At 56.6% G+C, this 103,013-nt stretch carries 99 protein-coding genes; 34 read left to right on the top strand and 65 right to left on the bottom strand.

What is annotated here, in order from left to right:
- On the bottom strand, nucleotides 1-217 hold a 217-nt coding region (locus tag G565_RS0111035), incomplete at its 3' end, for a transposase (protein WP_425413976.1).
- Nucleotides 218-314: 97 nt separating this feature from the next.
- On the opposite strand from G565_RS0111035, the gene msrB reads away from it, so the two are divergent.
- Nucleotides 315-755, top strand: coding sequence for a peptide-methionine (R)-S-oxide reductase MsrB (msrB, locus tag G565_RS23850; RefSeq protein WP_084649337.1), 441 nt, complete (start codon nucleotides 315-317; stop codon nucleotides 753-755).
- 75 nt (nucleotides 756-830) lie between these two features.
- On the opposite strand, the gene nhaC is transcribed toward msrB, so the two are convergent.
- A complete protein-coding gene (gene nhaC / locus G565_RS0111045; RefSeq protein WP_028670980.1) occupies nucleotides 831-2,354 on the bottom strand; it encodes a Na+/H+ antiporter NhaC in 1,524 nt (507 codons plus the stop codon).
- A 504-nt stretch (nucleotides 2,355-2,858) separates the two neighbouring features.
- Here nhaC and G565_RS23855 point away from each other — a divergent pair.
- On the top strand, nucleotides 2,859-3,350 hold the full coding sequence (locus G565_RS23855; RefSeq protein WP_037338875.1) for an Lrp/AsnC family transcriptional regulator: 492 nt from the start codon (nucleotides 2,859-2,861) through the stop codon (nucleotides 3,348-3,350).
- On the opposite strand, the gene G565_RS0111055 is transcribed toward G565_RS23855, so the two are convergent.
- From G565_RS0111055 to G565_RS0111075, 5 genes are all read right to left on the bottom strand, one after another.
- Nucleotides 3,347-4,375, bottom strand: coding sequence for a hypothetical protein (locus G565_RS0111055; RefSeq protein ID WP_028670981.1), 1,029 nt, complete (start codon nucleotides 4,373-4,375; stop codon nucleotides 3,347-3,349). The two genes, G565_RS23855 and G565_RS0111055, sit on opposite strands and share 4 nt — an antisense overlap.
- 137 nt (nucleotides 4,376-4,512) lie before the next feature.
- Complete coding sequence (locus tag G565_RS0111060; protein WP_028670982.1) at nucleotides 4,513-5,256, bottom strand: siderophore-interacting protein; 744 nt, start codon at nucleotides 5,254-5,256, stop codon at nucleotides 4,513-4,515.
- 443 nt (nucleotides 5,257-5,699) lie between these two features.
- Complete coding sequence (locus tag G565_RS26375) at nucleotides 5,700-6,161, bottom strand: DUF1499 domain-containing protein (RefSeq protein WP_084649338.1); 462 nt, start codon at nucleotides 6,159-6,161, stop codon at nucleotides 5,700-5,702.
- A gap of 107 nt (nucleotides 6,162-6,268) precedes the next feature.
- The gene (locus tag G565_RS0111070) at nucleotides 6,269-7,597 is read right to left on the bottom strand and encodes a sensor histidine kinase (RefSeq protein ID WP_028670983.1); all 1,329 of its coding nucleotides are present in this window, start codon (nucleotides 7,595-7,597) and stop codon (nucleotides 6,269-6,271) included.
- Nucleotides 7,587-8,252, bottom strand: coding sequence for a response regulator (locus G565_RS0111075; RefSeq protein ID WP_028670984.1), 666 nt, complete (start codon nucleotides 8,250-8,252; stop codon nucleotides 7,587-7,589). The genes G565_RS0111070 and G565_RS0111075 overlap by 11 nt, the downstream gene beginning before the upstream one ends.
- Before the next feature lie 173 nt (nucleotides 8,253-8,425).
- On the opposite strand from G565_RS0111075, the gene G565_RS0111080 reads away from it, so the two are divergent.
- Genes G565_RS0111080 through G565_RS0111090 form a run of 3 tightly spaced genes read left to right on the top strand, consistent with a single transcriptional unit; the run spans nucleotide 8,426 to nucleotide 11,573 of the window.
- Entirely contained in the window at nucleotides 8,426-8,818 is a 393-nt protein-coding gene (locus G565_RS0111080) for a PepSY domain-containing protein (protein WP_028670985.1), read from the top strand.
- A 39-nt stretch (nucleotides 8,819-8,857) separates the two neighbouring features.
- Nucleotides 8,858-9,328 carry a DUF2271 domain-containing protein gene (locus G565_RS0111085; protein ID WP_028670986.1) on the top strand — a complete coding sequence of 157 codons (471 nt, stop codon included), beginning with the start codon at nucleotides 8,858-8,860 and terminating at the stop codon, nucleotides 9,326-9,328.
- Nucleotides 9,329-9,350: 22 nt separating this feature from the next.
- Entirely contained in the window at nucleotides 9,351-11,573 is a 2,223-nt protein-coding gene (locus tag G565_RS0111090; protein WP_028670987.1) for a PepSY domain-containing protein, read from the top strand.
- 110 nt (nucleotides 11,574-11,683) lie between these two features.
- Here G565_RS0111090 and G565_RS0111095 read toward each other — a convergent pair whose 3' ends face one another.
- The 4 genes from G565_RS0111095 to G565_RS0111110 all read right to left on the bottom strand — a co-directional run bounded on the left by G565_RS0111095 (nucleotide 11,684) and on the right by G565_RS0111110 (nucleotide 14,658).
- Complete coding sequence (locus G565_RS0111095; RefSeq protein ID WP_028670988.1) at nucleotides 11,684-12,355, bottom strand: haloacid dehalogenase type II; 672 nt, start codon at nucleotides 12,353-12,355, stop codon at nucleotides 11,684-11,686.
- A gap of 10 nt (nucleotides 12,356-12,365) precedes the next feature.
- On the bottom strand, nucleotides 12,366-13,442 hold the full coding sequence (gene hisC, locus G565_RS0111100; RefSeq protein ID WP_028670989.1) for a histidinol-phosphate transaminase: 1,077 nt from the start codon (nucleotides 13,440-13,442) through the stop codon (nucleotides 12,366-12,368).
- 94 nt (nucleotides 13,443-13,536) lie between these two features.
- Nucleotides 13,537-13,992 (bottom strand): GNAT family N-acetyltransferase, encoded by a 456-nt coding sequence (locus G565_RS0111105; protein WP_028670990.1) that lies wholly within the window; start codon nucleotides 13,990-13,992, stop codon nucleotides 13,537-13,539.
- A gap of 117 nt (nucleotides 13,993-14,109) precedes the next feature.
- Nucleotides 14,110-14,658, bottom strand: coding sequence for a DUF1415 domain-containing protein (locus G565_RS0111110; protein WP_028670991.1), 549 nt, complete (start codon nucleotides 14,656-14,658; stop codon nucleotides 14,110-14,112).
- A 165-nt stretch (nucleotides 14,659-14,823) separates the two neighbouring features.
- Here G565_RS0111110 and G565_RS0111115 point away from each other — a divergent pair, with 165 nt between their 5' ends.
- Genes G565_RS0111115 through G565_RS0111125 form a run of 3 tightly spaced genes read left to right on the top strand, consistent with a single transcriptional unit; the run spans nucleotide 14,824 to nucleotide 17,176 of the window.
- Complete coding sequence (locus G565_RS0111115; protein WP_028670992.1) at nucleotides 14,824-15,066, top strand: Trp family transcriptional regulator; 243 nt, start codon at nucleotides 14,824-14,826, stop codon at nucleotides 15,064-15,066.
- Nucleotides 15,067-15,104: 38 nt separating this feature from the next.
- Nucleotides 15,105-16,499 (top strand): anthranilate synthase component I family protein, encoded by a 1,395-nt coding sequence (locus G565_RS0111120; RefSeq protein WP_028670993.1) that lies wholly within the window; start codon nucleotides 15,105-15,107, stop codon nucleotides 16,497-16,499.
- Nucleotides 16,496-17,176 carry an anthranilate synthase component II gene (locus tag G565_RS0111125; protein ID WP_028670994.1) on the top strand — a complete coding sequence of 227 codons (681 nt, stop codon included), beginning with the start codon at nucleotides 16,496-16,498 and terminating at the stop codon, nucleotides 17,174-17,176. Before G565_RS0111120 ends, G565_RS0111125 begins: the two co-directional genes overlap by 4 nt.
- Before the next feature lie 198 nt (nucleotides 17,177-17,374).
- Here G565_RS0111125 and G565_RS0111130 read toward each other — a convergent pair whose 3' ends face one another.
- The 4 genes from G565_RS0111130 to rpe form a co-directional block, all read right to left on the bottom strand.
- Nucleotides 17,375-17,740 (bottom strand): DUF1304 domain-containing protein, encoded by a 366-nt coding sequence (locus G565_RS0111130; RefSeq protein ID WP_028670995.1) that lies wholly within the window; start codon nucleotides 17,738-17,740, stop codon nucleotides 17,375-17,377.
- Between the two features lie 38 nt (nucleotides 17,741-17,778).
- Complete coding sequence (locus tag G565_RS0111135) at nucleotides 17,779-18,444, bottom strand: HAD-IA family hydrolase (RefSeq protein WP_028670996.1); 666 nt, start codon at nucleotides 18,442-18,444, stop codon at nucleotides 17,779-17,781.
- Nucleotides 18,441-19,271: an HAD-IIB family hydrolase gene (locus tag G565_RS0111140; protein WP_028670997.1), complete on the bottom strand. Its 831-nt coding sequence runs from the start codon at nucleotides 19,269-19,271 to the stop codon at nucleotides 18,441-18,443. Before G565_RS0111140 ends, G565_RS0111135 begins: the two co-directional genes overlap by 4 nt.
- A gap of 67 nt (nucleotides 19,272-19,338) precedes the next feature.
- A complete protein-coding gene (gene rpe / locus G565_RS0111145; protein WP_028670998.1) occupies nucleotides 19,339-20,016 on the bottom strand; it encodes a ribulose-phosphate 3-epimerase in 678 nt (225 codons plus the stop codon).
- Between the two features lie 100 nt (nucleotides 20,017-20,116).
- Here rpe and G565_RS0111150 point away from each other — a divergent pair, with 100 nt between their 5' ends.
- Together G565_RS0111150 and G565_RS23865 are read left to right on the top strand one after the other, a co-directional pair.
- A complete protein-coding gene (locus G565_RS0111150) occupies nucleotides 20,117-20,935 on the top strand; it encodes a DUF3530 family protein (protein WP_084649339.1) in 819 nt (272 codons plus the stop codon).
- Nucleotides 20,936-21,087: 152 nt separating this feature from the next.
- The gene (locus tag G565_RS23865) at nucleotides 21,088-22,728 is read left to right on the top strand and encodes an HD domain-containing phosphohydrolase (protein WP_051207785.1); all 1,641 of its coding nucleotides are present in this window, start codon (nucleotides 21,088-21,090) and stop codon (nucleotides 22,726-22,728) included.
- Here the strand turns inward: G565_RS23865 and G565_RS26380 are convergent.
- The 4 genes from G565_RS26380 to G565_RS0111185 all read right to left on the bottom strand — a co-directional run bounded on the left by G565_RS26380 (nucleotide 22,635) and on the right by G565_RS0111185 (nucleotide 26,189).
- Nucleotides 22,635-23,822 (bottom strand): MFS transporter, encoded by a 1,188-nt coding sequence (locus G565_RS26380; RefSeq protein WP_169579640.1) that lies wholly within the window; start codon nucleotides 23,820-23,822, stop codon nucleotides 22,635-22,637. The genes G565_RS23865 and G565_RS26380 overlap by 94 nt on opposite strands.
- The gene (arsH, locus tag G565_RS23870; RefSeq protein ID WP_084649342.1) at nucleotides 23,783-24,514 is read right to left on the bottom strand and encodes an arsenical resistance protein ArsH; all 732 of its coding nucleotides are present in this window, start codon (nucleotides 24,512-24,514) and stop codon (nucleotides 23,783-23,785) included. Before arsH ends, G565_RS26380 begins: the two co-directional genes overlap by 40 nt.
- A gap of 58 nt (nucleotides 24,515-24,572) precedes the next feature.
- On the bottom strand, nucleotides 24,573-24,875 hold the full coding sequence (locus G565_RS0111180) for an ArsR/SmtB family transcription factor (protein WP_028671002.1): 303 nt from the start codon (nucleotides 24,873-24,875) through the stop codon (nucleotides 24,573-24,575).
- 423 nt (nucleotides 24,876-25,298) lie between these two features.
- Nucleotides 25,299-26,189, bottom strand: coding sequence for a LysR family transcriptional regulator (locus tag G565_RS0111185; protein ID WP_028671003.1), 891 nt, complete (start codon nucleotides 26,187-26,189; stop codon nucleotides 25,299-25,301).
- Between the two features lie 205 nt (nucleotides 26,190-26,394).
- Here G565_RS0111185 and ligA point away from each other — a divergent pair, with 205 nt between their 5' ends.
- The 4 genes from ligA (at nucleotide 26,395) to G565_RS0111205 (ending at nucleotide 29,706) form a co-directional block, all read left to right on the top strand.
- The gene (ligA, locus tag G565_RS0111190) at nucleotides 26,395-26,790 is read left to right on the top strand and encodes a protocatechuate 4,5-dioxygenase subunit alpha (protein WP_028671004.1); all 396 of its coding nucleotides are present in this window, start codon (nucleotides 26,395-26,397) and stop codon (nucleotides 26,788-26,790) included.
- Nucleotides 26,783-27,631, top strand: a complete 849-nt coding sequence (locus tag G565_RS0111195; RefSeq protein WP_028671005.1) for a class III extradiol dioxygenase subunit beta — start codon at nucleotides 26,783-26,785, stop codon at nucleotides 27,629-27,631. Before ligA ends, G565_RS0111195 begins: the two co-directional genes overlap by 8 nt.
- 237 nt (nucleotides 27,632-27,868) lie before the next feature.
- The gene (locus G565_RS0111200; protein ID WP_028671006.1) at nucleotides 27,869-28,876 is read left to right on the top strand and encodes an amidohydrolase family protein; all 1,008 of its coding nucleotides are present in this window, start codon (nucleotides 27,869-27,871) and stop codon (nucleotides 28,874-28,876) included.
- Nucleotides 28,877-29,022: 146 nt separating this feature from the next.
- Nucleotides 29,023-29,706 carry a TVP38/TMEM64 family protein gene (locus tag G565_RS0111205; RefSeq protein ID WP_028671007.1) on the top strand — a complete coding sequence of 228 codons (684 nt, stop codon included), beginning with the start codon at nucleotides 29,023-29,025 and terminating at the stop codon, nucleotides 29,704-29,706.
- A gap of 7 nt (nucleotides 29,707-29,713) precedes the next feature.
- On the opposite strand, the gene G565_RS0111210 is transcribed toward G565_RS0111205, so the two are convergent.
- A complete protein-coding gene (locus G565_RS0111210) occupies nucleotides 29,714-31,933 on the bottom strand; it encodes a glycosyltransferase (protein WP_028671008.1) in 2,220 nt (739 codons plus the stop codon).
- Between the two features lie 242 nt (nucleotides 31,934-32,175).
- On the opposite strand from G565_RS0111210, the gene G565_RS0111215 reads away from it, so the two are divergent.
- On the top strand, nucleotides 32,176-32,736 hold the full coding sequence (locus G565_RS0111215) for a class I SAM-dependent methyltransferase (RefSeq protein WP_028671009.1): 561 nt from the start codon (nucleotides 32,176-32,178) through the stop codon (nucleotides 32,734-32,736).
- A 199-nt stretch (nucleotides 32,737-32,935) separates the two neighbouring features.
- Nucleotides 32,936-33,928, top strand: coding sequence for an aldo/keto reductase (locus G565_RS0111220; RefSeq protein ID WP_037338888.1), 993 nt, complete (start codon nucleotides 32,936-32,938; stop codon nucleotides 33,926-33,928).
- Here the strand turns inward: G565_RS0111220 and G565_RS23875 are convergent.
- Entirely contained in the window at nucleotides 33,925-34,824 is a 900-nt protein-coding gene (locus G565_RS23875) for a LysR family transcriptional regulator (protein WP_051207787.1), read from the bottom strand. The genes G565_RS0111220 and G565_RS23875 overlap by 4 nt on opposite strands.
- 183 nt (nucleotides 34,825-35,007) lie before the next feature.
- Here G565_RS23875 and pobA point away from each other — a divergent pair, with 183 nt between their 5' ends.
- Complete coding sequence (gene pobA, locus G565_RS0111230; RefSeq protein ID WP_028671011.1) at nucleotides 35,008-36,195, top strand: 4-hydroxybenzoate 3-monooxygenase; 1,188 nt, start codon at nucleotides 35,008-35,010, stop codon at nucleotides 36,193-36,195.
- Here the strand turns inward: pobA and G565_RS0111235 are convergent, their stop codons facing one another.
- From G565_RS0111235 to G565_RS0111255, 5 genes are all read right to left on the bottom strand, one after another.
- Nucleotides 36,196-36,975 (bottom strand): TSUP family transporter, encoded by a 780-nt coding sequence (locus tag G565_RS0111235; protein ID WP_028671012.1) that lies wholly within the window; start codon nucleotides 36,973-36,975, stop codon nucleotides 36,196-36,198. It abuts the gene before it with no gap.
- 333 nt (nucleotides 36,976-37,308) lie between these two features.
- Nucleotides 37,309-39,048 (bottom strand): C4-dicarboxylic acid transporter DauA, encoded by a 1,740-nt coding sequence (dauA, locus tag G565_RS0111240; protein WP_028671013.1) that lies wholly within the window; start codon nucleotides 39,046-39,048, stop codon nucleotides 37,309-37,311.
- 70 nt (nucleotides 39,049-39,118) lie between these two features.
- Nucleotides 39,119-40,495 (bottom strand): DNA recombination protein RmuC, encoded by a 1,377-nt coding sequence (gene rmuC / locus G565_RS0111245; protein WP_037338893.1) that lies wholly within the window; start codon nucleotides 40,493-40,495, stop codon nucleotides 39,119-39,121.
- Between the two features lie 228 nt (nucleotides 40,496-40,723).
- Entirely contained in the window at nucleotides 40,724-41,410 is a 687-nt protein-coding gene (locus G565_RS23880) for a pseudouridine synthase (RefSeq protein ID WP_157600056.1), read from the bottom strand.
- On the bottom strand, nucleotides 41,407-41,844 hold the full coding sequence (locus tag G565_RS0111255) for an SRPBCC family protein (protein WP_028671015.1): 438 nt from the start codon (nucleotides 41,842-41,844) through the stop codon (nucleotides 41,407-41,409). Before G565_RS0111255 ends, G565_RS23880 begins: the two co-directional genes overlap by 4 nt.
- A 129-nt stretch (nucleotides 41,845-41,973) precedes the next feature.
- On the opposite strand from G565_RS0111255, the gene G565_RS0111260 reads away from it, so the two are divergent.
- Nucleotides 41,974-42,924 carry a hypothetical protein gene (locus tag G565_RS0111260; RefSeq protein WP_028671016.1) on the top strand — a complete coding sequence of 317 codons (951 nt, stop codon included), beginning with the start codon at nucleotides 41,974-41,976 and terminating at the stop codon, nucleotides 42,922-42,924.
- A 151-nt stretch (nucleotides 42,925-43,075) separates the two neighbouring features.
- Nucleotides 43,076-45,694 (top strand): bifunctional diguanylate cyclase/phosphodiesterase, encoded by a 2,619-nt coding sequence (locus G565_RS0111265; RefSeq protein WP_028671017.1) that lies wholly within the window; start codon nucleotides 43,076-43,078, stop codon nucleotides 45,692-45,694.
- A 297-nt stretch (nucleotides 45,695-45,991) separates the two neighbouring features.
- Here the strand turns inward: G565_RS0111265 and G565_RS23885 are convergent, their stop codons facing one another.
- The 22 genes from G565_RS23885 to G565_RS0111375 form a co-directional block, all read right to left on the bottom strand.
- The gene (locus tag G565_RS23885; RefSeq protein ID WP_051207789.1) at nucleotides 45,992-47,245 is read right to left on the bottom strand and encodes a sterol desaturase family protein; all 1,254 of its coding nucleotides are present in this window, start codon (nucleotides 47,243-47,245) and stop codon (nucleotides 45,992-45,994) included.
- A 176-nt stretch (nucleotides 47,246-47,421) separates the two neighbouring features.
- Complete coding sequence (locus G565_RS0111275) at nucleotides 47,422-48,033, bottom strand: lysoplasmalogenase (protein WP_028671018.1); 612 nt, start codon at nucleotides 48,031-48,033, stop codon at nucleotides 47,422-47,424.
- Entirely contained in the window at nucleotides 48,030-48,956 is a 927-nt protein-coding gene (locus tag G565_RS0111280) for a DMT family transporter (protein WP_028671019.1), read from the bottom strand. Before G565_RS0111280 ends, G565_RS0111275 begins: the two co-directional genes overlap by 4 nt.
- A gap of 343 nt (nucleotides 48,957-49,299) precedes the next feature.
- A complete protein-coding gene (locus tag G565_RS0111285) occupies nucleotides 49,300-49,725 on the bottom strand; it encodes a F0F1 ATP synthase subunit epsilon (RefSeq protein ID WP_028671020.1) in 426 nt (141 codons plus the stop codon).
- An 18-nt stretch (nucleotides 49,726-49,743) separates the two neighbouring features.
- Nucleotides 49,744-51,153, bottom strand: coding sequence for a F0F1 ATP synthase subunit beta (atpD, locus tag G565_RS0111290; protein WP_028671021.1), 1,410 nt, complete (start codon nucleotides 51,151-51,153; stop codon nucleotides 49,744-49,746).
- Between the two features lie 24 nt (nucleotides 51,154-51,177).
- Nucleotides 51,178-52,044, bottom strand: coding sequence for a F0F1 ATP synthase subunit gamma (atpG, locus tag G565_RS0111295; RefSeq protein ID WP_028671022.1), 867 nt, complete (start codon nucleotides 52,042-52,044; stop codon nucleotides 51,178-51,180).
- A 44-nt stretch (nucleotides 52,045-52,088) separates the two neighbouring features.
- Complete coding sequence (gene atpA, locus G565_RS0111300; protein ID WP_028671023.1) at nucleotides 52,089-53,633, bottom strand: F0F1 ATP synthase subunit alpha; 1,545 nt, start codon at nucleotides 53,631-53,633, stop codon at nucleotides 52,089-52,091.
- A 13-nt stretch (nucleotides 53,634-53,646) separates the two neighbouring features.
- The gene (locus G565_RS0111305) at nucleotides 53,647-54,183 is read right to left on the bottom strand and encodes a F0F1 ATP synthase subunit delta (protein WP_028671024.1); all 537 of its coding nucleotides are present in this window, start codon (nucleotides 54,181-54,183) and stop codon (nucleotides 53,647-53,649) included.
- Nucleotides 54,184-54,192: 9 nt separating this feature from the next.
- Nucleotides 54,193-54,663, bottom strand: coding sequence for a F0F1 ATP synthase subunit B (locus tag G565_RS0111310; RefSeq protein WP_028671025.1), 471 nt, complete (start codon nucleotides 54,661-54,663; stop codon nucleotides 54,193-54,195).
- A gap of 52 nt (nucleotides 54,664-54,715) precedes the next feature.
- Nucleotides 54,716-54,943, bottom strand: coding sequence for a F0F1 ATP synthase subunit C (gene atpE, locus G565_RS0111315; RefSeq protein WP_028671026.1), 228 nt, complete (start codon nucleotides 54,941-54,943; stop codon nucleotides 54,716-54,718).
- Nucleotides 54,944-55,043: 100 nt separating this feature from the next.
- Entirely contained in the window at nucleotides 55,044-55,928 is an 885-nt protein-coding gene (gene atpB, locus G565_RS0111320; RefSeq protein WP_028671027.1) for a F0F1 ATP synthase subunit A, read from the bottom strand.
- A gap of 37 nt (nucleotides 55,929-55,965) precedes the next feature.
- Nucleotides 55,966-56,352, bottom strand: a complete 387-nt coding sequence (locus tag G565_RS0111325) for a hypothetical protein (protein WP_157600057.1) — start codon at nucleotides 56,350-56,352, stop codon at nucleotides 55,966-55,968.
- Between the two features lie 277 nt (nucleotides 56,353-56,629).
- Entirely contained in the window at nucleotides 56,630-57,514 is an 885-nt protein-coding gene (locus tag G565_RS0111330) for a ParB/RepB/Spo0J family partition protein (RefSeq protein WP_028671029.1), read from the bottom strand.
- A complete protein-coding gene (locus G565_RS0111335) occupies nucleotides 57,515-58,321 on the bottom strand; it encodes a ParA family protein (RefSeq protein WP_028671030.1) in 807 nt (268 codons plus the stop codon). It lies immediately after the preceding gene.
- Nucleotides 58,322-58,331: 10 nt separating this feature from the next.
- Nucleotides 58,332-58,979: a 16S rRNA (guanine(527)-N(7))-methyltransferase RsmG gene (rsmG, locus tag G565_RS0111340; RefSeq protein WP_028671031.1), complete on the bottom strand. Its 648-nt coding sequence runs from the start codon at nucleotides 58,977-58,979 to the stop codon at nucleotides 58,332-58,334.
- Nucleotides 58,976-60,880 carry a tRNA uridine-5-carboxymethylaminomethyl(34) synthesis enzyme MnmG gene (mnmG, locus tag G565_RS0111345; RefSeq protein ID WP_028671032.1) on the bottom strand — a complete coding sequence of 635 codons (1,905 nt, stop codon included), beginning with the start codon at nucleotides 60,878-60,880 and terminating at the stop codon, nucleotides 58,976-58,978. The genes rsmG and mnmG overlap by 4 nt, the downstream gene beginning before the upstream one ends.
- 611 nt (nucleotides 60,881-61,491) lie before the next feature.
- Nucleotides 61,492-62,664: an iron-containing alcohol dehydrogenase gene (locus tag G565_RS0111350; RefSeq protein ID WP_028671033.1), complete on the bottom strand. Its 1,173-nt coding sequence runs from the start codon at nucleotides 62,662-62,664 to the stop codon at nucleotides 61,492-61,494.
- 3 nt (nucleotides 62,665-62,667) lie between these two features.
- Nucleotides 62,668-64,071, bottom strand: a complete 1,404-nt coding sequence (locus G565_RS0111355; protein ID WP_028671034.1) for an aldehyde dehydrogenase family protein — start codon at nucleotides 64,069-64,071, stop codon at nucleotides 62,668-62,670.
- Between the two features lie 263 nt (nucleotides 64,072-64,334).
- A complete protein-coding gene (locus G565_RS0111360; RefSeq protein ID WP_028671035.1) occupies nucleotides 64,335-65,705 on the bottom strand; it encodes a glutamine synthetase family protein in 1,371 nt (456 codons plus the stop codon).
- 111 nt (nucleotides 65,706-65,816) lie between these two features.
- Nucleotides 65,817-67,091: a D-amino acid dehydrogenase gene (locus G565_RS0111365; RefSeq protein ID WP_028671036.1), complete on the bottom strand. Its 1,275-nt coding sequence runs from the start codon at nucleotides 67,089-67,091 to the stop codon at nucleotides 65,817-65,819.
- Nucleotides 67,092-67,094: 3 nt separating this feature from the next.
- Nucleotides 67,095-68,036 (bottom strand): bifunctional Delta(1)-pyrroline-2-carboxylate/Delta(1)-piperideine-2-carboxylate reductase, encoded by a 942-nt coding sequence (gene lhpI / locus G565_RS0111370; RefSeq protein WP_028671037.1) that lies wholly within the window; start codon nucleotides 68,034-68,036, stop codon nucleotides 67,095-67,097.
- A gap of 203 nt (nucleotides 68,037-68,239) precedes the next feature.
- Nucleotides 68,240-69,055, bottom strand: a complete 816-nt coding sequence (locus tag G565_RS0111375) for a helix-turn-helix transcriptional regulator (RefSeq protein WP_245584168.1) — start codon at nucleotides 69,053-69,055, stop codon at nucleotides 68,240-68,242.
- Between the two features lie 141 nt (nucleotides 69,056-69,196).
- Between G565_RS0111375 and G565_RS0111380 the strand changes: the two genes are divergently transcribed.
- The 3 genes from G565_RS0111380 to G565_RS23890 are packed head-to-tail and all read left to right on the top strand — an operon-like array spanning nucleotide 69,197 to nucleotide 73,724.
- Nucleotides 69,197-70,564 (top strand): hypothetical protein, encoded by a 1,368-nt coding sequence (locus G565_RS0111380; protein WP_028671039.1) that lies wholly within the window; start codon nucleotides 69,197-69,199, stop codon nucleotides 70,562-70,564.
- A gap of 8 nt (nucleotides 70,565-70,572) precedes the next feature.
- Complete coding sequence (locus tag G565_RS0111385) at nucleotides 70,573-73,053, top strand: 7TM diverse intracellular signaling domain-containing protein (RefSeq protein WP_084649346.1); 2,481 nt, start codon at nucleotides 70,573-70,575, stop codon at nucleotides 73,051-73,053.
- 17 nt (nucleotides 73,054-73,070) lie between these two features.
- Nucleotides 73,071-73,724: a C40 family peptidase gene (locus G565_RS23890; protein WP_028671041.1), complete on the top strand. Its 654-nt coding sequence runs from the start codon at nucleotides 73,071-73,073 to the stop codon at nucleotides 73,722-73,724.
- A 153-nt stretch (nucleotides 73,725-73,877) separates the two neighbouring features.
- Here the strand turns inward: G565_RS23890 and G565_RS0111395 are convergent, their stop codons facing one another.
- The 6 genes from G565_RS0111395 to G565_RS27210 form a co-directional block, all read right to left on the bottom strand.
- A complete protein-coding gene (locus tag G565_RS0111395; RefSeq protein ID WP_245584169.1) occupies nucleotides 73,878-74,912 on the bottom strand; it encodes an amino acid ABC transporter substrate-binding protein in 1,035 nt (344 codons plus the stop codon).
- Nucleotides 74,913-74,975: 63 nt separating this feature from the next.
- Complete coding sequence (locus tag G565_RS0111400; protein ID WP_028671043.1) at nucleotides 74,976-75,818, bottom strand: LEA/WHy family protein; 843 nt, start codon at nucleotides 75,816-75,818, stop codon at nucleotides 74,976-74,978.
- A gap of 68 nt (nucleotides 75,819-75,886) precedes the next feature.
- Nucleotides 75,887-77,065 (bottom strand): AGE family epimerase/isomerase, encoded by a 1,179-nt coding sequence (locus G565_RS0111405; protein ID WP_028671044.1) that lies wholly within the window; start codon nucleotides 77,063-77,065, stop codon nucleotides 75,887-75,889.
- A 35-nt stretch (nucleotides 77,066-77,100) separates the two neighbouring features.
- Nucleotides 77,101-79,605 carry a beta-mannosidase gene (locus G565_RS23895; RefSeq protein WP_051207796.1) on the bottom strand — a complete coding sequence of 835 codons (2,505 nt, stop codon included), beginning with the start codon at nucleotides 79,603-79,605 and terminating at the stop codon, nucleotides 77,101-77,103.
- Nucleotides 79,606-79,661: 56 nt separating this feature from the next.
- Nucleotides 79,662-80,411, bottom strand: a complete 750-nt coding sequence (locus tag G565_RS23900; protein ID WP_211227164.1) for a substrate binding domain-containing protein — start codon at nucleotides 80,409-80,411, stop codon at nucleotides 79,662-79,664.
- Nucleotides 80,384-80,554: a helix-turn-helix domain-containing protein gene (locus G565_RS27210; protein ID WP_211227165.1), complete on the bottom strand. Its 171-nt coding sequence runs from the start codon at nucleotides 80,552-80,554 to the stop codon at nucleotides 80,384-80,386. The genes G565_RS23900 and G565_RS27210 overlap by 28 nt, the downstream gene beginning before the upstream one ends.
- A 108-nt stretch (nucleotides 80,555-80,662) precedes the next feature.
- Between G565_RS27210 and G565_RS0111420 the strand changes: the two genes are divergently transcribed.
- Nucleotides 80,663-81,655: an NAD-dependent epimerase/dehydratase family protein gene (locus G565_RS0111420; RefSeq protein WP_028671045.1), complete on the top strand. Its 993-nt coding sequence runs from the start codon at nucleotides 80,663-80,665 to the stop codon at nucleotides 81,653-81,655.
- A gap of 273 nt (nucleotides 81,656-81,928) precedes the next feature.
- Complete coding sequence (locus G565_RS0111425; RefSeq protein ID WP_028671046.1) at nucleotides 81,929-82,483, top strand: hypothetical protein; 555 nt, start codon at nucleotides 81,929-81,931, stop codon at nucleotides 82,481-82,483.
- 113 nt (nucleotides 82,484-82,596) lie between these two features.
- Here the strand turns inward: G565_RS0111425 and G565_RS26385 are convergent, their stop codons facing one another.
- Both G565_RS26385 and G565_RS0111435 read right to left on the bottom strand, forming a co-directional pair.
- On the bottom strand, nucleotides 82,597-82,743 hold the full coding sequence (locus G565_RS26385; RefSeq protein WP_084649347.1) for a DUF3096 domain-containing protein: 147 nt from the start codon (nucleotides 82,741-82,743) through the stop codon (nucleotides 82,597-82,599).
- Nucleotides 82,744-82,975: 232 nt separating this feature from the next.
- Entirely contained in the window at nucleotides 82,976-83,332 is a 357-nt protein-coding gene (locus G565_RS0111435) for a VOC family protein (protein ID WP_028671047.1), read from the bottom strand.
- Between the two features lie 196 nt (nucleotides 83,333-83,528).
- On the opposite strand from G565_RS0111435, the gene G565_RS0111440 reads away from it, so the two are divergent.
- On the top strand, nucleotides 83,529-84,512 hold the full coding sequence (locus G565_RS0111440) for an NAD(P)-dependent alcohol dehydrogenase (RefSeq protein WP_028671048.1): 984 nt from the start codon (nucleotides 83,529-83,531) through the stop codon (nucleotides 84,510-84,512).
- A gap of 21 nt (nucleotides 84,513-84,533) precedes the next feature.
- Here the strand turns inward: G565_RS0111440 and G565_RS0111445 are convergent, their stop codons facing one another.
- Entirely contained in the window at nucleotides 84,534-85,478 is a 945-nt protein-coding gene (locus tag G565_RS0111445) for a 2-hydroxyacid dehydrogenase (protein ID WP_028671049.1), read from the bottom strand.
- A gap of 171 nt (nucleotides 85,479-85,649) precedes the next feature.
- On the opposite strand from G565_RS0111445, the gene G565_RS0111450 reads away from it, so the two are divergent.
- On the top strand, nucleotides 85,650-86,627 hold the full coding sequence (locus tag G565_RS0111450) for an endonuclease/exonuclease/phosphatase family protein (protein WP_028671050.1): 978 nt from the start codon (nucleotides 85,650-85,652) through the stop codon (nucleotides 86,625-86,627).
- Between the two features lie 27 nt (nucleotides 86,628-86,654).
- On the opposite strand, the gene G565_RS0111455 is transcribed toward G565_RS0111450, so the two are convergent.
- Together G565_RS0111455 and G565_RS0111460 are read right to left on the bottom strand one after the other, a co-directional pair.
- Complete coding sequence (locus G565_RS0111455; RefSeq protein WP_028671051.1) at nucleotides 86,655-86,843, bottom strand: hypothetical protein; 189 nt, start codon at nucleotides 86,841-86,843, stop codon at nucleotides 86,655-86,657.
- Nucleotides 86,815-87,744: a DMT family transporter gene (locus G565_RS0111460; protein WP_028671052.1), complete on the bottom strand. Its 930-nt coding sequence runs from the start codon at nucleotides 87,742-87,744 to the stop codon at nucleotides 86,815-86,817. Before G565_RS0111460 ends, G565_RS0111455 begins: the two co-directional genes overlap by 29 nt.
- 171 nt (nucleotides 87,745-87,915) lie before the next feature.
- Between G565_RS0111460 and G565_RS0111470 the strand changes: the two genes are divergently transcribed.
- On the top strand, nucleotides 87,916-88,794 hold the full coding sequence (locus G565_RS0111470) for a helix-turn-helix domain-containing protein (protein ID WP_028671053.1): 879 nt from the start codon (nucleotides 87,916-87,918) through the stop codon (nucleotides 88,792-88,794).
- A gap of 53 nt (nucleotides 88,795-88,847) precedes the next feature.
- Here G565_RS0111470 and G565_RS0111475 read toward each other — a convergent pair whose 3' ends face one another.
- Together G565_RS0111475 and G565_RS0111480 are read right to left on the bottom strand one after the other, a co-directional pair.
- Nucleotides 88,848-89,228 (bottom strand): TM2 domain-containing protein, encoded by a 381-nt coding sequence (locus G565_RS0111475; RefSeq protein WP_028671054.1) that lies wholly within the window; start codon nucleotides 89,226-89,228, stop codon nucleotides 88,848-88,850.
- A 74-nt stretch (nucleotides 89,229-89,302) separates the two neighbouring features.
- Nucleotides 89,303-89,515 carry a DUF4177 domain-containing protein gene (locus G565_RS0111480; protein ID WP_028671055.1) on the bottom strand — a complete coding sequence of 71 codons (213 nt, stop codon included), beginning with the start codon at nucleotides 89,513-89,515 and terminating at the stop codon, nucleotides 89,303-89,305.
- Between the two features lie 614 nt (nucleotides 89,516-90,129).
- Here G565_RS0111480 and G565_RS0111490 point away from each other — a divergent pair.
- Nucleotides 90,130-91,395: an MFS transporter gene (locus tag G565_RS0111490; protein WP_028671057.1), complete on the top strand. Its 1,266-nt coding sequence runs from the start codon at nucleotides 90,130-90,132 to the stop codon at nucleotides 91,393-91,395.
- Between the two features lie 50 nt (nucleotides 91,396-91,445).
- Here the strand turns inward: G565_RS0111490 and G565_RS0111495 are convergent, their stop codons facing one another.
- Nucleotides 91,446-92,642: a multidrug effflux MFS transporter gene (locus tag G565_RS0111495; RefSeq protein WP_028671058.1), complete on the bottom strand. Its 1,197-nt coding sequence runs from the start codon at nucleotides 92,640-92,642 to the stop codon at nucleotides 91,446-91,448.
- A 121-nt stretch (nucleotides 92,643-92,763) separates the two neighbouring features.
- Here G565_RS0111495 and G565_RS0111500 point away from each other — a divergent pair, with 121 nt between their 5' ends.
- Both G565_RS0111500 and G565_RS23905 read left to right on the top strand, forming a co-directional pair.
- On the top strand, nucleotides 92,764-93,201 hold the full coding sequence (locus G565_RS0111500; protein ID WP_028671059.1) for a hypothetical protein: 438 nt from the start codon (nucleotides 92,764-92,766) through the stop codon (nucleotides 93,199-93,201).
- 35 nt (nucleotides 93,202-93,236) lie between these two features.
- Nucleotides 93,237-94,619, top strand: a complete 1,383-nt coding sequence (locus G565_RS23905) for an MATE family efflux transporter (RefSeq protein WP_051207800.1) — start codon at nucleotides 93,237-93,239, stop codon at nucleotides 94,617-94,619.
- Here G565_RS23905 and G565_RS0111510 read toward each other — a convergent pair.
- Complete coding sequence (locus tag G565_RS0111510) at nucleotides 94,608-94,898, bottom strand: putative quinol monooxygenase (RefSeq protein WP_028671060.1); 291 nt, start codon at nucleotides 94,896-94,898, stop codon at nucleotides 94,608-94,610. The two genes, G565_RS23905 and G565_RS0111510, sit on opposite strands and share 12 nt — an antisense overlap.
- Nucleotides 94,899-95,425: 527 nt before the next feature.
- On the opposite strand from G565_RS0111510, the gene G565_RS0111515 reads away from it, so the two are divergent.
- The 3 genes from G565_RS0111515 (at nucleotide 95,426) to G565_RS0111525 (ending at nucleotide 98,652) form a co-directional block, all read left to right on the top strand.
- Entirely contained in the window at nucleotides 95,426-96,388 is a 963-nt protein-coding gene (locus G565_RS0111515) for an ABC transporter substrate-binding protein (protein ID WP_028671061.1), read from the top strand.
- A 157-nt stretch (nucleotides 96,389-96,545) separates the two neighbouring features.
- Nucleotides 96,546-97,583, top strand: coding sequence for an ABC transporter permease (locus G565_RS0111520; protein WP_028671062.1), 1,038 nt, complete (start codon nucleotides 96,546-96,548; stop codon nucleotides 97,581-97,583).
- A 10-nt stretch (nucleotides 97,584-97,593) separates the two neighbouring features.
- Nucleotides 97,594-98,652, top strand: coding sequence for a quaternary amine ABC transporter ATP-binding protein (locus tag G565_RS0111525; RefSeq protein ID WP_028671063.1), 1,059 nt, complete (start codon nucleotides 97,594-97,596; stop codon nucleotides 98,650-98,652).
- Between the two features lie 90 nt (nucleotides 98,653-98,742).
- Here the strand turns inward: G565_RS0111525 and bicA are convergent, their stop codons facing one another.
- A complete protein-coding gene (bicA, locus tag G565_RS23910) occupies nucleotides 98,743-100,392 on the bottom strand; it encodes a bicarbonate transporter BicA (RefSeq protein ID WP_037338907.1) in 1,650 nt (549 codons plus the stop codon).
- A gap of 417 nt (nucleotides 100,393-100,809) precedes the next feature.
- Between bicA and G565_RS0111535 the strand changes: the two genes are divergently transcribed.
- On the top strand, nucleotides 100,810-102,543 hold the full coding sequence (locus G565_RS0111535) for an ABC-F family ATP-binding cassette domain-containing protein (protein WP_037338910.1): 1,734 nt from the start codon (nucleotides 100,810-100,812) through the stop codon (nucleotides 102,541-102,543).
- A gap of 285 nt (nucleotides 102,544-102,828) precedes the next feature.
- Here the strand turns inward: G565_RS0111535 and G565_RS26390 are convergent.
- The coding region (locus G565_RS26390; RefSeq protein ID WP_028671065.1) for a transposase at nucleotides 102,829-103,013 on the bottom strand (185 nt) is incomplete at its 5' end.

Raw genomic sequence — 103,013 nt, forward strand, 5'->3', positions numbered from 1 at the left:
TAAGCCACTCGACCTCGACCTGCAGCTTGCCAATTTGTTGATATAGATGGTCTTCCCGAGCTTCCAGCTTTTTCGGGTCGGGTTGGCTACTGCCGCGTTCGAAGGCTTCCACCAGTCGCTCCTGGGCGATTTTCTTCCAGGTGTTGATCTGAGAGGCATGTACGCCGCACTGCGAAGATAATTGAGCGACTGTCTTGTCGCCTCGGATAGCCTCCATTGCGACCTTGGCCTTGAACTCACTACTGAACCGTTTTCTCGCCACGTTACTACTCCTGCTTGGTCGTGGCATTCTACCTATGCCCGTGGTCTAAATCATGGGGTCCACTATAATGCTACAGCAAACGCTGTCGGACATTCAGTTCAAAGTCACTCAGGAAGATGGCACAGAGCGGGCGTTCAACAATATCTACTGGGACGAAAAACGCGAAGGCTTGTATGTCGATATCGTCTCGGGCGAGCCGCTGTTTACCTCAAGAGACAAATACAAATCTGGCACCGGCTGGCCGAGTTTTACGCAACCCATTGCGTCCGACAGGGTGACTGAACACGAAGACAGAGGGCTGTTTTCAGTACGCACCGAGATTCGTAGCCGTCATGCCGATTCCCACCTCGGCCATGTCTTCACCGACGGCCCACAGCCAACCGGCTTACGCTACTGCATGAACTCGGCGGCACTGCGGTTTATTCCAAAAGCGGATATGGCGGAAGAGGGTTATGGCGAGTATCTGGACATCATCGCACCGCCGATTTCCTGAACAAAGCCAGACACAAAAACGGGGCTCAATGAGCCCCGTTTTTTATAGCCGTTATCACGACGTGTATTGGCCGGGTTATGTCGATGCGACAGGCGAACCACTCACCCTGCCGTCTGCTTCGGTCTCGTACCCTTCAGCAATCGCCTCGCCCTGCTCTTTCCACAGCTGACGTTCGGCATCGGTTGCCCTGGGCGAAAACAGACCCAGCTGGGCATAAATAATACCGATCACCGGCGACAACCAGCAGGCAAACGCCAGCGGAATGTACAGCAGGTTTTCAACCTGACCATCGGCAATGCCCAACCCCAGCGCACTGATCACGAAGGCACCACCGGCATTCCAGGGAATCAGCGGCGACATCAGCGTACCGCCCTCTTCGATCGCACGCGAGAGGTTTAACGTTGAGTAACCCATGCCCCGATAAATCGGTGCATACATGCGGCCCGGCAACGCAATGGAGAGATACGGATCACCCGCCACCAGGTTGGTCGACATGGAGGTACATACCGCCACGGTCTGCACACCCTTGAAGCTGCGCACCTTGGTCATGATCGCCTTGATGATGGATTCCAGGCAACCGGTTTTTTCCAGCGCACCGCCAAAACCCAGGGCGATCAGCACCAGCGAGATGGTCCACATCATCGACTGAACACCGCCGCGGTTCAGCAGGCTGTCCATCGCGGCTACACCGGTTTCGATGGTATAGCCGGAGTTGGCGTAGGTGAGCAGTTCATGCACGCCTGCGCCCTGAGTGATCATCGCGACGACGGCACCAGCCAGCACACCGGCGAACAACGATGGGATGGGCGGCATGCGCTTCACGGCCAGAAAAATCACGAGCGCCGCCGGCAACAGCAACCAGGCCGATATGGTGAAGTTGTTGTTCAACGCCGTGGTGATGGCATTGATCCGCTCGAACGATGCACCGCTGTTATCAATGAGCGTAAAACCCGCTATAAAATAAATAGCCAGTGCAATCAACATCGACGGTACCGTTGTCGGCATCATGTTTTTAATGTGGGAAAACACATCGGTGCCGGTTACGGCCGGGGCCAGGTTGGTGGTATCAGACAATGGCGAGATTTTATCACCAAAAAATGCACCGGATACCACTGCACCGGCTGTCCAGTACATCGGGATATCGAAACCCGCGCCAATGCCCATCAACGCCAGACCGACGGTACCCACCGTACCCCATGAAGTACCCAGTGACAGCGACACCACGGAACACAGGATCATAGCCGCTGCCAGGAAGATGGCGGGAGACAGGATAATCAGGCCGTAGTAAATCAGTGTTGGTACGGTGCCACTGGCAATCCACACCCCAATGATCATACCGACAAGGATCAATACCGAGACCGACGGCAGAGACACGTGAATAACGTGAAAAATGCCATCTTCAATGTTCTTCCATTTGTAGCCGAGTTTAATGCCTACCAGGCCGGTAATGGCCAGGCCAATTGCCAGCGGAATGTGCGGCGTAAAATCACCGAAATAGAACAGTTGTATGCCCAATACAATCAGGGTCAGTACAACTGGGGTAAGCGCCAGGGCGAGCCCTGGCTTTTGGACGTTCAAGGTCTCTGTCGGGTCAGTCATATTCATGTCCTATCGATTTTTGCGAAAACAGACACTCCCGCCGAGTGACTCGGACGGAAAGGTAAGGGCTCTTTAACAGCACCCCGTCGATTTGCGCTGGCATGAACAAAGAGGGACATCAGTCCGAACGCATCACTGCGATGCGGGCTCCACATCTTTGACCGGAATTGCCGCTACACCCGAGGGTTAGTGGCCCATGCGGAAAGTCTCTGTCACTGATCACTTTGCCAGCAAGCCCGGAGCTTCGTTATCAAACCTTGGAATAGCGGTGCTATTGCGGCGGTTCAATGTCTGTGGCACTAGGCCTCGCTCTGAACGTGCTGGCGTCGTTCCCTGGTAACAGAACTTCACGCATGGACTACCAGGCTGTCGACATTCCAGTAGTTATTCTTGTTAGCCCTCTATGACTGAGTATTAGCCATTCTGTCTAGGAAGTGGCTCCAAATAATGCTAATTTGGTGACCTATTGGCCTATAAATGGCGAATATATAGGAATTATGGCTAATGAGACTGGATCGAATCGACCGCGAAATACTGCGCCAGCTTCAGGAGCATGGCCGCTTGCCCATTGTCGAGCTGGCCAGTCGAATTAACCTCACCAAAACACCCTGCGCGCAGCGGCTGCGGCGTTTGGAAGATAACGGCGTTATTCGGGGCTACCGCGCGGATCTGGATCCGGACCAACTGAACGCCGGTCATGTTCTGGTGGTCCAGGTGACGATGGATAAAACCAGCGAAGATGCGCTGGAACGATTCAACGAAGCCGTGCGGAAAATTCCGGAAGTGCAGAGCTGCTTTATGGTGGCGGGGAATTTTGATTATCTGCTGAAAGTCAGAACGCACGATATCCATCACTATCGTGCGGTTCTGGGTGCCCAAATCGGCCAACTGCCACACGTGCGCCAAACACACTCTTACGTGGCGATGGAAATCATCAAAGATGACGTTACCGTGCCGGTGCCGGGCGACAACGTGAGGCTGAGCGGGCCGTTCTAATCTTTCGCTTCGAGCATTTCCCGAAGCGGTCGGGGTAAGTGGCGGCGAGCCCTGCTAGTCAGGTGTTGCTCGTTTTTCTGCCAGAGAACGCCCAGATAAATAATCGCCAGGCCAATCGCTGTCAGAGCAATCGGAAACAACAAACTTTCCTCAAAGACGGTGTGCGCCAGATACCCGAGATAAATACTGCTGCCAATGGCGCCAAACACGACGAACACTCTGCGCACCAGCAACACGCCAATGCCCATCATCAGCAGGTTAATCCCAAAATACAGCAGCTTGGACAGTTCGTTGTCGGAGTTCTGCGAGGTCAAACCGCCCCAGAACGTCAAAACGCCGAACAGGTAGAGCCAAAAGGCGTAGTCTGCTGTGTGGCGGGCTCTGACATCCACCCAGAAAGCGAGACCCAGCATCAGCGCTCCAAAATACAGGGAAACCAGAGCTCTCAATTCGTAGGGAGGCCAGTCGCCAAACAACATGACGGCCAGATCCATCGACAGGTACCACAGCGTGGCCGCAATAGGCATCACCAGGAAGGGGTATTTATACAGCCGGGCAATGATGACCCCGGCGGCCAGCGTCCCGAGCTCCATGTACAGCCAATGCCACTTAATGTAGCGATGGTAATCGCGGTAATCGCTGCCTTCCGGCCACACGCCCAGCGCCTGTTGCAAACCGTAAATCAACAACGGGGTGAGAAACACCGCAAATGTTGCACAAATTCCAGCGGGAATGGCATGGCCGTTTCTCTGGAAGCGGTGGGCCAGTGCCAACCCTAAAACCGCATAGGACACTGAAATACACACGATGCCCCAGCCACCAAAGGCTTCCCAGCCCAGGCCCATAAACAAGGTCATGGCGCCAATGGCGATCAGCCCGCCAAGGTAATAGAGCAAGTGGGTAAAATTGAAACTGGGGCCCGTGTCAGGCTGGCCTTGCAGAAAGGCGTGCAGCCGGATTGACTGGTCTTGGGTGAGAATGCCTTCTTTTACGGCGGCACCCAGGGCGTTTTTGGTTATTTTCATTCAGCAATCATCCTTGCTCATACGACATCGGCGCCGGCAATGCCCGCCTAGGGCAGGCGCATTGCCTCATAATACAAGCAAACGCTGAGTAAAAAAGAGAAAGCATGACGACTTGATCTGACTGCAGGCAAGGCCCACTATTCGGCGGTATCAGCATCCTGCCGCTTGGCGACCTTGTGCTGGTCTTCACTGTTACCCATTTTCCAATAGCTCGACACGTATAGATGCGTTTTCGGAACCTGCCGGTCCTGCTTGAAGTAGGCCCTCAGCTTTCGCATGCTCTGGAATTCCGTGGCGGCCCAGACGGCAGGCTGGCCCGCAAGCCAGTCCAACTGGGTAATGCGCTCCAGCAATACCTGGCCACTCGGGTCCGGCTCGGGGTTAATCACCCAAACCAGTTCGACGTTGTCGGGTTTGACCAGGGCTTGAATGTCGGACCGGTCGAGGACTTCAATGACCGCATAGCCGCGAGCATCACCAGGCAGTAACGCCAGGTTCACGCTGATCGCTGGCAGTGCGGTCATATCGCCAGCGATTAAAAACCAGTCGGCATCGGGGTTGAGCAGTTTGCGTGGCCCCGGCCCACCCACCAGTATCCGGTCGCCGGGTTGTGTCTCAAGCGCCCACTGAGACGCTGGCCCGGCGGTATCGTGCACCACAAAATCGACATCGATTTCAAACTCTCTGTGATGACGGACGGTGTAGGTCCGCATCAGCGGGCGGCCCTCGCCTTCCGTCGGGAAGACCAGCTTGATGTAAGCACTGGCCTGATCGGCCGGAAACGAGGCCATACCCTCGCCGCCCAGCGTAATGCGGCGCATGTGCGGGGTGACGTCGTCGGTTTTCAGAACGGTCAGTTCTCGGGGTTCGGGTCTGGCCATGCCGGGCGCCTCCGGTTATCTGGGTTTTCGGTGACTATCTGATCACCAGAGCCTACCACACAGCCAATGCAAATAATACATATTATCATTTGCATTGGCTGTGGCGTATTTGCACAGCATCTTTCACAAAAACTCCGTCGATTTTGATGCAGCCGACAGACAGATTTTTCAGACATCCGTCAGATGACACGCCAAAACGCAATCGTTCAGCCGTCGCACCGGATAGGATGGTAACGGAGGTGGCACAGCACATGGTCTGGATCATAAAAAGTCGGAAAGCCAGGCATCAGCGACGCCGACTTCGCGCAAGATTCAAACCAGATGGAACCATTGTACTCTGCGGGTCAACGATGAGGGGCGGTCGGCCCTGTACACCATAAAGTAGCACTGATGGGCGACAGGCAGACGCAACCGTCTCTGATATCGAGCCTCACAATACGACGCTATTGGCGGGAAACGGCCACTCCTTGCTCAATGAGCTGAGCCCTGAATCGTTCAACCCGACGTCGGTTAACGTTAAAATCAAAGAGCCCAAACTGAGATTGAGAGCGAACATCGAGGCGCTGGCCATCCTGACTCACCAGCACCTCGAGGTAGTCTGGAAAGTGAAACAATTCGCTGTAGCAGTTCACTTCCAGATAGCCAAACCGCGACTCCTTCACCCGTGCACCCGGCAAGTCGCTCGCGACGGTTACAATCACTCCCCAGGAAACGGGGTTCAGCGGGCCAGTCAATTCAATGGGCTTGATGTAATAGGGGGCAATGCTTGAGTTACTTGACACGCAGTTGAGCAGTGGTGGACAACCGTCAAGCCGGAATTCGGTTCCCGACACCGGTACGTTACCTGTTGAGGCACAGCCTGCCAGAAGCAGTGCTGTAAAGATCACACTAATCCGCACAGTCATTAACACTCGTCATTCCCCTGGGGCGCATTGCCCGATAGAACACAATAGGTTGAGCTTACGGTCCAAAACCCCTTTGAGTACCCTAAAACTTCAGAACCGGATGTCGGTTATCGACGGACCATGACAGTAAACTCAGCCTGAAAGCCATCTGGCTGACCCTCAGCGGGAGAGCGCAGTGTTAACGACAAGCCAGCACCGTCAACAATGGCATCGACAATCGCCAAGCCAATTCCAGACCCCTGTGCCTGTGACTGTGAACGCACAAACCGCTTGCGCAAATCGGTCATGACTTCTGGCTTCAGGGTATCACCCCGGTTGGTGACACTGAGGTTTCCTTCAGCTGTAAGCAATACTTTCACCGGTGATTCCTGGTCGCCGTGCTTGAGTGCATTGTCGATCAGGTTTCTAACCAGTATAGCGAAAGCATCCGGATCCAACAGTGAATGCACCTGAGTGCCGGGAACTTGCAAGACGATACGCCCGGGTTCCATTCGTTCGCAATCACTGACAACGGTCTCCAGCACCGGTACCAGGTTACAGGGAGTCTCTGACAAAACGCCACCGCCTTCCGCTTTTGCCAGTTCAAGCAGCTTTTGTGACAGCCGCGACAACCCCTGCAGCGACGCTTCGATCTCGGCCACTTTGCGCAAGGACGGGGATTCAGACAAATCCGCTTTCAAGCGCTGAACTTTTGCCAGTGCCGTTGCCAGTGGCGTTCGCAGCTCATGGGCACTGTTGGCGGTGAAGCTCCGCTCAGCGTCAAGCACACGCCGCAGCCGCTCCAATAACCGGTTAATGGAAACAGCCATGGGTTCAAGCTCTTGTGGAAGCTGATCGACCGCAACAGGAGAAAGATCCGCCGCGCCACGAACTTCCAGTGACCCGCTAAAGTCCACCACCCGACGCAGTGAAAACCTAACCGACCACCAGACACCCAAAAGACTGACCGGAATCAACAGCAGCAACGGCAACAACAGCGCCATGCCCGCTTCAAAAACCGCTTCCTGCCGATGCGCCAGCGGTTCAGCAATGTCGATGAATATCGTCTGGCTGACAGCAGAGGCACCATAAAGTCGATGCGTAGCGGTGTTGTAAAATCCACTTCTGGGGCGGTCTCCAAAGACCGAAAGATCAACATCATGAGACTGCAACAGAATGCGGCCCGAGGCATCCCGTATGAGATAGGTAAGATACTCGTCGTGGTCCTCCATTGCCGGGGCTCTTTTTTGCAGACGATCGGATTCACGACTGAGAATGTCGGTCACCGCCAGCGGTAAAATGCGTTGCGCTGTTTCTTGCAGGGCACTGTCGAAGACCTCTTCCATCTCGTGTTGTGCAACCAGGCCCGAGGCCAGCACGCCCAACAACCAGAGCACCGTCACACCTGCTGTCAGGCCCAGACTGAGCGTTTTTTGCAGGCTGCGCTTAGCGGTCACGGGTATTCAACCGATAGCCCATCCCCCGGACGGTTACGACCAGGTCCCGCCCCAGTTTTTTGCGCAGCCGGCTGATGTAAACCTCGATGGTATTGCTTTCGATTTCTGCACCGAACTCGTAGAGCCGATCTTCAAGCTGCGACCGGGATAGCAACATTCGGGGGTGTTGCAGAAACGCGTCGAGCAGTGCCCATTCCCGGGACGTCAACTCAATGGGCTCGCCATTGCGGACAACGGTGTGATCGCCCAGATTGATGTCCAGGTCACCAACGGAGACCGCCGGATTGGGGTTGCCCCGGTATCGACGGGCAACCGCAAACACACGGGCCGATAATTCGGACAGATCAAACGGTTTGACCAGGTAATCATCGGCACCGGCATTCAGACCAGCAATCCGATCGGATACCTGGTCACGCGCAGTCAGAATGATCACCGCTGTCGAATCTCCGTCCTGACGCAGGGTTTTCAGAAAATCGATGCCATAACCGTCGGGCAACATCAGGTCCAGAAGAATCAGATCGTAGCGTGTGGTGCGGACACTGGTGTCTGCATAGGCAAGGCTTTGTACCCAATCCACCGCGTGGCCATCGTCGCTGATCTGCTCCTGAACCGCTTCGCCCAGTCCGATGGTGTCCTCCACTAACAACACGCGCATTCGACATCCTTAAACGGGTTATGTAAATACCATAGTACCTTTGAATCCTGACAACCAACTGAATTCATTCACTTTGCAGGAAGCCGCTGGAAAGTTCGACATTTTCACTGCTTTCAGGTCTGCGTCAGGAACGCCAGATACAGTGGCGACATCCAATAGACAGGACAGCAATCATGAAAACAACGTCACTGGCTTTATGCCTATCCCTCCTGCTGATCAGCGGGACAATTCTGGCAGATGATGACTGCGACGACCCCATTGCCAACTGGCAGCCACGAGAGGCATTACGCCAGCAACTGCAAGCCGAAGGCTGGATCGTTTATCGAATCAAGGTTGACGACGGCTGCTATGAAGTCAAAGCACAGGACAATCAGGGACACCGCGTGGAAGCCAGCTTTGCCCCCGCTTCACTTGAGCTCATGGAGCTGGAGCGAGAAGACGATGACGATGACGATGACGAACGTCAGGATCGGAACACTGAGGACCGCCAACCAACACCCGCCACCGAGCCATCGGCACCAGCGAACGGCATTGTAAACAATCGTCCTACGGTCACCGTTGAATAACCGTTTTACGACGAAAACCGCCTACCCGGAGAGCAGATCATGAAGCACACATTATTAACGCTGGGGCTGGCCATGGTGCTGGCATTCCCAGCCATGGCCCTGGCAAAGGAAGTCACACTAATCACTGAAATGAGCAGCTACCGCGGAGATGGCGCTTACCTCGCCCTTTACCTGACGGATTCAAACGGGGTTTACAAAGGCACGCTCTGGATCGCCGGCGGAAAAAACAAGTACTACGAGCACCTGCGTGACTGGGCCAGAGGCAGCCGCATGAACCAGGCAGACTACGATGGCCTGACCGGTGCCAGTGTTACCCAGGGACGCACCCTCAGAATTACTCTCGACCTGGACAATTCACTGATCGACAGCGGCCATGAAATTCGAATCGATTCGGCCGTGGAAGATCTTCGCGACAACCGTTCGGATGTCGTGGCACCACTGACCACAGAAGGTGCGGGTATACCCATCAGCGGACGAGGCTACGTGCAATCGTTCACCTACGAATTTTGAAGCTATAGCAGGAGTCCTCCTCATGTGGCGCACTCTTCATTCACTACCCGGCTTATTGGCGGCTGTGTTTCTGATCACTATTGCCACCACCGGGGCAATATTATCGGTGTCGCCAGCTCTGGAACGTTCAGATGCGACCATTCCGGCAACCGGTGCGGTTTCAGTCGCTCAGCTTGCCGGGCGCGTGGTGACCCATTACCCACAGACAGAACAGATCAAGCGTTTAGCTTCGGGCGTGATCGTCGTTTATTATTTGAATGATGGTACCCCGGAAGCAGACCGGGTCGACCCCCTGACGGGACTGGGCATCGGCGCCTTCCAACCGTCACCCCTGTTTCGCTGGGTTAAAGACCTGCACCGCGCCTTTTTGCGAGCAAATGACGGACGCCTGCTCTCTGGTGCCACCGCTTTTATAATGGTGCTTATGTGCCTTTCCGGATCCTTCTTGCTGGCTCGTCGCTCTGGTGGCTGGCGGTCCCTTTTGCGACCGCTAAAGGGAGCCGGTGACCGTCGAGTTCACGCTGAGCTTGCACGATTTGCGGTCATCGGACTGTTATTATCAGCCCTGACCGGGGGCTATATGTCAGCCGTTCGATTCGGCCTGGTACCAGAGCCGACTGGCAATGAGCCAGACTACCCGGCCGAGGTATCCGGAGGTGTACCAGCCACGGTCACATCACTGAAGGCGCTGCAGGAAACAGACCTGAACAACCTTCATGAACTTGTCTTTCCCTACCCGAATGATCCACAGGATGTGTATTCACTGGCCACCCGACAAGGCTCGGGGTTTGTTGACCAGTCTACCGGCGAACTCCTTAAATTTCAGGCCACAACACCTCATAGCCGGCTCCATGACGTCATCGTCAGTCTGCATACAGGCGAGGGTTTGTGGTGGTTTGGTTTGATACTGGGTACGGCTTCACTGTCTGTTCCCGTGCTCAGCGTCAGCGGTGCCCGCATCTGGTGGGCACGTCGCCGTTCAACGGGCCTTGTGCTGAACAACGCCGACATCGCAACCGCCGATACCGTGATTCTGGTCGGATCTGAACACAACACGACCCATGGTTTTGCCCGAATCCTACATGAGCAAATGGTCGCAGCGGGCAGACGGGTACTGACGGTCGACATGAACGATTTGGCACGCGCTTACCCCAGTGCCTCGATGATGTTTGTACTGACATCCACCTACGGCGATGGCGGACCTCCCGCCTCTGCCAACCTGTTCATGCAGAGGCTCAGCCATTTTCACGCAACAGAAGGTTTGTCTTTCGCGGTACTTGGCTTTGGTGATCGGCAGTTCGCCAACTATTGTCAGTTCGCCGTGGAAGTAGACTCGGCGATGAGTTCACTAGGGGTAAGACGGGTCGACGAGGTCGCTTTTATTGACCGCCAGTCACCCCGACTGTTCAACGAGTGGGGCAACCGCTTGTCAAAACGGATCAATGTGCCGCTGTCACTCGTTCATAACCCAAAACCTCCAATCCGGTTCGAATTCGAGCTGACTGACCGGGCAGACTTCGGCGTACAGATTCATGCTCCCACCAGCATCCTGAGGTTCGGACCGATCCGGAAAACCGGTATGGCATCGTGGCTCCCCGGGAGACAGTTCAGACCTTTGCCGGATTTCGAAGCCGGTGACCTGATCGGTGTAGTTCCGCCGGATAATGGAATTCCCCGATATTATTCGTTGGCCTCTTCAAAATCTGACGGCTTACTGGAAATCTGTGTGCGCAAGCAGCCAGGCGGTGTTTGTTCCGGGTTGCTGCACAACCTGAAAACGGGTGATCGTATTCAGGGCTTTATTCAGCCTAACCCGGATTTCAGGCCGGCACCCGGCCGCCATCCTGTGATATTGATTGGCGCAGGTGCGGGCATTGGACCCTTGGCGGGTTTTATCAGAAAAAATGACGCCCGCAACCCCATGTTTCTCTACTGGGGCGGGCGAAACCCCCAATCGGATTTCCTCTACCAGCCAGAGCTTGACCGCTACCTCGAAGACAGTCGGTTAACCGGTCTGGCTACCGCCTTTTCAAGAACCGAAAACCGGGCTTACGTTCAGGACAGAATCACCGAAGATGCACCAACCCTGCGAGACATGATTGAAAGGGGCGCGCAGGTACTGGTTTGCGGTGGGCGCGAGATGGCCATCGCCGTCAGTCAGGTATTCAATGACTTGCTGATACCACTGGGCACTACTGTCGACACATTAAAACGAGAGGGACGCTATCTGGAAGATGTCTATTAACCGGTACTTCAATGTCGGGGGGTTCTCCAGGTTGTTGCCCTTGGCTCAATCCAGGCAAACGCAAAAATCGACGTCAGGCGAGGCGTCCGGGACTCCCTTTCCATCGTTGTTCACAGGCCCAGTTTTCCCGGCAGGTCAGACAAGCACGTCACTGAGATGTCTGGCGCTTCATCCCAGGGGTCGAACGGGGCTTCGGTGCGTCGAACCCAGGCGGTTCGCCAGCCAGCATGCCGCGCACCCAAGATGTCAAAGGGGTTGCCGGAGATAAGCCAGGTATCGGCGGCCAGGGTATCGGCCGTCTCAAGAAAGTGCTGGTATACCCGGGGGTCTGGTTTGAAAGTGCGCAGCAGGTCGACACTGACAATGCCGTCCAGCTCGTCGATCAAACCAGCGTTGGTCAGCAACTCTGAGGCAATGGCCGCCTCCCCGTTGGTGAAGGCAAAGGCACGCACCCCCATCGACGACAGTTGCTGCAACAAACCCACGGCATCCGGAAAGGCCGGCAGGTGACGATAGGCCATTAGCAACTGATCGCACTGGTCATCGCTCAATGTCACTGTCGCTTCGCTTAAGGCAAAGTTCAGCGCCTGGCGAGTGCAGACTGAAAACGGCTGATAGTGCGCCATCAACGCCCGTCGAAAGCTGTACTCCAACTGTTTTTCGCGCCAGCGCCGGGTGATCTGCGCCGCCAGTGGGTCATCGCCGAGCATGTCGGCCAGTGTCATCTGAATGCCCCGGGTGTCTATCAGGGTGCCGTATACATCAAATGCCAGCGTTGTCACGGTGCCTCCTTTAACTCGTCAGGTCGGCCACATAGCCTCTTACCAGTTCCAGCATCACCGCCATCTCTGTGTCGGTTCCGATCGAAATGCGCACATAGCCGTCGATGCGAGGTTTATTAAAGTAGCGAATGAGTACCTTGTCTGCACGCAAACGTTCGCTTAAGTGTGCCGCCTCAAGACCGGCGGGCGGCCGGGCAAACAGGAAATTGGTTTTGGAGGGAAGCACGGTAAACCCCAGCCCGGTCAGGGCGTCGCAGGTCGCCTGTCGGGTCGCCATGATTTTCTGGCAACAGGCCGTAAAGTACGCCTCATCCTCAATTGCAATGCGCCCGGCGGCCTCGGCGATTCGATCAATGGGGTACGGGTTGAAGGAATTTTTGACCCGGTTCAGAGCATCGATCAGAGGCGACTGACCCGCCGCAAACCCCAGGCGCATGCCAGCCAGCGAACGGGACTTGGACAACGTCTGCACCACCAGTAAATTCGGGTAGCGGTGAATCAATGGTACGGCACTGTCGGCCCCAAAATCGACGTAGGCTTCGTCGACCACCACCACTGAACCGGTATTACGCTGCAACAAGCGCTCGATCTGCTCCAGGTTCAGGGCAAGGCCGGTGGGGGCATTCGGGTTGGCGAAGATGATGCCGCCGTTATCGGTACTGTAGGCGTCGAGATCCAGGGAAAAGTCGTCCGCCAGCGGGATCTGCTGATACTCAACGCCGAACAGCTGACAGTACACCGGATAAAAACTGTAGGTGATGTCCGGAAACAGGATCGGCCGACTGTGCTTCAGCAACCCCATAAACGCCATGGCCAGCACGTCGTCTGAGCCGTTGCCGGTAAATACCTGATCTGGCGTCAGTTGATGAAAATCCGCCAGGGCTTCTTTCAGGGACTGGGAATTGGGGTCGGGATACAGGCGCAGTCGTTCTGCCGTTTCCGGGAGCTGCAACAGTTGCGCTACACCGGGTGACGGCGGGTAGGGATTTTCGTTGGTATTGAGCTTGATCAATCCGTCTACTTTGGGTTGTTCACCCGGTGTGTAGGGATTGAGTGAGTGAACCAGTGGGCTCCAATAAGACGACATGCACGACCTCGGTTAGATTGTTGAGCGGGCGGTTATAGCAAAGGCTGCGGTCAACCCGACAGCCAGACCCTCCCGGCTGTTAACACCGCACAGCTTAATCCTGTTTCAACTGATAGACGATGAAATCGCTCGGGCCACCCGTATAACGATCGTAGAAAGCCCGGCCACGTTCATTAAAGTGCTGGGTGATCCAGCGCAAGGCGGGCCAGCCACGTTCTTTGGCCAGGTCTTGCAAGCCGGAAAACAAAGCATCAGCGGCGCCAAGACCCCGGGATTCCGGTGACACAAACATATCGTCCAGAAAGCCGATATCACAACCGCCCAGAGGGCGTGGGCAGGCGCGTACATGGGCCAGCCCGACAAGGTGCCCCGACTCATCGCACGCGACGAGCCCTTCGAGTACATGGTTGGGGTCGAGCAACCAGCCCCAGACGATATCGGCCGTGGCGGCTTCCATTGGCGCGTTGTAGAAGTCGGCGTAGCCATCAAACAAAGTGCGCCACTGCGACTTGTCGCCTTCTGTTACAAAGCGGGTTTGGTATTTGGCCATGATGCTCCCCTCTACTCGACATGATTTCAATGACGTCTGGTGTGCTGTTAACGGTATCGGTTTTATCGAGAATTGGTAGGAAATCCCTGAAAAAACCACCCGCACAAACCCATTACCTCAGCTTGCCATGCATTTTCCCAACAAGGCTTTCATGTGATCGGCACCCAATTCATTGACCCGTTGAATGTTATTGTCGGGAATCGCGTCGACATCCGGATAGGCATCAATCGCCGCTTCGAGGGAATCTTCACGCAACAGGTGCAGCATCGGATAGGGTGACCGGTTGGTGTAGTTTTCCGGATCGTCGCGGTCGGTACCGCCAAACTGATATTTGGGGTGAAAGCTGGCAATCTGGAAGATGCCTTCCAGCTCCAGCTCGATCAACAGCCCTTCGGCGACGCCCAGAAAATCGTTGTAATCGTAGAAGCTCTCGTAGATACGCGGATGAATCAGCAGCGTGGTCTCGATGCGGTCTTCTCCGGCCAGAAACACCAGCTCCTCCTGCAAGGCTTCGATCAACGCCGCTTCAGACGTCGCCTGTGTCACGCTGAACCGCACCCGGTTCTTAATCAGCTCACGCTTGGCAAACGGGCAGAGATTGAGGTCGATTACGACCTGCTCGACCCAGGCTCGGGTCTGGGCAATTACGGTGGTGTCGTCGTGCACTCGGCAAACCTTAATGGCATTGGATTCAGACCCTCAGTGTATCACGCCGGCTGAAAAGGCTTGACTTCAAACCCCGATCCCGTATCGTACTAGTACGCTAGTACACCCGCAAGCGACTGCACAACTGCAGCAGACACCCAAAACCGAACCGGTAGCTGACTTACCATGACTGAAGACCCGCATAAAACTGAACTCATCCGGCACTTGCTGGATATCGACAGCGCGGATGCCATGGACTCCGCACTGGAAAGCCTGCTAACCCCGGCCGAATACCAGGAAATCAGCAAGCGCCTGCAAATCTTCAAGTTACTGAACGAGGGTGTCGCGCATCGCAGAATTGCCGAATTGCTGGGCGTGGGAATCGCCACCGTATCGCGGGGCTCACGCGCCCTGCGCGATCCCCACTGATGTTGAATAACCGGAACCCACCTTGCCAGGATGCCTCTATGTCTGACGCCCCCGAACCCTTTACACTGCCGCGCAAACCACACTATGTGACGCTCGCAGCCGATTGCGATTTCTTTCAATTGTTCAAGAAGATCGAAAAGCAGTTCGATACCTGTTACATGCTCGAATCACTCGGTGAAGACAGCCATATTGCCCGACACTCCATCATTGGTTTCGATCCGGAATACACTCTGTACGCCAATGGCAATCAGCTCACCATTGAAGACCGAGCCGGCAAAGCCAACACCTACACCAGCAGCAACCCCTATGAACTGCTGCGCAGCCTGATGCCGCAAAACATCATCTCCCGCAAATACGCTGGCGGCCTGAGCGGCTACCTCGGCTACGATGCGATGCAGTATTTCGAGCCCACGCTCTCACTCAAAGCCAACGACGACTTCGATACGTTTCGGTTCGGCCTGTACAAAGACGGACTGATCCTCGACAAAATGACCGGTGAAGTCACCTACTTCTACTACGACAACAGCCGGTACGACTTTCTGCAGTCACTGATCGATTCGGACGACGTACCCAACGGGGAGCTGAAGATCACGGCTCTCGGCGATACCATGAGCCAGGCCGAACATGCCGCTGCGGTTGCCAAGGTCAAACAGGACATCGTCGACGGCAAGGTTTTTCAGTGCGAAGTGGGCTTCAAAAAACGGTTCAAAATGGAAGGCGACACCATCGCCCTGTACGAAAAACTGCGAGACATTAACCCGTCGCCGCAAATGTATTACGTGAAATTCGACGAGCAACGGCTGATTGGCGCCAGTCCGGAAATGCTGTTCCGCTTGCGCCAGGGCGAAATGGAAACTTTCCCGCTCGCCGGCACCACCAAGCGGGGCGCAACCGCCCAGGAAGACACCCAGTATGCGCGGACCCTGCTCAACGATCCGAAAGAAATTGCCGAGCACAATATGATTGTGGATCTGCACCGGAACGACATTGGTCGCGTTGCGCAATTTGGCACCGTCAAAGTGCGCAGCCTCATGGATATCAAACGGTTCAGTCACGTGCAACACATCTCCAGCGAAATCGTCGGCATCATGGCGGAAGGGGAAGACATGTTTACCGCACTGGCGAGCAATTTCCCGGCGGGCACACTGACCGGCGCACCGAAGATCGAGGCGATGAAGATCATCAATGATCTGGAGACCGACGGGCGTGGTCCCTATGGTGGTGCCGTTGGGCAGTTCTCGTTCAATGGAGACTGCACCTTCGCGATCCCGATCCGCACGGTATTTGTGAATGGCGAACGGGCCTATGTGCAAACTTGCGGGGGCAATGTCTACGACAGCAACGCTGAGGATGAATACGAAGAAATCCGCCGTAAATTCGCGGGCACACGCAAAGCCCTGGAGCCATTCATGTCGGGAGGGGAGCCCTCATGAAAATCCTGATCATCGACAACTACGACTCCTTCACCTATAACCTCTACCAGTTTATTGGTGAGATCCTCACCTCGGCCAAAAACCAACACACAATCGACGGCTTCGAGATCCTGGTTCGCCGTAACGATCAGATCAGCTTTGCCGAGATCGAGGCGATGTCACCGGACCGCATTATCATTTCACCCGGGCCGGGGTCGCCCGACGATGAACAGTATTTTGGGGTCTGTGCCGAAGTGATCGAAAAGCTGGGCAAGACCACGCCCTTGCTGGGCGTGTGTCTGGGTATGCAGGGCATTGTGCATGTGTTTGGCGGCCAGGTGGTGAAAGCGCCGCTGCCCATGCACGGCAAGATCAGCCCGGTGACGCATAGCGGTCTATCGGTGTTTCGCGGCGTGCCGGATCAGTTGGATGTGATGCGGTATCACTCTCTGATTGCCGCAGCCGAAACCTTGCCTGAGTGTTTGCAGGTTACTGCGGCGGTGGGTGACCTCAGTGCGGCTGATTTTGAAGACCGGGATCGTCTGGCCCGGGGCGGGAATTTTGAATTGATGGGCGTAAAACATCGCGATTATCCAATACACGGCATTCAGTTTCACCCGGAATCCTTTGCCACCGAGGGAGGCAAGGAATTGATTGCAAACTTTTGTTTTTTGAGAGTGAGCGCGGGTGAACTTTGATGGTTAATTGGAAAAAACCAGAAGTGAACCCTCTCCCCGGCCCTCTCCCGTGGGACGGGAGAGGGAGCGTTTAGTTGGTTGGAATATGACCCGTGCCTATTACTCGCGACGCTGCACTTTACAGTCCTCTCTCCACCCCTGGGGGAGAGAGCTAGAGAGAGGGGGACGGCGCAGCCGTAGGTTTGCTGACTATTGGCTTTAGCTGAACGGCGCCACAATTCCCAGGACGACCAACGCAGCAATAGCCGGCGCTGCCTGTACCCACAGTATTGTACGACTGACGGTAGCGGCGCCATAAAACCCGGCGACGATGACGCAACTGAGAAAAAAGATCATGACCGGTACACCCATCGTGCCGAGCAATAACCCCCAGACCAAACCAGCGGCCAGAAACCCATTATACAACCCCTGATTGGCGGCCAGCACCCGGGTTATTTCCGCCTTTTCCTTGCTCATGCCAAACACTTTACGGCCGATGGGCGATGTCCATAAAAACATTTCAAGAACCAGAAAAGCCAGGTGCAACAGAGCGACGATGGCCACCAGCGTTTGGGCAAGATTCATCACGAAGTTCCTTGTGTGAAAAACAGTTCAGTACGCGTTTAAGGCTTGGTAGCCGCAAGACAAAGATCAACGACTTCGTCGAAATCACCACAAATGGCGAGTGGACCAAACTGCTCCAACGGCACATTACCATGATAGCCGTAACTGACGGCAATGCCAGGCATGCCGATGGCTTGTGCCGGCTCCAGGTCGTTGGCGGAATCACCGACCATGATGGCTTCAATCGGCTCGATGCTGAATTCGGCACACACCTGAGTCAGACTTTGCGGGTCGGGTTTGGGGCGCTCGACCTCATCGCCACAGAGGACCCGGTCAAAAAAGGGCGCCAGGTCCAGTTCAGCCAGAAAGCGACCGGTGAAGTGCGAGCTTTTATTGGTGATACAAGCAAGCTTGAAACCCTGGCGTTGCAACTTGCTCAGTCCGGTTATGACACCGGGGTAAACATCGGCCTGAAACAGGGTGCGCTGATAAGCATCACGAAACAAGGCGTGCGCCAGACTGGCATCGTCTTCATAGCCACGACTGTACAGCCCCCGTTCAACCAGTTTTTCCGGACCGTTACCCACCCAGCGACGCACCTCATCGATGCGGCAACCATCGCCGGTCAGCGTGTGCAGCACTTCATCGAGCGCGGCGTGTATCCCGCGCGCGCTGTCAACGAGAGTGCCGTCCAGATCAAACAAAATGGCTTTGGCCCGGGTCACAGGCTGAAGCCGTAACGGTCGGCCAGGAAATAGGCGATGGCGCTGTCGGTATTCCTGCCAATTATACCGGTCGACACGGCTTTGACTTCATCGAGTGCGTTTTCCATGGCATAGGCTTCATCGGCCAGCTTGAACATGCTGACATCGTTGTCTGAGTCGCCAAAGCAGACCAGGCGTTTGGCCCCGGTTTGCCGCTGCAGAAATTTAACGGCGTCACCCTTGGTACCGCTGATGTGGTGAATGTCCATCCAGTAGTAACCGTCGCGATACATATCGGGGCCGGCGTAGACCTGAACGTTGGGCATGTCCGCCAGTTCTTCGGCCATGTACAACACTTTTGCGTTCTCTGTAACGGCGAACACATTCAGAATCTGTTCCTGAATCGATGAAAAGTCGGCGTTCAACTGAACGTTGATTGCCTGGCTTTCCATGTATTTTGCCCAGGCTTCTTCACGCTCGGTGCCGATACGGCGAATCACGGCGCCGATGCGATCTTCGTGGTCCAGCGTATTGAGCCAGGGGTTGATGCCATGCACTTCCAGACGGCGGCAAACTTCAACCAATTCCATCGGGTCCATCGGCTGGGCATTGATGCGCACGTTCTCATTCAAATCCCAGATCAGCACGCCGTTCTTGTAGGCCTGGGGGTGACGGAACCGCACATCGGGCAAGGCTTCGCGCCCGCCGTGTGGCATGCGACCCGTAGCGACCGTCCAGGCTACGCCCAGTTCGTCGAGCTTGTTGAGCGCCGTGCGCGTCAGTTCGGTAATGCAATGTTCGCCATCGATCAGGGTGCCGTCGAGGTCAAAAACCAATAATTCTTCCACAGGATCTCCCGGGTGAAGGTGGTGCCTTCAGGCACCAGGGTGTTAAGGCGGTCGTACTGCGACGTGATCAGGCGCTGCGCGTCATGGCCAGTTCCCGGCGCATCTCATTGATGCGGGTGGCGTAATCATCCGCGTTAAAAATGGCAGACCCGGCCACGAAAGCATCGGCACCGGCCTCGGCCACCGCCCGAATGTTATCGACTTTGACACCACCGTCGACTTCCAGACGAATGTCCCGGCCTGAAGCTTTTATACGGGCGCGGGCGTCACGCAGTTTATCGAGGGCCGAGGGTAAAAAGGACTGGCCGCCAAAACCGGGGTTCACCGACATGATCAGCACCTGGTCGATCTTGTCCATCACGTAGTCGAGGTAATGCAACGGCGTGGCCGGGTTAAACACCAGGCCGGCCTTACAACCACCGTCACGAATCAACTGCAGCGACCGGTCGATGTGATCACTCGCTTCCGGGTGAAAGGTGATGATACTGGCGCCGGCCTCAATAAAGTCGCCGATCAGCCGATCTACTGGAGATACCATAAGATGCACGTCGATCGGGGCGGTGACGCCATGGTTGCGCAACGCCTTGCATACCATGGGGCCTATGGTGAGGTTGGGCACATAATGGTTGTCCATCACATCGAAGTGGACCCAGTCGGCACCGGCGTTCAGAACGGCATCCACTTCCTCGCCCAGGCGGGCAAAATCGGCGGACAAAATGGAAGGGGCTATGACAAAATCGGACATTTCGGGGCGTCTCACGGCTGGCGGAACGCCCATTCTAGTGACTGCCAGAGGGAGGTCAAACGCCAATGTGCCCGATCGCCGATAAAACCCGGGTCTCGTTGTGATACGGCGCGTCTCTGTGTGCGGCCTGATCAGCCTCTGCGCCTTACTGGCTGTTAGCACCGGCAGTTCCGCCGAAGCACTGGCCCAGGCGCGTGCCAACCATCTGAACGACCTCGCTGAGGCCCTGACCAACCCCCGGGGCGATGAGGAAGTCGTCATTCTGGGAGAAGGCGACGGGGCGTTTCTGGGGCTTAGCCTGCAACAACGCACAGCCACCCCACAGGGCGCGGTGCTGATACTGCACGATGAGGGTCACAACCCGGACTGGCCGGTGCATTTGCAGCAAGCGCGGCGTTTTTTGCCCGACGTTGGCTGGAATACCCTGTCCATCGCGCTGCCCCTGGTCGGCGGGTACGCCACCGACCCGGATGCAACGCTCAATCGCATCGCGCTGGGCTTGCAGCGTCTGAACCAGGACGGCCAGTTCAATCTGGTGATTCTGGGCTACGGGGAAGGCGCCTACTGGGCGGCCCGCTACCTGTCAGAGCGCCTGACTCCGGATCAGGACATCGGCTATGGGTTGATGATGGTCAACGCCAAAACCATCGAGCCCGACCTGCCCGAATTGATCGGCAGCCTCAACATTGCCATTCTCGACTGGGTATCCGAGGACTCTCCAGCGGCTTTTCGCGCCGCCAGCGCTCGCCGGGCAGAAGCCCGACGCAATGGCCTTGAGCGCTACACTCAGATTCGCGACCCGGACCAGGCCTCTTTCTACAATCAGGCCACCCCCAATCGCACCACTCGCCGGCTCTGGGGCTGGTTGCGCACCCGGATGGCCGGGCGCGAAGGTGAGGTTCAGATGGTTGAGGAGTAAGGGTCAGTTGCACCTAAAGGTGCCAGGAGGTCGTAGCAGATAAGTAAGATGGCCAACTATTTGCCAACAAAGGGGTCAATCACAGGCGCATCTGGGCTATGCTTTTCCGCTGTGGCATGACCACGCTGTTATCGGGACCTCAGGAGCGCAGTATGACGACCCCCGACCCTTCTTTAGCTAGCCAATTGGACCAGGTGGATAGACCCTTATCTGCCTGGAGCGTGGATTCAACCAGTGATTTGCTGGTCCGGCTGGCCCGGGAAACCACCGTAGCCGGGCTAATGCATCGAATTCTGAAAGAAGCCCGTCTGCTGACCGGGGCCGAGGGTGGCACCTTTTATCAGTTGGATGAAAGCGCGGATTCACCCCGGCTGGTCTTCAAAGCCATTCACAACACGGTGCTCGGGCTGGAAAGCCGGGACCCGGCCCAACTGAGCCGGTGGCCCGCCATTCCTTTGTACCATCACCAGCCCGGTGAATCCGAAAGCGGTCAGCCGAACCACCAGAATGTCGCCTCCTGGGTCGCGCTGACACGGCAGGCCGTCAATATCGATGATGTCTACCAGACCGGTGATTTCGACTTCTCCGGCACCCGCCACTTCGATTCCGAACACCGCTATCGCTCGCGGTCGATGCTGACCCTGCCACTGTTGAACCATGAAGACCGGGTCATCGGTGTGTTGCAACTGATCAACGCACGCACCCCGGAAGACGACAGCCGCCCGTTCACCGACGACGACCAGCGCACGGTGCAGGCCATGGCCAAGTTTGCGGCGCTGTCGCTCGACAATCAATTGCTGGTGCAAAGCCACAAAGACCTGCTCGATGCTTTTATTCAGGCGCTGGCCCGCATTATTGATGTTCGCTCCTCCCACACCTCAGCCCATTGCGAGCGCATTCCGGTGCTGACCGAGATGATGGCGCGCGCCGCCTGCGAGGAAACCGACGGCTACTTCGCCGACTTTGGCCTGAACGATGACGAATGGTATGAACTGCACGTGGCTGCCTGGTTGCACGACTGCGGCAAGCTGGCCACCTCGGAAACGATTCTGAACAAGGGCCGCAAACTGCAAAGTCTGCTCGACGGTTTTGATACCGTAGCCGCGCGTTTTGCCGCCACCATGGCGCAGTCGGCCAACGCTGCCGACGTTGAGGCACTGCGTCAGGATCTGGCGTTTCTGGAGCGGGTTAATCGCGGCGGTGAATACATGCCCGAATCAGACAAGGATCGGGTTCGGGCCATTGCCACCCGGACCTGGCAGGACGCCTGGGGCACATCGCAGCCACTGCTGAACGACACAGAAGTCACCAATCTGTGCATTACCCGGGGCACACTAAACGACGAAGAGCGCCAGGCGATCAACCGCCACATCGACATCACCATCGACATTCTCGAACAACTGCCCTTCCCGCCCAAATTGCGCCGGGTGCCGGAATACGCTGGCGGCCACCACGAACGCATGGACGGGCGCGGCTTTCCGCGCGGTCTGACCCGGGAGCAGATGTCGATTCCGGCCCGTATCATGGGCGTGGCCGATGTGTTCGAAGCCCTGACCGCCAAGGAGCGGCCCTACAAACCGCCGATGCCGCTGAGCCAGGCGTTCTCCATTCTGCAATCGATGCGCGACGACCAGCACATCGACCCGGACGTCTTTGACCTGTTTCTGCGCAGCGGCAAGTGGAAAGACTATGCCGAACATTACTTGCTGCCAGACCAGAACGATGTGGATGACGTCACGCCGTATCTGGCCACCAACAACATCAGTACCACCAGCCCGGTCAGCAAGCCGTAAAACAGCGTCGTAGCCTGCCAGGCCAATAGAAAACTGGCCAGCAAGGCGCCAACGGCCGCCGCCAGATCGCGCCAGAAGGTGAAGCCGTTCAGGCTGTGATGACGATCGTGATCGCTCAGTGCCTCATCCGACAGTCGCTTGGGCACCAGAATCATGTAGAGGCCATGCCCGACAATGGCGAATACACTGGACCAGAGCACCTGGGTCACCGCCATCAACCCTCCGGCAAGCAGCATCAGCGCCACCGAGACACCGAGCAAAAGGCGCTCGGATACCCAGTGACTGACACGAATGGACGCCACACCCACCAGCATATTGAACAACCGCTTGGCCACCAGCAGCCAGGCTGTCATCGCCAGTGCCGCCGCCGTTGACCAGCCCGCCAGCACCAGCAGCGGTGCCAGCACTACTGTCCAGACGCCGTCGAACAGCAGGCAGGTCACAAAGGTTAACCGGTGCCAGGCAGTAGGCCAGGGAAACCGGGCCTTTGCCGGTGCCTGAGCGTCAGCCCTGGCCCGCGGCAACGCCAGAGCCGGCAACAACGCCACCAGACAGAGCCCACTGGCGAGCAAAAGCACCGCCTCAATGCTGATGTATTCCACCAGTAAGGGCGCGACCAGCAGCACCGACAACGGGCCAACTTCCTGCAAGCTGGTGTACCAGCCGAGGTTCGTCATACGCCGCTCCGGCTCATGGGTCGCATAATGCAAGCAGCCAAGCCGCATCAGCGCATAGGCCATGCCCCACAGCAAGCGGGCCAGCAACAAGACCCAGGGGCTGGCAAGCATCAGAAACGCCAGGCTGGCCAGCGTCGCCAGTGCCACGGCTTGCAGCATGGCCGTGCGCGGACCAAACCGTTCGAACCAGGGCAACAGCCAGGGGTTGATCAGCAACCGGACGAAACGATTGGCCGACAATAAAACCCCGACCCAGATCAGCGTCAGACCGAAGTCGGCAAAATACAGAGGCAGCAGTAAGTACAGGACCGAATCGGACACCAGCGCCAGCGTCAGCACCAGACTGGCCAGCACCGTTGGCTGGCTGTGATGATGAATCAGGCGCAGCACGAGCGGTTGGCGACCGAAGGCTCGCAACAGGAGGCGTCAGCCACCCGGGGCTGATAATCCGCCTTGTTCTCGGAAAACCGGTGGGTGAGCATGGCCGACTGGTTGCGCAACAGCAGCGTCATCCGAAACAGCTCTTCCATGACATCCACAACCCGATCGCGATAGGGCGATTCCTTCATCTGCCCATCGGCATCGAACTCCTGAAAGGCCTTGGGCACCGACGACTGATTGGGGATGGTGAACATCCGCATCCAGCGGCCCAGAATGCGCAGCGCGTTGACCACGTTAAAGGATTGTGAACCGCCGTTAACCTGCATCACCGCCAGTGTCTTGCCCTGAGTCGGCCGGATCGCCCCGTCGCTGAGCGGAATCCAGTCGATCTGGTTTTTGAACACCGACGACACCGCACCGTGAATCTCCGGCGAACACCAGACCATGCCCTCGCTCCACTGCGCCAGTTCCCGCAGCTCAACGACCTTGGGGTGATCCGTTGAAACCCGGTCGCACACCGGCAGACCTTCAGGGTCATATACCCGAACCTCGGCGCCAAACTGCGCCAGCATGTGAGCGGCGTTCAGCGCCAGCTTGCGGCTGTTCGACTCCTCCCGCAAGGAGCCATACAGCACCAGAATGCGCGCCGCATGGCTATTGGGTTGCTGGTAACCCTGCTGCAACTGACCGAGGGTACTCTCCAGGCTGTGGTCGGGAATCAGTGCCATAATGCCTCCATATTTCCAGATATATCGAATTTAATAGCCAAAAAAATGCCCGAAACCGTCAGCAACCGCTCTCGGTGCAACATTCTTCCATCAGGTAACCGATCAGGGTGTTCAGCCGGTCGTACTGAGCGAAACAGCGCAGTACCCGACCTTCGCGAACCTGCTTCACCAGGCCCACCTGCACCAGTCGACTCAGATGATGCGACAGCGTAGAGCCCGGCACATCCAACTGCTGCTGCAACTGAGCGACCGGCGCCCCGCCATGGCCAGCGCGCACCAGCAGACGATACAGCCCCAGACGAGTCGGATGGCCCAGTTCAGCCAGTTGATCGGCCGCTTGTTCGAGTGTGAGTGTTGTCATGGGAGGAGTATTCACCCGGCAGAGGTGATCGTCAATATATTTCTAGTAATATCGAAATATACGAAAAAACCACTGTATCAGTGTCAGGCCTGCCAGGGTGTCATGAGTCAGACATTCATGCCTATTCTACCACGTGCAGTCCCAAGGACTGTCGGGTTCGCCTGCTGAAGGCCGTTAGACCGCATGGACTAAAACGCCGGGAGCGTTTTAGCATGAGCGTAGCGAGCCCGAAGGGTGAATCCCATGGAGGGGATTCATACCCGGTCTTCGAGCTTACATGGAAGTATTTACAGCGTGCCTTCAGCAGGCGTGCGCGACAGTCCGACTGGCACCGTAATAGAGGCTGCCACCAAATCGGTTTATCTGAGGAATGTCTGACTCATGACGCCCGAACAAGCCACCCTGGCAAACATTGCGGCCGTTTCACATGTCAGAGGTCAGGTCTTTCAAAAACTCGATGAACAACCGGGTCTTGGCGCTGAGCATGCGGCGACTGGTATAGACCGCTGAGGCTTTGGCCATCAGGTCCAGCTCCATATTCTGCGCCACCTGCACCAGCTCGCCACGCTCTATGGCGCTGCGGCAGTAAAGCGATGGCAGCAAGCCGACGCCTGAACCGGCGATGACGGTATCGCGCACCATAATCGGGTCGGTGGTCTCGATCGAGGCCTGAATCTCCACCTTGTGCTTGTCGCCCTGATAACGCATCGGCAGGGCCGTCTTGTTGTAGCGGCGCTCACAGACATGCACCTGCTCAACCAGTGCATCCAGACCCGGAAAGGTATGGCCAGCCGCATAGGTCGACGGGCTGGCCACCCAGATCAGAGGGGTTTCAAACAGGGGCACGGCAATAAGCTCGGAATCCGGCAGATCACCCACCTGAACCGCCAGGTCGATGTGCTCGCCGATCAGGTCCACGGCTGTTGGTGTCACCTGAATGTTGAGCTGAATTTCCGGATACTGTTTATTAAAGCGGTGCAGATGCCCGGCCAGCACGTCGCGGCTGAATGCCATTGGCAGTGAAATGGTCAGTTCACCGCTGGGGGTATGGCTCAGACCGTTCATGTGCGCGTCGGCCGCTTCGACCTGTTCCATAATAAGCTGACAGTGTTTGAAGAACACCTCGCCTTCACTGGTCATCCGCATCTGTCGGGAGTTACGCTCCAGCAAGCGTACCTGCAGATCGTCTTCCAGACGCTGTACGAACCGGCTCACGCTCGACTTCGGCATGCGTAACGAACGGGCTGCAGCCGAAATACCTTCTTTTTCCACAACGGCCACAAAAACGGGCAAATCAGATATGTTCCACTTCATGAACGAAACGTCCTAATGTTATAGGTTGTCCCAAATTGTGCGCTTAACTAGTCTGGTTGTCACCCCCATAGCGTAGCTAAGTTCACGCTGGCTAGCTGCAGCCCGGATACACCCTGAATCCGGCCCAGCAGAGACACCGACTATACTGGTACTGCACAGACGCTGCCGAATAGTGACACACCATTCAACATTGAGAGAGTGACCCATGAACCGCGAGTACCGAGACATACCGGGAACCTACGTGATGGATGGCCAGCATTGCCGAAAAGGCTACCATCTGAACATGTTCTGCATGTCCCTGAACAAGGCCGAAAACCGCGATGCGTTTCGCGAAGACGAAGCGGCCTACCTGGCAACATTCAAGCTGACCGACGAGCAGAAAAAAGCCGTCCTGGAACGGGACTGGCTGGGCATGCTGCGTCTGGGCGGCAACATTTATTACACCTTCAAACTGGCCATTTTCGACGGCCGGTCCATGCAGTTCGTCGGCGGCGCCATGTCCGATGTAACTGAAGAACAGTTTCGTCAAATGATGATCTCTGGCGGTCGGTCGGTTGAAGGTAATCGCAGTAAAAAAGAACAGGAGCAGTCGAATGGCTAGAATAGTAACCGGGATAGGCACCTCACACGTGCCGTCCGTTGGCGCCGTAATCGACAACGATAAAGAACAGGAAGCCTATTGGAAGCCTCTGTTCGATGGCTACCAGCCAGCGCGTGACTGGATTCAGGACAACATGCCCGACGTAGCGATTGTGGTCTACAACGACCACGCTTCTGCCTTCGGCCTGAACCTGATTCCTACCTTCACCCTGGGTGTGGCCGATGAATTTCCGCCCGCCGATGAAGGCTATGGGCCGCGCAAGGTGCCCACTGCTGTGGGTGACCCGGACCTGGCCTGGCATCTTGCCGAGTCGCTGATTCTCGATGAATTCGACATGACCATCGCCAACGAGATGTCGGTCGATCATGGTTGCACCGTGCCGCTGTCGATCATGTTCGACAAACCCGAGCAGTGGCCATGCAAGATTATCCCGTTGTGCGTGAACGTCATTCAGTACCCGCCTCCAACGGGCAAACGTTGCTACGATCTGGGCAAGGCAATTCGCAAGGCGGTCGAAGCCTACGACAAAGACATCAAGGTCGCGATTTTCGGCACCGGTGGCATGTCGCACCAGTTACAGGGCGAGCGCGCCGGTCTGGTTAACCCTGAATTCGACAATTCGTTTCTCGATCGTCTGACCACTGACCCTGTCAGCCTGACCAAAATCCAACACGTCGAATACATGCGTGAAGCGGGCTCGGAAGGCATTGAACTGGTGATGTGGCTGATCATGCGCGGCGCCATGGGCGACGATGCCACCGAAACCTACAAGTTTTATCACGTGCCGGCATCCAACACCGGTGCGGGCTTGATTGTGCTGGAAGATGGTAGTCAGAAATAATCGGAATTACTGGTACAACATACTGGTTCAAGTTTCGGAGTTAGCACCATGCAAGCGGCGGGTGCCGGTGGTGCCTCTGCGGGGAAGTCCGCAACATGGATGTTGCGGTCTAGGCCCCATGGATGGGTTTACGCCGACCCCGCAGAGGCACCACCGGTAGCCGACGCGGACGATAGGCACCCAGGGCGACCTAACTCCGGAACTTGAGCGACAAAGACAACAACACTGGAGACGGCCATGATCATCGATTGCCATGGACACTACACCACCGCACCGTCGGAGCTGGGCGATTACCGTGACAAGCAAAAGGCGGAGCTGAAGAACGACCCGATGTTTCAGACCACCAAAGGCATTCTGAACATCACCGACGATCAGATTCGCGACAGCATTAAAAACAACCAGCTCAAGCTGCAGCAGGAACGCGGCACCGATCTGACCATCTTCTCGCCGCGCGCCAGCTGGATGGGCCATCATGTTGGCAACGAAAGCACCAGCGTCGCCTGGACCGAGCACTGCAACGACCTGATTCGCCGCGTCTGCGATCTGTTTCCTGAGAACTTTGCACCCGTCGCCCAGTTGCCACAAAGCGCCAACGTGAAACCGGATGCGGTGGTGCGTGAGCTTGAGCGCACCGTCAACGAAATGGGCTTTATCGGTTGCAACCTGAACCCGGATCCGTCTGGTGGTTACTGGAAAGACAAGCCGCTGCACGACAAGTTCTGGTACCCGATCTACGAAAAAATGAGCGAGCTGAACATTCCGGCAATGATTCACGTTTCCGGTTCGTGCCACGACTGCTTTCACACCACCAGTTCCTATTACCTGAGCGCTGACACCACCGCCTTTGTGCACCTGATGATGTCCGACCTGTTCAAGGACTTCCCGGACCTGAAGTTCATCATCCCTCATGGTGGCGGTGCCGTGCCTTACCACTGGGGCCGGTTCCGGGGTATCGCTCAGGATCAGGGTTTCGATCTGGAAGAGAAGGTACTGAACAACATTTACTTCGATACCTGCGTCTACCACCAGGAAGGCATCGATCTGTTGCTCGACGTCATTCCCACCAAGAACGTGCTGTTCGCCTCGGAAATGATTGGTGCGGTGCGAGGCGTTGACCCGCGCACCGGCCACTATTTCGACGACACCAAACGCTACATCGACGGCAACACCAAGCTCAACGCCGCCGAGAAGAAGATGGTGTTTGAAGACAATGCCCGCGCTGTATTCCCGCGGCTCAACGCCTGATTTCCTGCCCAGCCAACCCACTCTCTTGTGTTGTGCTTTCTGACCCGCCACTGGCGGGTCTTTTTTAACCGTCGCTTGAACTCAGCGTCACCTTGTCGGAGGATACGCCCTGATTTTTACGATGGGTCTGCCCGTCAGGAACCACAATGCCCCGCACACTGATCCGACTCGTCGCCCTGGTTGCGCTGCTGATTGTTCTGGCGATTATGTGGCGTTATCTGGCCAGCACCGGCGTGCTGACGGCAGAACAGCTTGAACACTGGATTGGCCGACTGGAGACCGTTCGGTCATCGCCCTGGGGTCTGCCCGCCGCGATGGTTGTCTATGTCGTCGCGCTATTGCTGGCCTTTCCGCTGACCTTGCTGGTGGTGCTAACCGGGCTATTGTTTGGCCCCTGGTGGGGGTTGCTGTACGCCAGTCTGGGCACGCTGAGTTCTTCGGGAGTAACGTTCTGGCTGGGCCATTTACTGGGGCAAGCGCCTCTGGAGCGCCATAGTGGCAAACACCTGAAGGCGCTGTCCGGGTACATGAGCGAGCGCGGAGTTCGGGCCATGATTCTGATTAACCTGCTACCGTTGGCTCCCTTTACGTTCACCAACCTGATGGCGGGCGCGTTCAACATGCCTTTTGGCCGTTATATGGTCGGTTCGGCTATCGGTATTATTCCGGGGCTGGCTTTTGTTACGGTGCTTGGCGGGCAAGCCAGTCGAATGCTTCAGGCTGAAAACAATCAGGACCTGTTCTTCGCCATCGCTGTTCTGGTGATTGTCGCCCTGCTGTTCGCCACTGTTATCGTGTTGGCACGGCGCTATCGCAATCGCTCTGCTTGATGGCCCGTCAAGTCAACTCCTTTGCTCGCCGCGCCAGCAACTCGCTGTAAAACCGGTTGATGTGCTCAGCAAAGGCCTCTGTATCGTGGTGACTGGCCAGGGTCACGGCCCGCTGTGAAAATTCGGCGCGGATGTCGTCATGCTCGATAAGGTAACGCACGCGTTCAACCCACAGATCGACCCGCTCAAAGGTTTTAAAACCGGTCTGACCATCCTGAATAACATCATCGGTACCGCTGGAGCGAACGGCCACCACAGGCAAGCCGGCCGCCATCGCTTCAAGAATCACCATCCCCTGAGTTTCTGACTTGGATGCAAACACAAAGACATCGGCCATCTGGTAATAATCGGGAATGGTCTCGGGGCTAACCGCTCCTACCAGAGTCACGTTGTCCTGCAAACCGAGGGCTTCAATCTTCTGTTCAAGCACCGGACGTTCGTCACCCTCACCGACCAGCAGCAACCGCACCGTCAGTTCGGTTTGCGAGCGCAATTGATGCAAAGCATCTACGATAAACCCGACGTTTTTTTCTTTGCCCAACCGAGACACACTGACCAGTACACGGTCAGTCTCTGCGATTTTATAGTGCTCCCTGAGTTGGGCAATCCGGTGTTCATCGCGCCGATTGAACCGCTCAAAATCAATGCCGGTCGGTTGCACACACACCGGAGATTTGACACCGATCAGGCGCAGGTATTCTTCGGTTGATACGGTCGGCACGACAACGCCATCGCAGCGGTTGCAAAAACGTCGAATCAGTTCGTGGGAAATAACATTGCGAAAGATTCGACCCGGCAAAGGCACGTAGTGCGCATACATCTCAAGACGTGTGTGATAGGTGTATACCGAAGGCACTTTATTGCGCCGGGCCAACCACAAGCCAATGGACCCCAACCAGAAAGGATGGTGCAGGTGCACAATATCCGGCTTGAACTGCCGAAACAGTTTGAAGATACCCGGTTGCAATACATTGGCCAATCGAAACTCCCGTTTACTGCCGAACGCGGCCAGCGTCTTGACCTGCAACGTATCTGTCCTGGGTTCGCCTTCCTCATCGTAGCGCGGGGCAACCACTTTTACCTCGTGCCCCTGGGCCGTTAAGCCTCTTAACAAACGCTCGATCGATATAGTGACGCCCGATATAAATGGAAAAAAGTTGTTGGTGAAAAATAGTATTCGCTTGGGCTGATCGCGCCAGGGAGTGTCGTCAATCGTGTACTGAGAATAAAAATCACGGTCTTCGAATAGGGTCTCGCGTAACTTGAGGCCGACCAGAACCAACAGGCTGACGATAATCAGAAAGCGCCCAAAGCTGACGTAAAAAAAGGTATAAATCGAAGACCAGACGCTTTCGACGGTTCGATACCAGGAGGTTTCAAAGACATCAAGGTGCCGCACCTCAGCTATTACTTCATCGGCTTCTACACGAATACGCAGATAATGATGAAAGCTGTTCTCATCGTCGATGATCAGACCGCCGCCACCGCCGGTGGTTATATAGCGCACGCCATCGATGGTCTGGTCGTAATAAACCGACAGTTGTGACGAGAACACGATGTCGACCTGATGCGACTCAAACAGGGCTCTCATCTGAGCACCAACCCGTTCGTTGCCAAAGTAGTTGTCTTGCTGAAACATGGGCGTGTTATGCACCGGCGGGTGCACCGGAGAGCCTATAAACACAAAATGATGGTCCGCTTCAGACGTCGACAACTCGTGCTCCAGCCAATCGAGCTGCCAGTTGTAGGCCGTGTTGTCGGTACTGTCGAGAAACAAGAATTTGGTATTGGCCGCTGTGAAGGAATAAAAATGAGGGCCGTATTGCTCATAAAACCGGAGTCGACCCAGTTCACTGTCTTCATTTTTGCCGTAGGTCAGCAACCAGGGCTGGTTGAGATACGAGAAAATGGTGTATACCGAACGGTAGTTTTCAGCCGCCCCACCACTGACGGCATTGCCCGCTGACACAGTGAACTCCGAGTCACTGGCATTGATGACTGGAATGATCTGATCCTGAAAGATACTGACCGAGTTGTTCACATTACCGACCACAGAAAACTCAAAACGGGTGCGATCTTCGAGTCGCGCCTGAATCCGCTCGATTTGGCCTGCGTGCATGGAGCTGACTTTCGGTTCGGAAAAGTTCAGATACAGCTGATACGCCACTAACGCGGTGATTACACCGATATTGATGTAATACAGTGTCCGTTTGGTTGATTTGCGCACGAGCTGACACCCATTCCCTGTTGAACAGTGGCCAGTATGGAGTCTCTGTCAGGCCCCGTCCATGTCTGCTTATCGCTGTACTTCGTGTTAGCGAGGTGAAAAGAAGGTGCCAGAAATCGCCCCGGACTGTTACATTGTGTGTGCTGCTCAGCCAACATTACTGGCTTTTGCACTAAATGCTGACAAACTGGCGAGCACAGATCATACAAAAACCATCGCCCCAGCGCGACCAGGCAGGTAAGATGTTGAGTACTTGGACCTTTATGAAGCGCTTCGCGCGGTCACCTTTGGCCATTGGCAGCATTGTGCCCAGCAGCCGGTTTCTGGTCGCCCGAATGCTGGAAAGCGTAGACTGGGATCAGGCCAACAGCATCATTGAACTGGGCGCCGGTACCGGCGTTATCACGGCCGCCATCGATAACCAGCGCAGGCCCGGGTCCACCTTCATCAGTTTTGAGCGCGACGATGACATGCGCCGCGAGCTCAATGCCCGTTTTCCCGATGTTCACACCCACCACGATGCTTTTATGTTACGCGAGGTACTGGCCAAACAGACCCTGGGCAGCGTCGACTGCGTGATTTCCGGCTTGCCTTTCGCCAATTTTGACGATGCTCAGCGCACCGCTCTGTTTTCCGACATTCATGCAGCCCTTCGACCGGGCGGCGTGTTCATTGCGTTTCAATACACCCGACTGTTGCAACCCTACTTTCTCTCCGTCTATGGCCGCTATGAGTGCAAGCGGGTACTGATCAATGTGCCTCCGGCGCTGGTCTACTTCTGCACGAAACAATCCGCCTCCTAGCAGGGAGCTAGCTGCATTCCATCCGGAATCAATGACCTCGCAAACATCACATTCGCCAGACTGTCGCAGTCGGGATCCAGGCAGCGTTCCCCCAAACCTCGACAGCCTCAACGTACGAACGCCGGTGCAACAGTGCGTACTAACCATGAAACGCGGTAAAAACGTACACTGCGCAGCACACTGATCAGCGGAGAGCCTCATGAAGAACCTGAAAGACACCCATCGCATCGGCCTTGGCTGCATGAACCTGTCCCATGCCTATGGCCCCAGGCCGTCTGAGGCAGACGCCATCACCTTTTTGAACGAAGCGTTGGATCTTGGCTACGATCACTTCGATTCAGCGGCTCTCTATGGCTTTGGCAGCAACGAGTCGCTGCTGGGCAAAGCCGTCATGCATCGCCGGAACGAGTTTTACCTGGCCAGCAAGTGTGGCATGTTCAAAGACGAGACCGGCCAGCGTTCGATCGATGGTCACCCCGACGTCATCAAGAAAACCTGCGAAGATGCCCTGCGCCGCCTGAACACCGAGGTGATCGACCTCTACTACCTGCACCGCTGGGACAAGCGCATCCCGATTGAAGAAAGTGTGGGCGCCATGGCCGACCTGGTACAACAGGGTAAAGTGCGACACCTGGGTCTATCGGAAGTGTCAGCCGACACCTTACAAAAAGCCCATCGTGAACACCCGATCACCGCCTTGCAGACTGAGTATTCGCTGTGGAGCCGAAACCCCGAAATTGCGGTATTGCGCGCCTGCGAAGAACTCGACGTCACCTTTGTTGCTTTCAGCCCATTGGCTCGTGGCTATTTGAGCGCTGAACTGACTGACCCGAATCAGCTTCCCGACACCGACATTCGCCGCAAGATGCCCCGTTTTTCAGACGAGCACTACCCGAAGAACCTGGCTTTGTTGGACCCGGTCAAGGCGATCGCGGCAGACCTCGGTATTACGCCGGCTCAACTGACCCTGGCCTGGGTGTTGAACCAAACCCCGACCATAGCTGCCATTCCCGGTACCACCCGGCTCGACCACGCACGGGACAACCTGGCCGCTGCCAAAATAACGCTCAGCGATGACGTGCTTGACGAACTCGACCAGGCGGTCAACCTCGATACCGTCAGCGGCCCGCGCTATGGCAAGGCTACCCTGGCTGAAATTGATACCGAATTGTTTGACGGCGAAACAGACTAATTTGCCAACTGCATAGCCACCCGGCGAATGTGTCCGGCCAGTATGGCACTGGTCGGTGTCAGTGGGCTTTCCCGTCGCTGCACCAGGTAGAGATCCTGTGTCGGTAGCGGGTCACTGATGGGTAACTCGGTTAACACATCCGCATAGAGGGGCTGACGACCGAACTTGGCTGGCAGCAATGTCACGGCATCGGAATCGAGCAGGAATGCCAGGGTACTGGTCAGCGAGTAGGATTCCATTTGAGGGGGTGGCGCACTCAAACCAAAGTGTCGAAACAGGTCAACCACCAAGGGACTGACGTGCGTACCTGCCCCAACGTGCAACCAGGGTGCGCTGATCAATTCATCGAGGTGGCGACAGTGGCGGAACCGGCCGTCTTTGCGGGTCACCACTGCCATGTCCATACGTTGCAGAGGCTCTGTCTGAAACTCGCTATCGGGCAGGGCCTGCCACAGCGGTGATACGGCAAAGTCCAGACTCCCACTGCGCAACCGCTCTACAGCCTGCTCCTGCATGCCTTCATAGATATCCAGCCGCACGCCAGGGCAATCACGCTGGAACAGCCCAACCGCACGGGCAACCCAGTCAACTGACGAGGCGGGTGCCAACATGATACGGACGACACCTTCGCGCTCTCCGCGCATCTGCGCCACTTCTCCAACCGCTCGCTGAGTTTCATTCACAATGGTGCGCGCGCGACGCGCAAAAGCTTCACCATAGACTGTGAGTGTTACACCCTGTGCACTGCGCTTGAGCAATGCGACGCCCAGCTCCTCCTCTAATTGGCGCAATTTGCGCGATACCCCCGGCTGCGACAGCCCCATTTGACGAGCAGCCGCACGAATACTGCCGTGCGTCAGCGTCGCCAGAAACGTTTCTATCAGCTCAAGCTTCATGCGCACCTATTATAATTTGTTATCACCTGCCCTATATTCGCATCTTATGGCATAACCTAACCAGTGCTATTGTGCTTATGCAATCCGTTATCACGCTTTCTGGTCACACTTTTCCAGAAGTCAAAAAACAGGTTACCGGCGACAAGCGAGCCTGACTACTGCCATACCGCGGAGGCCCCAGACATGATTGAATCAAAAACCCAGGTTGCCATTATTGGCGGCGGACCCAGTGGCATGCTGCTTTCACTGCTGCTGCATCAGGAAGGCATCGACAACGTTGTGCTCGAACGCTCGACACGGGAGCACGTTCTGTCACGGATTCGAGCCGGTGTTCTGGAGTGGAGTACGGTCGAGCTGTTACGTCGGGCAGGGCTGGGCACGCGCATGGATCTCGAAGGCCATGTTCACAATGGCACCCGGGTCGCCTGGGGCGGTGCACACACACTGTTGTTCGACATCCACACCTATACTGACCGCCATTTTATGGCTTATGGCCAGACCGCCATTACCGAAGATCTTTATCAGGCACACGATGCCCTTGGGTCTGATGTTCAGCATCAGGTTGACCAGGTCGAACTGCACGATCTAACCGACCAACCCTACGTGACCTATACGATCAATGGGCAGGCACACCGACTCAACTGCGAAGTGATTGCCGGGTGCGATGGGTTTCACGGCGTGTCGCGTGGAGCCATACCAGCCAGCGTGCAGCGTAATTTTGAAAAAGTATATCCATTTGGCTGGATGGGTGTCCTGTCGGAGACTCCGCCATTGGACGACATCTGGTACATTCAGCACCCCGACGGTTTTGCACTGGCGTCACAGCGAAGCCCGATGCTGAGCCGGTACTATGTACAGTGTGATCTGAACGATCGAGTACAGGACTGGTCAGACGAACGGTTCTGGCAAACCCTTCTGGAACGCATGCCACCTGAGCTGGCTGCATCCGTGGTTACGGGCCCATCCATTGAAAAATCAATCGCACCGCTGCGCAGTTTCGTCACTGAACCCATGCGCTACGGTCAGTTATTTCTCGTGGGTGATGCCGCACACATCGTGCCTCCGACAGGTGCCAAAGGGTTGAACCTGGCCATGTCGGACGTCTATTACCTGTGGCGCGCCCTGGTAGGCCGCTACCGGGAAAACAGTGAACACCTGGCCGACCGCTATTCACAGGTTGCGCTGAAGCGAGTCTGGGATACCACCCGCTTCAGTTGGTGGGTGACCACCCTCCTGCACCGCTTCCCGGACCAAACCGACTTTGACATGCGTACCCGTTTGTCTGAGTTACAATATATGTCGGAATCACCGGTGGCCATGCATCAGTTGGCAGAGCAGTATGGCGGTTTTCCAATTGAAGATTGGGGCTGATTAGAAAAACAGTTGGGCAACCCCAACCCCGCTGGTAACCAGCAACACCCAACCGAGGCCCTGGTAGAAGCGCGAGGCCTCGGCCTCCAGCAGGCGCGTATGAAAACGCAACCCCATCACGTGGCCGATGGCTGCCGCCGGCAGTAACCACAGCTGGTGAATCAGTTGCAGATCGACATCAAAGGCTATAAACGCTGTCAGTTTGATGCACACCAGAACAAACCAGAGCACAAACAAGGTATCGCGCAATTGAAAGCGAGGGATCTTTTGCGACACCACAGCGATGATCAGTGGTGCCCCCACCAGCGATGTACCACTGATATAACCGCCCAGCGCCAGAAACACGCCATCTAGCCACCGGCTGTTGCTGCGAAACGGTGTGCGCAGTATATAGGTGATGGAATACAGCCCGACAATCACGAAAATAATACCGCTCATCACCGCATCAGGCAGCGTCAATAGCCCGAATACACCAATCAGCTTTGGCACCAGCATAATCAGGATCACGGTGCGCAGGTAGCGCCAGTTGATCGACCCCTCCTTCACTTCGCCATCGCTGGACGCTTTGGTCTGACGATGGCTCTGCCAAACGGTAATCGACGAAAACACCAGAAGATGAATAGCAATAATGGGCAGGAAAACGACCGGCCGGTCACTGATCAGCAACAGAAACGGCAACGCCAGGGCCGCGCCGCCAAAACCAAGACCCGAGCGGACGAAACCGCTCCAGACAAAGGTGAGAAAGATGCCAGTCAGTTGCAACCAGGATAAATCAGCCACAGCAGGCTCCGTCGGATGGGGGAGCACAGTGTAACCGTCTGTCAGAAAATGTCAGCGATGAAACCAGTCAAGTTTCGGAGTTCGCACATACTGAGCGTCGGCTGCCTGTGGTGCCTCTGCGGGGTAGTCCGCAGCAGGGACTAAAACGCCGGGAGCGTTTTAGCATGAGCGAAGCGAGCCCGAAGGGTGAATCCCAGGGAAGGGATTCGTATCCTGCGGTCTAGGCTCCATGGACGGATTGACTGGGCGGCATCCCGACCGACCCCGCAGAGGCATCACAGGTAGCTGGCGCGGGCCAGAGCCGCCCAAAGAACCCGAACTCCGAAACGTGTATCAAGAGTCAACAGAAGGCAGCTCCGACCGAACCGCCTGCAACGCCTCGTTCAGCGTTGAAAAATACTGACTGACCCCGGGCACGGGTTTTACTTTTGCGCGGGCCAGGGTCTTCAGTGGCTGAAATTGCAGATCGGCAATGAAAATTCGAGTGTTATTCCGGCCACAATTGGTGATGAGCTTTTCCAGGGCGGCGAGACCGCCGGCGTCCAGAATCGGTACGCCATCCATGTACAAAACAATGCCCCTACTTTGTTTACACAGCTGAGCCATTTCACCAAAAACGCGGTCGGCGGCGGCAAAAAACAACGGCCCGTTGATCTTCAAAACCGTCCAGCCTTCGGGCAGTTCACCCTCGACTTGCTTGCGATTCTGACTGATGTCGGTGACCCGCGTCATCTCGGCGATCTCTTTCACAAACAGCACTGCGGCCAACAAAATACCGACGGTAATCGCCATGACCATATCGACCAGAACCGTCAAAGAAAAACAGGTGATGAACACCCAGATGTCCCCTCTCGGAGCGGTCTTTAACAGATGCACCGCCTTGGGAGCTTCACTCATGTTCCAGGCCACCATCAACAGCAAGGCCGCCATGGCGGGCATGGGTAACCAGGCAAGCACCGGCGCCAATGCCACCAGCCCGAGCAAAACAACGCCCGCGTGCACCATGCCCGAGACCGGGCTGACCGCGCCGTTCTTGAAGTTCGCTGCGGAGCGGGCAAGTGCCGCTGTGGCGGTAATGCCACCAAAAAACGGCGTCACGATGTTGCCGATGCCCTGCCCCAACAATTCACTGTTGGCGCTGTGACGTTTGCCCGACATACCATCGAGCACGACTGCGCACAGCAACGATTCGATCGCACCGAGCATGGCGATGGCAAAGGCTGCAGGCAGTAATTCAACCACCAGCGTCCAGCTCAGCCCAACCGGCAAACCATCGCCACCGGGCCGTTGCCAGGGCCACTCAAATGCGGGCAACACGGGTGGAATACCCTGCCCGACCGAGCCATCGGCCAGGGTATAACTGAATCGACTGCCAATGGTATCGACAGACCAGCCCTGACTGTTCAGCCACCAGGCTATCAATGTGCCCACAATCACCGCAGGCAAATGCGCCGGTACCGGCCAACGCAAACGCGGCCAAAACACCAGCACGGCAAAGGTAATAGTGGCAACAATGACACTGGGCCAGGCTAGATCGGGCAGTGACTGGCCAAGCACCCAGACTTTATCGGCGGTGTGCTCAGGCATCGATTCCAGGGGCAGACCGAACAGGTCTTTGACTTGCAACACCCCAATAACCACGGCTATGCCCGCGGTGAAACCGAGTGTGACCGATTCCGGGATGTATTCGATCAATCGGCCCAGGCGCAGCAAGGCCAGACCCACCAAAATCACACCGGACATCACGGTCGCCAGCAGCAAGCCACCCAGGCCGTAGCGCTGTGCGATGGGGTATAAAATCACCACAAAGGCAGCGGTCGGGCCGGAAATGCTGAACCGGGAACCACCGGTCAGCGCGATGACAAAGCCAGCGATGATGGCGGTGTACAGACCGTATTGGGGAGGTACGCCACTGGCGATTGCCAGGGCCATGGCCAAAGGAATGGCGATGATGCCGACGGTAATGCCCGCCAACAGGTCACGCACCAGCTTGCGAGAGTCATAGCCTTCTGCCACAACCTCTCGCAGGGCGTGTGCAGGACGCAGGGAAAACAGATGAGCACGATGGGGCATGGCGAATAACGGCCTCTACATTAGAAAGACATTATATAACACGGCAGCGACCCTCCGATAGTGACGAGTATCAATCGTTGTCGGTAGAAGGCGACATAGCTCCATCGGGTCGATGGTCTGGCGACAGTTCAGTGGCCACGCTGTCCGGCAGTTTCTGGCGCACAGTCGCCCCCAGTTCTTCCAGAATTTCCACCTGACGCACCAGAGAACCCCGACCGTCGCGCAGGGTTTTCCAGGCCGTGTCGTACGTATTGCTGGCGGTATTGATCTGACTGCCAAGTTTTTCCATGTGCATCGCAAAGGTTCGCAATTTGTCGTACACCTTGCCAGCCTGATCAAAGAGCTGCTTGGCGTTCACGTTCTGGCGTTCCAGTGTCCACAAATTCGCCACCGTACGCAGTGTAGCGAGCAGGGTTGTTGGCGTAACCACAACGATATTTTGCTTGAAACCATCGTTAAATAAAGCCGGGTCGGACTGGAAGGCCGCGATGAAGGCCGGTTCGATGGGCATGAACATCAGCACAAAATCCGGCGAGTTCAAGCCGTTCAAGTGTGGGTAGTTTTTATCGCTTAAACTGCGAATGTGCTGACGCACCGCCGCGACGTGTCGCTTCAACGCCAACTCCCGCTCCAGTTCGGTTTCCGCAGCGACATATTGCTGGTAGTCGTTCAACGACACCTTGCTGTCAACGATCAAATGTTTGCCATCGGGCAGGTTGACCAGAAAATCCGGCCGCTTGTTCTGGCCGTTGTCGTCTTTAAAACTGGCTTCGCGATCGTACTCGCGACCGCGTTGCAAACCCGCACTTTCCAGTATTTTTTCGGCCTGAATCTCACCCCAGTTGCCCTGCAGTTTCTTGTCGCCTTTGAGCGCACGGGTCAGGTCATCGGCCTGCTGGTTCAACTGGGTATTGAGATCTTTAAGTTGAGTTAGTTGACTCATCAACTCGCTTTGACCCCGGGTATCCTGGGTGTGAATATCATCGATGCGCTTGCGAAATTCCTGAACCTGTTCACGAAACGGCGTCAGCAAGGCGTTCAGACTGGTCTGGTTCTGTTCACTGAAGCGCTTGCCCTTGGCTTCAAAAATCTCGTTGGCCAGTTGGCTGAATTCGGCTTTCAGGGCGTCGCGGGTATCGGTCAGCAGGGCTACCTGTTCCCGATGGTGTTTCTGCTCCGCCTGATGCTGGGACTCCAACCCCGCCAACCGGGTTTCACGCTGACGCAGTTGCAGCATAAGCCGTTCGTTCTGCGCTTCCAGTTGCTGCAATTGCGGCGACTGTCGGGACACTTCAAACTGCGCCTGCTGATGTTTGAATTCCGTTTCAGCCAGTTGAGCCTCCAACTGACGCCGCGAGCGAATGGCAAAACCACCCACCACCAGGCCACCCAGGGTGCACGACAGGGCAAGGCTGATCCAGACTTCCGGCAATTGCCACCACAGCATCGGGCGCTCCTTGTTTAAGACTTTGTTACAACTGAAGTTTCGCAGTTCGCGGAACGTATAAGCAGCGGCTGCCGGGTGAGCCCCTGTGGGGTAGTCCGCAGCATGGATGCTGCGGCCTAGGCTCCATGGACGGATTTACGCCGACCCCACAGGGGCTTACCCGGTAGCTGCTGCGGGCCAATGCCACCCAGCCAAACCGAACTGCGAAACTTGAGTTACCACCAACGACTAACCGGGATCATCAACAGAATCAGCTTCCAATGGCACTGAAACGCCTGACGCGTCAGGCAATCCCACCTCGCGCCAACGTTCAAACCAGTGACCCTGCGGCATGGCTTCAAATGCATAGTGGCGGTCTTGCCAGTCGAAGGCCAGACGATGGGCATGCAAATACAGCCGCTCGGCTTCAGTGCCGCCATAGCGTTTGTCGCCAATGATCGGGCTCGACAGGCTCTTCATCGCGACCCGCAACTGGTGCGTTTTACCGGTTTGCGGCAACAGGGTATAACCGCGAATCCCCGGGGCCAGCGACATCGAATGGAAGCGGGTGATGGCCGGGTGCTCATGGCTGCGTGCCAGCATCCACTGCCCACGGCGGCTGCGCACCATATCCCCGCTAACCAGACCCTGCTTCTTGCTCGGTTTGTGATCACTGACCGCGAGGTATTGTTTGCGAATCTGACGTTGCTGGAACTTCATGCTCAACGCCCGGTTCGCCGCTGGATTACGCGCCATCAGGACCAGGCCTGTGGTCGGCTTGTCGAGACGGTGAACCGGAAACACCTCGCCTCCCAGCTGAGCCCGGGCCCAGCGCAACAAACCCCAACTGTCTTCCGTTTCCTGAACCGTCCAGCCCGAGGGTTTATCGAGCACACAGAAGTGCGGGTTGCACTCGATGATGGCCGGTGGAATCACGTCCAGACACTCAGGTCGTCGTCGTTGACCGGCAGGTCATCGTTGTGATGGCACTGCAGGCGCAGTTTCATCAGGCGTTCGCCCCAGCGGGTGTTCTCGGCGGCAAGATCAGCCTCGCTCAAACGCCAGTCACGATGCTCAAGCCGAATGGTAAAGCCGCGGTCGGCTTTCTGCAGCGTCCACAGCACCAGGGTGTTTTCCCAGTCCGGATCGCCTTGCACACACAGCCATTCCAACGATTTATCGGGCTCTTCCTCGACCACTTTGAGAGTGACCGGGCTGTCCAACTCATCCGAACTCAGTTTCCAGCTATCGCCGCCAGCGATGCTGACGGTACCAGCCCACCAGGCTTGCAGACCCAGGCGAGTGGTCAGCATTTCCCAGATCCGGCTGGCCGGCGCGTCGATGGTAATTTGATGAAGCAATGTAGCCATATACACCCTCATCCGGTCGGATCCGGATCTTCTTTGGTTCAAACGTCAGCACTATTCTGACACGTTTCGCCTGTTCAAGTCGCCCATCGCGAACTATGGTGGCGGGATGTTAATCGATTGCCAGCCCTTATGAATGCACACGGTTCACCCCTGGCGCTGACGCCTGAAGCCTCGCTGAATCGCATGCCAGTCGTCATGACCGCGCAGGATACGCCACGCCCTGCCCGCTACTGGGTATCAACGCCCGCCTTGTTGTCGTTGATTCACGAGCATAATCCCGGCGACGAGCGCTCAGTTCGACAGTTCCTGACGACTTTTGATGCCCGTGAAGACGCGGACCAGCGCATTCTGGAGACGTTTGCCAACCGGCTGATCTGCGTGATTCGCACAGCCCAGACCGGGCAGGCCTGGGCGCATGGTTCTGACTTTCAGCGTGACTATGCCCGCTACTGGCAAACCTGCGAAACCCTGGTACTGGCTGGCGGCCTGACCAGCGGCGATTTTGGCCAACAACTGGCTCAACGCCTTGAAACTGCGCTGGCCCCGCTGAACGTACTGGTTTCTCCCTGGGCCGGTCAAACCGGGCTGGTCGGGCTGGCTCAACATTACGGGTCTGCAGACCCGCTGGTGGTGATGGATTTCGGCGCTACCGGCATCAAACGCGGCCTGGCCTATCACCACGGTAACCGAATCATCCCGCTGCCAGAGCTCACCGTGGATCATTGGCTGGACGGCCAGGGTTTATTCAGGGGAGAAGCGTTTCGTGCGGTACTGAAAGACACCCGTGAACACCTGGACGGGCGCTTGCCACTGGCCATCAGCCTGGCGTGTTATCTCGACCAGGGCCATCCACACGACTACCATTCAGGCGTCTACCACCGGCTCATAGACGAGTGCGATCACCTCGCGACCACCTTGCATCAGCAATGGCTGCCAGGGGCAGGTTTCTCGGGGTTGGCCCTGCTCGAACACGACAGCACCGCCGCTGCCCTGGCTTTCCGGTTTTCCAGGCCGGCTATGATGGTCACGCTGGGAACCGGCCTCGGTGTTGGGGTGTGCCCCCGGCATGAGGGTTTTTAACCCAAGGCAACCGGCAGGCGCTGATCGCCCGGATCGTGATAGATGGCCGCTTGCTGTGCACTTTTACAGCAGGGCCGCCTGAAGCGGTATCCGCAGGCCTCAGATCAAGGCTATACTGATTTATACCCGAACAAAGCCGAGGATAGACTGAATGCTGGTAGTGAGTCTGGTCACCGCCTTGTTGCTGTTGCTGGCGACCTTTTCCGCAGACTCAACGGGGGCCGATATAGCCCTCGCCACATCCGCTGCCGCCATTCTATTAGTGGGTGCTTACTATCACCGGGCACTAACCGCATTGCACCTTATTGTGCTCGCCGCCGTGACGGTCGTTCCGGTGACACAATGGTTTGAAGTGCTGATTGTTGAGCGAGATCGCAGTCAGCAACAGCAGACCGTTCGCGAACAGATTGGCCAACTGTCCAGCCAGGTAGAGACCGCCCTGATCGCTAATCGGGGGTACCTGGATGCACTCAGTCTACTGGTGTCAACAGAGCCCAATGTCAGTCAGGAGCGCTATCAACAATGGCTGGAACAGTTGATTCCCGCGCAGACCTTCAGCCTTCTGAACATCACCATCACCAATCAATTTGTCATCACCCACGTCTCCCCCCTGGAGCCGCAAAATCTTGCAATACTGGGAACCAACCTGGCCCTGGTGCCCGACCAGGTCGATGATATCCGCGATGTTATGGAAACCCAGAACGCCAAAATTGTCGGCCCGCTTAATGTATTGCAGGGGGACACGGCACTGGTCTATCGCCTGCCCGTCTCAGGTCAACCGCACATGATTGTGTCGGGTGTGGTGTCACTGGATCAGGTGATCGACCAGGCCACCTCCGGAATGGACAACCTCAAACTTGGGCTGACGGTCAGCCGTAACGGGGCTACAACCCAACTGTTCAGCCAGGGCATTCCAGGCACTCACCGGGTATCAACCCGGTTTGATCATGGCGACCTGGAGTGGACGATTCTGGCGGAACCCCGGGTGGGGTGGAAGGCTCCCACCAGGACTCTTTGGATGACACGCGCCTCGGCACTGGTTGTCTGGCTGTTTATTGTTTTGCTGCTGGGATCGCAGTACCGGGTTATGCGTCAGCGCGAAAAGGAACGGATGCAACTGAAGATTCAGGAGAGCAAACTGCTGGAAGCGCAACGACTCGGCCGATTGGGCTCCTGGACATCCTTACCCGATGATCAGTTCGCACTGTCAGCTCCATTGATGGATCTGCTGGGCACCGATCAGCCGAAGCTGAGCCGGGAAGCGGTCGTGAACTACATCTACGAGCCCGACCGGCCCTATTTCACCATGCACACCCAGAGTGTGCTGGATGCTAGCCAGCCTTTTGCCCGCTTTGAACACCGCATCATTACCCCAAGCGCACTGCTCTGGGTGGAACAAACGATCGCACTGAACGATAATCATGAACTGACCGGGATGTTGCGCGACATTACCGACATAAAGACCACTGAAGCAGAACTGCAAAAACTAAACTATTACGACTCACTCACGGGTGCTTCTAACCGGAACTTCTTTGGCAAGCAGGTTCAGCAGGGTATTTCGCTCTCACAGCGCAATCAGAACCATCTGGCGCTGGTCCTGTTTGATCTGGATAATTTCAAGACGATCAACACCAACTACGGTCATACCGTAGGCGATGAAGTGCTCAAACAACTGACCGAGCGCATCAAATACTGCATTCGCAACAGCGACACAGTCGCTCGCTTGTCCGGTGATACCTTCGCCATTTGCCTGCAAAACCTGAAAGACCCCGGCCACTGTATCTTTGTTGCCGACACCCTGCTGAAGTCCATCACCGAAATCATAGAGATAGACGAGGTGCGCATCAGCATTACCGCCACGCTGGGCATTGCGACCAGCCCCACCGACGATGGCGATTACGAAGGCCTCGTCAAGAAAGCCGAAATCGCCTTGCGCAAAGCAAAGGAAATTGACCGCGGCAGCTACCAGTTTTACTCCGACCAGATGAACCTTGAGAATGACCGCCGCCAGGACATTCTCAGGTTGTTGCCCTATGCGCTGCAAAACAACGAATTCCATCTGGTGTTGCAACCGCGTGTCGACCGGGTCGATCAGCACTGGTGCAGCCTGGAGGTCTTGTTACGGTGGAACAGCCATGAACTGGGGAGCGTTTCGCCGGGCGAATTCATCCCCATCGCTGAAGGCAGCCATTTGATCGTTGAGATCGGTAACTGGGTGATTCGGCGTGCGCTGGAAGAGTTCAGCCAGCATCTGGCTCAGTTGGACGACCGCGTTGTGTTGTCCATTAACCTGTCGCCAAAACAGCTCGAAGAGCGCAACCTCAGCCTGTTCATCGCCAGTGAGATTCACCAGGCCGGGGTGCCGGCACACCGGGTAGAGTTTGAAATTACCGAGCATTCACTGACCGAAGAATCCGAAACCACGCTCACGGCCATGGCCGAACTCTCAGCGATGGGCATTCGCTTTGCCATGGATGATTTTGGCACCGGCTATTCCAACCTGGGCATGTTACAGGCCTTGCCGCTACACGTGCTCAAAATTGATCAGCGCTTCATTCAGCGACTTGAGGATGGCGCACGCCACCTGGCACTGGTCGAAGCGATCATTGACCTGGGGCACACCCTGGATTTGACCGTGGTGGCTGAGGGTGTCGAAACGGAGGGCCAGATCAAGCTGCTGTCCGAGCTCGGGTGCGATGAACTGCAAGGCTACTACTACTACCGTCCGCAACCTTTCGTAGAACTGCTAAAGGAGCGCATAGAAACGTAGGAGTCCCCTGGGCGACAGGAAGCATAAGTAACCACTGAACCCAACCACAGGCAATCGCCTCATTCACCGATCGGGATGCTTCCAGTCGCCCACAGAGTGGCCTCCCACAAAAACCGACCCCAGCCCGGAGCTCGAAACAGCCTCCGCTCCCCGTAAGAGGCCAGTCCCCTGGGCGACAGGAAACATAACCAACCATTGACACTGACCACTGCAATCGAATCATTCACCGGCCTGGATAGTCCCTGTCGCCCACAGAGTGGCCTCCTACCAGAACCAGGTGAAGCCAGATGTGGCCCGTCATGCCGGCGAACGAGGATCCAACGGCTTATCCGCATTGGACCACTCTTTTCGACGCGACCAGGCAGCTGCCAGTACCGTAGCGCCAGCGAGAATCGCAAACACCCCACTGCTCAGACTTGCGGGTAACAGCCACCCCGACACCCACCAGGGCAAAGTGGCACAAACCAGCCAAAAACCGGCAGCAAGACGGGTTGAGTAACGACGCTGTTCCAGAATACGGCCATTAATGTACAGCCCTCCTCCCAGAGGAAGAAAGTGCGCCAGGGCGAGACCAAAGGTCAGGTCACTGGTAAACAGCAAAAACCAGAGGGTCCAGCCCATGAGTACAAGATGAATGGTGACCACGGTAGCGCTGACAATCGCAGTGGGGCCGTTGTCGTACTTAACCTGGGTGTCCGGTAGGCAGCGCGGCAACGGATACTGTTGTTTTACGTCATCGGGCCGCCAGCCAGTGGGCATAAACCAGATGCGCAACTTGTCTTTCCAGGCACGGGCGTGCCAGGCATCCTGAACCAACTGCCCCCAAACGTGCCAGTTGGCGAAAAAGGGATTCCAGCTGTGCAGAGGCTTGCGCACCCCGAAAACACAGGGTTCTTCGACCAATTCAGGTTGATAGGTCCGAAACAGACGGTCCCAGAGAATAAAGACACCGCCAAAGTTGCGATCAATGTAAGGGTCGTTGATGGCGTGGTGAACGCGATGATTCATCGGTGTTACGAAGACTTTCTCGAACCAGCCCAGCGTGCCTATAAATCGGGTATGAACCCAGTACTGGTAAATAAGGTTCAGTGAACCAACAGTGATGATCACCTCGGGCGGGAACCCGATAAACAACATCGGCAGATAGAAAATCGAGCCAATCACAAAGCCGTTGAATGGCTGTCGCAATGCGGTTGAGAGATTGAACTCCTCACTCTGGTGATGCACCACATGAATGCCCCAGAGCACGTTGATCTGATGTTGACTGCGGTGACTCCAGTAGTAGCAAAAATCGTAAAATACCAACGCCACGACCCAGAGCAACGGCGTCATGCTCAGTTCGCCGTGCGGCAAAACCGTCCAGAGTGTGGCGTAAGCAAGAAAACTCACCAGGCGGGTGGCAAACCCCATGGTTTGGCTGAGCATACCGGTGCTTAGCGAAGCGATGGCATCGTTAGTGCGGTAATAGCCAGTCTTCTTGCGCCAATCGACGGCCAGCTCGATCAACAGCAATATCATGAAGCCCGGTATGGCATACAGAATCAGATTCACGGTCCACCCTCACTGACTGACCTGGTGGCAGTATAGCCGACCGGTCGCTGTGTATTATTGTTGTCGGGCGGCAAGTTTGAATCAGGTCGACAGATAAACGCAACGTGCAACAGGTCTTAGGCGCCCACCCGCCCGCTAATCTGAAGATCGTGAGGGTGACCTTGGCGCCCCGCTCACTAATCCCTCATCAACGCCTGCACAATGCAATACTGAGCCAGATAATACGTCAGCATCACCGCCCAGGGCTGGCCAGGAAACGGCGAGGCGAACAGACCGATGGCAATCAGTGAATCCGACAGGATAAACACCCCCGCCCCGAAGAAAGCCGGATAGAGTGAATACCGGCTGTTCAGTGCCGCAACCCCCATCCAGAGAATGGCAACCATATAGGCCAAGACGGGCACCGTGAGCGCCCCCAGGTTAGGCCAGCACCAGATCAGCACTGCCAGCGCCCAGACCAGCAGAAACAACACCCAGGCAAAGCGTACCGGACGCCAGGCATAGCGCCGGGCAAACAACACACCGTAGGTCAGCTGGGCAATAAGAAACGCACCCAGCCCGAACACGAAGAGGTTTACCTCCAACAGCACATCGCCCAGTGAGCTGACCAGAATGGCCAGCAGAACCCAGGGTTTCGCGGGCAGCAATGGCTGACGAAGAACCGAGAAGGCCAATAGCCAAATCGGCGCAGCCTTGATCACCCATTCAAACGCAAAGGGAGACCCCAGCATGGCGATCAGGTAAATCAGCACCAGCGCCCAATAGCTTTGTTTGATGGCAAGGCTCATTCAGACACTCCTTTGGTTCTCTGGCGCATTTGCGTCAGTAACAACGTCAGCGCAACGCCCACGATCACGCACAATATGCCCAACCACTGGGCCAGAGACACGGGTTCGCGCAGCACGACCAGGGTCAGAAGTGCATTAAACAGGGGGGCGGTAGTCATCATCAGCCCGGCAATGTTAGCGCTGCTGGCCCCAACAGCCTTGATCCAGCTGAAGAACGCGATTAACGAAGGAAAAACCGCCACATAAGCGACCGTCCACCACAACTCGCCTGGTGGAATCAGAATCTCGTCACGCAACGCACCGCTTAGCCAGAAAGGCACAATCATCAGGCTGCCGACACCAATGAAGAAGGTCAGCATACCGACGCTGTTAACCTCCCAGGCGGGCAGCTTTTTCAGCAATACCGAATAAAACGACCAGCAGATCAACCCGACAAAAAAGATGCCATCGCCGATCAGCGACTGGCCACCCATACTGATGGCCCACTGGCCATCGGTAAGCACAGTATAAGCCCCAAACACGGCCAGGGTCGCAGTCAGCCACTGTGCGGCACTCATCCTTCCGATGCCAAGCCAGGCACTCAGAATAAAGATCATCACCGGCATAAGCGCGGCCATGGCCCCGACATTAACAGGCTGGGTGTATTTCAGCGCCCAGTATTGAAGGGTGTTATACAGAGTAACGCTGAGCGCAGCGAGCAACAGCAGTGTTTTCAGGTGGGTTCGATACCAAGGCCACTGACGCCGAATATGCGGCATCCCAAACGGGGCGATCAGCAAAAACGCCAGCCACCAGCGAAACTGGGAGAGCGTAAATGCAGGCAGCGAGACAACGGCGATTTTGCCAACGATGGCGTTCGTCGCCCAGAAAAAGTTGGCCAGCGCCGCGAAGCCGATGGCGATGAGCAATTGGCGTGAGGTCATTGTGATTAGCGTATGGTTAGAATTTATTATGGGTGGGAGTGTCGGGGTTTTGGGAGGTTGAGGCAAGTTTAAGCTGTTAGCTTTGGCTGTGAGTTTTTTAGCAAGTGAGTGAGAGGTTTCTAAGTTTGCACAATAAGAGCAACGGATGACAGGGTTGCCTCTGTGGGGAAGTCCGCAACATGGATGTTGCGGTCTAGGCTCCATGGATGGATCTACGCCGACCCCACAGAGGCAACCCTGGCGTCTGGTGCGGACTCCTGCCACTTCAACGAAATCAAACTCCGAATTTTACTTATAAAAAAAGCGACCCGGAGGTCGCTTTTTCAACAGCCGTTCAGGCCTGTTATTTGCCGCGCAGTTTCTTCAGTTCGCGCAAGGTACGCAACTGGGCTGACGCACGCGCCAGATCAGCCGCCACCACAGCGAACTCTTCTTCAGCGATTTTGCTGGCGATGACTTTCTCGGCATCGGCTTTGGCTTTTTCAGCCGCCGCCATGTCGATGTCACCACCGCGCAGTGCAGTGTCGGCCAGGATGGTCACGACGTGCGGTTGGACTTCGAGGAAGCCGCCCGACACGTAGAACACTTCTTCCGACCCGTTCTGCAGAATCAACCGAACCGGCGCCGGGTTCAGCCGTGTCAGTAAAGGCGCGTGGCTGGGTTTGATACCCAGCTCACCCATTTCGCCCTCACAAACGACGGTCTCAACCAGCCCGGAGAAGATATTATCTTCCGCGCTGACGATGTCGCAGTGTACTGTCATAGCCATTGTTAACCTCCGGCGCGATCAGCTCTTTTTGGCTCGAGCATTGTAGGCTTCCATCACTTCATCGATGGTGCCTTTCATGTAGAAATCCTGCTCGGGAACCTGATCGTACTCACCGTCCAGAATGCCCTGGAAACCACGAATGGTCTCTTTCAACGACACATACTTGCCAGGTGCGCCGGTGAAGATTTCCGCAACGTGGAACGGCTGGGACAGGAAACGCTCAATCTTACGCGCACGGGCAACGACCATTTTGTCTTCATCAGACAACTCGTCCATACCCAGAATCGCGATGATGTCCTTCAGCTCTTTATAGCTCTGCAGAACACCCTGAACGCCACGGGCACAGTCGTAATGCTCGTTACCGATAACCAGCGGATCGAGCTGACGCGAGGTTGAGCCCAAAGGGTCAACCGCCGGGTAAATACCCAGTGCGGCAATGTCACGGCTCAGTACAACCGTTGCATCCAAGTGAGCAAAGGTTGTGGCCGGTGACGGGTCGGTCAAGTCATCCGCGGGTACGTATACAGCCTGTACCGAGGTAATAGACCCGGTCTTGGTTGATGTAATACGTTCCTGCAATACACCCATCTCTTCCGCCAGCGTCGGCTGGTAACCTACCGCAGACGGCATACGACCCAGCAAAGCTGATACTTCAGTACCGGCCAGGGTGTAACGATAGATGTTGTCCACGAAGAACAGGACATCACGGCCTTCGTCACGGAACTTCTCGGCCATGGTCAGGCCAGTCAGTGCAACCCGCAGACGGTTACCGGGAGGCTCATTCATCTGACCGTATACCATCGCTACCTTCGACTCGGACAATTTGTCGAGTTTGATAACGCCGGCTTCAGACATTTCGTGATAGAAGTCGTTACCTTCACGTGTCCGCTCACCCACACCGGCAAATACGGACAAACCGCTGTGCTCGGTGGCGATGTTGTTGATCAGCTCAAGCATGTTAACGGTCTTGCCGACACCGGCACCACCGAACAAACCAACCTTACCACCCTTGGCAAACGGGCAGATCAGGTCGATTACCTTGATGCCGGTTTCCAGCAAGTCCTGGCTTTGCGCCTGTTCTGCATAGCTTGGTGCGTCACGGTGGATAACCATATGGTCATCGGCACCAATATCACCGCGCTCGTCAATAGGCTCGCCCAGAACGTTCATGATACGACCCAGGGTCGCAACGCCGACGGGTACCGTAATACCCGTGCCGGTGCTTTCAACGCTCAATCCACGCTTGACGCCTTCGGTGCTGCCCATGGCAATGGCACGTACAACGCCATCGCCCAACTGCTGCTGCACTTCCAGGGTCAGGTTTACTTCAGCGACTTTCAACGCGTCGTAAACTTTCGGTACGTTGTCACGCGGGAATTCCACGTCGACGACGGCACCGATAATCTGTGTGATACGTCCGCTACTCATCTTCTGTATCCTCTCAAAACCGTATTATGAAACCGCTGAGGCGCCACCCACGATCTCGGCGATCTCTTGGGTAATGGCTGCCTGACGCGCCTTGTTGTATTCCATATTGAGACTGTCGATCAGCTCCCCGGCATTATCAGTGGCACTCTTCATTGCCATCATGCGCGAAGCCTGCTCACAAGCCAGATTTTCCACCACGCCCTGATACACCACCGATTCGACATAGCGAACCAGCAGATGATCCAGCAGCGCTTCGGCATTTGGCTCGTAAATGTAGTCCCAGGTATGTCGGCGCGACGTCTCGTCTTCAGCGGCCTTCAATGGCAACAGCTGCTCAATTCCGGGCTTTTGCACCATGGTGTTCACGAATTCGTTAAACACCACAAACAAGCGGTCGATTTTGCCGGAATTAAAGTCGTCTAGCATGACTTTAACGCCGCCAATCAGGTCACTCACAGCGGGCTTGTCGCCCAGCTGAGTCATGGTCGCGACAACGTCATAGCCGCGTGACTTGAAGTAGCCCGTACCCTTGCTGCCAATGGCACATACTTGCACCGTTGCGCCCTTTTTCTTCCAGTCAGTCACGTCTTTTGAGACTTTCTTGAACAGGTTAGCGTTCAACCCGCCACACAGTCCGCGATCGGTTGAGATTACGATGTAACCCACCCGCTTGACGTCACGTTCCATCAGATAAGGATGACGGTACTCGGGGTTGGCGTTCGCCAAATGCCCGATTACCGCGCGGATTTTGTCAGCATAGGGCTTACTGGCGTCCATCCGGTCCTGAGCTTTACGCTTTTTACTCGCAGCGACCATCTCCATCGCGGAAGTAATCTTCTGCGTGTTTTTAATGCCCGATATTTTCGTGCGAATCTCTTTTCCGGCTGCCATAGCAATGCCTCAGTTCAATCGGCTGTCCGAAGACAGCCGGTGAATTACCAGGTCTGCGTTGCTTTGAATTTTTCCAAAGCGTCCTTCAGCGAAGCGGCAACATCATCGTTATAGTTGCCGGAATCGTTGATCTGTTTCATCAGATCAGCGTGTTCGCTGTTCATGTAGGAATGCAGAGCCGCCTCGAACGCACCCACTTCTTTGATTTCCAAAGCTTTCAGGTGGCCTTCGTTGGCGGCGTAAACTGAGACAGCCATTTCTGCAACCGTCAAAGGTGCATACTGGCCTTGCTTCATCAGCTCGGTAACGCGCTGACCATGCTCCAACTGAGCCTTGGTCGCTTCGTCAAGATCCGACGCGAACTGCGAGAATGCCGCCAGTTCACGATACTGTGCCAATGCAGTACGAATACCACCGGCCAGTTTCTTGATGATTTTGGTCTGAGCCGAGCCGCCCACACGAGATACCGAAATACCGGCGTTCATGGCAGGGCGAATACCCGCGTTGAACAGGTCAGTTTCCAGGAAGATCTGACCGTCGGTAATGGAAATCACGTTAGTCGGTACGAACGCAGACACGTCACCGCCCTGGGTTTCAATGATCGGCAGAGCGGTCAGAGAACCGGTTTTGCCTTTCACTTCACCCTTGGTGAACTGTTCAACGTACTCAGCGTTAACGCGTGAAGCACGTTCCAGCAAACGGGAGTGCAAGTAGAAAACGTCACCCGGGAAGGCTTCACGGCCCGGCGGACGACGCAGCAGCAAAGAGATCTGACGGTAAGCAACGGCCTGTTTGGACAGGTCATCGTAAATGATCAGAGCGTCTTCACCACGGTCACGGAAGTATTCACCCATGGTGCAACCGGCATAAGGCGCCAGGAACTGCATGGAAGCAGGTTCCGAGGCCGAAGCGGCTACGATGGTGGTGTATTCCATGGCGCCATGCTCTTCCAGCTTGCGTACCACGTTGGCAATGGTCGATTGTTTCTGACCGATTGCCACGTAGACACACTTAATACCGGAATTTTTCTGAGCCATAATGGCGTCAACCGCCAACGCGGTTTTACCGGTCTGACGGTCACCAATGATCAGCTCACGCTGACCACGGCCGATTGGCACCATGGCGTCTACGGCTTTATAACCAGTCTGTACCGGCTGATCGACCGACTGACGGGCAATAACGCCCGGCGCGACCTTCTCCAGCGGATCGGTCAGGGTGGTTTTCACCGGGCCCTTGCCGTCGATCGGGTTACCCAGAGCGTCGACGACGCGACCGAGCAGTTCCGGACCAATAGGTACTTCCAGGATACGACCGGTGCACTTACAAGTCTGGCCTTCAGCCAGATCCTTGTAATCACCCAACACGATCGCACCAACAGAGTCTTGTTCCAGGTTCAGGGCCATACCAAACAGCCCGTTGTGGAACTCAATCATCTCACCAGACATGACATCGGCCAGACCGTGAATACGCACAATACCGTCGGATACGCTGACGATGGTGCCTTCGTTCTGGGCCTTGGAGCTGGTATCGAGTTTGCCGATACGCTCCTTGATGATGTCACTGATTTCTGAAGGATTCAGTTGCTGCATTCTATTTCCCTCACTAGGAATTCATTGCTTCAGCGAGTTTCGCCAACTTGCCGCGGACCGACCCGTCGATGACCGTGTCACCGGACCTGATCACCACACCGCCCAGCAGTGACTCGTCGATTTCAACGGTCAACTGCACCTGGCGGCTGAATTTGGCGGTCAGCTTGTCGGCCAGCGTCTTTTGCTGGCTATCGCTCAAGGAAAATGCACTGGTCACCAGAACATCGGCGGTTTTTTCTTGCTCCGCTTTCAGCACTTCGAACTGTTCGCTGATCTCGGCCAGCAGTGCAAGACGGCGATTTTCAGCCAGAACGCTGACCAGGTTAGACCCGCCCTCGTTCAGAGCATCGCCGGCGAGTTGCTGCAAAGTTTTGGCTTTGTCAGCGGCGGACAGCTCAGGATTGGCAATGAGTCGTTCAACCGTCTCATGCTGACTGATAGCAGCCAGTATCGACAGTTGCGTCGACCAGGCATCCAGTTGCTTACTGTCCAGAGCTGCGTTGAACGCGGCTTTGGCGTAAGGACGGGCCAGCGTACTTAATTCTGCCATGATCCCTCCTTACAGCTCGGCTGCCAGCTTATCCAACAACTCGCTGTGTTTTTTCGCGTCGACTTCGGAGCCCAGAATGCGTTCCGCACCGGCCAGAGTCAGTTCGGAAATACGGCTGCGCAGTTCTTCACGCGCGGCGTTCACTTCCTTATCGACCTCAGACTGGGCAGCAGCCACAATGCGCTCACCTTCTACACGAGCTTCAGCTTTCGCTTCATCAACCAACTGCGCAGCGCGCTTGTTGGCTTGCTCGAGGATGGCAGCGGCTTCCTGCTTGGCTTCCTGCAGCTTCTTCGCCACATCGTGCTGTGCCAGTTCAAGATCTTTGGCAGCACGGTCGGCAGAATCGAGCCCTTCGGCAATTTTCTTCTGGCGGGCCTGCATGGCATCCATAATCGGAGGCCATACAAATTTGGCGCAGAACCAGACGAAAATGGCAAAGACGACGATTTGTCCAATAAACGTTGCGTTGAAATTCACGCCTTCACCTCGTTTTGGTTGGTTTAATCAGAGTACCCAAAGGACTGATTGATTAACCAGCCACTACGAAGATCAGGTACATCGCGATACCAACACCGATAATGGGGATCGCGTCTACCAGGCCGGCAACAATGAAGAATTTGGTCTGCAGCATGGGGCCCAGTTCAGGCTGGCGAGCTGTAGAATCCAACAACTTACCACCCAACAAGCCGATGCCAATTGCAGCACCGATTGCACCAAAACCCATCATGATCGCAGCGGCAACAAATACCAGTTCCATGTTTTTCTCCTAAGTTTTCTATCGTTAAGGTTTAGAGCTTTCAAGTTAAAACTTTCTTTTCAAAATCCGGGGCAGCCATCGAGCCTACCCGACGACCCGACTAATGGTCTTCGTGGGCCTGACTCAGGTACACGATGGTCAACACCATAAAGATGAACGCCTGCAACGGAATGACCATGATGTGGAAAATAGCCCACGCCATTTGCAGTACGCCACCAAAGACGGCGAAGAAGATGCCGGCACCGAACATCAGCGCGATCAGAATAAAGATCATTTCCGCTGCGTAGAGGTTACCGAACAAACGAAGACCGAGTGAGAACGGCTTCGCAATCAGTCCAACCAACTCCAGGAAGAGGTTGAACGGAACAAATACCCAATGGTTGAAGGGCGTAAACGACAGCTCTTTAATAAAGCCGAAGCCCTTCACTTTGAAGGAGTAGTAGATCATCAGGAAGAACACAAACACCGCTGTGCCCAGTGTGATGTTCGGGTCGGTTGACGGAACGATCTTCTGATATTTCACACCCAGCAATTCCAGGGTGTAAGGAATCAGGTCAACCGGAATGATGTCCATCAGGTTCGACAGGAACACCCAGACAAAGACGGTCAGCGCTATTGGTGCAATCCACGGGTTTCTGCCGTGAAAGGTATCCCGCACCTGGCTGTCAATGAACTCGACGATGGTCTCGACGAAGTTCTGCATGCCGGTTGGTACACCCTCAGTCGCCTTCTTGCCCACTCGCCAGAAGGTGAACAAAAAGATCACCCCAAGAAGAATGGACCAAATCATGCTATCCACATGAAAGGCCATGAACCCCATTTGGTTAAACTCTGCGGAACAACCACCCAGAACCCACTGAGTGGTCTCCAGAGTCGAGCCATCGCACATTGTCGCACCCGCTTCCAACTTCCCATAAGTGAGGTTGGTCAGGTGGTGCGAGATGTACTCACCCGCATTGGCATAACTGCCTGCTTCACTTGCCATATGTCACTTTACCCCTATTGGCCGCCCGTTAGAGCGGTTACTTAACCAGAATCGGTGCCAACATCGCTGACAGGGTGTTGAGTACCACCACCACCAGCAACATTGTTATGGCGCTCAGGTCCGGTTGCGTTACCCAAACCGGTATCAACCCTGCTGCCAGAATAATCCATTTGCCAAACAACCCCTGGGATGTCGCCACCACGAACAGGGCTGTGTAGCGCGAGCCGAAATGCCTCAGGCTGCGCCAGGTAAAATAACTTTGTGCCAACACACACAAGGCACCGGCCATCACGACTTCCAACCAGACACCCGGGGCCATCACGACGACGACCAGCCCAATGATCAGGGCGACGACGGCCTGCAGCGTGACCAGGCGCCAGGCGGAAGGCCGGGGGACTGGTTTGGCCCTTACTTGTTCAAACACCACTGTTCTTTCCCGGTTATTGTCGTATGCCCTGTCGTTCAGCGGTATTCGTAGGGCTGAACGGACGGACGGTTTGGGCACCTAATGCAAGGCCTGCCCCGCTTGAAATCCGGGTTTAAGCGGTACCGGCCCATTGGAGGTCCGGCAAAACTCGGCAGAGTATATTGGAGTCGGCTAGTCGCATCAACACGCAACGTCCCCGCGCAACAAGACTGCCCTGTTTCTGACAAGTTCCTGTTTTAGAACACAATTCACGTGAACCGAACACCGTCAGGCGCTATTTTACGTGGTTCAGGATACCGTCGAGCTCATCCAGGCTGTTGTATTTGATCACCAGAGACCCCTTGCCACGGGCACCATGCTTGATCGACACGTTGGCCCCCAGCCGCTGTGACAGCATGTCTTCAAGGTTCTGAATGTTGGCGTCGGCCTTGTGCTCGGTACGATCCAGCCCCGTTTTTTTGCCTTCGACCAGATTACGCACCAGCTGTTCGGTCTGACGCACGGTCATGCCTTTCGCCACGACCTGCCGGGCAGCATCGATCTGCTGTTCGCCCTGCACGCCCAACAAGGCACGGGCATGGCCCATTTCCAGATCGCCGTGTTCAAGCATACGTCGCACATCGGCTTCCAGACTGATCAGACGCAGTAGGTTGGTCACCGTCACCCGGTTTTTGCCCACCGCCTCGGCCACACCAGCCTGGGTCAGATCAAATTCTTTCTGCAACCGTTGCAGCGCCAGCGCCTCTTCCATCGGGTTCAGGTTTTCGCGCTGGATGTTCTCGATCAGCGCCATGGCGATGGCGTCTTCGTCGGAGACATCGCGGATCACCGCCGGAATCTGGTCCAGACCGGCCATCTGCGACGCGCGCCAGCGGCGTTCACCGGCGATCAGTTCGAACGATTCAGGCCCCTGGGGTCGCACCACGATCGGTTGCATCACGCCCTGGGCGCGTATCGACGCGGCCAGCTCTTCCAGGGCATCGGCGGACATATCACGCCGGGGCTGGTAGGTACCCCGACGAATCCACTCAACCGGCAGCATGCGCAGACTGCCGTCATTCACGTGGGATACTGGCTGGTCAGCAATGGCCTCGACTTCCCGTCGGGTCGTGATCAGCGCGTCCAGGCCGCGTCCCAAGCCTCGTTTCTTAGCTGCCATTTACACAGATCCTGTCAGATGTTCGGTATCGGGTGCCTTGATGCCCTCGACCCGCCGGACCATTTCACCGGCCAATGCCAGATAGGCCAGCGCGCCTTTGGAGGTACGGTCGTATTGCAGCACGGGCGTGCCGTAACTGGGGGCTTCTGCGAGCCGCACATTGCGAGGAATCACCGAGCTGTAGAGCGCGTCGCCAAAGTGGTCTTTTAACTGATCGGAGACATCGTTGGTCAGGCTGTTGCGCGGGTCATACATGGTGCGCAGCAGCCCCCCGATCTGAAGCTTGGGGTTCACGACCTTTTGAATGCTGTGAATCGTGTCCATCAGCGCTGCCAGACCTTCCAGAGCATAGTACTCACACTGCATCGGAATCAGCACTTGCTCGGCCGCGGCCAGGGCATTGACGGTCAACATGTTCAGCGATGGCGGGCAATCGATAAAGATATAGTCGTAGTTGTGCTTGACCTCGGCCAGGGCATATTGAAGCCGGTGCTCCTTCATCTTGAACGACATCAGTTCGACTTCGGCGGCCGTCAGGTCGCCATTGGCAGGCAGTAAATCATAGCCGGCTTCCGGTGTGCTCACGATCGCTTCAGCACAGCCGGCTTTGCCGGTGATCACGTCGTAAACACTGAGCTCGATCTCATTCTTGCTGATGCCACTGCCCATGGTGGCATTGCCCTGGGGATCCAGATCCACGACCAGCACCTTGCGCTTCATCGCCACCAGGGAGGCGGGCAGATTGGTGGCTGTGGTGGTCTTGCCGACCCCGCCTTTCTGATTGGTAATGGCAAAAATATGTGTCAAAGCCGAATCCTTATGTCGTTCGGGCCGACAACTGTACCAGATGTCGCCCGTCCGCACTGAGTAAAGCGCTGCCCGGTACGGTCAGCGGCGTTACCCGGTCGACTTGGTAGTCGCCCGGCAATGCCGCGATCTCGTCGGTCGGATACAGTCCTTTCATGGCCAGAAAGTGGCCACCCGGGGCAAGCAGATGCTGGGATTTTGCCACCATATCGGCCAGCGTGGCAAAGGCCCGTGACGAGATTTGTGAGAAGGTCCGCTCTGGCTGCCAGGATTCAAGGCGGCTGTGCACCACCGTCACGTTATCAACCGCCAATTCCATCTTCACCTGGGTCAGAAAACGCGTCTTCTTGCCGTTACTGTCGAGTAAGGTCACCGGCTTGGCCGGATCGACCAGCGCCAGGATCATGCCTGGCAGTCCGGGGCCAGTGCCAACATCGAGCAAGTCACCCGGGCCTACAAACGGCAGAATGGACAGGCTATCAAGCAGGTGACGACTCACCATTTCCTCTGGCTTGCGCACCGAGGTCAGGTTGTAGGCCTTGTTCCACTTGATCAGCAGCGCATGATAGGCCAGCAATCGTTGCTGGGTGGCGTCATCCAATTCGATGCCGAGTTCAGCCAACCCATCCCGCAACAGTGCCGCGTAGCGCTCACTCATGCGCTGTGCTTCTCGGCCTGTGCCGCTTTACTGGCCGCCGACTGTTTCTTCAGATGAATCAACAGCATCGATACTGCCGCCGGTGTGACACCGGAGATACGCGACGCCTGGGCCAGGGTTTCCGGCCGGCCCTGCTTCAGTTTCTGTTTTACTTCATTGGACAAGCCACCTATGGCGTCGTAATCCAGTGCCGCTGGCAACTTCATGTCTTCATGGCGACGCAGGGTATCGATGTCGTCCTGCTGGCGCTGAATGTAGCCTTCGTATTTCGCGCTGATCTCGACTTGCTCGGTTACGGCTGAATCAAGTGACCCGGTCGGCACCAGCTCGGCGATGTCGGCATAGGTCAGTTGCGGCCGTTTTAGCAGGTCGCGCAACGTGGTCTCCCGTGACAACGGCTGCGCCAACTTATCGTGAAGCGCTTGCGCCTGTTCGGACTTCGGTTGCACCCAGGTGCTGTTCAGCCGCTGGGTTTCCAGCGCAATGGCTTCCTGTTTGGTGCTGAACGCGGCCCAGCGAGCATCGTCGACCAACCCCAGTTGGCGTCCGGTCTCAGTCAGGCGGGCATCGGCGTTATCTTCACGCAACAGCAACCGGTATTCGGCGCGGCTGGTGAACATCCGGTACGGCTCCAGGGTGCCCATGGTGATCAGATCGTCGACCAGAACGCCGAGGTAGGCTTCATCGCGACGCGGTGTCCAGGCGTCTTCACCCGCTGCGCGCCGGGCGGCGTTGACACCTGCCAGCAGCCCCTGGGCTGCGGCTTCTTCGTAGCCCGTGGTGCCGTTGATCTGACCGGCGAAAAACAGGTTGCCGATAAATTGGGTTTCCAGGCTGTGTTTGAGGTCACGCGGGTCGAAGTAGTCATACTCGATGGCGTAGCCAGGCCGGGTAATATGGGCGTTTTCAAACCCTTTGATACTGCGGATAAAGTCGATCTGCACGTCAAACGGCAAACTCGTGGAAATGCCATTGGGGTACATTTCATAGGTGGTCAGCCCTTCGGGCTCGACGAACACCTGGTGGCTGGTCTTGTCGGCAAAGCGGGTGACCTTGTCTTCGATCGACGGGCAATACCGCGGTCCGATGCCTTCGATCTCACCGGCGTACATCGGCGACTGATGCAGGTTGTTGCGAATGATGTCGTGCGTCTGTTCGGTGGTGTGAGCAATCCAGCAGGAGACCTGACTCGGGTGTTCTTCTACCCGACCCATATAGGACATGACCGGTAGCGGTGTATCGCCGGGCTGTTCGGTCAGTTGGCCATAATCGAGACTGCGGCCGTCAATGCGCGCCGGGGTACCCGTCTTAAGACGCCCGACCCGAAACGGCAGTTCACGCAACCGCTGCGACAGGGCATTGCTCGGGGCATCGCCCATGCGACCGCCGGAGTAGTTCTGCATGCCGACGTGAATCTTGCCACCCAGAAAAGTACCGGCGGTCAGCACCACGGTTTCGGCCATGATGTGAATACCGGTCTGGGTGACGACGCCGGTGACGACGTCGTTTTCCAGCAGCAGGTCATCGGCTGACTGCTGGAACAACTCCAAATTCGGCTGCAATTCAACGATTTCGCGAATCGCTGAGCGATACAGTTGACGGTCAGCCTGAGCGCGAGTGGCGCGTACGGCCGGACCTTTACGGCTGTTCAGTACCCGAAACTGAATCCCGGCGCGGTCAGTCGCGCGCGCCATGGCACCACCCAGCGCATCGATTTCCTTGACCAGGTGACTCTTGCCGATGCCACCAATAGCCGGGTTACAGGACATCACCCCGACGGTATCGGCGTTGTGCGTCAGCAACAGTGTCTGTGCGCCCGTGCGCGCTGCCGCGAGGGCCGCCTCGGTTCCGGCATGGCCGCCACCGATCACTATGACATCGTAACGCTTGGGAAATTGCACTGGGCACCTCAGGTTCTAACAGGCCGGGGCTGGTGATCATTTTTTCACCAAATCCCGGAAAATGGGGCGCAGATTATACGGATTAACGGGGGCGTTTGGCACCCCCTTTCTTACTACGGGCCAGGCTTGATTTGTGGCTTTGGTCCGCGCCGGGCACCGGTGGATGCCTCTGCGGGGGTCGGCGTTGATCCTTCCATGGAGCCTAGGCCGCAACATCCATGTTGCGGACTACCCCCGCAGAGGCATCCACCGGCACCCGTCGCTAGTCTTTACTGCCATCATCGAAGTCAGTCCCTAATTGGCTAACGGTCGTCCATGACAGCATTGAGATTAGTGTCAGGTGCCGGGTGTACCTGTCCGGGGAAGTCTGAGGCATGGACTAAAACGCCAGGAGCGTTTTAGCATGAGCGCAGCGAGCCCGAAGGGAGAATCCCATGGAGGGGATTCTTATCCCGAAGCCTAGCCCCCATGGACGGGTTTACGGCGAGCGATGTGTCGCACCACCCGGAAAAGTGCACCCGGTGCCTGACACGGACTCCTGGCAACACACTAAAACTAACCTCCGGAACTTGAAGCCCGAAGGGCCAAGTACTCCAACAGGAGGCCTGAGGTCACAACCGACCATGAACCGCCTTGCGAAATACCTCAGTCAGCACCGCCGCATTCAGCGGTTGTGGGTTGCCACCGGCAGAGGGGTCAACGGCGGCCAGACGGCCCACTTCGTCGGCTTGATCGTCGGGAACATCGATATCGGCCAGCGTATGGGGAATACCCAGCTCGCGCCTGAAGTCCAGCACCCACTGCAGCAGAGCGTCGAAGGAGGTGTCTTGCAGGCCCACAGCCTGAGCCACAGGCACCATTCGATGCTCGATGCTGGCGCGGTTGTGTACCATGATGTACGGCAGTACCACGGCGTTGGTCAGGCCGTGGTGGGTGTTGTACATCGCGCCGACCGCGTGGGAAATGGCGTGCACGCCCCCCAGGCCTTTCTGAAAGGCGATGGCCCCCATGCTGGCGGCGGTGAGCATTTTGGTGCGGGCTTCCAGGTTGTTGCCGTCTTTATAGGCAACCGGAAGCGATGCCGCCACAAGGCGCATGCCTTCCAGCGCGATGCCCCCGCAGATCGGGTGAAACCCGGGCGCGCAGTAAGCTTCGAAGCTGTGGATAAAGGCGTCCAGTCCGGTTGCGGCAGTGATGTGGGGCGGCAAAGCCGTGGTGACTTTGGGGTCCAGTATCACCGCGACGGGCAGCATTTTCGGGTGAAAGACGATGATTTTACGGTGTTCGGCCTCGTTGGCAATGACCGAGGCGCGGCCCACTTCCGAGCCGGTACCGGCGGTTGTGGGAATGGCGATGACCGGGGCGATGCCTGCCGCGTCGGCGCGGGTCCAGTAATCGCCGATGTCTTCAAAATCCCAGATCGGCCGGGTCTGGCCCGACATGAAGGCGATGGCCTTGCCCACATCCAGCCCGCTGCCACCACCGAGCGCGACGACACTGTCGTGCCCGCCGCTGCGATAGACGTCAACACCCGCCTCAACCATGGGCCCGGTCGGGTTGCCTTCGACCTCGGCAAACAGGGCCGCTTTTAAGCCCGCCGACGTCAACGCCACCAGGGTGTCGGTCACCATGGGCAGGCTGGCCAGGCCGCGATCGGTCACCAGCAAGGGGGCTTTGAATCCCAGTTCCTGACACAGAGCCGGTAATTCCTTCAGTCGGTCCGGCCCAACCAGAATGCGGTTGGGCATGCCCCAGTTGGCGATTAACGATGTTTCGGTGGTCATGGGTTAGCCTCCGCTGGGCAGTCGTAAGTGAAAACTCTTGGGTTGGGTCAGGGCGTCGTAACCGATCTCGGACAGAGACGCGCCCCGGCCTGTATGCTTGACACCGGTCCAGGCCAGAGCCGGGTCGAGCACGTCGCACCGGTTCATGAACAGGGTGCCGGTCTGGACATCGCGCCCGAGGCGTTCGGCGGCGTCCAGATCCCGCGTCCAGATCGAGGCGGTGAGTCCAAACTCACTGTCGTTCATCAGCTGAATCGCTTCTTCATCCGACGCGACCGGCATGATGCCGACCACCGGGCCAAAGCTCTCTTCGGTCATCACGCGCATGCTGTGATCGACCCCGGTCAGAATCTGCGGAGCCAAATAAGCGGTACCCGGCTGGTCTGCGGGGAACTCCCCGGGCTGAATCAGCGCCGTGGCGCCGGCTTTGACCGCGTCGGCTATCTGGCCGCGCACGAAGTCAGCAGCCGAGGCTTTGACCAGAGGGCCCAGCGTGGTCGTTTTTTGCAACGGATCGCCGAGCACCAGCTTGCGGGTCTCAGCGACCAGCGCGTCGACAAACTCCTGGTAGACATCCTGATGCACATAGATGCGCTCCACCGAGCAACAGCTCTGGCCGCTGTTGAAGAAAACACCGTCAGCCAGGTTAACGGCGGCATCAGCGATATCGACGTCGGCGCGCACATAGGCCGGGTCTTTGCCGCCCAGTTCCAGCGCGGTGCCGGCAAACTGTCCGCTTTTGGCAATGGCCTGCTGAATACTCTGACCGCCCCGCACCGAGCCGGTAAAACTGACAAAGCGGATCGCCGGTTCTTGCAGAATAGAGGCCGTGGTGTCGTGGCTCAATGTGACCGCCTGAAACACGCCTTCGGGCAAACCAGCCTGCGCCAGAACCCGTTGCAACCGTTCGGCACATAACAGCGTTTGCTGAGCATGTTTAAGCAGCACAGCGTTGCCAGCCGCGAGCGCCGGCCACACCGTATTGACCGCCGTCATATAGGGAAAATTCCAGGGCGCAATGGTCAGCACCACACCCACAGGATCTCGACGAATATAGCGTTTGAAACCGGGCTTGTCAGGCATGTCCAGATCCGCCAGCGAACGCGGCGCGATAGCCTGCATGTAACGGGCCCGCTCGGCAAAACCATTGACTTCACCGCCCCCCTGGCTAATTGGTCGGCCCATCTGCCAGGCGAGCTCTTCAGACAGTTCGTCGCGTTGCTCGTCAAGCAGTTCAACCGCCCGCTCCAGAATGTTCACCCGCTCTGGCAGCGGGGTAGCTTGCCATTGACGCTGTGCAGCCGAGGCCCGCTTGACCGCCTCTCTAGCTTCAGCCTCGCTCAAATACGGCCGCTCCGCGTATTGGGTGGCGTTTACCGGGCTGATGATTGTTGCCATCTCAGTCATTCTTGGGTTCCTGTTAAGTGTTCGAGTGCAGCTCGTGTCATGAGTTAGAAATTCGCGCCCAGTAAGCTACGGACTATCCAAGGACTACCGGGTACGCCTGGTGGAGGTCGTGAGATCGCAGGGATGCGATCTTCGAGCCCCCATGGATGGGTTCACGGCGTACCTCCAGCAGGCGTACGCGGTGGTCCGATTGGCACTGTTTAAACAGAAGCCTCCTACACACATTGCCCAGCGAATTTCTAACTCAGGACACAGGCAACGGGTTAAATAATTTCGAAATACCTCTGCAATTCCCAATCGGTAATGGCCTTTCTGAATTCGCGCTCTTCCCATTCGCGGGTAGCCGCATAGTGATCAACGAAGGCATCGCCGAATAATTCGCGCGCGGCTTTTGACGCACGCAAGCGACCGGCGGCGTCCATCAACGTCACAGGAAGTGTTCGTTCGGGTGAAAACTCAACATCATAAGCCGTACCCGCAATCGGAGCGTCTGGTTCTATCTGATTCTCGATACCCCACAAGCCCGACGCAAGCGCTGCAGCCAGTGCAATGTAGGGGTTAATGTCAGCCGCTGAAATTCGGTACTCAACCCGTTGCGACTTGGGCGAACCAGGAATGGCCCGCAGCGCGCAGGTGCGGTTTTCAATACCCCAACTGGCCGAAGTCGGTGCCCAGGCACCGGGAATCAGACGGGTGTAACTGTTGACGGTGCAGGCGATCATCGCCAGGAATTCCGGCATCAGTGCCTGCTGGCCACCAATGAAATGGCGCATGGTTTCGGACATATTGTGTTCGCCGCCAGCTTCATCGTAGAAGGCGGAACTTCCGTCTTTGTTAAACAGCGAGACGTGCATGTGGCCGCTCTGGCCCGGATAGTCGGCGGACCATTTGGCCATGAAGGTCGCCATCATCCCATTGCGCTGGGCATAGACCTTGGTGAAGGTCTTAAACAGCGCAGCCTTGTCGGCCGCGTTCAGCGCGGAATCGACCGCCAGGGCAGCTTCCAGAACGCCGGGCCCAGTCTCGGTGTGAAAGCCTTCAACGGGGGTATCCATGGCGTTACAGTAGTCCATGAAATCGTTGTAGAACTCGGCCATGACCGAGCTGCGCAACACCGAATAGCCGAAAAAGCCCGGAGTGATGCTGTTCATATGCTGATAGTGTTTATCGCGCACCGTCTTGGGGGTTTCTTCAAACAGAAAGAATTCAAATTCACAGGCAGCCAGCGCACTGAACCCCAGGCTGTCCGCTCGCGCCAACACCCGGCGCAGCAAACCGCGCGGGCAGATGGATTCGGCAGGCCCGGTAAACTCACACAGGAAAAACAGCGTATCGCCTTCGCTGGGGATCTCCCGGCAACTGTCGGGAATGATGTTTACCCAGGCATCGGGGTAGGCCGTATGCCAGCCGGTGTAATCGACGTTGTCGTAGAGTTGGTCGTTGCTGTCCCAGCCCAGCACCACATCGCAAAAGCCAAAGCCGCCCTCCAGTGCCGACAGGAATTTGCTGCGGCTCATGTACTTTCCACGCAACACGCCGTCGATATCAAACACGCCCACCTTTACCTGGCTGGCATTGCGCTCTTCAATGATGGCTTTGACATCGGCTTTGGTTGTTACGTCTCTGGGATGCATCGCAAAACTCCTTTTAAGGGTCTATAGGTATACCTTGCCAACACAGAGGTGTCATCGTCCAAATGAAAAAAAACTGGCCGAACCGGCGGTTCAGGGTAGAACCGGGCTTGGTTAGCCAAATCGCCCGGGGTGAAACGCGTCCAGCTCGACCGCCGGTTGTTCACCGTCAACCAGTTGGCCGACAATGTAGGCACTCCCGGCCGACAACGTCCAGCCGAAGGTGCCATGTGCGGTATTGATGAACAGATTGTCAGCCGGGCCTTTACCGATCGCCGGTGGGCCGTCTGGCGTCATCGGTCGAAAGCCAGCCCAGGCGTCGGCGGTCTCCAGGTCTGCCGCGCCAGGGAAACGCAGAGCAATCGCCCGTTTCAGCGTCTGCAGGCGGCGGGCCGGAATATCGCGGTTAAAATCCGCCAGTTCGACAAAACCGGTCACCCTCAGTCGATCATTCAATCGGGTCGCCACAACCTTGAACTGATCGTCGATAACGGTTGATTGCGGTGCCTTGTCCGGGTTGGTCAGCGCGGCCGTCAGCGAGTAGCCCTTAACCGGATACAGCGACAGTTTCAGCCCAAACTGCCTGGCGATCTGCGCAGACCCGGTACCGGCACAGAGCACGAAGGCATCAGCCTCCAATTGCTCCATGGCACCAGGTTCATTGGCACGGTTGAGTGTTAGGGCTGTCGGTCTACCCGCCCTGGTGGTGACGCCCGCCACCGACTGTCCGTAATGAAAAATTACGCCCTGTTCGGCACATACCTCAGCCAGCGCCCGGGTAAACTGAAGACAGTCACCGGTACCATCGTCGGCCACCCGCAAAGCGCCTAATATGGGGGGATTACGAGCCAGGCCCGGCTCGACCGAATACACCTCGTCGGGTTCCAGCATGCGGTGTTCAATACCCAGGCGTTGTAACAGCGCCGCGTTCTCCCGCAAGCCTTGCTGACTTTTAGCGTTGCTGGCCAGCTCCATCAGCCCATGGTGACCGCCGCAGAAGTCGAAGGGGTGTTTCTGCTCAAGGTCGATAAAACATTCCCGACTGAACGCTGCCAGCTTCAGCATGGCCACTTTGTTGGCCTCGAACAAACCGGGCTGGCGGGCAAAACGCCAGGTATCCCAGAGGAACTTGAGCGTCGCCAGCGACGGGGGTTGCTTCATTTTCAGCGGGCCATCGGCCGATAACAGCCAGGGCAGCGCCTTGCCGATCATTGCCGGTGATGCCCAGGGATAGACATAGCCGTAGCTGCGCTGGCCGGCGTTGGCTTTGCTGGTTTCCATTCCTGCTGACGACTGGGGATCAATCACACTGACAGTATGGCCGCGCTGGCGCAGAACCCAGGCCGTGGTCACGCCGACTACGCCCGCTCCAATCACCGCTATATGCATGCGTCAGGCTCCCACTGTGAACTGTTGCCAGACTTCAATGGCAGCGGCCAGATCTTCAAGCGACGCGCCGACCGATTTGAATACCGTGATGTCGTCACCATGGCGGCGGCCCGGCTTGTCACCGCGCAGCAGCTCAGCCAGTTCAGCACGCACATCGGCAAAGGTAAAATCGCTTTCCTCAATCGCCTGCAGAAGGTCACCTGCCTCGCCCCGGGCGCCCGCGTAGGTATCGACGAACACGTCACCGCGCATCATTGCCACACTGTCGGCTTCGCGCATGGTGGGGCGGAATGCGCCGACCAGATCCAGGTGGGCACCCGGCTTAAGCCAATCGCCTTTCACCAGTGGCTCGGTCGATAGCGTGGCGCAGCTGATGATATCGGCCTGGCCCACACTGTCAGCAAGGTCGGTGACAACAGCGGTGTCAAAACGGTCTGCATACTGACTGGCCAGTGCCGCTGCCTTGGCCGGGTCGCGGCCCCAAACCTGAACCGTGCGAATCGGGCGAACGCTGGCATGAGCCTCAATCAACATGGGCGCCAGCTTGCCCGTACCCAACACGACCAGGGTGCTGGCATCCGGATGGGCCAGTTCACGCGCGGCCAGGGCAGACGCCGCTGCGGTGCGACGGCGCGTCAGTTCGCTGCCATCGATGCAGGCCAAGGGCTGACCGTTATCGCCATTGCTGAGCAGATAAACACCGGCAATGGCCGGCAAACCCGCGGCCGCGTTTTGCGGATACACATTCACCATCTTCACACCGACGAAACCGTCTGTTTGCCAGGCGGGCATCAGCAACATGGTGGCTTCGCCATCCTTGCGGTGCATGGCGTGATGATGGCGAGGCGGCGCTTCGACACCGGCGACAAAAGCATCGGCTATGCGATCAACCAGCGCTGGCCAGGCCAGCAATCGGGCGACTTGCTCACTGTTTATGATCTGCATGGTGTTGTCTCCAATCGGTAAACCTGATTCAGGGGTAGCCGGGTGTTATCAGGGGCTGACATTCAAACGTCAATACCCGGCTGTAATGCCGAGCCACCGGCGCGGTCAGTCCTGACAACATAAGACCAATGCGCCGACAATGCTTGCCCTGAACTGAGCATTTTTTGCCCGAAACCCGGAAAACAGGCCTACCAGACGAGAAATTAACCGCGAGATTGGGAAGGCGATACGCCAAATTGGCGCCGGAATGCGCGCGAAAAACTGCCCTGATCCCGAAACCCAACCCGCTCGGCCACGCGTGCCAGCGCCAGGGACGTATCCGTCACCAGACGGTATGCAGCCTGCAGACGCCGCTGCTGCACATAAGACAGCGGCGTCTGCCCGGTTACCTCGCGAAAACAGCTGTGAAAGTGCCCAGGGCTGAGCGCACACAGGCCCGACAATGACTCCACCGTAATCTGATCAGCCAGGTGGAGATCGATAAAGCGGTCGATGCGGGTCAGGTCTATTCGATCCCGGCCTTTCAAGCGATGCTGACTGTTCAACGTATGAGGCGGCAGGTCGGTAGAAAACAATTGATGATACAACGCCCGAAGCAGCAAACTTGCGATGCTGGTTTGCAGGTGAGGCGTGTGTTCCACCTGGTTCATCAAGCTGCGAGCAAGGTCCTGCAACTGAGCGGAAACCGGGTAAAACCGGGGCGCCGCAAACAATCGTTCAAGCTCATCACTGAACACCAGGGTGGCGAGACTGGCCTGAGGGATGTCCAACACCAGCGTTCGATTGGCGCCGTCACCGACGTAGTCGTGATGATAGGTTGAGGGAATCAGGCACCCACACGTTTTGGTGATTTGGTCTTCCTGATGTTCGATCCGCAGGTTCGTCACACCCGACGTCGCCAGAATCAGCTGATGATGGGCATGCGCGTGTGAGACGTGTTGTCGGGTCAGTGTGGCTGCCCGTAATTGTAAAAACGCCATCTCTGCCATGCGCTCCTGATCGGTAACGGTTTTCATCATACGAGGCTGGGCCAGCGTTGCAAGCGTCACTGCTTTGACGGTTTTATCCGATTTTCGGCGAATTTAATCGCCAGACTGGCTTGCGCCGGGACACCTGTGTCTATACTCCACCATACCCATCGTTGTTAGGAGAACGCTGACGTGATTCGCTTTGCCCTGGGGTGCTTGCTGATGCTGGCCGGCACTGCTGTAGCGGCCGGTAATGTGCTGCTGGTGACCGACACGGAAGACGACTACCTCGCCTTTCGTCCCGACCTGCGGCTGGTCGCAGCCAATGCCCTGAACCAGTTGCGGGACTATGAAGTGGCACCGGCCACCACTCAGGTGCGACCGGATTCTGACGCCAGAATTGAAGCGATGAACAAAGCCGCTCTTGACGCCGGGCTCGACACCCTGGCCGTTGTGACGCTTTACACGCCAGCTCGACGCACCGCCACCCTGACCACCACGTTCTACAACACTCGCACCGGCGAGCTGTCACTGCAACGGGCCCTGGAGTTTCGCCTCACCGACGACGTTCCCGCCCTGCTGGCGCAACTGGAGTACGAGTTACCGCTGGTGCTGAAACGAGCTTTCCGGGAACTGGGCACGGTCGTGCGGGTCAGCGGCGACGAACTGATTTTTGACCTCGGCATCAACACAGGCGTTGAAGTCGGAGACCTGTATCGGGTGTTCCGCCGGGGAGAAGAAATACGCGATGCCCGGGGCGACAGCTACGGCTATGTCGATGACCAGAGCGGCATCATTGAAGTGGTGTCCGTCAGCAGCGTATATGCGGTTGCGCAGATCAAACTCGGGCGTCTGTCGATCCGCAGCAACGACTGGGTCGAACGTGCGGACCCTTCGGTTCAGGCCGACGGGACGATTTTGTCGAAGCTGGATGATCAGGTCGCCATTAGCCTGGGACGAGAAGCTGGCGTAACGCCAGGCAGCTATTTTGCTGTCTTTAAGACCATCAAACCCATCACCGAAGACGACGCCTTTCGCGAGATCATCGGTCGCATCCGCATCAACTCGGTCAGTAACGGCGTCGCCCGTGGCGAAATTGCCCGCTCCGACCACTATGACCTGGCCAAGGCACTGATCGAGGAAGGTGATGCGGTCGAAGAAGTCAGCTATCGGCATCGCAACCAGTTCGTGGTCGGCCAGAATAGCTTCAGCATTCTGAATGCGCCGGAGCAAAGCTGGTTCGCTGGCTTTCAGTTCGACTCGGCTTCAGACATCGACCTCGCCTATCGGGTTCGGGGCAGCTATGGCGACCTCTGGTATCTGAGCCTCGGCCTGGTCAGTGCCATTGGCCACAGCGAGAGTTTCCGCTATGGCCTGGATGGAATATACGGCCCGGATGGCCCGGGTACCCAACTGTTTGTCGAAGTCGATATTCCAACGCCACTGGACGACAACCTGAGGTTTTCGCTGGAAAGCGGCTATTTGCTGGGCGCCCTTGAAGAAAAGGAAGGTGTAAACATCAGCCTAAGTGTTAAGCTGGGGCTGGATGCATTGTTCTGACAACGCCGATGACATCAAAAGGACCGCTCGCCACGTCAAGGAACCGCTCGAACGAATCGGCTTTCGAAAACCGGTTCGATGTTGTGGGCCGGTGGCTTACATTCCCCGATCTACGATGCCAGGGCATCGTCCGTCGGCTGATGCTTCTGGCGTTCAGCCTGTTGGTTCTGTGCGTTGCCGGGGCCGCCAGCGCAGAGATTCGGCTGTCACAAGTCAGCAACAACCTGACCCTCAATGCCCTGAATGGCGGGTTATTGCCGCTCGATACGCCACCCAGTCTTGATGCCCTGCCGCAAACATTCGAAAGCACCCCCAACTTTGGCTACATCCGTGACGACCAGAAAGCCTGGCTGGCGCTACGCGTTATCAACGATACACAGCAAACAGACTGGACTCTGGCCATCAGTGCCGAAGCGGCGGATTACGTGGATGTCTACTCCGTGACCGCCGGTCAGGCCATTTCCATGGATGCCCCTGTCTTTATCGCCGGAGACCGACGACCCAGTGAGCTGCGCCGCTACCCGTTTCCGGGATATCTGGTGCCCGTGTCCATTGCCCCCGGTGAAACACGGGAAATCTACATTGCTGCTTATGGCCGCAGCACGCTGGCGCTCGACGTCAGTCTGAACGACGAACTCACCCAAATTCACTCGGCCACCCGTGAAATGCTTCTCGACGTACTGCTGATCACGCTCAGCGGTGCCATGCTGCTGTTCAACCTGGTGATGTGGCAGGTCGACCGGGACCGTTTCCGGTTCAACTACCTGATCTATCTAAGCGGCATTATTCTGTTTTCAGTGTATAACTCGGGGCTGGGCTACCTCTACCTCTGGCCAGATTCCACGTTTATTCAGCAGAATGCCGCGTTTTTCGGGCTGGCGATGTTCTTCTGGGGAGGTTACAGCTTTTGCCAGCACTTCCTGCGCACCCGCATCCACTACCCCCGCCTGCATCATGTGCTAAGCGGATTGCGCTGGCTGGGTATCGCGTCGATTCCTTTCGGCATTTTGGATTTGATCAGCCACGCCGTCACCATTGTCACCCTGGCCAACCTCATCTTCTTTGTTACCGTCATTTATCTCGGTATCAGCGCTACGTACAAAGGCTTGAATTCAGCCCCCCTGTTTTTGGTCAGTTGGACAGGCATGGTGATCTGTGCGGTGATTTATAACCTCTATGTGCAGGGTCTGCTGCCTTCCAATTTTTTCGTGCAACGTGCGCTGCTGTTTGGCGTCGCTTACGAATCGTTACTGATGTCGGTAGCCCAGGCAAATTATTTGCGCAACGACCATCGTGATCGTGAAGAACGCGAAGCCGGGGCCAAGGAAGAAGCCCTGCAAACGCTGGCCCGGCTTGACCAGGCGTTACAGGATGCGCGCGACGCGAACCGCAGCAAGGATGAATTTTTACGACTGGTCAGCCATGAGCTTCGCACCCCCATCACCCACGCTCTGGGCGCTCTGGCAGAACTCGCCAGCAGCCCGCTGACACCCCGCCAACAGGAGCTGTTGTACCTGCTCCAGAACGCGACGCACACCACTCATCACCAGGTTGAAAGCCTGCTGTCTTATGCCGAGCTGTTAGCCTACCCGGTCACCAGCCGCCCGGCGATAGTCGACGTACGAGCGCGCCTGATGGATTGCAAGAACCGCCTGTCAGCAGCCTTTTCCACCCACGGCCGGGCCTGCACACTGACGGCGGCAGAGACACTGCCCGGCGCGCTGTCTCTGGACTGGCACAACACCCAGCACATTCTGGATCACCTGCTCGACAGCGCCCTGCAACACAGCCAGTCCGGTGATATTGAAATGAGCGCGCACTTCGATGCCACAGCGCAACGATTAAACCTGACACTGCGCCAGCCAAACCCCATCGATACCATTCACACACCGTCAATGGCTGAGCTGACCAATCCCAAAAGCCCGGCGGAGAAACCACCGCTGACCGGCCCGACCCTCAACCACTACCTGAGCCAGGCTTTTGCCGACATTCTGGGCGCCGATCTGGTACGGGAAAGCCATGCGGACCACATTCTGACCCGACTGAGCCTGCCTTGCACCGCTGCGCCGGTGCAGGAGGCGGCCAGCGACGTCAAGGCGCCCCTGGCCGGTAGTCGGGTGCTGATCGTCGAGGACAATCTGCTCAACCTGAAATTGCTGACCGCTATCCTTGAACGGGAGCGCTGTGATATGGATGTCGCCTACGATGGCCTCGGTGCGGTAGAGCAGGCCGCTGGAGACAAGTACGACTTCATCCTGATGGATTGTCAGATGCCAAATATGGACGGCTTTGAAGCCACCCGTCAGATTCGCAAGAACGATGGCCCTAACGCCAATACGCCCATTCTGGCCATCACGGCCAATACCATGGAACGCGACCGCGATGAGGCCTTTGCCGCAGGCATGGACGACCTGATCCCCAAACCCTTCTCCCGGCCCATGCTGGTAGAGCGCCTGTTGCACTGGCAACAACGGGGCCACGCTACCTGACTGCAGGCTGAACCCGCGTGACGCTCTTTACACGCATCGGCTGGCCCGGGCTGGCACCGCGCGGTAAGGTTGCCATACAGAGTGTTGACAGACCGCTGACGATGCAGGATAAACCGATGTTCCCAGCCGAAGAGCCAGCTCCGCGTTACCACCTGCGCAGCCTGCTATTGATCGCCAGCGCCAGCTTCTTACTGGCCGGCTGCGCCGGTTACCAGAGTTATGAAGCTGGCTCCGCCAGCCCAATCGCGGCCACCACTGGCCAGAACCCATCTTCCGCTCCTAACGATGCTCCAACTCGCAACTCGGCCGTTACTGCCCAGCTACAACAGGTCTACCAACGTTACCAGGGCACGCCCTATCGCTATGGTGGTACCACGCCTGCCGGTTTCGACTGCTCGGGGTTCATAGTGACAGCGTATCGGGAGGGGCTGAACCGAAACGTGCCCCGCACCACCGAAATGATGCTGAACGAAGGGCAGTTTGTTCGCCGGGATCAGCTGCGAGAGGGAGACATCGTCTTCTTCCGCATCGGAGGTAAGGAGCAACACGCGGGCATTTATCTCGGTGACGACCGTTTTATTCATTCGGCCTCCTCAGTCGGGGTGACTGAATCATCGCTGGGCAACGCCTATTGGCAACAACGGTATTCCCAGGCCAGACGATTTCTGTAACGGGTTCTAAATGACAATATTACGGGCGTTTCCGGATAGCTGATCAACAGGGACCCACTAACAGCACCCTATCCCGCCCTGCGAGAGTGGGCTGGGGAGAGGGTGCGTTTCTGGCTACACAAATGCACCGAATTCCGCTAACTGAACAATCAGCTATCTAAGCGGCGGTGCGTATAACAATCCGCCCTTACTCCACAGTTGGTTCAGACCCCGCTCGAACCCGAGTGGCGAATTCTCTCCGACGTTGCGATCAAACACCTCGCCATAATTGCCCACCTGGCGAATAATCTGGTAAGCCCAGTCAGCCGAGATGCCCATGGCGCGGCCGGTATCGGCATTAACGCCCAGCATGCGTTGAATCACCGGCTTGGGAGACTCCCGCATGGCGTCGACGTTGCTCTGGCTGACACCGTATTCCTCGGCATTAACCATCGCGAAGAGCGTCCATTTAACGATGTTGTACCATTGCATGTCATCCTGGCGCACCGCCGGGCCCAGAGGCTCTTTTGAAATGACTTCCGGTAAAATAAATGCGGTGTCCGGATTTCTCAGTCGGGTTCGTTGCGCGTACAGCTGTGACAGGTCAGAGGTTAATACATTGCAACGACCGGCCTCAAAACCGCGCATGGTCTGATCGGAGGTCGCAAACACAACGGGCTGGTAATTCATGTCCGTTTCGCGAAAGTAATCGGCAACATTCAACTCACTGGTGGTGCCACCCTGAATGCAGATAGCGGCCCCATCCAGATCAGACAGCGCTGTGATTCCCGATGCCCGTGTCACCATAAAGCCCTGGCCGTCGTAGAACACAATGCCCGCGAAGATCATACCCAGCGTGGTGTCCCGGGCATGGGTCCAGGTGGTGTTGCGCGACAACATGTCCACTTCGCCCGAACTGAGGGCGTTAAACCGGTCGCCCGGTGGCAGGGGCGTGTACCTTACCTTGCTGGCATCACCCAACACAGCAGCCGCAACAGCCCGGCAAATGTCGACATCCAGACCGCTCCAGCGGCCTTCGGAGTCCGGGTTGGAGAAGCCGGGAATACCGGTCGATACACCACAGTCCAGGTAATTTTTACTGCGTACATCGCTCAGTGTCGACGCCTCGGTTACGGCTACCAACAGCGTCAGCCCCGCCAAAAACCCCATCATTTGACGTCCTGCGGACGCCATTGCGTTGCTGTGCATAGTTAACCCCTGCTACGTCTGTCGGAACAAGCCTACTCTGGCAGGCTCAACACCGCCTATCATTTACCGGCTAACCGACCCCGTCAACGCTGGCAAGTCGAGCCCCAGATCCGGGCTGCGCATGTTGCCAGACCAGTTCATGCCCAGGCTTTGCGGCCACTCACCACTGCGCAATGCTTCGAGCAAGGAAATACCCAGGCCGCCAAACCCGAGGGACACTTCAGTCGTCTGGCGCTGAGTGACACCCGCGCCAATGTCCATGCCCGACAACGACAGCCGGGACAAACTGCGGCCGTCAGCTTCGATGCCAACGTCAAAGGGTCCGGTCGCCAGATCGAAGCGGTTCGGGTTGGTCACAACCAAGTCCAGCGCCAGAGTCAGACTGGTAAACCCAATGTCTTCCACCCGCCAGTCTGCCAGGCTGACCTGCGGAGATTTGGGTACCGGCACGGTAAAGTCGTGTGACCAGTCGAGCTGGCGCGCGCCCAATACCGGCACCGCCAGCGTCGGTTGCAATTTCAGTTCAAGGTTCGCTTCACCGGCGGCGTAGGCATCGCGCGCGCGCTGCAGCAAGCCTGACGCGGTGACCGTCCAGTCAAATTCAAGCGTGCTGGTCGAGCGGGCCGCCAGCCCATTCAATGTGGGAGTTCCGAGATCGATCCAGGGTTCACCATCGAGCCAGAGTTGGGCGGCAAATTCGGTGATCGGCAGGCGATAGGCGTTCGGGTTGGTCAACTCGACACGACTGGAGCCGCTCACCCCGGTCCAGGTGATGCCGGTCAGCCGGGTGGACTGGTGCTCGAAATCAGGCTGACGATAGGCATCATCTACCCCAAAACCAGCACAACCGCTGAGTATCAATGCGATGGTGACCAGGCCACCCAGACTTAACCATTGCTGACGCATAGTGTCGCTTCCATTAAATTGAGACGGCTCCACTTTACTGGATATAACCCTTCAGGTCGCGCCTCGCGCTAGCTCTTTTCAATTACCCGCAATACTTCAAGACAGGCACACAAGGTGTGGTAATCGCACTTGGCGCCGGCGGCGCTCTTCTCGTTCGAGACTTTGCGGTTATTCCGATACAACACCCGAAACCAGGCGCCATAGTCATGATCGACAAAGTGCTCCCAGCTGTATTGCCAAAGTTGCTGGTAACAGTCGCGGTAGTGTTCGTCTTGGGTGGCCTGCAAGAGCAGAGCAGCTGCGGCAAAACTTTCAGCTTGTACCCAAAAGTATTTGTCGTCATCGCACCACTGTCCATGCGGGTCGAAGCCGTAAACCAGACCGCCGTGTTCGGTATCCCAGCTCGTTTGCCAGGCTCGGTCGAACAGGCTTTTTGCCCTATCAATATAGCGCGGTTGCGGGTCGTGGCGGTGCAGCATCAGCAGCAGCTTGGTCCATTCGGTCTGATGACCGGGCTGAAAGCCCCAGGGGCGATAGAGGTGTTTCGGATCGTCTTTGTTGTAATCCCAGTCGATGCCGAAGTCGGTTGTGTAGTGCTCCCAGATCAGACCATCGGTCAGGTCGGCCTGGCGAAAGGCAATGTTGTTGGCCAGGGTTTTGGCGCGCTCAAGAAAGCGCGAGTCGCCGCTGGCCTCAAAGGCGGCGATCATGGCCTCGCACAGGTGCATGTTTGCGTTCTGGCCGCGGTAATCGCTGAGTATACCCTCGGCGCTGAGTTCATCGGCAAACAGTCCCTGGTCGGCTTGCCAGAAACGTTGCTCGAGCAAATCGTAGGTCCGATGCAGAGCGTCGGCGCTGTCGATGACACCGGCTTTCAGGCAGGCGGAATAGGCCAACAATACAAACGCATAGCCGTAGGCTTGTTGGGTGAGATCTTCGGGTTCGTGGTCGCGCAGCGTCCAGGCGTACAAGCCTTCTTCCTCGCGCCAGTGCACCTGCTCGACATAATCCAGCCCACGCCGGGCACGAATGCGATAATCTTCGAGGTCGAAGTGCAAGCCGGCCAGGGCGTAATTCACCACCAGCCGGGTGCTGCTTACCAGTTGGCGAAAACCGGGGTCGAAGACATCGCCATTGTCGTAATAGTTGTGAAAGAAACCACCGCTCGGGTCGTCCACTCTGGGGTCATAAAACGCCAGAATCGACTGGCAATGCTGGTTCAGAAAATCACGATCGTAAAAGTTCACTAAGCGGTCCTCGTCCTGTGTCTTCTTGGTTTTTTTCAATGGTCTGTTTTTGTTTTTTGCAGCACTGCTTGCGTCGCAACCCTGTCACGATAACTGGCCGCCAGATGATAGACCGCCAGACTGTTCAGCGTCATGGCCTCACCCTGCCAGCGCAGGGTTTTGGTCTCGCCGGGCAGCAGGGTGAAGCTGTTGTCAGTCCAGCGTCCGGTAGCCGGGCTGTCCAGTGTAACGTAATGCGCCGGCAGGTCGGTACTCAGGCGAACCCAGAGCCCTTCGGCGTCGTGGCCGGCGGCTGCCGACAGCGTCGCCAGCGGCAAATCGAGTTGTTTCCACAGCGCGAAATACGCGGTGGCGTCGCACTGGCCACCCGGGAACTGCGGTGCGGACGAGCCGCTGTTTTTATCCGGCCGATAGTCACCTCGCGCGACGGCGAAGGTGCGGGTCGGGTCTGCTGCGGTGACTTCGGCCAGGCAAAGGCTGGCGCCCGCGTCGAGTTGCTGGTTGATGGCGGTCGTCTGCACCACCTGACCATCCAGCGCTATGATCTGCCACTGGCCGCTGAGCCTGACCGGAACCGGTAAATCGTTCACCGCCATCAGCTGCTGCCGCTCGCCCTCCCCGATCCAGAACCACTGCACCGGCTGATAAAAACGCCGGGCGTGGTAGTGCATTTGTTTCCAGCCACCGCCGTATTCCAGACTGCTCCAGGACGCGACCGGCCAGACATCGTTCAACTGCCAGTACAGCGTACCCATACAATGCGGGCGCAATGTTCGCCAGTATTCTATGGCCGTTTTCATGGCGATGGCCTGCTGCACCTGGCTTAAATACAAAAACTGATCGAAGCCAACCGGGAAGCGAAAATAACGGGTGAACATCTCAACGATCTTGGAATTACCGGCCGGGTTTTTCTGGTGCACCTCCATCACCGGGCTGGTGACATTGCGATCGTCGGGTTCGGTGATCGATTCGATAACGCCTTTCGACGGAAACGACTGATAACCGAACTCGCTGCAAAATCGCGGCTTAATGTCGTAGTAGGCGGAAAAAGATTTACCCGAATGCCAGACATCCCAGTAGTGCATATCGCCTTTATTGTCATCGTGCCAGGCGTCGCCGAAATCCAGATCGCCGTTACAGGGCGAGCTCGGCCAGAAGGTTCGGCTTGGGTCGGCTTGCTGCACGGTCTCGTCCAGTACCCGGTTGAGACGGTCGTAATTGACCAGGTATTTTTCGCGGTTATTGCGTGAGGTTTCGTACCAGTTGATCGCGCCGATGACTTCGTTATCGCCACACCAGAGTGCGATGCAGCCGTAACTTTGCAGACGCCGCACCTGCCAGTCGACTTCCGGAGTCACGTCTTCCAGAAAGGCCGGCGTACTCGGGTACAGCGAACAGGCGAACATCAGGTCCTGCCACACCAGCAGCCCTAACCGTTCGCAGGTTTCATAAAAAACATCGTGCTCGTACATGCCCCCGCCCCACACGCGGATCATGTTCATGTGTGCCGCCGCCGAGGCTTCCAGCAACTGATGGTAACGTTCCGGGGTGTGGCGCGCCGGAAAGGCATCGGCCGGAATCCAGTTAGCGCCCTTGGCGAAGATCTCGACGCCGTTGACGACCACCACCATGCGGTTACCCGTTTCGTCTGCGCTGAGATCCCAGTGCAGTTCGCGCAGGCCAATGTCGCGCTGCCAGATCTGCCCGTCCAGTTCCACAGCCAAACGATACAGCGGCTGCTCGCCATAGCCATTCGGCCACCAAAGTGACGGTTCGGTTACTATAAGTTCCGCCTGTACCTGATTCCGACCGACGGGCACAACCACCTCAACCGGGTCGGCACCGGGCATACCGAGGTGAAGGCGTTGCTCGGTACTGGCAGCGCCAAGCGTATCGACCGTCACCAGCAAGCGCGCCTCACCCGCCTGGTGCTGTTGGGTAACACGCACGGTATCGAGCAGTCGGTCACTGTGCACCTGCACCAGGGGCGCACTGTAAAGCCCGGTCGACATCAAACAAATGCCCCAGTCCCAGCCTGCATCACACTGAGTTTTGCGCACCGTATTCATGTGTGGAATCTTATTGTTGGACTCGCTGTAAGGCACCGGAAACGGCAATTGCGCTGCGCGCTCAGCCCCCAGTTTGGCGGCATCGTGCAGAACGATCCTCAACCGGTTCTTACCTGTCTTTGCCTGGGGTTTGATGTCCAGATAAAAGCGCCGAAACAGATTCGACAGTTCGGCAACCGGCTCGTCATTCAGCGTTACAGTGGCGTGGGTATCCAGATACTCCAGTTGCAGGGTGATATCGCGGGCAAGATCCTGCTGCGACAAGTCAAACTCACGTTCAAGCACCCAATTGTGCTGATGCACCCACTGCACCCGGGCTTCGTTGTCCCGGTAAAACGGGTCAGGAAGGTCACCGGCCTGCAGCAGTACGTGATGCACATCTACCGGCACCTTAACCTCATACTGTCGCTGTGGCGCATCGTCACGATAGAGCTGCCACTGATCATCGAGATGCAAGGTTGTGGTGGTCATGAAGAGACTCCTGTCGGGTGACGACATGTTAGCAGACTAGGGGCATTCAATGACGGTCAGCAATCTGCTGCAACCCAGGGCTGCAAACTTTGCGCAAGATGATCAAACACCAGCCGAACCCGATGCACCGAACGCAAGTCTTCGTGCATGACCAGCCACATTTCGAGGTTGAAGCGGAACGCCTCTGGCAACACCGGTTCCAATTGCGGCATTTCAGCCGCCAGCAAACTTTGCATACCGCCAATGCACAGCCCTGCGCGCACGGCAGCCAGTTGGGCGGCGTTGTTGTCGGTGCGGAACCTGAAAACGGCCGGGTCGATCGTAATACCCGCGGCTTTCACGGCTCGGTATGCGGAATCGTCCCGATCAAAACCAACCAGGGCGTGGCCGGCAAGGTCGTCCATACTGGCTGGCGTTCCATAGCGGGCCAGATAGTCATTGTGCGCGAACAACCCAATGGGTACCTGACCCAGCCGCTTCGCCACCAGCGCGTCCTGATCTGGCCGGGTCATCCGAATGGCGATGTCGGCCTGGCGGATCAGGAGATTATCGACCCGGTCCGACGTGGCCAGTTCGATCGTGATACCCGGGTAGCGTTGCCGAAACGGCACCAGTATCCGCGGAACGATCTCACTGCCGACCACATCACTCGCGGTAATCCGGACAGTGCCTGCGGGTGACGCCGGGTCTTTACCGGAAGCCTCCCGCACCAGCGCGGCGGCAGCAGCCTCCATGGCTTCGGCATGAGGAATCAGCGCCAGCGCGGCATCGGTAGCAGTCAGGCCGTTCCGGTGTCGGGTGAACAAGGCGGTACCCAGCGATGATTCCAGTGCATCAATGTGGCGGGCTGAGTCAGCCCCAGGCGACGGGCAGCGCCCGACAAACTGCCCTCACGCGTGACCGCAAGCAGTGAACGGTACAGATCCCAGACATGATTTGGCTTATCCATTAATTTTCGTATATCAACCATGCTAAATTAGCGAATTTCAATTCATCAAATACTAGCACATTCTGTTCTCCAGACAGCACACCCATCAGAACCACCGAGGAGAACACCATGAAAGGCATAGCACTGATACTGGGCATTACCGGCGGCGTGGGCAACGCCACGGCCCGCGCCCTGGCGAACCACGGCTGGCAACTGCGCGCCCTGCACCGCAACCCGGAACAGGCAAAACTCACATTGAAAGGCCATTGGCCAACCATCGACTGGCAACAGGGCGATGCCACGCACTCCGACGCCGTCAGCCAGGCAGCCGTGGGTTGCAATCTGATCGTGCACGGGGTCAACCCACCCGGCTACCGCAACTGGCGCGGCCTGGCACTGCCGATGCTGACAGCAAGCATCGCGGCGGCTAAAACCAGCGGCGCCACCCTATTGTTCCCGGGCAACGTCTACAACTTCGGGCCGGATGCCTGGCCGGATGTGACCGAGACGTCCGCGCAAAACCCGGTCAGCAGGAAAGGAAAAATACGCGTTGAAATGGAGCAGATGCTGAAGGACGCGGCGAAGCATGGGTGCCAGAGCATTATCCTGCGCGCTGGGGATTTCTTCGGCCCCAATGCGGGCAGCTCCTGGTTTGAGAACGTACTGGTAAAACCGGGCCGCAGAGTTCGATCGGTCACCTACCCGGGCCAGCACCAGGCGGGACACGCCTGGGCCTACCTGCCAGACCTGGCGGAAACCTTTGCTCGCCTGGCAGAGCGGCGCCGGGAGCTGGACGCCTTTGCCAGCTTCAATCTTGGCGGGCATTACCTGGCACCGGGCGTGGGCATGGCAGAAGCCATTCGCGATGCAGCCGGAGAACCGGCAGCGACCATCCGCGGATTCCCATGGTGGTCGTTACGACTCATCGGGCCTTTTAATGAAACCTTCAGGGAATTGGCGGAAATGCGGTATCTGTGGGAAAACACCCTGCGGCTGAACAACCACAAACTGGCGGCGTTTCTCGGCGAGGAGCCCCATACACCGATCAGACAGGCACTGACTATGACCCTAACAAACCTTGGCTGCATACAAGAGTTGAAGCCGCGAGCGACACCCGCCTGACGGCTTGGACCTACCGGAAAGCCTCACACAACTCGCACAGACCCTTGAGGTGTCTTCAGAGGCTTACCGGATCCATCATCGCCTACCGGGACCACACAACAGTGCAGTCAAAGGGCGCCCCCGAACGCCACAGGCAACTGTTTCAATCCATCGCATATCACTAAAACCGTGAACTCCATCATACAAACACACCATAACCGTTCCTCTGCGGAGGAGGGGTTTATAGAATCGCGCACCAATCAAGGATCGCATCAAGCACATGGAACTCGTAACATGAAAACACTCATCCCGCTGCCGTTCAGCAACCGGGGTTACAACAAAGCCCCGGCCTGGTTGTGGCAGGAACCGATCGACATCAGCGACTACACCGGCGAACAGCTGCGTCTGCGGTTCACATTCGATACGGTCGATGAACTCTACAATGGCTTTCGTGGCTGGCTGGTTGACGAAGTACGCATCCTGAACCAGGCCGGCACCTTCCCTCGCTGGACAGGTGGAGAAGGGTTCGGTGATCTTCAGTTCAGTGAGGTTAGCCCCGATAGCGAATTACCCCTGGTCCTGGGCGAAGACTACACCTTCAGCGCTACCGTCAATTACGTCGGAGAGGGAGACGCCGCCACCCTGACACTGTCGTACATAACCCTTGAAGACTTTTTAAACGGAGAGGCATCGACGTTGCTGGTAGAGCTGGATACCGGAGTTGAGAGTGGCACACTCAGCAGCGAACTGACGACGATCGACGACTCGGTTTTCGTCATTGTACTGGAAGCAGTCGATAGTGACGGTGAAGTGCTGACCTCCGAATCAATCAACTACGTTGCATACTGAAATCAATAACCCCTTTTCCGGCTGGTTTCGGCATAGCCTGAAGAGGGGTAGCAGGTCGATACACTCGATACCTGAACAGCCCTAACATCGAATTGACACCGGGCGGGATGATTTTACCGGAAACCGTAACCGAGCAAGCCAAGTACACCAATCACAATCAGGTAACCGGCTACGATGTAACTCAACAGTTTCGGGTAAACCAGAATCGCAATGCCGGCAGCCAATGAGATCAGCGGAGCGATTTGCAGATGCAGTGTCATGGTGAGTCTCCTTTTCAATAAGTGAGATGTCGCGCGCGGCGGTGTCAGGCCCCATATTACGATGTTCCCCGATTCTAAGCACCGTGGCGCGTGCCTGAACGATCCTTCAGAACCTCAGGGTGGCGCAAACCGTGTTACACCTGATTTCCGTCTTGCCACACTGCCTGAGAACGCATCGCGATGCGACCTGTTTTTTTATGAGCTCCATCACGATCCGGTCAAAGAACAGTGGCTATTCAGGCTCTGACCACACAGCAAATTCATTCCCACTGGGGTCTGAAAAATGAAAGCGACGGCCACCCGGAAACTCAAATACCTCCCGCATGATAGCTCCTCCGGCGGCTTTAACCTGCTGCAATGTAGCGTTGAGGTTGTCGCTGTACAACACCACCAAAACACTGCCATTGCTGGTCGTCGCTGACTGTTCAGATTTAAAAAAGCCCCCGTCCAGCCCCGCATTTTCGAGGGCAGTGTATTCGGGACCGTAGTCGACAAACGACCACCCAAAAGCGGCGCCAAAGAAGCGCTTCGTTGCCGCTATGTCTCGCGCGGGCATTTCGACGTAGTTGATCTTTCCATGCTGATTCATGGTAACTCCCTGCTTGACTTTTTGGCTGCAAGGACACTAGAAAATCACTCCTGACTCGCCGTGTCAACCAGTATTTTATACAGTACTTGCGCTATATACATCAAAACGTAGGGTATATATCGACTGTGCATTTTCCACGCCCTATATTGAGCTCAAACACAGTGACCATTAACCAGGCATCCCGAGAAGGAAGACGATGAAAGCCATCACTTATCGTGCATACGGAACGCCCGATGTTCTGAAAGTTGAAAACGTATTAACTCCCACACCCAAAGACGACGAAGTGTGCATTCGGGTTCATGCGGCCGAAGCCACCAAAAGCGACTGCGAACTGCGCAGCTTTCACTTTCCGGTTAAATGGTTCTGGTTGCCGTTGCGATTGTTCCTGGGCGTCTTTAAACCGCGCAAACCCATACTGGGTGGTTATTTCGCTGGCGAGGTAGTCTCGGTTGGCGACAAGGTCACGCGGTTCAAACCCGGCGACCGTCTCTTTGGTTCTACGCAGTTTCGACTGGGAGCCTACGGAGAGTATCTGTGTCTCCCTGCACACTACACCCTGGTTAGGGTGCCAGACACGCTGTCATCAGAGGAAGCCGCGGCCGTGCCACTGGGTGGACTGAATGCCCTGCACTTCATGAGCAGAGCCAACATAAAGCCCGGTGACAAGGTGCTCATCAATGGCGCAGGCGGGAGCATCGGCAGTTTTGCGGTGCAGATTGCCAAGTCTATGGGAGCAGAGGTAACCGCCGTTGACGCCGGGTTCAAGGAAACCCGGCTGCGAGGAATTGGTGCCGATCATTTTATCGATTACACACACACTGACCCCACCCGACAGGGCCTGACTTACGATGTGATTTTCAATATGGTGGCTCAAAGCGAATACCCAGCCTGGGTACAGTTACTCAACGACACCGGCTACTACCTGATTGGGAACCCCCGGTTATCCGATATGCTGCGCGCCGCACTGACCAATCGCTTTACCCGCAAAAAAGCCGTTCTTAGCCTGGCGGGCGAGAAGCAGGAAGAACTGGAGACACTGAGCGACATGATCGAAGCCGGTGCCATCAAACCCCTAATGGATTCGATCTACCCGATGCAGGAAGCGCCTGAAGCGCATCGTCGCGTAGAGACCGAGCAACGTGTGGGATGTGTCGTGATTTCGATGCGACGAAATACCTGACTGTACCCGAAAAAAACCCGACTATACCCGGCGATGACTCAGGGCGTCGCCCGCCAGCAACCGTTGAATATTCTCCGCCGCCCCCCGCATGATGCCCTCGACCGAGCGGTCACTGAGGCCTGCAACATGAGGTGACGTCAGCAGATTCAACGCAAAAATCGGGTCGTCCGGGTCGGGAGGCTCCTGCCAGAACACATCCAGCGCCGCGCCAGCCAATAGCCCCTCACTCAACGCTGCATGCAAGGCGTTGCGCTCCACCAAGCCACCGCGACCGACGTTGATCAGATAGCTGCCCGATTTCATCTGTCTGAATCGGCTGGCATCAAACAGATGATGCGTCTGCTCCGAGTCTGGTAACGTCAGCACAACCAGGTCGGATTCCTCCAGCAGGCGGGGCAGGTCGGCCAGACTACCCAGCCAACCCAGTCCGTACTCAGACGCCAGTGCTGCGTCGGGGGTGGCTTTGATCGCCACCTGCCTGACGCCGAAACCGCTCAGGCGCCGACTTACGGCTTTGCCAATGGCACCAAAACCAACAATGCCCACCGTCGCGCCCATCAGACTGCGACCCACCGGAACACCTAACTGCATCCGGTGTCGCTGTTCAGTGTGCTCTGCCGTGCGTCGCATCAGCGCCAGCATGAAATAGATGACCATTTCCGCTACCGAGTCGGCATTTCCGGAAACATCGGTCGGCACATTAGCCACCGCAATGCCTTGCTGCTTGGCCGCATCCAGGTCAACACCTTCCAGGCCCGCGCCAATCTGTTGAATCAGTTGCAACCGATCAGCCGTCTGCAACAAACGCGCATCGATCCGGCTCATGGTGGGAATCACCACCTCATAACCAGCAAGGCTGCCGGGGTTTAGCCCACCAGCGGTGAAGGTTACATCCGGCAACGCCGCACGAAAGCGATGCAGAATGCCACCCCAGGCATCTTCGGGTGCCGCAAACAGAACGTTCATAGGGGTCCTTGGGTATGAGTACACAACCATGCTATCTCATTCCAAAAGGAAATGGAGGACAGATACATACCCGGTTTTGGGCATCTGGCAAAGCGGTTACAAATAGGTGATTATGGAGGCCAATATGCTTAGCCGTTGCCATCTGGAAACCAGACGGGCAGGTTCAGCTTCATGACGTCGGTGTGGCAGGAAGGTATTGTGTTCTCATCAACTTGTAAAATTCTACTGCTGGCAACTCTTCCTCTGATCAATGGGTGTCTGGAGCAAAGCTCTTTTGGCAGCGCCTCTAATGAAGATTCGACTTCGGGAGACAGCTCTAGCGTTGACGATCAGAATTCAGAATATTGGCTGTCAGCCATGACGGTAAATGCAGAATGGCTCTGGGACTTCGATAACACTATTGATGGCGAAGTGATGGATGCCGGTGATATCCCAACCGTCGCTGAATATAGCGCTGAGATCACCTATTTTTCAGATCTAATTGTTCAAAAAGATGCCAACCTGGTGGCACTTCAGGAAATTGAAGGCTGTCATATTCTCGACGATTTTATCGAAGAGCTCGCCACTACTGGCTGGTTTTCAATATGCATGTCAGGCAGAGACACCTATACCGGCCAGGATGTCGGCATTCTATCCCGGTTCCCGGTTGTGTACGGCCCCACGACCTTTGCCGATTCCAGTGGTGAATATGAAGAAACCAGCGTCATTCCTACCAAGGTCGTCGGCGCCGTTGTAAATACGCCAGAGGGCAACCTGGCAATCATCACCAGTCACTTTCTGTCCAAAGCCAACCCCGCCAACGACGATCGCCGGGCGGCCCAGGCCGATGCCATCTTCAACAACTTTAACACCCTCCATCAACGCGAAGGGGTAACCCATGGAATCGTCCTGGGTGATTTTAACGACACACCTGCGTCGGTGCCACTAACCATACTGACCTCATCCGGTGTACTCAAAAACACCCTGTATGCCAACGCCAGGGTTCCGACTGCAGCGGACTGTTCTTACACCTTTTCCGGTAACTGTGAACTTATCGATCACCTATTAATAACAGACAGCCTCGCCGGGGGAGAGTTCCGTATCGTCCAAACCGATCAACGGTATACCGACCACCGGGCCGTGCACTATCGGTTGAAAGCCGAACAATGATCTGCCGCCTGTCATTCCGCCAGCTGCCTACCAGCTGTAGTCAACCACATCACCTTCGGGAATCAGAGCGCCACTGACTTTGAGCGATGAACTGCCATCGGCTGAAGCACTGTGCAGCTCAACAACGCCCGATGATTCAAGGTCCGCCCGATAGGCCAGTCGCGCCCCATCGGGCGAGCAGTGAAAATCACGTCTCGGAACGAACTGGCGCTGCACGCCCCGCCCGGGCCAGCAACCACCGCCACACGGACCGGTGTGCATTGAACATCAACAAATTCCCGCTGACGATCATGGCCAGCCCGATGAGTCCGTGAGCGTGCCACCGGTAGCCTTCAAACGCGGTCGACAAGGCCAGCGCTACCAGTGGGAACAACACGGTAGCGTAGGCCGCTTTACCCGCCCCAATTCGCCCGACCAACATAAAGTACAGCCCAAACCCGCCTACCGAACCGACCACCCCCAGATACACCAGAGCGCCCAGGTAGCGCGGCTCTGCCGGCAAGCTGAAACTGACCCCTTGAATCAACGCGATGCTCCCCATGAACACTGCACCATAGAACATGGCAAAGGCATTGGTGGTGTTAATGTGCAGCCCCCGTCTCTGATGCCGAACCGACACCATGTTGCCCAGCGAGAACCCATAGGTACCCAACAGAGACAGGCCAACGGCTCCCAGCAGGGTCCAGGTGGCTTCAACGGCCATCAGGTCCTGCCAGAAAATCAGGGCCATACCCGGCAAACCCAACGCCAGTGCAAGGTAGAACACGCGCGGTACCGGCGTACGAAAAAACAAGAAACCGTTAACCGCGTTAAACAGCGTCGACATGGAAAACAGAATGGCAATCAGGCCGCTGGGCAAGTAACCGGCCGCCACATAAAAACAATAGAAATTCAGCGCAAACACACAGATGCCCTGCAACAGGCAGTACAGATGGTCGGTCAATTGAAGGCTCTGCCGGCGGCGAAACAGGCTTAGCGCCGCCATCAGCACCAGCGCTGCAATGGCGAACCGATAGAACACAGACACCGGAACCGCCACCTCACCGACCTGCCACGCAATGGCCAGCCAGGTTGACCCCCAGATTAAAACCGTAGAAATGTATAAAGCGATGTTCATGGTGTGCAAAGCTCCAGGCGCTAATGATGTCAGGCATAGCATCACTCAACCCCTGCTTGCGCGCTTGCCTGCGATTGCGACACTTGCCTGATCTTGCTGTTCATTGGCGAATGAATTTGATCATTTGCCTCAGTCTGAGTACTGTTTGCCTGGCAACCAGGAGCCGCTTTCATGCCCATCGATACCCTGAGCCAATACCCCAGAATGAACCAAACACAGGCCCAACTGGTCGGCAGCACCCGGCTTAAAAATGGTATGGCGCTCGCACGCTGGGACAATCAGAAAGACAAGATCGAGAACATTCAATCAGACCACCACACCCTCAGCGTTTATCTGCAAGGGGCAGGACACTCTGTCCGCCGACAGGGGTCACACACCATCGGCAGTCAAACCAGTAACAGTGTGTGCCTGATGCCAGCCAGCCTGGTGACCAACTGGGATGTAACAGGGCCGATTTCCCTGTTGCACTTCTATTTCAGCGATACCCACCTGCGCCAGTTGATCGAGCAGGTGTGGGATAAAGACGGACGCAGTGTGCAACTGGATGAAATCGACTTCGCTCAGGATGCCCTGCTGACGCAGCTGTTTTGCACCACCCTGAGCCAGAGTAACTGGCAGGACCCTCTGGACCAGTTGGCGCTGGATTCCGCGACTCAAACAGCCCTGATCCACACACTTCGCCACTACAGTCAGCGTCAGCTGCCGACTCTGCGCCCTACCGGCGGGTTGCCTGGCTGGCAGCTAAAGCGCGTCGTTGAATTTATTGAGCAGCATGTGAGCCAACCGCTCACCCTGACAGACATGGCAGACGTAACCGGCCTGAGCGATTACCATTTTGCCCGAATGTTCAAGCAGGCAACCGGCTACCCGCCCCATCGATACGTTCTGCACCGGCGGCTGTCACAGGCGCAGCAACTGCTTGCCCAAACCGGGTTAACGATGACCGAGATCGCCTTCCATTGCGGCTTCGGATCCAGCAGTCATTTCAGCAACCGCTTTCGCGCGGAAACAGGTATCAGCCCGTCTACGTACAGAGCGTTGAATCACTAGCAGGTTGTTGAAAAAGGCCTCCTGCCTTTTGCGATTTTGCTTCTTTCACACAATCAGTGACTGAGCTCGTTATAGATACGATTCATCTGCTCATTGTTATATGCCTGAACAATCCCCTGCGCTCTGAACAGTTCAACACATTCGGCCAGGGTGATAAGCAGTATTACGGCTATGCCCACCAAAAAGTGTTCAGTAAACAGAAGGGCAATACCCATCCAGAAAACGACAATGTTTAGCAAACCTCGCGCCCACCGACCGAGATAAAAATGGTGCAAGCCGGCCATGAAGATGAAATTAAGCGTCGCGTAGGTATCCGGGTCTTTTAACTTCTTCTCCGACCGACGGAAAAAATCGGCTCGTTTTTCATCAGGCAATGCCCTAACCAGTGTTCTGATACGCTCTTCTTCAGCCTGACGATCTTCTTTGGATGACATAGTGACTGTCCTGTTGTCCATTGGTGGTCCAGTGGTTGTCCTGGCAAGGCAATCGCTTGCCAGGAACGCAACGTTTAACGACCCAGCGTAATAACCACGGCCTCACGCTTCCAGAACAACAAAAAGCGCTTTTGCTCCAGAATCTGGAATACCAGTTGCCAACCCTCAGCCGCTTCCCTGTTAAGCGCGATCTCCATTTTCTTAACCGGAATACCCGAAGCACCCAGAAAGATCGTTCCCAAACCTCCTTCAACGATGTTCATGACCTTGTATTCTTTAAACGCCATCAATTGGCTCCTTGTCTTGCCTCTGTTTAGAGTTACTGCACCACTGCGAGGCCTGACAGTAGTGACGTCTTAAAGCGAAACCTTTACCTTTGCTAATGCAGCGGACCAACAGCGTTGTTTAACGCGACTGTGGCGTGCCTGGCAGCAAACGCAGACATAACAACCTGCGTTTAACACTACCTCGCATAGGATAACCCACCGGCCACACCGGGTTACACGGCAAATGTCGACTTCACTGCCAACTCAGTCACAATCGCAGTACCCGAAGTAAACGGAGCCTCTCTGGCATTCGCGAATTCACTGCTCTCATCCCAGCGAGTAGCCACGCCGATGTTTGTGGGCAGGAAGCCCATCAAAAAACACCCATACTGCGGCACCGCGTCGTAAACAGACATGAACCAGGCGCTGTGGTGACTGCGCCATCACCCTAACCGTGCAATGATCCCGGTGCGTACAGTTGCGCTGCTGACACTTACATAGCCTGTAAGCGCCCGAACACAGAGAACCGTCCACTGCCTTAAAGCCACGGCTTGAATTATCATTCGCAAAGCACGGTGACGTCTGGTGGCGCGGGCACTGATTTGATGGCTCCTAAGGTAGACCGGTGAGGGGTTATGTTAAAAACGTTATCGGGCGTGTGGCCCCTGTTGCTCGGCATCGTACTGATCATGCTGGGCAATGGCATGCATTTCACCCTGATCGGTCTGCGCGGCGGCATCGAAGGGTTCTCCGCGGCTGAGCTGGCCATCGTCACCTCGATGTATTTCATGGGGTTTCTGTCTGGAGCCCGGTTTACACCGCGCTTGATCCGGCGGGTAGGTCACGTTCGCGTTTTCGCCGCACTGGGCAGTTTCATGTCGGCCGGGTTAATTGCGTTTCCATTGCTCACTGAACCCTGGGCCTGGGCGGTTCTCAGGCTTCTGGTCGGCTTTTGCATGTCGGGCATCTACGTCACGGCCGAAAGCTGGTTGAACGATGCCTCCACCAACGAAACCCGGGGTAAGGTGCTGTCTGCCTACATGATGGCGCAAACACTGGGCATCATTGGTGCCCAGGGAATATTGACGCTGGGAGACGCAGGCACATCCGTTCTGTTCATCGGTGCATCCATACTGGTTTCCATTTCCTTTGCGCCCATTTTGCTGTCCGCCACTCAGGCCCCTTCCATTGTTGTCGCCCGCCCCATGCTATTGCGCCACCTTTTTTTGGGCTCACCGCTCGGCACTGTCGGCATCTTTCTGCTCGGCAGCGCCTATGCAACCCAAACCGGGATGGGCGCTGTCTTCGGCTCACAGATAGGGATGACCGCGACACAAATCGCGCTGTTCGTAGCCATGCTGTTCGCCGGTGCGCTGTTGCTGCAATACCCTATCGGCTGGCTGTCGGACAGAATGGACCGGCGCAAACTGATCTTTGCCGCCGCCGCGCTCGGGGCTGCTTCTTGCCTGTTAGGCGGGATAACCGATGGAGGGGTCTGGTTACTGATGGCAGCCGCATTCTTCGCCGGTGGTGTAACGACGCCGTTGTATGCTTTGTTTCTGGCCTATACCAACGATTCTCTGTCAGCCGAAGACATGCCCGCAGCCTCCGGCGGACTTGTCTTCACTTTCGGGCTGGGTGCCATTGTAGGCCCACTGATCACCGGCTGGGCAATGCAATCGCTGGGGCCCTATGCCTTCTGGCCCGTGCTGGGTGGAACATTCGCCATCATCGCATTTTATGCGTTGTACCGAATGACGCAGCCCGCCATTACCCCGGTTGCAGATACCGAAAGTTACCTGGGCGTGGTACCCACCGCATCGCCCGTAGCCGTTGAAGCAGCGGGTGCCTGGGCCGCTGAACATGCCGAAGCCGAACGAGAAGCCGAGGCGGATGCCTGACAGGTTGCCTAAACGGCTAATGCCCACATTCCGGGAATAACAACAGCCGGTTAAGCGACCGCTTGCTGTGGCGTCCCGCGCAGCGTCAACATCGACAGCGCAGCTGCCAGCAGAGAACACAGTGCCACAGCGCTGGCCAGCATCAGCGGCGTACCGTCGAATACCAGGCTAACCAAAGCAATGGACAACGCACCCAGCATCATCTGCAGGGTGCCGCCCAAAGCCGCGGCGGTGCCCGCGATGGGCCCGTGCTCTTCCAGCGCCAGTACCATAGAGGTAGGCACAACCAGCCCCAGAAACGCATAGGTTGTTATCAACAGGACCACCAACAACGGGAAGCTGTCGTAACCCAGGGCCACCAGGCTAAACATCACACAGGCCGATGTGGCGTAGCCGGCCACCGCCCATTTCACCACGTTTATCGAACCAAAGCGGGCGCCCAGGTTGGCCGCAATCTGACTGGTACTGAAAAAGCCCAGTGCATTCAATGCGAAAGCCAGGCTGAACTGGAACGGCGTCAAGCCGTAGTAACCGGTGTATAAAAACGACGCCGTTGCCAGAAAGGCGAAAAAGCTCGCCATACCCATGCCACCAATCAACGTCAGCCCCATGTACCCGGGGTCCCGGAACAGCACGCCGAAGGCTTTCATCATGGCCTTGAAACGGAACGGCGCACGATCAGCAGGCGCCAGGGTTTCGGTCAGAGCGAAACCGGTCAGGAACAACCCTAATACGGTCACGACCGCAACGGCCAGAAAAACAGCGCGCCAGCCAAAAGGCACAATAATGGCCGTGCCCATCAGCGGTGCCAACATCGGAGAAATAGCGATGACCAGCATGATGGTGGACATCATTCTGGTGGCCTCAAACCCCGTGTAACGATCACGAATCACTGCACGCGGAATGGACATAACCGCCGCGGCGCCCACCCCTTGTACAAAGCGCAAGGCGATTAGCCACTCGATGGTCGGCGCAAAAGCACACCCCACCGAGGCCAGTCCAAAAATACTCAGGCCGAAATAGAGCGGCGGCTTACGCCCGAACACATCCGAGGCCGGGCCATAGAACAGCTGGCACAGGCCAAACGCTATAAAAAAGGACATCAGCGTCCACTGAGCGGCCGATACCGAAGCCCCCAGGTCCTCGCTGATGGCTGGCATCGCAGGCAAATACATATCAATGGCAAAAGGGCCAATCCAGCTTAGCAGGCCCAGTATCAGCGCCATTTTAATCATGTCGGTTTTCACAGAAAGAATCCTATACAAAGGGGACCTGTACTAAAGTGAGTTGTGTCGCGGTCCGAAGGCCGGCTATGGTAACGCTTTCCCGGTTCAATTCCACGGAGCAACACGGTTTTCCGGGAGCAGGATGGGGCTCCCTGAGCCAACCGGGGGCGTTGCTCTGGTTGATAACCGGGGCCTATACTCCACTGAGCGATTGCTGAGTGACGATTATCTGGACCTCTACTTCACAGAAATATTGCAGGAACGAGATCTGGATTATCAGCCCGGGTATTCACTCGACATCCTGTCTTACAGAAAAGCCGGATACCATGCGACGCCTAATTATTTTGACTTGCCCGGGTGGGTAGTGCCTGCATTTTCGGTTGATGCCTTTTACCAACTCTCCGGCGACCGGGACCGTGCCTATTTTCATTCAGGCGCCATCAAACGGAGCCTGAAGCCGCTTGTTGATCAGCGATTCGTTTTATTTCAGGCACCGATCTTCGAGGGTCATACACCAGAGATCTCCTTTTTGCTCGATCAACAGTACCTGTCTCAATTGCACATGATAAAGCCACACTAACGCTCTACTTCCGACACTCTTAGCTGGAACAGACTATGACCACCTCCAAGGCCCCGGCAGGCTACCTGGCAGGCCCAGTATCAAAACACATCCACCGCATGACACTCTCGGGTGGTCTCGGTCTGCTGGCCTTGTTTACGGTCGATTTTGTCGATCTGTTCTTTATATCCCTGCTTGGGGAGCGTGAACTGGCCGCAGCGGTGGGGTTTGCAGCCACGATTCTCTTTTTCTGCCAGTCACTGAGCATTGGCCTGACCATCGCCGTCGGCGCCACCGTCTCGCGGGCCCTCGGGGCGAACCATGTCGAACGGGCGCGTGAACTGATCGCCAGCAGCTTTGTGTTGATTCTGGTAATCACGACGCTGGTGGCTGGCTCGGTTTTCTGGTGGCGCGACGCGCTGCTGACGTTACTCGGGGCCGAGGGCTATACCCTGGAGCAGGCCTCGTCGTACCTCGCCATTATTCTGCCCTCGTTCGTGCCGGTCTCTATCGGCATGGCAGCCGGTGGTGTCATGCGGGCCAAAGGCGATGCCAAAGGCGCGCTCTGGGTCACCCTGAGCGGCGCCATCGTCAACGCCATCTTCGACCCTATACTGATTTTTGCGCTCAACCTCGAGCTTACCGGTGCCGCCATAGCGAGTGCGATGGCACGCCTGACCATCTTCGCTTACGGCGTGTCCAAACTGTACAAATACAGTCTGTTATCCTGGCCTGATCCGGCCGCCCTGCGGCGAGACACGCCGGCCATCAGCAGCATTGCGGTGCCATCTGTATTTACCAATCTGGCGACGCCCATTGGCCTGGCGTTTGTGACCGCCAGCATGGCCCAGTTTGGCGATGCGGCCATTGCCGGCCTGGCAATCATCACCCGTTTGCAGCAAGTGGCCTTCGTGGCGTTGTTTGCCTTATCGGGCGCGGTAGGGCCCATCGCGGGGCAGAATTGGGGCGCACAGTCGTACGATAGAGTGTCAGCTGTGCTCACCGAATCGATCCGCTTTATAGCGGGCTATTGCCTGGTGGTGTGTTTGGCCCTGGCGGCTCTGACCCAGCCGATCATCTGGGCGTTCCAGGCCTCGGCACAAGCCGCGGAATTGATTCGCTGGTTTACCCTGGGGCTAAGCGCCGTCTTTGTCTTCAACGGCATCACCTTTGTAACCAATGCGTTGTTTAACAACCTGGGGGCTCCGAAAACGTCGACCTTGTTTAACGTACTCAAGGCAACTCTGTTTACCGTGCCGTTTGTGTGGCTCGGCGCACGTTGGCTGGGTGCGCCGGGGGTGTTGATTGGGCAGGGGCTCGGCAGCGCGATTATCGCCCTCGCTGGCTGGTACTGGTGTCGGCGTTATCTGGGCAACCTGCAACCGGCTCCCACGGGTGAGCGTTCATCCGAGTCGTTCACGCCATTGTCAGAGCGTTGACATCTCGTTCAATGTTGTCGACACAACGGCGCCTTCAGTCGCGGCTTTGAACTCTGCGAGGTGAGTATTGCCAATGTGGTCGCGCCAAAGTTCGCGGCTTTCCCATACCTCGTAGAACAGAAAGATTGCCGGGTTTTCGTTATCCTGATGCAAATCGTACCGGACACAGCCTGCTTCTTTTAACGTCGGGGCTACAAGCTTCTTCAGTTCGGCCTTTACCAACGCGATTTGGTCCGCGCTGGCTTCTATTTTTGCAACAATCGTCAAATTCTGGTTCATCTCGGTCACCGGCTATTGATCAGTGTGACCGAGAATAGACCATGACACCCCCTTTCCTCAAACGCGCTCATCTCGGGAGCATGCAGATTCTGAACACCGATACGCGGCCAACGGGCCACACCTGATCGGTACAATGTGTTACTACCCGGACCGAGAGAACATTTGGAATTAGATCCCAAATGCACTAGGGTACGCCGCCTCGAAGCTATAGAGGCAGTACGTTTGCTGGTTGCCACCAACATACCGACACAGGTCGCATCAATTGCTGCACCCACCGCGCGTGCACCAGAGACCACGCTGTGTCCGTATCCGACAGCCGCTAAACGTCCTTGCAGCCTCTTGATCCAACCGGCGATCAGCCGGCCCTCTCCTTTTCTGCTCAATGCCCGGAAACAGTCGTCGGTCCGTATCGGAATTTGCGACTGGCGCAACATCGTTCGTTTCCTGGCACCGCCAACGCGCGACCACTGAGCAGCAGCGCCTTTCCAGCGTTGATTCAATTTTTCTGCAACCCAGGAGTAGTACGCATGCGTAAAACAACCCTAGCAATGGCAGCCGGTGCGCTGTCGATGTCGTCAGCCGCCTTTGCCGATTGTGGCGAAGTGTCCATCACCGAAATGGGCTGGGCGTCCAATGAAGTCGTGACCGGAGTCGCGACGTTTCTGATGGAGCAAGGGTATGGATGTGACGTCACCGTCGTACCCTCCGATACCGTTCCCGCCGTCACCTCAGTCGCTGAAAACGGCGAACCCGACATCGTCACCGAGCTGTGGCTCAACTCGACCGGTGAAGTCTACAACCGCCTGGAAGACGAAGGCCGCATCCAGCGTCTGGGTCGGGTATTGGAGCCCGGTGGTGTCGAGGGCTGGTGGATTCCAACCTATCTGGCAGAGGAACACCCGGAGCTGACCACCATTGAAGGGATCATGAACAACCCTGAACTGGTGAACAACCAATTCAATAACTGCCCGGATGGCTGGGGCTGCCGTGTGGTCAGTGACAACCTGGTTCGCGCCCTGGAACTGGAGAGCACGGGCATTGAAGTGTTCAACCATGGCTCAGGCCAAACACTGGCGTCTTCCATGGCATCGGCCGTTGAAGATGAAGAACCCTGGTTTGGTTACTATTGGGGCCCAACCGTGCCGCTCGGCAAATACGACATGACGCGTGTCGATTTGGGTGACGTGAACGAAGAGATCCATGCCCGCAACCAGAACCAGAATGCGGACAACCCCGGTGTGTCGGACTTTCCTGCCGCGCCGATTCTAACGGCTGTCACAACGGACTTTCAGGAACGTGAACCGGAAGTCGCCGACATGCTCAGCCACCTGAGCTTCGAAACCAGCGTAATGAGCTCTATCCTCGCATGGATGGATGAAAACAACGCCTCCGGTGAAGAAGCGGCGGTGTACTACCTGCAGAACTATTCAGACGAATGGTCTGCCTGGCTGAACGATGAAGCACGGTCGAACCTGTCCAACCTGCTCTAAAAGGTAAGCGACAGCACTCAACCAAGCAGGGCGGCCACTGGCCGCCCTTTCTCCCTCCTGACGGCATACGGGGCTGACTGAAAACCGACGGCAATAACAGGCCGAGCAGGTTTTCAGACAGATCTGTTTGCCGCATTACCACAGGTAAACCACGATCATGGCAGTATACGATTCCGTGTTTTCCGGTCTGGGCCTGAGCGACTGGTGCGACAAGACAGAACAGGATGGCCCTATGTCGATGGCCGACCTGATGAACCAGAGCAGCGGTGCCGGTGATGATGCCCAGACCTCGATCTGGGATGCACCCTTTCCCTCAATGGATGCCCTCAATGACGCCTGCGGCTCATTTCCGCAATCGCGCAGCCTGACCAAAGGGCTCGAAGAGGGGTTCCTCGGCGTTAAAGATTCGATGAGTATCGTCCTCGACCCGATTACCCAACCCTTAAGCTGGCTACTGGACGGTGCCCTCTTCACCATGCTGTCGACACCCTGGTGGATCGTCATTCCCATGTTGCTGCTGGTCGTCCGGCTGGTCACCCAGTCGTGGAAACTGGTCGCCTTCGTCGGTGTTTGTTTGTCGGGCCTGGCCTTCATTGACCACTACGACTACGCCATGCAGACGCTCTCGATCATCTTTGTGTGCGCGTTCATTTGCGTGTTGCTCGGGGTACCTATCGGGATTGCGATGTCACGCAGTAATACGTTGCAGCGAGCGGCCATACCCGTGCTCGATATGCTGCAGACGCTACCGCCCTTTGTGTATCTGATCCCGTTGATCTTTCTGTTCAGTGTGACGGAATCTAAGCTCTATGGCATCGCCATTATTCTGTACGCCATTGTCCCGGTGATTCGACTGACCAACCTTGGCATTCGTCTGGTCGACAAAGACATTATTGAAGCCGCCGATGCATTCGGCATGACCGACCGGCAGAAACTCTACAAGGTACAAATTCCGCTCGCACTGCCCAACATCATGGCGGGTGTTAACCAGACCATCATGATGAGTCTGGCCATGGTAGTCATTGCGTCTCTGGTCAGTGCACCGGGTCTGGGTGTTCTGGTGCTACGGGGTATCCGAAATCTGGAACTGGGCGTGGGCCTCGTGGCCGGGCTGGGTATTGTGGTGCTTGCGGTAATACTGGACCGGGTGACCAAAGCATCGCTGGCACGCATTGATTCATCGAGAAAGGATTGAGGGCCGCTGTATGAGTAATAACCCCGTTAGAATCTCGATTCGCGAATTGTACAAAATATTCGGTGCAGACCCGCAGGGCGCCCTGCAACACGTCAAAGACGGCATGGGCAAGGTGGATCTTCTCGACCAGCACGGGCATGTACTTGGGCTTCACGACATCAACGTCGACATGCGCGAAGGTGAAATCACCGTCATCATGGGGTTGTCAGGCTCAGGGAAATCGACGCTGATCCGCCACCTTAACCGCCTGATCGAACCGACCTCCGGTCGCATCGAAGTCGACGGCGAAGACGTGCTCCACTACACCGACCACCAACTGCGGGATTTGCGACGCCAGCACATGACCATGGTATTCCAGAAGTTTGCACTGCTGCCGCACTGGACCGTTCTTGATAACGCGGGTATGGCCTTGGCAACCCGTGGCTTTGAGCGACACGAGTACGAAGAAGAAGCGACAAAGTGGCTCGCCCGTGTCGGGCTGGAGGGCAATGAAAACCAGTATCCTCATGAACTGTCCGGCGGCATGCAACAACGGGTGGGCATCGCCCGGGCACTCACCTCAAACGCCCCCATCATGCTGATGGACGAAGCCTTCTCGGCACTCGACCCGCTGATCAGGACCGACATGCAGGATTTGCTGATCGAACTGCAGCAAGAGTTGAAAAAAACCGTTGTGTTCATTACGCACGATCTGGATGAAGCCCTTAAACTGGCCGACCACCTGGTCATTCTGAAAGAAGGCAGTGTCGTGCAACAGGGTGAACCTCAGGATATCCTGATGAACCCCAATGACCCTTACATCATCGACTTCATCAGCGACATAAACCGCGCTCGCGTGTTGCGCGTTCGGTCAGTGATGGACGAAACACAGGACATTGCAACAGACTGCGCCGGAGACGTTGATGCCAACGACAACCTGGAATCCGTCATCGCACGTTCAGGTGGGGAAACCTCGTACCGGTATCGGGTCATGCAGGATGGTGAACCGGTTGGCATGCTCAGCATGAAGCGACTGGTGCGCGCCCTGGTACCGACCGATGCCAGCCAGGAACGCAACAACGCCCGATAAAGAACGATCGAGCTCACCGAGTGTTGCCCTTCGTTGGCACTGGACGACCGTTTCAACGAAGGGCAAGCAGGCGAGCTTTTTAACAGCCGGTTAAACCCGATGAATCGCCTCAGCAGCCAAGCGCAGTGCTTCCAGCCGGGAGCCACACAGGTGCTCAGCCGGGATCATGTCAAAAACGCCCACGCCTTCCAAAAACCTCGACGTTTCCTGAGCTGGCCGAACAATAAACACTTGCTTACCGGCTTCAAGCGCATCAATTAACGCGTTCTCAATCGCCAGCGACACGGTGGCATCTACCAGTGGGACGTCACTGATATCAACCACCATAGCCGTGCAATTCATGACCGCATTATGTTCGCGGGCAATGGCTTTGGAGACGCCAAAGATCATCGGGCCGCTCAGGTACAGCAACAACAGTTTGCCGTGCGCGTCATCGAGCAACTGCTTTTCTTCCCCGTTGAGGGCAATGGCGTCATCGGAGTCGGTGATGGTTTTGATGTTTCGGGATTGCTCGCGGCTGAGTCGCTCAATGGTGATGATGTTGGCGATGAACACGCCCAGCCCAACGGCCACAATCAAATCAAAAAAGACGGTAAAGAACATCACCCCGTACATGATAAAAGTCGCGTTCCACGACACCCGGTGAGCGCGCTTAACAAAACTCCAGTCCAGAATGTTGATACCCACCCGCACAGCGATACCCGCCAACACGGCCAATGGAATACTCTCGGTTAATCGGGCGGCGCCAAGAATCACCACCATCAGCGTCACCGCTCGCATCACACCCGACAGCGCCGAACGCGCCCCGGTTTGAATGTTCACGACCGTGCCCATCGTCGCACCGGCACCGGGTAGCCCGCCAAACAGACCCGAGACCAGGTTACCAATGCCCTGCCCGACCAGCTCTTTATCGGATTTGTGTTCCTGGCGAGTGAGGCTATCGGCGATAACAGCGGTTAGTAGCGCATCGATACAACCGAGTGTACCCAGCACCAGCGCATCGACGACCATGGCATTCCACTGATCCCAACTGAAGGTGGGAACCACCAAAGAGGGCAAACCCAGATCGATCTCACCGATCCGCCGTACCTCAAAAAAGCCAAGCACGGTTAACGAGAACAGCGTGCCCGCAACCAGCGCGATGAGCTGGGCAGGCACATAACGAGTCCAGCGCTTTGGCGCGTAGAACAAAATGCCGATGGTAACCGCACCCAGAATGAACTCGACGGGTTTAATGCTGCCCAGCATGCCTGGTAATGCGGCCAGGGTACCGGTTACACCTCCCGGCGGGCTCGGGTGGCCGAGAAACGGCGCTAACTGCAGGATAACCAGAATAATGCCGATGCCCGACATAAACCCCGAAATGACGCTGTAGGGCATCAGGGTGATGTATTTACCGAGTTTCAGGGCGCCCAGCGCAATCTGGAACAGACCCGCCATCATCACCACGGTGAAGGCCATGGCTCTGCCATTTTCCGGGTTGTCGGCAATCAGCGTGGTTAGCACAGCAGTCATTACCACGGTCATCGGCCCGGTGGGCTCGGAGATCAGCGTGGATGTGCCGCCAAACAGCGCCGCAAACAACCCCACCAGAACCGCACCATACAGGCCCGCTTCAGCGCCTGCGCCAGAGGCGACGCCAAAGGCCAGCGCCATGGGCAAGGAAACCACCGCTGCGGTCAGGCCACCGAAGAGATCGCCTTTGAGGTTGTCGAATCGAATGTCGTTGAACAGCTGCATGCGTTTATCAGGTCTTATCCGGTCACGTCATTGTAGGGGATGATGTTGCCTGTCGCATGTATCGATCGGTTCATTCTCCTTATCCTGCCGGTTAACAATCCGACACAAACAGGGTGATCTGGTGAGTGGATACACACAGGTACCCGGGCCGGTGTCTCCGATGGCGGCGACGGCCTGGCCAGTCCAGCCCGTGTTGCTATTCCGCCTTGCCAGAGTAAACTACCGTTTCACCATTCATCAGTAAAAGGAGGGCTCCGATGCAAGCAATTGCAGATTCATGCGTATTAACTTACGTATATCACCTTGGAGACCCACGCTCAGCGCAAATGTGTCGTCGTTAACGCACAGATTTCGCTGAAATCCGCTCCTTCCCAGTGACCATCTGTGCATCACATTCTTTTTGCGCATGGGTGTACTATGTCTCTTATATCTGTAATCGACCTTTCTTATCAAGCCGGTAGCAAACCGTTGTTTGACGGCCTTTCCCTGTCCATCAATTCGGGCGATCGCATTGGCCTGGTGGGCCACAACGGGTGTGGCAAATCGACACTGCTCAGGCTTATTCAAGGCGAACTCTCGCCAGACGCCGGGCGCATCAACCGCCAACGTGGCGTGAAAGTGGGCATCGTTGAACAGTTCCTGCCTGAATCGCTTGAGCAAGTACCTGTTCAAGACGCCGTACTGAATCAGCTAACCGAAGATCAGCGCCTAACCGAAAGCTACCGGGTAGACGCCCTGCTCGCTCAACTGGGCTTCGAGCCGGCGTTGTTGCAGCGCCCCCTGGCAGCCCTCAGTGGTGGCCAGAAGAACCTGGTTCTGTTTGCTCGCGCCGTCATTCAGGAGCCCGAGTTGTTGCTGCTGGATGAACCGGGCAACCACATGGATTCAAAAGCCATGTACTTCCTGAAGCGCTACCTCAGCTTACCCGAGGTGCCCGCCTTTCTGATGATCTCCCACGACCGGGACTTACTCGATTCAGTTTGCAAGCAAACGATCTGGCTGCGTGATGAACGCGCCTATGATTTTTCAGTCGCCTACTCAGACTCCAGAATTGCCCTGCAAGATCTGGACGAAGCGGCGCAGAAGACACGTGACGCCGAAGAAAAAGAGCTGGATAAACTGCGCGTCAGTGCAAAGCGTTTTGCCTTGTGGGGAAAAATTCACGACAACGAAAAATTCGCCCGAAAAGCGAAATCGATCGAAAAACGAATCGATAAACTCGAAGACGACGTCACCTTCGTGTCGCAAGGCTCAGGGCTATCGCTGACCATAGACCCGGACTTTCTAAAGACTAAGCAAGTGTTCGTGTTTGAACAAGAAACCATACACAGCCCCGACGACCGGCCCCTGTTTTCCATAGCAGACCTTAACTTTCGGCCAGGAGACCGAATTGCCCTGCTGGGCATTAACGGCAGTGGCAAGTCCAGTTGCATTGAAGCGCTCATGAGAACCTACCGAACCGAGATTGGCGAGCAGACCCGTACCCGGTTTAACCCAAATGTGAAGATTGGCTACTTTGACCAGGAACTGGCTCAGTTCAATGAACCCATCGGCATTGCTGACTGGGTGCGCCAGAACAGCACGGCCGGCGAAGAGTCGATAAAGCGCGCTCTGATTCAGTGGGGGTTCCCCTACCTGGAGCAAAACCGACAAGTGAACGTGCTCAGTGGTGGCGAAAAAGCACGCATCCTGCTGATGACGTTCCAACTGGATCAACCCAACTTCCTGATCATGGATGAACCCACCAACCACATCGACTTGCAAGGGAAAGAAACACTGGAAGAAGACCTGAAACAACACGGCCTCTCGCTGTTGTTTACCTCCCACGATCAACGATTTATCGAGAACGTGGCGACCCGGTATTGGTGGATTCACAACGGCGTTTTGGTAGAAGTTCATGATCCCTCGGGCTACTTCCAGAGCATGAACAGCCTGCCTGACCCAGATTCAAGTGTTGAGCAAACCCGGACCGTCACCTCGACTGAAGCAACCGTACCAAACGTGGAATCCGACGAAGAACGGCTACTCAGCAGAATCGTTGAACTGGAGGACCTACTGAAACAGGACCAGGACAGAAAACCGAAGTTTCAGAAGCCCAAAAAACAGGAAGAATGGCGACTGGAGCTGGCTATGTTGAATGATTCCATGTGACATTGCCATTTGTTGATGCGTCACCTATCGAAGCAACTAACACCAGACTTATTCGGAAGGTAAAGCCATTATTAGGAAAATGAGCTTCCTTCCGAATTCAATCCAATCCAATCCAGGCTGATGATGCTATAGAGCGGGTGTCTTTAGCAGGCTGTTGAAATAGACCGATATTTTTCCATCAATCCGCTCGGGTAAGGCAATTTCAAGGGGATTTCAGCATTTGGGTCGGGTTCAATCGTCCCTTTTTACCCGAGATCCGGGATTTCCCGGGCTGTCGGGCACCCATCAGGCGCACCTCCCCTGTATATTGACCATTCGCCTCAGATTCCAGCCTATGAAGGTGAGGTTCAGTACCTGATTGGCCTTATCCAACCCTCGAACCATGATCTGGCGAATTGGACCGACGGTCTTGCCCCAACCGAAGGGTTCTTCGACTCGTTTCCTGACCTTCATGCTTGCCTGATAGCCTG

It is taken from the genome of Saccharospirillum impatiens DSM 12546 (assembly GCF_000423605.1).
GTDB lineage: Bacteria > Pseudomonadota > Gammaproteobacteria > Pseudomonadales > Natronospirillaceae > Saccharospirillum > Saccharospirillum impatiens.

Bases quoted from the DNA above. Each gene is read 5' to 3' on its own strand.
- G565_RS0111185 (WP_028671003.1), bottom strand. From the start codon at position 26,189: ATGAAGTGGAACATATCTGATTTGCCCGTTTTTGTGGCCGTTGTGGAA.
- pobA (WP_028671011.1), top strand. From the start codon at position 35,008: ATGATTGAATCAAAAACCCAGGTTGCCATTATTGGCGGCGGACCCAGT.
- G565_RS0111305 (WP_028671024.1), bottom strand. From the start codon at position 54,183: ATGGCAGAATTAAGTACGCTGGCCCGTCCTTACGCCAAAGCCGCGTTC.
- bicA (WP_037338907.1), bottom strand. From the start codon at position 100,392: ATGCAGCTGTTCAACGACATTCGATTCGACAACCTCAAAGGCGATCTC.
- G565_RS0111475 (WP_028671054.1), bottom strand. From the start codon at position 89,228: ATGTCATCCAAAGAAGATCGTCAGGCTGAAGAAGAGCGTATCAGAACA.
- G565_RS0111265 (WP_028671017.1), top strand. From the start codon at position 43,076: ATGCTGGTAGTGAGTCTGGTCACCGCCTTGTTGCTGTTGCTGGCGACC.
- G565_RS0111330 (WP_028671029.1), bottom strand. From the start codon at position 57,514: ATGGCAGCTAAGAAACGAGGCTTGGGACGCGGCCTGGACGCGCTGATC.
- atpG (WP_028671022.1), bottom strand. From the start codon at position 52,044: ATGGCAGCCGGAAAAGAGATTCGCACGAAAATATCGGGCATTAAAAAC.
- G565_RS0111085 (WP_028670986.1), top strand. From the start codon at position 8,858: ATGAAGCACACATTATTAACGCTGGGGCTGGCCATGGTGCTGGCATTC.
- arsH (WP_084649342.1), bottom strand. From the start codon at position 24,514: ATGGCACTGATTCCCGACCACAGCCTGGAGAGTACCCTCGGTCAGTTG.
- G565_RS0111275 (WP_028671018.1), bottom strand. From the start codon at position 48,033: ATGAGCCTTGCCATCAAACAAAGCTATTGGGCGCTGGTGCTGATTTAC.
- G565_RS0111060 (WP_028670982.1), bottom strand. From the start codon at position 5,256: ATGGCCAGACCCGAACCCCGAGAACTGACCGTTCTGAAAACCGACGAC.
- G565_RS0111490 (WP_028671057.1), top strand. From the start codon at position 90,130: ATGTTAAAAACGTTATCGGGCGTGTGGCCCCTGTTGCTCGGCATCGTA.
- G565_RS26385 (WP_084649347.1), bottom strand. From the start codon at position 82,743: ATGACACTGCATCTGCAAATCGCTCCGCTGATCTCATTGGCTGCCGGC.
- G565_RS0111440 (WP_028671048.1), top strand. From the start codon at position 83,529: ATGAAAGCCATCACTTATCGTGCATACGGAACGCCCGATGTTCTGAAA.
- G565_RS0111195 (WP_028671005.1), top strand. From the start codon at position 26,783: ATGGCTAGAATAGTAACCGGGATAGGCACCTCACACGTGCCGTCCGTT.
- G565_RS0111355 (WP_028671034.1), bottom strand. From the start codon at position 64,071: ATGACTGAGATGGCAACAATCATCAGCCCGGTAAACGCCACCCAATAC.
- G565_RS0111395 (WP_245584169.1), bottom strand. From the start codon at position 74,912: ATGCACAGCAACGCAATGGCGTCCGCAGGACGTCAAATGATGGGGTTT.
- G565_RS0111360 (WP_028671035.1), bottom strand. From the start codon at position 65,705: ATGCATCCCAGAGACGTAACAACCAAAGCCGATGTCAAAGCCATCATT.
- G565_RS0111510 (WP_028671060.1), bottom strand. From the start codon at position 94,898: ATGAACCAGAATTTGACGATTGTTGCAAAAATAGAAGCCAGCGCGGAC.
- G565_RS0111125 (WP_028670994.1), top strand. From the start codon at position 16,496: ATGAAAATCCTGATCATCGACAACTACGACTCCTTCACCTATAACCTC.
- atpD (WP_028671021.1), bottom strand. From the start codon at position 51,153: ATGAGTAGCGGACGTATCACACAGATTATCGGTGCCGTCGTCGACGTG.
- atpB (WP_028671027.1), bottom strand. From the start codon at position 55,928: ATGGCAAGTGAAGCAGGCAGTTATGCCAATGCGGGTGAGTACATCTCG.
- G565_RS0111400 (WP_028671043.1), bottom strand. From the start codon at position 75,818: ATGCGTCAGCAATGGTTAAGTCTGGGTGGCCTGGTCACCATCGCATTG.
- G565_RS0111470 (WP_028671053.1), top strand. From the start codon at position 87,916: ATGCCCATCGATACCCTGAGCCAATACCCCAGAATGAACCAAACACAG.
- G565_RS0111375 (WP_245584168.1), bottom strand. From the start codon at position 69,055: ATGATGAAAACCGTTACCGATCAGGAGCGCATGGCAGAGATGGCGTTT.
- G565_RS0111220 (WP_037338888.1), top strand. From the start codon at position 32,936: ATGAAGAACCTGAAAGACACCCATCGCATCGGCCTTGGCTGCATGAAC.
- G565_RS0111115 (WP_028670992.1), top strand. From the start codon at position 14,824: ATGACTGAAGACCCGCATAAAACTGAACTCATCCGGCACTTGCTGGAT.
- G565_RS23895 (WP_051207796.1), bottom strand. From the start codon at position 79,605: ATGACCACCACAACCTTGCATCTCGATGATCAGTGGCAGCTCTATCGT.
- G565_RS23875 (WP_051207787.1), bottom strand. From the start codon at position 34,824: ATGAAGCTTGAGCTGATAGAAACGTTTCTGGCGACGCTGACGCACGGC.
- G565_RS27210 (WP_211227165.1), bottom strand. From the start codon at position 80,554: ATGGATAAGCCAAATCATGTCTGGGATCTGTACCGTTCACTGCTTGCG.
- G565_RS0111520 (WP_028671062.1), top strand. From the start codon at position 96,546: ATGGCAGTATACGATTCCGTGTTTTCCGGTCTGGGCCTGAGCGACTGG.
- atpA (WP_028671023.1), bottom strand. From the start codon at position 53,633: ATGCAGCAACTGAATCCTTCAGAAATCAGTGACATCATCAAGGAGCGT.
- G565_RS0111180 (WP_028671002.1), bottom strand. From the start codon at position 24,875: ATGACAACACTCACACTCGAACAAGCGGCCGATCAACTGGCTGAACTG.
- G565_RS0111260 (WP_028671016.1), top strand. From the start codon at position 41,974: ATGAATGCACACGGTTCACCCCTGGCGCTGACGCCTGAAGCCTCGCTG.
- nhaC (WP_028670980.1), bottom strand. From the start codon at position 2,354: ATGACTGACCCGACAGAGACCTTGAACGTCCAAAAGCCAGGGCTCGCC.
- G565_RS23855 (WP_037338875.1), top strand. From the start codon at position 2,859: ATGAGACTGGATCGAATCGACCGCGAAATACTGCGCCAGCTTCAGGAG.
- G565_RS0111480 (WP_028671055.1), bottom strand. From the start codon at position 89,515: ATGGCGTTTAAAGAATACAAGGTCATGAACATCGTTGAAGGAGGTTTG.
- hisC (WP_028670989.1), bottom strand. From the start codon at position 13,442: ATGTCGTCTTATTGGAGCCCACTGGTTCACTCACTCAATCCCTACACA.
- G565_RS0111425 (WP_028671046.1), top strand. From the start codon at position 81,929: ATGAAAACACTCATCCCGCTGCCGTTCAGCAACCGGGGTTACAACAAA.
- G565_RS0111385 (WP_084649346.1), top strand. From the start codon at position 70,573: ATGACATCAAAAGGACCGCTCGCCACGTCAAGGAACCGCTCGAACGAA.
- G565_RS0111080 (WP_028670985.1), top strand. From the start codon at position 8,426: ATGAAAACAACGTCACTGGCTTTATGCCTATCCCTCCTGCTGATCAGC.
- G565_RS0111460 (WP_028671052.1), bottom strand. From the start codon at position 87,744: ATGAACATCGCTTTATACATTTCTACGGTTTTAATCTGGGGGTCAACC.
- msrB (WP_084649337.1), top strand. From the start codon at position 315: ATGGGGTCCACTATAATGCTACAGCAAACGCTGTCGGACATTCAGTTC.
- G565_RS23905 (WP_051207800.1), top strand. From the start codon at position 93,237: ATGACCACCTCCAAGGCCCCGGCAGGCTACCTGGCAGGCCCAGTATCA.
- G565_RS0111255 (WP_028671015.1), bottom strand. From the start codon at position 41,844: ATGGCTACATTGCTTCATCAAATTACCATCGACGCGCCGGCCAGCCGG.
- G565_RS0111350 (WP_028671033.1), bottom strand. From the start codon at position 62,664: ATGACCACCGAAACATCGTTAATCGCCAACTGGGGCATGCCCAACCGC.
- G565_RS0111075 (WP_028670984.1), bottom strand. From the start codon at position 8,252: ATGCGCGTGTTGTTAGTGGAGGACACCATCGGACTGGGCGAAGCGGTT.
- G565_RS0111515 (WP_028671061.1), top strand. From the start codon at position 95,426: ATGCGTAAAACAACCCTAGCAATGGCAGCCGGTGCGCTGTCGATGTCG.
- rpe (WP_028670998.1), bottom strand. From the start codon at position 20,016: ATGTCCGATTTTGTCATAGCCCCTTCCATTTTGTCCGCCGATTTTGCC.
- rmuC (WP_037338893.1), bottom strand. From the start codon at position 40,495: ATGCTGTGGTGGCAATTGCCGGAAGTCTGGATCAGCCTTGCCCTGTCG.
- lhpI (WP_028671037.1), bottom strand. From the start codon at position 68,036: ATGCAGATCATAAACAGTGAGCAAGTCGCCCGATTGCTGGCCTGGCCA.
- G565_RS0111500 (WP_028671059.1), top strand. From the start codon at position 92,764: ATGGGGCTCCCTGAGCCAACCGGGGGCGTTGCTCTGGTTGATAACCGG.
- rsmG (WP_028671031.1), bottom strand. From the start codon at position 58,979: ATGAGTGAGCGCTACGCGGCACTGTTGCGGGATGGGTTGGCTGAACTC.
- G565_RS23865 (WP_051207785.1), top strand. From the start codon at position 21,088: ATGACGACCCCCGACCCTTCTTTAGCTAGCCAATTGGACCAGGTGGAT.
- G565_RS0111285 (WP_028671020.1), bottom strand. From the start codon at position 49,725: ATGGCTATGACAGTACACTGCGACATCGTCAGCGCGGAAGATAATATC.
- G565_RS0111130 (WP_028670995.1), bottom strand. From the start codon at position 17,740: ATGAATCTTGCCCAAACGCTGGTGGCCATCGTCGCTCTGTTGCACCTG.
- G565_RS0111120 (WP_028670993.1), top strand. From the start codon at position 15,105: ATGTCTGACGCCCCCGAACCCTTTACACTGCCGCGCAAACCACACTAT.
- G565_RS0111535 (WP_037338910.1), top strand. From the start codon at position 100,810: ATGTCTCTTATATCTGTAATCGACCTTTCTTATCAAGCCGGTAGCAAA.
- G565_RS0111055 (WP_028670981.1), bottom strand. From the start codon at position 4,375: ATGAAAATAACCAAAAACGCCCTGGGTGCCGCCGTAAAAGAAGGCATT.
- G565_RS0111420 (WP_028671045.1), top strand. From the start codon at position 80,663: ATGAAAGGCATAGCACTGATACTGGGCATTACCGGCGGCGTGGGCAAC.
- G565_RS0111365 (WP_028671036.1), bottom strand. From the start codon at position 67,091: ATGCATATAGCGGTGATTGGAGCGGGCGTAGTCGGCGTGACCACGGCC.
- G565_RS0111445 (WP_028671049.1), bottom strand. From the start codon at position 85,478: ATGAACGTTCTGTTTGCGGCACCCGAAGATGCCTGGGGTGGCATTCTG.
- G565_RS0111450 (WP_028671050.1), top strand. From the start codon at position 85,650: ATGACGTCGGTGTGGCAGGAAGGTATTGTGTTCTCATCAACTTGTAAA.
- G565_RS0111525 (WP_028671063.1), top strand. From the start codon at position 97,594: ATGAGTAATAACCCCGTTAGAATCTCGATTCGCGAATTGTACAAAATA.
- G565_RS0111105 (WP_028670990.1), bottom strand. From the start codon at position 13,992: ATGGCCAAATACCAAACCCGCTTTGTAACAGAAGGCGACAAGTCGCAG.
- G565_RS26375 (WP_084649338.1), bottom strand. From the start codon at position 6,161: ATGACTGTGCGGATTAGTGTGATCTTTACAGCACTGCTTCTGGCAGGC.
- G565_RS0111205 (WP_028671007.1), top strand. From the start codon at position 29,023: ATGCCCCGCACACTGATCCGACTCGTCGCCCTGGTTGCGCTGCTGATT.
- G565_RS0111215 (WP_028671009.1), top strand. From the start codon at position 32,176: ATGTTGAGTACTTGGACCTTTATGAAGCGCTTCGCGCGGTCACCTTTG.
- G565_RS0111200 (WP_028671006.1), top strand. From the start codon at position 27,869: ATGATCATCGATTGCCATGGACACTACACCACCGCACCGTCGGAGCTG.
- G565_RS0111280 (WP_028671019.1), bottom strand. From the start codon at position 48,956: ATGACCTCACGCCAATTGCTCATCGCCATCGGCTTCGCGGCGCTGGCC.
- ligA (WP_028671004.1), top strand. From the start codon at position 26,395: ATGAACCGCGAGTACCGAGACATACCGGGAACCTACGTGATGGATGGC.
- atpE (WP_028671026.1), bottom strand. From the start codon at position 54,943: ATGGAACTGGTATTTGTTGCCGCTGCGATCATGATGGGTTTTGGTGCA.
- G565_RS0111435 (WP_028671047.1), bottom strand. From the start codon at position 83,332: ATGAATCAGCATGGAAAGATCAACTACGTCGAAATGCCCGCGCGAGAC.
- G565_RS0111090 (WP_028670987.1), top strand. From the start codon at position 9,351: ATGTGGCGCACTCTTCATTCACTACCCGGCTTATTGGCGGCTGTGTTT.
- dauA (WP_028671013.1), bottom strand. From the start codon at position 39,048: ATGCCCCATCGTGCTCATCTGTTTTCCCTGCGTCCTGCACACGCCCTG.